95 protein-coding genes and 1 pseudogene (1 of these 96 running past the window's edge) are annotated in these 115343 nt (G+C 70.6%); 23 read left to right on the top strand and 73 right to left on the bottom strand.

What is annotated here, in order from left to right:
- The 12 genes from QRN49_RS02140 to hrcA form a co-directional block, all read right to left on the bottom strand.
- On the bottom strand, nucleotides 1–600 hold the 5' end (the start) of the coding sequence (locus tag QRN49_RS02140) for an ABC transporter permease (RefSeq protein WP_284753790.1). The gene continues 801 nt to the left of window position 1, outside the view; 600 of the gene's 1401 nt are visible here — the first part of the coding sequence; the start codon lies at nucleotides 598–600; its stop codon lies off the left edge, out of view.
- Nucleotides 597–1349, bottom strand: coding sequence for an ABC transporter ATP-binding protein (locus QRN49_RS02135; RefSeq protein ID WP_284753788.1), 753 nt, complete (start codon nucleotides 1347–1349; stop codon nucleotides 597–599). Before QRN49_RS02135 ends, QRN49_RS02140 begins: the two co-directional genes overlap by 4 nt.
- A gap of 112 nt (nucleotides 1350–1461) precedes the next feature.
- Nucleotides 1462–2151, bottom strand: a complete 690-nt coding sequence (locus QRN49_RS02130) for a response regulator (protein WP_111023147.1) — start codon at nucleotides 2149–2151, stop codon at nucleotides 1462–1464.
- Entirely contained in the window at nucleotides 2148–3386 is a 1239-nt protein-coding gene (locus QRN49_RS02125; RefSeq protein ID WP_284753785.1) for a sensor histidine kinase, read from the bottom strand. Before QRN49_RS02125 ends, QRN49_RS02130 begins: the two co-directional genes overlap by 4 nt.
- A 73-nt stretch (nucleotides 3387–3459) precedes the next feature.
- Nucleotides 3460–4398: a GTPase Era gene (era, locus tag QRN49_RS02120; RefSeq protein WP_111023145.1), complete on the bottom strand. Its 939-nt coding sequence runs from the start codon at nucleotides 4396–4398 to the stop codon at nucleotides 3460–3462.
- Entirely contained in the window at nucleotides 4395–5717 is a 1323-nt protein-coding gene (locus QRN49_RS02115) for a hemolysin family protein (protein WP_111023144.1), read from the bottom strand. Before QRN49_RS02115 ends, era begins: the two co-directional genes overlap by 4 nt.
- A 3-nt stretch (nucleotides 5718–5720) precedes the next feature.
- A complete protein-coding gene (gene ybeY, locus QRN49_RS02110) occupies nucleotides 5721–6182 on the bottom strand; it encodes an rRNA maturation RNase YbeY (protein ID WP_017886675.1) in 462 nt (153 codons plus the stop codon).
- Nucleotides 6179–7321, bottom strand: coding sequence for a PhoH family protein (locus tag QRN49_RS02105; protein WP_111047133.1), 1143 nt, complete (start codon nucleotides 7319–7321; stop codon nucleotides 6179–6181). The genes ybeY and QRN49_RS02105 overlap by 4 nt, the downstream gene beginning before the upstream one ends.
- Nucleotides 7311–7664 carry a histidine triad nucleotide-binding protein gene (locus tag QRN49_RS02100; protein WP_027465310.1) on the bottom strand — a complete coding sequence of 118 codons (354 nt, stop codon included), beginning with the start codon at nucleotides 7662–7664 and terminating at the stop codon, nucleotides 7311–7313. The genes QRN49_RS02105 and QRN49_RS02100 overlap by 11 nt, the downstream gene beginning before the upstream one ends.
- Nucleotides 7665–7702: 38 nt before the next feature.
- The gene (locus tag QRN49_RS02095) at nucleotides 7703–8440 is read right to left on the bottom strand and encodes a 16S rRNA (uracil(1498)-N(3))-methyltransferase (protein ID WP_284753782.1); all 738 of its coding nucleotides are present in this window, start codon (nucleotides 8438–8440) and stop codon (nucleotides 7703–7705) included.
- Entirely contained in the window at nucleotides 8440–9552 is a 1113-nt protein-coding gene (gene dnaJ, locus QRN49_RS02090; protein ID WP_017886671.1) for a molecular chaperone DnaJ, read from the bottom strand. Before dnaJ ends, QRN49_RS02095 begins: the two co-directional genes overlap by 1 nt.
- A 33-nt stretch (nucleotides 9553–9585) precedes the next feature.
- Nucleotides 9586–10605 carry a heat-inducible transcriptional repressor HrcA gene (gene hrcA / locus QRN49_RS02085; protein WP_027465308.1) on the bottom strand — a complete coding sequence of 340 codons (1020 nt, stop codon included), beginning with the start codon at nucleotides 10603–10605 and terminating at the stop codon, nucleotides 9586–9588.
- Between the two features lie 110 nt (nucleotides 10606–10715).
- Between hrcA and QRN49_RS02080 the strand changes: the two genes are divergently transcribed.
- Nucleotides 10716–11189: a DUF4870 domain-containing protein gene (locus tag QRN49_RS02080; RefSeq protein ID WP_307804735.1), complete on the top strand. Its 474-nt coding sequence runs from the start codon at nucleotides 10716–10718 to the stop codon at nucleotides 11187–11189.
- Nucleotides 11190–11231: 42 nt separating this feature from the next.
- On the opposite strand, the gene hemW is transcribed toward QRN49_RS02080, so the two are convergent.
- A complete protein-coding gene (hemW, locus tag QRN49_RS02075; RefSeq protein ID WP_111023165.1) occupies nucleotides 11232–12485 on the bottom strand; it encodes a radical SAM family heme chaperone HemW in 1254 nt (417 codons plus the stop codon).
- Nucleotides 12486–12514: 29 nt separating this feature from the next.
- Here hemW and QRN49_RS02070 point away from each other — a divergent pair, with 29 nt between their 5' ends.
- Nucleotides 12515–13207: an HAD family hydrolase gene (locus tag QRN49_RS02070; protein WP_181436827.1), complete on the top strand. Its 693-nt coding sequence runs from the start codon at nucleotides 12515–12517 to the stop codon at nucleotides 13205–13207.
- Nucleotides 13208–13284: 77 nt separating this feature from the next.
- Here QRN49_RS02070 and QRN49_RS02065 read toward each other — a convergent pair whose 3' ends face one another.
- Nucleotides 13285–13932, bottom strand: coding sequence for a DUF1990 domain-containing protein (locus QRN49_RS02065; RefSeq protein ID WP_284753775.1), 648 nt, complete (start codon nucleotides 13930–13932; stop codon nucleotides 13285–13287).
- 131 nt (nucleotides 13933–14063) lie between these two features.
- Here QRN49_RS02065 and QRN49_RS02060 point away from each other — a divergent pair, with 131 nt between their 5' ends.
- Nucleotides 14064–14561 carry a hypothetical protein gene (locus QRN49_RS02060; protein WP_284753773.1) on the top strand — a complete coding sequence of 166 codons (498 nt, stop codon included), beginning with the start codon at nucleotides 14064–14066 and terminating at the stop codon, nucleotides 14559–14561.
- A 90-nt stretch (nucleotides 14562–14651) separates the two neighbouring features.
- Here the strand turns inward: QRN49_RS02060 and lepA are convergent, their stop codons facing one another.
- Both lepA and QRN49_RS02050 read right to left on the bottom strand, forming a co-directional pair.
- Nucleotides 14652–16499, bottom strand: coding sequence for a translation elongation factor 4 (gene lepA, locus QRN49_RS02055; RefSeq protein ID WP_017886664.1), 1848 nt, complete (start codon nucleotides 16497–16499; stop codon nucleotides 14652–14654).
- A 147-nt stretch (nucleotides 16500–16646) separates the two neighbouring features.
- Complete coding sequence (locus QRN49_RS02050; RefSeq protein WP_027465302.1) at nucleotides 16647–17813, bottom strand: pyridoxal phosphate-dependent aminotransferase; 1167 nt, start codon at nucleotides 17811–17813, stop codon at nucleotides 16647–16649.
- 222 nt (nucleotides 17814–18035) lie between these two features.
- On the opposite strand from QRN49_RS02050, the gene rpsT reads away from it, so the two are divergent.
- Complete coding sequence (rpsT, locus tag QRN49_RS02045) at nucleotides 18036–18296, top strand: 30S ribosomal protein S20 (RefSeq protein WP_017886662.1); 261 nt, start codon at nucleotides 18036–18038, stop codon at nucleotides 18294–18296.
- A gap of 213 nt (nucleotides 18297–18509) precedes the next feature.
- Here rpsT and holA read toward each other — a convergent pair whose 3' ends face one another.
- The 13 genes and pseudogenes from holA to QRN49_RS01980 all read right to left on the bottom strand — a co-directional run bounded on the left by holA (nucleotide 18510) and on the right by QRN49_RS01980 (nucleotide 35709).
- The gene (gene holA / locus QRN49_RS02040; RefSeq protein WP_214542523.1) at nucleotides 18510–19529 is read right to left on the bottom strand and encodes a DNA polymerase III subunit delta; all 1020 of its coding nucleotides are present in this window, start codon (nucleotides 19527–19529) and stop codon (nucleotides 18510–18512) included.
- A 625-nt stretch (nucleotides 19530–20154) separates the two neighbouring features.
- A pseudogene (locus QRN49_RS02035) lies at nucleotides 20155–21375 on the bottom strand (ComEC/Rec2 family competence protein); the annotation flags it as partial.
- A gap of 570 nt (nucleotides 21376–21945) precedes the next feature.
- A complete protein-coding gene (locus QRN49_RS02030) occupies nucleotides 21946–22737 on the bottom strand; it encodes a ComEA family DNA-binding protein (RefSeq protein WP_284753763.1) in 792 nt (263 codons plus the stop codon).
- A gap of 107 nt (nucleotides 22738–22844) precedes the next feature.
- Nucleotides 22845–25406: a leucine--tRNA ligase gene (gene leuS, locus QRN49_RS02025; RefSeq protein WP_259570303.1), complete on the bottom strand. Its 2562-nt coding sequence runs from the start codon at nucleotides 25404–25406 to the stop codon at nucleotides 22845–22847.
- Between the two features lie 50 nt (nucleotides 25407–25456).
- Nucleotides 25457–27145 carry a thiol reductant ABC exporter subunit CydC gene (gene cydC / locus QRN49_RS02020; RefSeq protein ID WP_284753760.1) on the bottom strand — a complete coding sequence of 563 codons (1689 nt, stop codon included), beginning with the start codon at nucleotides 27143–27145 and terminating at the stop codon, nucleotides 25457–25459.
- A complete protein-coding gene (gene cydD / locus QRN49_RS02015) occupies nucleotides 27142–28818 on the bottom strand; it encodes a thiol reductant ABC exporter subunit CydD (RefSeq protein WP_284753757.1) in 1677 nt (558 codons plus the stop codon). Before cydD ends, cydC begins: the two co-directional genes overlap by 4 nt.
- 10 nt (nucleotides 28819–28828) lie before the next feature.
- Nucleotides 28829–29833 (bottom strand): cytochrome d ubiquinol oxidase subunit II, encoded by a 1005-nt coding sequence (gene cydB, locus QRN49_RS02010; protein WP_284753756.1) that lies wholly within the window; start codon nucleotides 29831–29833, stop codon nucleotides 28829–28831.
- Between the two features lie 16 nt (nucleotides 29834–29849).
- Nucleotides 29850–31262, bottom strand: coding sequence for a cytochrome ubiquinol oxidase subunit I (locus tag QRN49_RS02005; RefSeq protein ID WP_284753755.1), 1413 nt, complete (start codon nucleotides 31260–31262; stop codon nucleotides 29850–29852).
- A 285-nt stretch (nucleotides 31263–31547) separates the two neighbouring features.
- Complete coding sequence (locus tag QRN49_RS02000; RefSeq protein ID WP_111023134.1) at nucleotides 31548–32471, bottom strand: ABC transporter substrate-binding protein; 924 nt, start codon at nucleotides 32469–32471, stop codon at nucleotides 31548–31550.
- Nucleotides 32468–33196, bottom strand: a complete 729-nt coding sequence (locus QRN49_RS01995) for an ABC transporter permease (RefSeq protein WP_284753752.1) — start codon at nucleotides 33194–33196, stop codon at nucleotides 32468–32470. The genes QRN49_RS02000 and QRN49_RS01995 overlap by 4 nt, the downstream gene beginning before the upstream one ends.
- Nucleotides 33193–33909, bottom strand: a complete 717-nt coding sequence (locus QRN49_RS01990) for an ABC transporter permease (RefSeq protein ID WP_110864634.1) — start codon at nucleotides 33907–33909, stop codon at nucleotides 33193–33195. The genes QRN49_RS01995 and QRN49_RS01990 overlap by 4 nt, the downstream gene beginning before the upstream one ends.
- Entirely contained in the window at nucleotides 33906–34832 is a 927-nt protein-coding gene (locus QRN49_RS01985; protein ID WP_027465271.1) for an ABC transporter ATP-binding protein, read from the bottom strand. Before QRN49_RS01985 ends, QRN49_RS01990 begins: the two co-directional genes overlap by 4 nt.
- A gap of 229 nt (nucleotides 34833–35061) precedes the next feature.
- Nucleotides 35062–35709: a TetR/AcrR family transcriptional regulator gene (locus tag QRN49_RS01980; RefSeq protein WP_111023133.1), complete on the bottom strand. Its 648-nt coding sequence runs from the start codon at nucleotides 35707–35709 to the stop codon at nucleotides 35062–35064.
- A gap of 153 nt (nucleotides 35710–35862) precedes the next feature.
- Between QRN49_RS01980 and QRN49_RS01975 the strand changes: the two genes are divergently transcribed.
- Both QRN49_RS01975 and QRN49_RS01970 read left to right on the top strand, forming a co-directional pair.
- On the top strand, nucleotides 35863–36927 hold the full coding sequence (locus tag QRN49_RS01975) for an App1 family protein phosphatidate phosphatase (protein ID WP_110864632.1): 1065 nt from the start codon (nucleotides 35863–35865) through the stop codon (nucleotides 36925–36927).
- Between the two features lie 78 nt (nucleotides 36928–37005).
- Nucleotides 37006–38967 carry a glycoside hydrolase family 15 protein gene (locus QRN49_RS01970; protein WP_284753748.1) on the top strand — a complete coding sequence of 654 codons (1962 nt, stop codon included), beginning with the start codon at nucleotides 37006–37008 and terminating at the stop codon, nucleotides 38965–38967.
- A 114-nt stretch (nucleotides 38968–39081) separates the two neighbouring features.
- Here QRN49_RS01970 and QRN49_RS01965 read toward each other — a convergent pair whose 3' ends face one another.
- From QRN49_RS01965 to QRN49_RS01940, 6 genes are all read right to left on the bottom strand, one after another.
- Nucleotides 39082–40455, bottom strand: coding sequence for a glucose-6-phosphate dehydrogenase (locus tag QRN49_RS01965; protein WP_284753746.1), 1374 nt, complete (start codon nucleotides 40453–40455; stop codon nucleotides 39082–39084).
- 158 nt (nucleotides 40456–40613) lie between these two features.
- Nucleotides 40614–41030 (bottom strand): cytochrome c oxidase subunit 4, encoded by a 417-nt coding sequence (locus QRN49_RS01960; RefSeq protein ID WP_111030352.1) that lies wholly within the window; start codon nucleotides 41028–41030, stop codon nucleotides 40614–40616.
- A gap of 4 nt (nucleotides 41031–41034) precedes the next feature.
- Nucleotides 41035–42771 (bottom strand): aa3-type cytochrome oxidase subunit I, encoded by a 1737-nt coding sequence (gene ctaD / locus QRN49_RS01955; RefSeq protein WP_027465266.1) that lies wholly within the window; start codon nucleotides 42769–42771, stop codon nucleotides 41035–41037.
- Between the two features lie 11 nt (nucleotides 42772–42782).
- Nucleotides 42783–43685, bottom strand: coding sequence for an aa3-type cytochrome oxidase subunit II (gene ctaC / locus QRN49_RS01950; protein ID WP_027465265.1), 903 nt, complete (start codon nucleotides 43683–43685; stop codon nucleotides 42783–42785).
- A 292-nt stretch (nucleotides 43686–43977) separates the two neighbouring features.
- Nucleotides 43978–44346: a HesB/IscA family protein gene (locus tag QRN49_RS01945; RefSeq protein WP_035808216.1), complete on the bottom strand. Its 369-nt coding sequence runs from the start codon at nucleotides 44344–44346 to the stop codon at nucleotides 43978–43980.
- Between the two features lie 58 nt (nucleotides 44347–44404).
- The gene (locus tag QRN49_RS01940) at nucleotides 44405–45856 is read right to left on the bottom strand and encodes a dipeptidase (protein ID WP_284753743.1); all 1452 of its coding nucleotides are present in this window, start codon (nucleotides 45854–45856) and stop codon (nucleotides 44405–44407) included.
- Nucleotides 45857–45908: 52 nt separating this feature from the next.
- Here QRN49_RS01940 and QRN49_RS01935 point away from each other — a divergent pair, with 52 nt between their 5' ends.
- A complete protein-coding gene (locus QRN49_RS01935; RefSeq protein ID WP_111091092.1) occupies nucleotides 45909–46484 on the top strand; it encodes a DUF3043 domain-containing protein in 576 nt (191 codons plus the stop codon).
- 219 nt (nucleotides 46485–46703) lie between these two features.
- On the opposite strand, the gene QRN49_RS01930 is transcribed toward QRN49_RS01935, so the two are convergent.
- The 3 genes from QRN49_RS01930 to hisD are packed head-to-tail and all read right to left on the bottom strand — an operon-like array spanning nucleotide 46704 to nucleotide 49598.
- Nucleotides 46704–47780, bottom strand: a complete 1077-nt coding sequence (locus tag QRN49_RS01930) for a quinone-dependent dihydroorotate dehydrogenase (protein ID WP_084741082.1) — start codon at nucleotides 47778–47780, stop codon at nucleotides 46704–46706.
- Entirely contained in the window at nucleotides 47777–48277 is a 501-nt protein-coding gene (gene nrdR, locus QRN49_RS01925; protein ID WP_111023127.1) for a transcriptional regulator NrdR, read from the bottom strand. The genes QRN49_RS01930 and nrdR overlap by 4 nt, the downstream gene beginning before the upstream one ends.
- Before the next feature lie 13 nt (nucleotides 48278–48290).
- Nucleotides 48291–49598, bottom strand: a complete 1308-nt coding sequence (gene hisD, locus QRN49_RS01920; protein ID WP_284753738.1) for a histidinol dehydrogenase — start codon at nucleotides 49596–49598, stop codon at nucleotides 48291–48293.
- Between the two features lie 53 nt (nucleotides 49599–49651).
- On the opposite strand from hisD, the gene QRN49_RS01915 reads away from it, so the two are divergent.
- The 5 genes from QRN49_RS01915 (at nucleotide 49652) to QRN49_RS01895 (ending at nucleotide 56414) form a co-directional block, all read left to right on the top strand.
- On the top strand, nucleotides 49652–51010 hold the full coding sequence (locus tag QRN49_RS01915; protein WP_284753736.1) for a rhamnosyltransferase WsaF family glycosyltransferase: 1359 nt from the start codon (nucleotides 49652–49654) through the stop codon (nucleotides 51008–51010).
- Nucleotides 51007–52461, top strand: coding sequence for a glycosyltransferase family 2 protein (locus QRN49_RS01910; RefSeq protein ID WP_284753734.1), 1455 nt, complete (start codon nucleotides 51007–51009; stop codon nucleotides 52459–52461). Before QRN49_RS01915 ends, QRN49_RS01910 begins: the two co-directional genes overlap by 4 nt.
- The gene (locus tag QRN49_RS01905; protein ID WP_284753732.1) at nucleotides 52461–55049 is read left to right on the top strand and encodes a glycosyltransferase; all 2589 of its coding nucleotides are present in this window, start codon (nucleotides 52461–52463) and stop codon (nucleotides 55047–55049) included. Before QRN49_RS01910 ends, QRN49_RS01905 begins: the two co-directional genes overlap by 1 nt.
- A 101-nt stretch (nucleotides 55050–55150) precedes the next feature.
- Entirely contained in the window at nucleotides 55151–55306 is a 156-nt protein-coding gene (locus QRN49_RS01900) for a hypothetical protein (protein ID WP_181436829.1), read from the top strand.
- A gap of 40 nt (nucleotides 55307–55346) precedes the next feature.
- A complete protein-coding gene (locus QRN49_RS01895) occupies nucleotides 55347–56414 on the top strand; it encodes a glycosyltransferase (protein ID WP_284753728.1) in 1068 nt (355 codons plus the stop codon).
- 42 nt (nucleotides 56415–56456) lie between these two features.
- Here the strand turns inward: QRN49_RS01895 and QRN49_RS01890 are convergent, their stop codons facing one another.
- A complete protein-coding gene (locus QRN49_RS01890; RefSeq protein WP_284753726.1) occupies nucleotides 56457–57152 on the bottom strand; it encodes an SGNH/GDSL hydrolase family protein in 696 nt (231 codons plus the stop codon).
- 92 nt (nucleotides 57153–57244) lie between these two features.
- Nucleotides 57245–58918 carry a glycosyltransferase gene (locus QRN49_RS01885; protein ID WP_284753724.1) on the bottom strand — a complete coding sequence of 558 codons (1674 nt, stop codon included), beginning with the start codon at nucleotides 58916–58918 and terminating at the stop codon, nucleotides 57245–57247.
- A gap of 133 nt (nucleotides 58919–59051) precedes the next feature.
- Here QRN49_RS01885 and QRN49_RS01880 point away from each other — a divergent pair, with 133 nt between their 5' ends.
- Genes QRN49_RS01880 through QRN49_RS01865 form a run of 4 tightly spaced genes read left to right on the top strand, consistent with a single transcriptional unit; the run spans nucleotide 59052 to nucleotide 66296 of the window.
- Nucleotides 59052–61739 carry a CDP-glycerol glycerophosphotransferase family protein gene (locus tag QRN49_RS01880; protein WP_284753722.1) on the top strand — a complete coding sequence of 896 codons (2688 nt, stop codon included), beginning with the start codon at nucleotides 59052–59054 and terminating at the stop codon, nucleotides 61737–61739.
- A 27-nt stretch (nucleotides 61740–61766) separates the two neighbouring features.
- The gene (locus tag QRN49_RS01875) at nucleotides 61767–62876 is read left to right on the top strand and encodes an acyltransferase family protein (protein WP_284753720.1); all 1110 of its coding nucleotides are present in this window, start codon (nucleotides 61767–61769) and stop codon (nucleotides 62874–62876) included.
- On the top strand, nucleotides 62876–64573 hold the full coding sequence (locus QRN49_RS01870; protein ID WP_259476105.1) for a polysaccharide pyruvyl transferase family protein: 1698 nt from the start codon (nucleotides 62876–62878) through the stop codon (nucleotides 64571–64573). The genes QRN49_RS01875 and QRN49_RS01870 overlap by 1 nt, the downstream gene beginning before the upstream one ends.
- A 46-nt stretch (nucleotides 64574–64619) precedes the next feature.
- Nucleotides 64620–66296, top strand: coding sequence for a glycosyltransferase family 61 protein (locus tag QRN49_RS01865; protein ID WP_284753718.1), 1677 nt, complete (start codon nucleotides 64620–64622; stop codon nucleotides 66294–66296).
- 72 nt (nucleotides 66297–66368) lie between these two features.
- On the opposite strand, the gene QRN49_RS01860 is transcribed toward QRN49_RS01865, so the two are convergent.
- Both QRN49_RS01860 and QRN49_RS01855 read right to left on the bottom strand, forming a co-directional pair.
- On the bottom strand, nucleotides 66369–67067 hold the full coding sequence (locus QRN49_RS01860) for an ABC transporter ATP-binding protein (protein ID WP_284753715.1): 699 nt from the start codon (nucleotides 67065–67067) through the stop codon (nucleotides 66369–66371).
- A gap of 26 nt (nucleotides 67068–67093) precedes the next feature.
- Nucleotides 67094–67915, bottom strand: coding sequence for an ABC transporter permease (locus tag QRN49_RS01855; RefSeq protein ID WP_128779681.1), 822 nt, complete (start codon nucleotides 67913–67915; stop codon nucleotides 67094–67096).
- Nucleotides 67916–68083: 168 nt separating this feature from the next.
- Here QRN49_RS01855 and QRN49_RS01850 point away from each other — a divergent pair, with 168 nt between their 5' ends.
- Together QRN49_RS01850 and QRN49_RS01845 are read left to right on the top strand one after the other, a co-directional pair.
- Nucleotides 68084–69454 carry a glycosyltransferase family 4 protein gene (locus QRN49_RS01850; protein WP_284753712.1) on the top strand — a complete coding sequence of 457 codons (1371 nt, stop codon included), beginning with the start codon at nucleotides 68084–68086 and terminating at the stop codon, nucleotides 69452–69454.
- Entirely contained in the window at nucleotides 69451–70905 is a 1455-nt protein-coding gene (locus QRN49_RS01845) for a glycosyltransferase family 2 protein (RefSeq protein WP_111023114.1), read from the top strand. Before QRN49_RS01850 ends, QRN49_RS01845 begins: the two co-directional genes overlap by 4 nt.
- A gap of 59 nt (nucleotides 70906–70964) precedes the next feature.
- Here the strand turns inward: QRN49_RS01845 and QRN49_RS01840 are convergent, their stop codons facing one another.
- The 23 genes from QRN49_RS01840 to QRN49_RS01730 form a co-directional block, all read right to left on the bottom strand.
- Nucleotides 70965–71621: an aminoglycoside phosphotransferase/kinase family protein gene (locus tag QRN49_RS01840; protein ID WP_284753708.1), complete on the bottom strand. Its 657-nt coding sequence runs from the start codon at nucleotides 71619–71621 to the stop codon at nucleotides 70965–70967.
- Nucleotides 71622–71764: 143 nt separating this feature from the next.
- A complete protein-coding gene (locus QRN49_RS01835; protein ID WP_284753706.1) occupies nucleotides 71765–72115 on the bottom strand; it encodes a DUF2200 domain-containing protein in 351 nt (116 codons plus the stop codon).
- Nucleotides 72116–72126: 11 nt separating this feature from the next.
- Entirely contained in the window at nucleotides 72127–75606 is a 3480-nt protein-coding gene (dnaE, locus tag QRN49_RS01830; RefSeq protein WP_071245757.1) for a DNA polymerase III subunit alpha, read from the bottom strand.
- 638 nt (nucleotides 75607–76244) lie between these two features.
- A complete protein-coding gene (locus tag QRN49_RS01825; protein ID WP_284753702.1) occupies nucleotides 76245–77174 on the bottom strand; it encodes an RluA family pseudouridine synthase in 930 nt (309 codons plus the stop codon).
- A complete protein-coding gene (gene lspA, locus QRN49_RS01820) occupies nucleotides 77171–77857 on the bottom strand; it encodes a signal peptidase II (RefSeq protein ID WP_228513405.1) in 687 nt (228 codons plus the stop codon). Before lspA ends, QRN49_RS01825 begins: the two co-directional genes overlap by 4 nt.
- A 2-nt stretch (nucleotides 77858–77859) precedes the next feature.
- Nucleotides 77860–78540 carry a DivIVA domain-containing protein gene (locus QRN49_RS01815; RefSeq protein ID WP_071405424.1) on the bottom strand — a complete coding sequence of 227 codons (681 nt, stop codon included), beginning with the start codon at nucleotides 78538–78540 and terminating at the stop codon, nucleotides 77860–77862.
- A gap of 185 nt (nucleotides 78541–78725) precedes the next feature.
- On the bottom strand, nucleotides 78726–79022 hold the full coding sequence (locus QRN49_RS01810; RefSeq protein ID WP_084741074.1) for a YggT family protein: 297 nt from the start codon (nucleotides 79020–79022) through the stop codon (nucleotides 78726–78728).
- 68 nt (nucleotides 79023–79090) lie between these two features.
- A complete protein-coding gene (locus tag QRN49_RS01805) occupies nucleotides 79091–79675 on the bottom strand; it encodes a cell division protein SepF (protein WP_071405422.1) in 585 nt (194 codons plus the stop codon).
- A gap of 41 nt (nucleotides 79676–79716) precedes the next feature.
- A complete protein-coding gene (locus tag QRN49_RS01800) occupies nucleotides 79717–80439 on the bottom strand; it encodes a YggS family pyridoxal phosphate-dependent enzyme (protein ID WP_284753695.1) in 723 nt (240 codons plus the stop codon).
- Between the two features lie 7 nt (nucleotides 80440–80446).
- Nucleotides 80447–81607 carry a cell division protein FtsZ gene (gene ftsZ / locus QRN49_RS01795; protein ID WP_027465251.1) on the bottom strand — a complete coding sequence of 387 codons (1161 nt, stop codon included), beginning with the start codon at nucleotides 81605–81607 and terminating at the stop codon, nucleotides 80447–80449.
- 146 nt (nucleotides 81608–81753) lie between these two features.
- Nucleotides 81754–83040 carry a cell division protein FtsQ/DivIB gene (locus QRN49_RS01790; protein WP_284753693.1) on the bottom strand — a complete coding sequence of 429 codons (1287 nt, stop codon included), beginning with the start codon at nucleotides 83038–83040 and terminating at the stop codon, nucleotides 81754–81756.
- Nucleotides 83037–84458, bottom strand: a complete 1422-nt coding sequence (murC, locus tag QRN49_RS01785) for a UDP-N-acetylmuramate--L-alanine ligase (protein WP_284753691.1) — start codon at nucleotides 84456–84458, stop codon at nucleotides 83037–83039. Before murC ends, QRN49_RS01790 begins: the two co-directional genes overlap by 4 nt.
- A complete protein-coding gene (gene murG, locus QRN49_RS01780) occupies nucleotides 84455–85552 on the bottom strand; it encodes an undecaprenyldiphospho-muramoylpentapeptide beta-N-acetylglucosaminyltransferase (RefSeq protein WP_111023106.1) in 1098 nt (365 codons plus the stop codon). The genes murC and murG overlap by 4 nt, the downstream gene beginning before the upstream one ends.
- Nucleotides 85549–86814 (bottom strand): putative lipid II flippase FtsW, encoded by a 1266-nt coding sequence (gene ftsW / locus QRN49_RS01775; RefSeq protein WP_111023105.1) that lies wholly within the window; start codon nucleotides 86812–86814, stop codon nucleotides 85549–85551. Before ftsW ends, murG begins: the two co-directional genes overlap by 4 nt.
- Nucleotides 86777–88312, bottom strand: a complete 1536-nt coding sequence (murD, locus tag QRN49_RS01770; protein WP_284753687.1) for a UDP-N-acetylmuramoyl-L-alanine--D-glutamate ligase — start codon at nucleotides 88310–88312, stop codon at nucleotides 86777–86779. The genes ftsW and murD overlap by 38 nt, the downstream gene beginning before the upstream one ends.
- Nucleotides 88313–88316: 4 nt before the next feature.
- Nucleotides 88317–89420, bottom strand: a complete 1104-nt coding sequence (gene mraY, locus QRN49_RS01765) for a phospho-N-acetylmuramoyl-pentapeptide-transferase (protein WP_071405416.1) — start codon at nucleotides 89418–89420, stop codon at nucleotides 88317–88319.
- Nucleotides 89417–90892, bottom strand: coding sequence for a UDP-N-acetylmuramoyl-tripeptide--D-alanyl-D-alanine ligase (locus QRN49_RS01760; protein WP_284753684.1), 1476 nt, complete (start codon nucleotides 90890–90892; stop codon nucleotides 89417–89419). Before QRN49_RS01760 ends, mraY begins: the two co-directional genes overlap by 4 nt.
- The gene (locus QRN49_RS01755; protein ID WP_111033314.1) at nucleotides 90889–92535 is read right to left on the bottom strand and encodes a Mur ligase family protein; all 1647 of its coding nucleotides are present in this window, start codon (nucleotides 92533–92535) and stop codon (nucleotides 90889–90891) included. Before QRN49_RS01755 ends, QRN49_RS01760 begins: the two co-directional genes overlap by 4 nt.
- Before the next feature lie 14 nt (nucleotides 92536–92549).
- On the bottom strand, nucleotides 92550–94319 hold the full coding sequence (locus QRN49_RS01750; protein ID WP_284753678.1) for a peptidoglycan D,D-transpeptidase FtsI family protein: 1770 nt from the start codon (nucleotides 94317–94319) through the stop codon (nucleotides 92550–92552).
- 49 nt (nucleotides 94320–94368) lie between these two features.
- Nucleotides 94369–95046 (bottom strand): cell division protein FtsL, encoded by a 678-nt coding sequence (gene ftsL / locus QRN49_RS01745; protein WP_209082091.1) that lies wholly within the window; start codon nucleotides 95044–95046, stop codon nucleotides 94369–94371.
- A gap of 1 nt (nucleotide 95047) precedes the next feature.
- The gene (gene rsmH / locus QRN49_RS01740) at nucleotides 95048–96013 is read right to left on the bottom strand and encodes a 16S rRNA (cytosine(1402)-N(4))-methyltransferase RsmH (RefSeq protein ID WP_284753674.1); all 966 of its coding nucleotides are present in this window, start codon (nucleotides 96011–96013) and stop codon (nucleotides 95048–95050) included.
- A gap of 106 nt (nucleotides 96014–96119) precedes the next feature.
- The gene (gene mraZ / locus QRN49_RS01735) at nucleotides 96120–96551 is read right to left on the bottom strand and encodes a division/cell wall cluster transcriptional repressor MraZ (protein ID WP_017886616.1); all 432 of its coding nucleotides are present in this window, start codon (nucleotides 96549–96551) and stop codon (nucleotides 96120–96122) included.
- 717 nt (nucleotides 96552–97268) lie between these two features.
- Nucleotides 97269–97664: an SCO2097 family morphological protein gene (locus QRN49_RS01730; protein WP_110864614.1), complete on the bottom strand. Its 396-nt coding sequence runs from the start codon at nucleotides 97662–97664 to the stop codon at nucleotides 97269–97271.
- 96 nt (nucleotides 97665–97760) lie between these two features.
- Here QRN49_RS01730 and QRN49_RS01725 point away from each other — a divergent pair, with 96 nt between their 5' ends.
- Nucleotides 97761–98879: a polyprenyl synthetase family protein gene (locus QRN49_RS01725; protein ID WP_071405410.1), complete on the top strand. Its 1119-nt coding sequence runs from the start codon at nucleotides 97761–97763 to the stop codon at nucleotides 98877–98879.
- A 70-nt stretch (nucleotides 98880–98949) separates the two neighbouring features.
- On the opposite strand, the gene QRN49_RS01720 is transcribed toward QRN49_RS01725, so the two are convergent.
- A complete protein-coding gene (locus QRN49_RS01720) occupies nucleotides 98950–99306 on the bottom strand; it encodes an Rv2175c family DNA-binding protein (RefSeq protein ID WP_171907813.1) in 357 nt (118 codons plus the stop codon).
- 172 nt (nucleotides 99307–99478) lie between these two features.
- Between QRN49_RS01720 and QRN49_RS01715 the strand changes: the two genes are divergently transcribed.
- Together QRN49_RS01715 and pknB are read left to right on the top strand one after the other, a co-directional pair.
- Complete coding sequence (locus QRN49_RS01715; protein WP_284753665.1) at nucleotides 99479–100765, top strand: LysM peptidoglycan-binding domain-containing protein; 1287 nt, start codon at nucleotides 99479–99481, stop codon at nucleotides 100763–100765.
- An 82-nt stretch (nucleotides 100766–100847) separates the two neighbouring features.
- Nucleotides 100848–102923, top strand: a complete 2076-nt coding sequence (gene pknB, locus QRN49_RS01710) for a Stk1 family PASTA domain-containing Ser/Thr kinase (protein ID WP_284753663.1) — start codon at nucleotides 100848–100850, stop codon at nucleotides 102921–102923.
- Nucleotides 102924–103078: 155 nt separating this feature from the next.
- Here pknB and QRN49_RS01705 read toward each other — a convergent pair whose 3' ends face one another.
- From QRN49_RS01705 to QRN49_RS01695, 3 genes are all read right to left on the bottom strand, one after another.
- Nucleotides 103079–104464, bottom strand: coding sequence for a class II 3-deoxy-7-phosphoheptulonate synthase (locus tag QRN49_RS01705; protein ID WP_110864693.1), 1386 nt, complete (start codon nucleotides 104462–104464; stop codon nucleotides 103079–103081).
- 104 nt (nucleotides 104465–104568) lie between these two features.
- Nucleotides 104569–105294, bottom strand: coding sequence for a lysophospholipid acyltransferase family protein (locus QRN49_RS01700; RefSeq protein ID WP_071405408.1), 726 nt, complete (start codon nucleotides 105292–105294; stop codon nucleotides 104569–104571).
- A gap of 88 nt (nucleotides 105295–105382) precedes the next feature.
- On the bottom strand, nucleotides 105383–106336 hold the full coding sequence (locus QRN49_RS01695; protein ID WP_017886608.1) for an ROK family glucokinase: 954 nt from the start codon (nucleotides 106334–106336) through the stop codon (nucleotides 105383–105385).
- Nucleotides 106337–106457: 121 nt separating this feature from the next.
- Between QRN49_RS01695 and QRN49_RS01690 the strand changes: the two genes are divergently transcribed.
- A complete protein-coding gene (locus QRN49_RS01690; RefSeq protein WP_284753658.1) occupies nucleotides 106458–108395 on the top strand; it encodes an AMP-dependent synthetase/ligase in 1938 nt (645 codons plus the stop codon).
- A 622-nt stretch (nucleotides 108396–109017) separates the two neighbouring features.
- Here QRN49_RS01690 and QRN49_RS01685 read toward each other — a convergent pair.
- The 3 genes from QRN49_RS01685 to QRN49_RS01675 form a co-directional block, all read right to left on the bottom strand.
- Nucleotides 109018–109149, bottom strand: a complete 132-nt coding sequence (locus QRN49_RS01685; RefSeq protein WP_258320840.1) for a hypothetical protein — start codon at nucleotides 109147–109149, stop codon at nucleotides 109018–109020.
- Between the two features lie 142 nt (nucleotides 109150–109291).
- Nucleotides 109292–109795, bottom strand: coding sequence for a peptide deformylase (locus tag QRN49_RS01680; protein WP_284753654.1), 504 nt, complete (start codon nucleotides 109793–109795; stop codon nucleotides 109292–109294).
- A 1-nt stretch (nucleotide 109796) separates the two neighbouring features.
- Nucleotides 109797–113207: a pyruvate carboxylase gene (locus QRN49_RS01675; protein ID WP_111023097.1), complete on the bottom strand. Its 3411-nt coding sequence runs from the start codon at nucleotides 113205–113207 to the stop codon at nucleotides 109797–109799.
- Nucleotides 113208–113267: 60 nt separating this feature from the next.
- Between QRN49_RS01675 and QRN49_RS01670 the strand changes: the two genes are divergently transcribed.
- Complete coding sequence (locus QRN49_RS01670) at nucleotides 113268–114080, top strand: ParA family protein (protein ID WP_027465232.1); 813 nt, start codon at nucleotides 113268–113270, stop codon at nucleotides 114078–114080.
- A 694-nt stretch (nucleotides 114081–114774) separates the two neighbouring features.
- On the opposite strand, the gene QRN49_RS01665 is transcribed toward QRN49_RS01670, so the two are convergent.
- Nucleotides 114775–115335 (bottom strand): MerR family transcriptional regulator, encoded by a 561-nt coding sequence (locus QRN49_RS01665; protein WP_027465231.1) that lies wholly within the window; start codon nucleotides 115333–115335, stop codon nucleotides 114775–114777.
- Nucleotides 115336–115343: the final 8 nt, after the last annotated feature.

The following is a 115343-nucleotide window of genomic DNA, read 5'->3' as shown; positions in this document are numbered from 1 at the left end:
CCAGACCTTGCGGGCCGTGCCGGACCGGACGTCGTCGTGGCTCGGCTCGACGGACGACGACAGCGCTTCGAGCGGGGTGACGGTGAGCACGCGGCGTGACCCGGCAGCGAAGGCACCCCAGGTGGCGAGGACGACGGCCACGACCGGCAGGACGAGCTCCCACGGCACGTACGTGTACTCGGCCTCGGGCAGGACCCCGTTGCCCCGCAGGACGATGACGAACAGGGCCGAGAGCGCAGTCCCCACGACGGCGCCGATGACCCCGCCGAGCACGCCGACCACCAGGCCGGTGCGGGTGATCCGCGCCCGCAGGGTCGCACCGGTCGCGCCGACGAGCCGCTGGAGGGCGATGATCCGGGTCTGTCCGGCGATCAGGGTGGCGCAGGTGTTCGCGGTGACGATCGCGCCGACGTAGAGCGCGATGCCGAGGAACAGCCACCCGACCACCGACAGGATCGCCTTGATCGGTCCGAGGTCGGCGACCCCGGCGGCTCGGAGCGCCTCGGTCACGATCCCGGGTGCGATGACGAGGGCGGAACCGAACGTGGTGCCGAGGGCGGCGACCAGGACGGTGGGAGCGAAGGAGCGGACGCCGTTCACGCTGCTGCCTCCATCCCGAGCATCGTCGTGGAGATCGCGCCGGCGTCCATCGCCGGGCGGTCGGCGACGATCCGGCCGTCGGCCAGGAACAGGATGCGGTCGGCGTTCGAGGCCGCCACCGGGTCGTGCGTGACCATGACGACGCTCTGCCCCCACTCCTGGACGGCACCGCGGAGGATCGCGAGCACGTCGCGCCCCGTGCGGGAGTCGAGCGCGCCGGTCGGCTCGTCGGCGACGACCACCGCCGGCCGCGAAGCGAGCGCCCGTGCGATGGCGACGCGCTGCTGCTGCCCGCCGGAGAGCTGGTGTGGACGGTGCGTCAGCCGGTTGCCGAGCCCGAGCATCTCGACCAGCCGGTCGATCCAGGCGGTCTCCTCGTGCGAGGGCTTGTGCCCACCGAGCAGGAACGGCAGCCGGATGTTCTCGCTGACGTCGAGCGTCGGGACGAGGTTGAACGACTGGAACACGAACCCCAGCCGACGACGACGCAACTCGGTGAGGTCCTTGTCGCCCAGGGCCGTGATGTCGACGCCGTCGATCTGGATCCGACCGGTGGACACGGCGTCGAGGCCGGCCGCGACGTGCATGAGCGTCGACTTGCCGGACCCGGACGGGCCCATCACCGCGGTGAACTCCCCCGCGCCGATGTCGACGCTGACGTCGTCGAGCGCGGTCACACGTCGGGCGTCGTCGCCGTAGTGCTTGGACACGTGGTCGAGGCGGATGATCGGGGCGTGGCTCGTGGTCATGCATCCACGATGGCGGTCAGGGGTCCCGCCCCGCGTCGCCCGCTCGGCTCCTGTGGATCGTCCGCTCGGCTCGGTTGCCTGTGGAGGGGTCATCCCCCCGGATGACCCGGCGTCAGTCGGCCTTCGTGACGAGTCCGTGCTCGTGGGCGAAGACGACGAGTCGCACCCGGTCGCGGAGCTCGAGCTTCGTCAGGACCCGCGAGATGTGCGTCTTGACGGTCGCCTCGCTGACGTACTCGTGCTGCGCGATCTCGCTGTTGCTGAACCCACGGGCGGCCAGGTCGAAGATCTCGCGCTCACGCGGGGTGAGGTCGGCGAAGGCCGCGGGGACGGCGGCGGCGCGGCCGACCGAGTCGTCGTAGCGTCGCAGGAGCTCCCGCGTGGCCGACGCGGCGAACACCGCGGTGCCGGCGTGCACGGTCCGGACCGCCGCGAGCAGGAACTCGGGGTCGGCGTCCTTGAGCACGAACCCGCTCGCACCGGCGCGGATGGCCTTGGCTGCGGCCTCGTCGAAGTCGAACGTGGTCAGCACGAGCACCTTCGCGCCGTCGGTGCCGGACTGCTCGACGATGTGGCCGGTCGCCGTGATGCCGTCCATCACGGGCATCCGGACGTCCATCAGCACGACGTCGGGACGGGTGCGTCGGACGAGTTCGACCCCCTCGGCACCGTCGCCAGCCTCGCCGACGAACCGCAGGTCGGGCTGCGAGTCGATGAGCATCCGGATGCCGGTGCGGAAGAGCGCCTGGTCGTCGACGAGGGCGACACGGATCCGGTGCTCGTCGGTCGGGATCGTGGTCATCGGGCGGTGCGCTCCTGCTCGGTCGGGGTGATCCGGCCCCGGGGCATCTGCCCGCTGGCCGGGACGGTCGGCATCCGGACGGCGACCGCGAAGTCGTCCCCTCGGGCCCCGGCGGTCATGGTGCCGCCGGTCATCACGGCGCGCTCGCGCATGCCGACCAGGCCGTGGCCCGTGCCGGGGCCGCGGACGCCGTCGTCGGCACGACGGTTCACGACGGCGATCTCGACCGTGTCCGGCCGGTAGGTCAGGGCGGCACGCACCGGGCTGCCGGGTTCTCCGTGCTTGTACGCGTTCGTCAGGCTCTCCTGCACGATCCGGTAGACGGCGAGCTGCGTGGTGGTGGGCAGCCCGGTGGGGTCGCCCTCGCGTTCCACCCGTACGTCGAGCCCGAGCTGTCGCATCTCGTCGACGAGCCGGTCGATGTCGTCGATCTCGGGCGTCGGCGCGGTCCCCTGCTCGTGCCGGAGCGCGCCGAGGAGTTCGCGCACGTCGCCGAGGGCTCGCCGGGCCGTGGCGGAGATGGTGCTGAGTGCCTGGTCGGCGACGGCGGGGTCGGCCTTCAGGGCGTACCGGGCGCCGTCGGACTGCGCGATGACCACCGCGAGCGAGTGCGCGACGATGTCGTGCATGTCGCGGGCGATCCGCACGCGCTCCTGCTCGACCGCGACGGCCCGGTCGGCCCGCGCGGCGTCACGTTCGGCGAGCAGCTGGGCCTCGCGACTCATGCTCGCCGAGCGACGGGTCCGGACCACGAGTCCGGCGAGCCACGGCAGGAGCAGGAGGAGCAGGACGACGGCGAAGAACGAGAGCGTGACCTGCAGGGACTCCTGCAGTGGCGTGGAGGCGGTCTCGTAGGTGAGCCGGTTCTGGTAGTCGTCGAAGCCCATGTACGCCGCCGCGGCCACGGACCCGACGATCGCCGACACGAGCCCGGCCAGCCGTACACGGCGGCTGCCGTACGCGCTCGTCGTGTACATGACGCCGGCGATGAACGCGTTCGACACGTCCGGCACCTGCAGGGTGACCATCTCGAAGAACGCGAACACCCACGCCACGGCCAGGGCGAGCCCGGGTGACAGGCGCCGGAGTGCCAGGGCGGCGGTCATCCCGACGACGGTGACCACGGACAACGGCCCGTCGATCCCGCGCCCGCTGGCGACCAGCACGAGGCCGCCGAGCAGCACGGCGATCAGCAGGTCGGTGATGACCTGCGCGCGCAGCATGGGACGGAACACCCGTCCACGGTACGGCGGGCCGCTCGTCCCCGCGTCCCTCGCCCGGATGACCCGGGGTGCGAGCGGCGGACGGTCAGAAGCCGAGGCGTCCGAGCTGCTTCGGATCACGCTGCCACTCCTTGGCCACCTTCACGCGGATGTTCAGGTAGACGTGCCGGCCGCCGAGCAACGACTCGATCTCGACCCGGGCCCGCGAACCGACGTCCTTCAGGCGCTCGCCCTTGTGTCCGATGACGATCGCCTTCTGGCTGTCCCGCTCGACGAACAGGTTCGCGAAGATGCGCAGGGGGCCGTCGGCGTCCTCGTCGGCGTCGGGCTCGACGATGTCCTCGATGACGACGGCGAGCGAGTGCGGCAGCTCGTCACGGACGCCCTCGAGCGCGGCCTCGCGGATGAGCTCGCCGATGCGCTCCTCGTCGGTCTCCTCGGTCACCGCGCTCGAGTCGTACAGCTGCGGCGACTCGGGCAGCAGGCTCGTGACGACGCCCAGCAGGTCTTCGAGCTGCATGCCCCGGGTGCCCGAGGTCGGCACCACGGCGTCCCAGTCGCGGAGCTTCGAGACGGCCAGCAGCTGCTCACCGACACGGTCCTTCGAGGCGCTGTCGATCTTCGTGACGATCGCGATCTTCTTGGCGCGCGGGTACTGGTCGAGCGTGTCGTTGATGAACCGGTCACCGGGACCGACGGGCTCGTTCGCCGGCACGCAGAACCCGATCACGTCGACGTCGCCGAGGGTGGACTGCACGAGGTCGTTGAGCCGTTCGCCGAGCAGGGTGCGCGGACGGTGCACGCCCGGGGTGTCGACGATGATCACCTGGCCGTCGGGCCGGTGCACGATCCCGCGGATGGCGCGCCGGGTGGTCTGCGGCTTCGACGAGGTGATGGCGACCTTCTCGCCCACCAGGGCGTTGGTCAGCGTCGACTTGCCGACGTTCGGACGGCCGACGAACGAGACGAAGCCCGCGCGGTAGGGCTTGTCCGAGCCGGCCTGGGTGGTGTCGGTGTCGGTCATGCGTGCGTGGTTCCCGTCGTGGTGGGTTCGGCGTCGTCGAAGGCGTCCTCGACGTCGGCCAGGGCGTGGGTGCGCTCGGCGAGCACGGTGATGAGGTGGCGGCGCTTGCCCTCGACCCGGTCGGCGGTCAGGACGACCCCGGACACGGTGACGGTGTCGCCGGAGACGGCCAGGTGTCCGAGCTCCTTGGTGAGCAGGCCACCGGCGGTGTCGACGTCGTCGTCGTCGAGCTCGATGCCGAACAGGTCGCCGAGCTCGTCGATCGGCAGTCGGGCGGAGATCCGCCAGATGCCCGGTTCGACCTCGGTCCGGTCGACGACGGCGCGGTCGTACTCGTCGGAGATGTCCCCGACGAGCTCTTCGATGAGGTCCTCCATGGTCACGAGCCCGGCGACACCGCCGTACTCGTCGACCACCAGCACCAGGTGGTTCTTGGCGACCTGCATGTGCCGCAGGGTGTCGTCGGCGTGCTTCGACTCCGGCACGAACTCGGCGGGCCGCAGCAGCCGGCTGACCCGCTCACTGCGGGACGTCGGCCGTTCGTACAGCGACCGCGCGACGTCGCGAAGGTAGAGCACGCCCCGCACGTCGTCGCTGTCCTTGCCCGTCACCGGCATCCGGGACACCCCGGCGGCCAGGAACTGCTCCATGGCCGCGGCGAGCGTCTCGGCACCGTCGACGGTGAGCATGTCCGTGCGGGGCACCATGACCTCACGCACCAGGGTGTCGCTGAACTCGAACACCGAGTGGATGAGTTCGCGGTCCTCGTCCTCGAGCACGTTGCTCTCGGTGGCCTCGTCGACCAGCGAGAGCAGCTGCTCCTCGCTCGACACGGTGGAGGCGCTCCGGCCGCGGCCGGGGGTGACCCGGTCGCCGATCCGGACGAGCAGCCCGGCCAGCGGGCCGAGCACGATGCGGACCCCACGGACGATGCCGCCGGTCGCACCGATCAGCCGCTCGGCGTGGGCGCGTCCGACGCTGCGGGGGCTCGACCCGACCAGCACGAACGACACCGCGGTCATGATCGCGGCGGAGAGCACGAGCGCGAGCCACCAGCTGTCGAAGGCACGCACGAGGGCGATCGTCACGAGCACCGCGGCCGCGGTCTCGGCGAGGACGCGGAAGAAGTTCAGCGCGTTGACGTGCGCCCCGACGTCGTCCGCGATCGCCTCGATGGCGCGGCGGCGTTTGTTGCCCCTGGCGATCTCCTCGAGGTCGGCACGGGAGACCACCGAGAGCGCGGCGTCGCTCGCGGCGAGGAGCCCGCCGAGCACGACGAGCCCCAGCGCCACCGCGAGGAGTCCGGCGACGACGACCACCGGCTACCGCCCTCGGTGCTGGGCGGCGAAGGCGGTCAGGATCTCGCCCTGGATGCCGAACATCTCGGCCTTCTCGTCGGGCTCGGCGTGGTCGAAGCCGAGCAGGTGCAGGATGCCGTGGCACGTGAGCAGCAGCATCTCGTCGGTGCTCGAGTGCCCGGCGGTCTTCGCCTGCTCCTCGGCCACCTGCGGGCAGAGCACGATGTCGCCCAGCAGCCCGGCCGGCGTGGGGTCGTCCTCGGTGCCGGGACGCAGCTCGTCCATCGGGAAGCTCAGGACGTCCGTCGGGCCGGGTTCGTCCATCCACCGCACGTGCAGCTGCTCCATCGCGCCCTCGTCGACCAGCACGATCGCGAGCTCGGCATCGGCGTGGACGTGCATCGCGTCCAGGGCGAAGGCGGCGAGCCGCTGGATCGCGGCCTCGTCCACCTCGACGCCGGACTCGTTGTTGAGCTCGATGCTCACCGGGTGCCTCCTCGGGCGTCGTTCTGGGGGTACGGGGGTCGTGCGCGGTCCTGCGGCGGGCGCCCACGGCGTTCGGCGCGGTTGGCGCCGTCGGGGTTGCCGACCGGGGCGGTGCCACGGCCACCGGGGCGCTGCCCGGCCTGCTCGGCGAGGCGCTCCTCGTCGTAGACCGTGTAGGCGTCGACGATCCGGCCGACGAGGGTGTGGCGGACCACGTCCTCGCTGCCGAGACGGGCGAAGTGGATGTCCTCGACCTCGTCGAGGATGCGGGTCACGAGCCGGAGACCGGAGACGTTGCCCGGCAGGTCGACCTGGGTGATGTCGCCCGTGATGACCATCTTCGAACCGAACCCGAGGCGGGTCAGGAACATCTTCATCTGCTCGGGCGTGGTGTTCTGCGCCTCGTCGAGCACCACGAAGGAGTCGTTGAGCGTCCGGCCGCGCATGTACGCCAGCGGGGCCACCTCGACGGTGCCGGCCGCCAGGAGCTTCGGGACCAGCTCCGGGTCCATCATCTCGTTCAGGGCGTCGTACAGCGGGCGCAGGTACGGGTCGATCTTGTCGGTCAGCGTGCCCGGCAGGAAGCCGAGCCGCTCGCCGGCCTCGACCGCGGGACGGGTGAGGATGATCCGGTTGACCTCGCGCCGCTGCAGCGCCTGCACGGCCTTGGCCATCGCCAGGTAGGTCTTGCCGGTACCGGCCGGACCGATGCCGAACGTGATGGTGTGCTCGTCGATGGCGTCGACGTAGGCACGCTGCCCGTCGGTCTTCGGGCGCACGGACTTGCCGCGGCTCGACACGATCGGGGTGCCGAAGGTGTCGGAGGGCTTGCGGTCGTCGTCGAGGATCCGTGCGGACATCGGGATGTCGGCCGGGCCGATCTCCTGCCCACGCCTGACCATGCCGACGAGCTCGTCGACGAGCGCCTTCGCGCGTGCGACGTCGCGCTCGGGCCCGGTCAGCGTGACCTCGTTGCCACGGACGACGACCCGGACGCCCGGGTACTGGCGCTCGACCGTCTTGAGCAGACGGTCCTGGGGACCGAGCAGCTGCACCATGGCGATGCCGTCGACCTGGAGCGAGACCGAGACGGGCTCGTCGTCGGCGGCGGTGGGCTGTACTGGTTCGTTAACCGGCAAGGGTGCCTTCCTGCAGTTCACCTGCGAGTACGTGCGCGTGCACGTGGAACACGGTCTGACCGGCGGCTTCGCCGGTGTTGAAGACGAGTCGGAACTGGCCGTCGGCGCGCTCGTCGGCGATGCGCTGCGCGGTGGCGACGACGTGGGCCAGCAGGTCGGGGTCGCCCGCTGCGAGTTCGCCGACGTTCGCGTACTGCTCGGTCTTGGGGACGACGAGCACGTGGACGGGAGCCTTCGGGGCGATGTCCTCGATCGCGATCACGCGGTCGTCCTCGGCGACGATGGTCGCCGGGATCTCGCGCGCGATGATCTTGGAGAAGACGCTGGGCGTGCTGCTGCTCATGGCTCCATCGTAGGACGCGCCCGACGGCGTGGTCCGGCTCACCAGCGACCCAGTCGCGCCTGCAGGACAGCGAGTGCCGCCGGTCCGGCCGTGGACGTGCGGAGCACGCTGTCACCGAGTCGCACCCGCACGGCACCAGCGGCCACGAGCCGGTCGAGCTCCGCGCCGTCGATGCCGCCTTCGGGACCGACGACGAGTGCGATGTCCTCGGCGTCCGTCGGGGGTTCCCAGGTGGCGAGTCGCACGGTCGCGGTCGGGTCGAGCAGGACGACGGCGGTCCCCTCCCCGAGCGCGGACACGAGCTGTCCGGTCGTCACCAGCGGCGCGACGACGGGCACGCGCGGACGGATCGCCTGCTTCGCGGCCTCGTGCGCGATCGCTGCCCACCGGGCACGGCCCTTCTCGACCTTCGCGCCGTCCCACCGGGAGACGCTGCGCGCGGCCGACCACGGCACGACCCGGTCGACGCCGATCTCGGTCGCCGCCTGCACCGCCATCTCGTCACGGCCGCCCTTCGCCAGGGCCTGCACGAGGGTCAGCGACGGGCGCGGTGCGTCCTGGTGCTCGACGGTCTCGACCGCGAGCTCCAGCGTGTCCTTGCCGAGCGTGGTGACCGGCCCGGACACCACGGTGCCCCGACCGTCGGCGATCCGCAGGACCTCGCCGACCCGGACGCGCGCGACGGAGACCGCGTGCCGGCCCTCGGCGCCGTCGAGCGACACCGGGTCACCGACGGCGACGCCGTCCAACGAGTCGACGAGGTACAGCGACGCCATCAGTGGTTGAAGAACCGGTCGCGGAGCTTGCCGAACATGCCCTGCTGGAACCGGGCGAGCTGCGGGGCGGTGGTCTTGTGCGACTTCGCGAGCTGCTCGACCAGCTGCCGTTCCTTGTGGGAGAGCTTGGTCGGGGTGACGACCTGCACGCCGACCCGCAGGTCACCGCGGCCGTTCCCGCGCAGCTTCGTGATGCCGCGGTCCTTGATGACGAGGACGTCGGCACTCTGCACGCCTGGCCGGATCTCCAGCTCGACCGGACCGTCGAGGCCGTCGATCGTGGTGGTCGTGCCGAGGACGGCGTCGGTCATGCCGACCTCGAGCGTCGCCAGCAGATCGTCGCCGTCACGGCTGAAGACGTCGTCGTGGCGCACACGGATCTCGAGGTACAGGTCGCCGGACGGGCCGCCGGCCGGGCCGACCTCACCCTGGCCGGGCATCTGCAGGCGCAGGCCGGAGTCGACGCCGGCGGGGACGTCCACCGGCACGGTGCGACGTGCGCGGACGCGGCCCTGACCCTGGCAGGTCGGGCAGGGGCTCGGGATGACGGTGCCGTACCCGCGGCACGTGCCGCACGGGGCGCTCGTCACCACGTTGCCCAGGAGCGAACGGACCTGGCGCTGGATGTGCCCGGAGCCGCCGCAGATGTCGCACGTGCGCGGGCTGGTGCCCGGTGCGCAGCAGGAGCCGTGACAGGTCTCGCACAGCACCGCCGTGTCGACCTCGACGTCCTTGTGGGTACCGAAGACGACCTCGTCGAGGTCGACCTCGATGCGGAGCAGGGCGTCCTGGCCACGCTCGGCACGGCTGCGCGGGCCCGACCCACGGCCGCCGCCACCGCCGCCGCCGAAGAAGGCGTCGAAGATGTCGCTGAAGCCACCGGCGCCACCGCCGAAGGGGCTGTCGGCCTGCGGGCCGGCGTCGTACCGGCGTCGCTGCTCGGGGTCGCTCAGCACGTCGTACGCGTGCGTCACGTCCTTGAAGCGCTCGGCAGCGTCGGGTGCCGGGTTCACGTCCGGGTGGAGCTCACGCGCCAGGCGGCGGTAGGCCTTCTTGATGTCGGCATCGGAGGCGTCTCGCTGGACGCCGAGGACGTCGTAGTGGTCTGCCACGTATCCCTCAGTCGGTTGGGTTCGGTCGGTTGGTCAGTGTTCGCCCAGGAGCTTGGACAGGTAGCGGGCGACGGCGCGGACGGCCGCCATGTTCGTGCCGTAGTCCATGCGGGTCGGTCCGAGGACGCCCAGTCGGGCCACCTCGCCACCGGCCAGGTAGCCGCCGGCGACGATGCTCGTGGCGTCGAGTCCGTACTCGGCGTTCTCGACGCCGATGCTGGCCGCCACCGCGATGTCGTCCACCTGCATCTCCCCGAACAGCCGGAGCAGGGTGACTTGTTCCTCGATCGCTTCGAGCACCGGGAAGAGGCCGCCGGAGAAGTCCTGCTCGCTCTTCGCCAGGTTCGCCGCACCGGCCATCAGCAGGCGGTCCTGCCGGTTCGCCGCGACCTGCTCGATGAGCGTGGCGACGACGACCCCGCCGAGCGTCTGGGCGTCGGGGCGGAGCTGCTGCGGCACGGCTCGGAGCGCGGTCGGGACGTCCTGCAGCAGGAGCCCCACGGTCGCGCCGTTCACCACGGTGCGGAGTTCGCCCAGCGAGTCCTCGTCGAGCGGGACGTCGGTCTCGACCACGCGCTGTTCGACTCGGGCGGTGTCGGTGATGAGCACCACCATCAGCCGGGCGTCACCGAGCCGGACGAGCTCGACGTGCTGCACCCGGGCGCGCACCATCGAGGGGTACTGCACCAGGGCGACCTGGTTGGTGAGCTGGCTGAGCAGCCGGACGGTGCGCCCGAGGACCTCGTCGAGGTCGTTCGGGGCGCCGAGGAAGGTCTCGATGGCGTGCCGCTGCGCGCTGGAGAGCGGACGGGCACCCGCCAGGTGGTCCACGAAGACGCGGTACCCCTTGTCGGTCGGCACCCGGCCGGACGAGGTGTGCGGTGCGGCGATCAACTGCTCGTCCTCGAGCAGGGCCATGTCGTTGCGGATCGTCGCGGCGCTGACCCCGAAGGCGTGCCGTTCGACGATGGTCTTCGACCCGACGGGTTCACGCGACGCCACGTAGTCGCGCACGATGGCCTTGAGGACCTCGAGGCTGCGTTCACTGACCACGAGCGCCTCCTTTCCCGATCGACCTGGCACTCGGACGTGTCGACTGCTGATCCTACGCCCGACCGCTGACGGCCCGGGACTTCCGGGCGGTCGGCCGGTACGCTTCCGCCATGACCTACGGACAGCAGCCCGACGGCCCCGGACCCGACCAGCCCGGCGGCCCGTACGGCCACGGCCCCGGTGGGCCCCAGCAGCCCGGCGGACCGCAGTACCCGGGCGGACCGCAGTACCCGGCCGGCTACGTTCCGCCGCAGCCGATGAGCCCGGAGGACCAGCGCCTGTGGGCCACGCTGACGCACATCGGCGGCATCTTCTTCAACTTCATCGCACCGTTGGTCGCCTACCTGGTCCTCCGCGACCGCGGCGGCTTCGTCCGGGAGCACACCCGCGTCGCGCTGAACTTCCACATCACGATGGGCATCGCCTACGTGGTCGGTTCGCTCACGTCGGTGTTCGGCATCGGGGTCCTGATCGTGCTCGCCGCTGCGATCGTTTCGCTGATCTTCAGCATCATGGCGGCGGTCGCCGCGAACCAGGGCCAGTTCTACCGCTACCCGCTCTCGATCGAGTTCATCAAGCAGTAGCGGCACCGGGAAGCAGCGCGCAGCAAGCAGTGCGCACGCCCCTCAGTCGAGCAGTTCCCGCACCACCGCGTCGGCGAGCAGGCGACCCTGCAGGGTCAGGTCGATCCGTCCCCGCACCGCGGCCGACCCGTCCACGAGTCCGCGCGCGATGAGCCCGGCGACCCGGCCACGGGCCTCCTGGCGGATCTCGCTCGTCGCGAGCTCCCCGCGGACCCGCGCCGCCAGCAGCAGGCGCTCGACGTACCGCGTCTCGTCGTCGATGGTCTCGCGGCCGGCGGCCGGCGACTCCCCCGACAGCACCCGGTTCGCGTAGGCGGCCGGGTGCTTGACGTTCCACCAGCGCGTGCCGGCGACGGCGGAGTGCGCGCCGGGTCCGACGCCCCACCAGTCGTGGCCCTTCCAGTAGGAGAGGTTGTGGCGGCTCGCGTGCGCGTCACCGCGAGCCCAGTTCGACACCTCGTACCAGGAGTAGCCCGCGTCGCCGAGCACCTGGTCGGCGAGCTCGTACATGTCGGCGGCCAGGTCGTCGTCGGGGGCGGGGAGCTCGCCGCGGGCGACCATGCGGCCCATCGCGGTGCCGTCCTCGACGATGAGCGAGTACGCCGACACGTGGTCGGGCTCGCAGGCGATCGCGGCGTCGAGCGAGGTCCGCCAGTCGGCGAGGGACTCCCCCGGCGTCGAGTAGATGAGGTCGAGCGAGACGTCGAGTCCCTGCTGCTTCGCGAGGTCGACGACGACGGGGACCCGCAGCGGGTCGTGCGTCCGGTCGAGCGTGGCGAGCACGTGCGGCACGGCGGACTGCATGCCGTAGCTGATCCGGTTGAAGCCACCGGCCCGCAGGGTCTCGAGCGACGCCGCGTCGACGGAGTCGGGGTTCGCCTCGGTGGTGACCTCGGCCCCGGGCAGGATGCCCCAGGTGTCGTCGATCGCACGGAGGATCATCGCCAGGTCGGACGCCGGCAGCATGGTCGGGGTACCGCCGCCGAAGAAGACGGTCGACACCGGCCGCCGCGGCACACCGGAACGGTCGAGCACGGTCGCGGCCCACTCGATCTCGCGCACGGCGTGGCCGGCGTAGTCGTCACGGCGGACGCCGCGGAGCTCCGACGCCGTGTAGGTGTTGAAGTCGCAGTAGCCGCAGCGCACGCGGCAGAACGGCACGTGCACGTACACGCCGAAGGGGACGTCACCGGCGGCGGGAGCGTCCCCCGGCCCGGCAGCGGAGCCCGCTGCCGCCCACGGGGTGATCAGGCCGTCCGCGGGTGCTGGATCGGCGATCGGGAGAGCACTCGGCATGGAGTCCATTGTCCGTCATGATGGGAGCCATGGAGCACCATCCCGTCCCCACCACGGTCCTGTGGGACATCGACGGCACCCTCGTGATGAACGCGTCGTCCCCGGGCAACCTCTACCACCTCGCCCTCGAGCGGGCGGTGGGCCGCGACCTCACCCTGCGGGTCGGCCACCAGCACGGCCGGACCGACGCCGGGCTCATCGCCGAGCACGTGCGCGCCCACGCGTTCGAGGACACCCTGATCCCCTCCGTCAGCCGGCACCTGCACGACCTGACCGCCGAACGGCACGCCTCCGGCGACCACCGCAGCCCCGTCCCCGGGGCGAAGGCACTCCTGACCCGGTTCGCCGAGCTCGGCTGGCGCAACGGCCTGCTCACCGGCAACTCCGAGTACCGCGCCCGGGTGAAGCTCACCGGCGCTGGGTTCGACGCCGACGTCTTCGACTGGGAGCACTCGTACTTCGGGGACACCGAGGTCGAGCGGGCCGGGGTCACCCTGCGCGCCGCCGCGGAACTGGTCGGCACCCGGGCGGTCATCGTCGGCGACACCCCGCGCGACGGGGAGGCCGCGGACGCCGCGGGCATCCCGTTCCTGGCCGTGGCGACGGGTGTCTACGACGTCGATGCGCTGCGGCACACGAACGCCGTGACCGTCGCACGCGACTGCCAGCAGGACGCCGCCCTCATCGAGGACGCGATCGCCGCACTCCCGCCGCTCCGCTGAGGAGCGGGAGCGGGCGGGGTCGCGAGACCGCGAGCGACCGCGACCGCGACCGCGACCGCGACCGAGCGACCAGACGCCTAGTCGCCCCGCAGCGCCGCCAGGTACTTCTCCGCCATGACCTTCTGCTGCCGCCGCACGAACGGCGCCACGAAGCGCCACTTCCGGCTCGCCGGCTGCGAGAACTGCCGGACCTGCAGCCACACCGAGCCGTCCGGGGTGCGCTCGACGACGAACGACTCCTCGCCGGAGAGCGGGTGCCCCTCGAGCGTGCCGTAGGCGAACCCCTTGCGGTCGTGCTCGTCGATGATCGACACGACGCGCACCGGTGCCAGCACGGTCCGCCCGAACGCGTGGATCGTCAGCGTCGCGCTCGTGCCCGCCGTCAGCAGCGGGGTGCCGTCGGGGGCGAACTTCTCGACCCGGGGCGTCCCGATGGACGCCGGCGCGATCGGCACACCGTCGTCGTCGAAGGTCACCGGGTTGTACCGGACCTCGTCGTCGTCGGGCTGCTCCTCGACGCGCACGCGGACACCGCTGCGCTCCTGGATCTGCCACGTGAGCGCCTGCACCACGGCGGTCTCGAACCGCTGGTCACCGTGTCCGATCCGCGCGCGCGACTCGGCCGGCGTGAAGCCGTCCGGTGGGTAGGTCATGAGGTCCGACGCTTGAGTCGCCCCCACCGCGCCGTACGTCAGGGCGGTCCGGTAGCTCCCGCGGATGCTCATGCTGCCATGGTACTTGGGCGGGCCACCCCGGATCGAACCGATCCGCGCTCACCTCCGGCGGATCGGGCCACCCTCGGTGCACCCCGAACTGGAGGCCCGACAACCGTCCGCCACGCGGCTATCGTCAGCAGGTGCCCCGCCCCACCCCCGCCCACCCGCGGTCCGTCGACCGCCGGACCGCCGTCCTCGCCGCGCTCACGCTCGTCGCGTTCGGCGTGGCGGCGTCCGCCCGGGTGCTGGTGGACGTGACGACCTCGGCTGCGGCGTCGCCCGCCCGGTACGCCACCGCTGCGATCGCCCCCGAGTCGTGGAACGGCTTCGACACCGCGAACGTCATCGCCGCCGTCGGGGCGAGCTGCGCCGGCGCCGGGGTGCTGCTGTTCGGCGCCGCACTGGTGTCGGCGGTGCGGCGTGATCGCGGCCGCCGCCTGGCGCTGGTCATCGCGGTCGTGACGCTCGCGATGGTGGTCGGCGCCGTGGTCGCCGGGGTGGCCTCCGGCGAACAGACCGACTTCGACGCGGCTGCCCACTGGGCCATCCTGCGGACCGCACTGGCGGGACTGGCCGCAGCGAGCCTCCCGGCCCTCTGCCTGGCCGCCCTGCGGGCTCGCGCCCGCCGGGCCGGCTGACCCGGGCCGAGCTTTCGCGCTCACCGACAGATCACGGCGGTCGCAGTGGGTGAGCTGTCGCTCAGCGCGAAACGCGCCGCGCGCCCGGCGCTACTTCTTCTTCTCTTCGACGTCACCGGAGAGCGCCGCGATGAAGGCCTCCTGCGGGACCTCGACCCGACCGATGGTCTTCATGCGCTTCTTGCCCTCCTTCTGCTTCTCGAGGAGCTTGCGCTTGCGGGTGATGTCACCGCCGTAGCACTTGGCGAGGACGTCCTTGCGCATCGCGCGGATGCTCTCGCGGGCGATGATGCGCGCCCCGATGGCGGCCTGGATCGGCACTTCGAACTGCTGGCGTGGGATGAGCTTGCGCAGCCGCTCCGTCATGAGCGTGCCGTAGGCGTACGCCTTGTCGCGGTGCACGATCGCGCTGAAGGCGTCGACCTGGTCTCCCTGCAGCAGGATGTCGACCTTGACGAGGTCGGCGGCCTGGTCGCCGGTGGGCTCGTAGTCGAGCGACGCGTAGCCCTGGGTCTTGCTCTTCAGCTGGTCGAAGAAGTCGAAGACGATCTCGCCGAGGGGCATCTCGTAGCGGATCTCGACGCGGTCCTCGCCGAGGTACTCCATGCCGAGCAGGGAGCCGCGGCGCTGCTGGCAGAGCTCCATGATCGCGCCGACGTAGTCCTTCGGTGCCAGGATCGCGGCGCGGACCATCGGCTCGCGGACCTCGACGATGCGCCCGGTCGGGAACTCCGAGGGGTTCGTGACCTCGGTCACCGCGTTGTCCTCGGTCGTGACCTCGTAGATCACGCTCGGGGCCGTGGTGATGAGGTCGAGGCCGAACTCGCGGGACAGCCGCTCGGTGATGATCTCGAGGTGCAGCAGTCCGAGGAACCCGCAGCGGAACCCGAAGCCGAGCGCGACCGAGGTCTCCGGCTCGTAGACCAGTGCGGCATCGGAGAGCTTGAGCTTGTCGAGCGCTTCGCGGAGCACGGGGTAGTCGCTGCCGTCGATCGGGTACAGGCCCGAGAACACCATCGGCTTCGGGTCCGTGTAGCCGGGCAGCGCCTGGGTCGCGGGCTTCTGCGCGCTCGTGACGGTGTCGCCGACCTTGGACTGACGGACGTCCTTCACACCGGTGATCAGGTAGCCGACCTCGCCGACGGACAGCCCCTTCGTGGGCTTCGGCTCCGGGCTCGAGACCCCGATCTCCAGGATCTCGTGCGTCGACTTGGTCGACATCATCTGGACCTTCTCGCGGGGCGAGATGGTGCCGTCGATCATGCGGACGTAGGTGACGACGCCGCGGTAGCTGTCGTAGACCGAGTCGAAGATCATCGCGCGAGGTGCTGCCTCGGCGTCGCCGACGGGGGCCGGCACGCGACGGACGACCAGGTCGAGGAGCTCGGGCACCCCGACGCCGGTCTTGCCGGACACCCGGAGGACGTCCTCGGGCTTGCCGCCGATGAGCTGCGCGAGCTCGGCGGCGTACTTGTCCGGTTCGGCCGCCGGCAGGTCGATCTTGTTGAGGACCGGGATGATCTCGAGGTCGTTCTCGAGCGCCAGGTACAGGTTCGCGAGCGTCTGCGCCTCGATGCCCTGGGCGGCGTCGACGAGCAGGATCGCGCCCTCGCAGGCGGCCAGGGAGCGGGAGACCTCGTACGAGAAGTCGACGTGCCCGGGGGTGTCGATCATGTTCAGCGCGAAGGTCTCACCGTCGAGTTCCCACGGCATGCGCACGGCCTGCGACTTGATCGTGATACCGCGCTCGCGCTCGATGTCCATGCGGTCGAGGTACTGCGCACGCATCGCGCGGTCCTCGACGATGCCGGTGATCGACAGCATGCGGTCGGCCAGCGTCGACTTGCCGTGGTCGATGTGCGCGATGATGCAGAAGTTGCGGATCGCGTCGGCCGGGGTCGCTGCGGGCTCCAGCGGAGCGGATGCTTGTGGGCTCACGGTTCCTCAGGTGGGTCGGACGGTCGCAACAGTCTCCCACGCTTCACCCGCCCTGGAGGCACGGCGCGCGTCCGCCACGTGCGCGGCGGACGTGGGCCGTGCCTCCAGGGCCGTGGTCCGGTCGACGAGGCGGGCGTCGGCCGCCGGTCAGACGGTCGCGTGCGCCGGAGCCGGCAGCGCGCCGAGGCCACGCCGGAGGTCGTCCGCGGTCGCTGCGAGGCAGACGCGGATCCACCCTTCGCCGGTGCGTCCGAAGGCGCTGCCAGGCGCGACGGCGACCCGCTCGCGCTGCAGGAACCCGAGCGCCCACTCCGCGATGTCCCCGTCGGACGCGTGCGACATGTCGATCCACAGGTAGAACGCCCCGCGCGGGTCGAGGTAGCGGATGCCGGCGGCGTCGAGCGTCTCCTTCGCGACCTCGAGGTTCGCGCGGTAGTGCTCCCGGGCGTCGCGCACCGCGGAGTGGTCCCCCACGATCGCCGCGAGGGCCGCGTACTGGTCGGGTTCGGCGACGCAGCTGATCATGGCTTCCTGCGTGGTCCGCATCGTCGCGCCGAGTCCCTTCGGCGTGACGAGGTAGCCGACGCGGACGCCGGTCATCGCGTACGTCTTGCTGAGCGAGAACGCCGAGAACACGCGGTCGTCCTCGTCGAGCGCGGCCAGGCTGACGTGCCGGGTGCCGTAGGTGAAGTACTCGTAGACCTCGTCGCTGATGACCCACAGGTCGTGCCGCTTCGCGAAGGCCAGCAGCGCGCGCAGGGTCTCCTCGCCGAAGACCGAGCCGAGGGGGTTCGACGGCGAGTTGACGATCAGCACCCGGGTCCGTTCGGTGACGCTCGCCTCGAGGGCCTGCAGGTCTGGCTCGAACCCGTGCTGCGGCTCCAGCCGGTACGGCACCGGGGTCGCCCCGATGATGTGGGCGTTCATCGTGAAGGTCGTGTAGCCGGGGTCCGGCACGAGCACCTCGTCGCCCGGGCTCAGCGTCAGCGTCATCGCCTGGAACAGTGCCTGCGTCGCACCGATCGTCATCCAGATCTGCTCGAGGTCGGCCTCGATCCGGTTCTCACGGCGGAGCTTGTCGCGGACGGCCTCGCGGAGGGGCGCGATCCCGCCGTTCGGGGTGTAGCCGGTGCGGTCCTCGGTCCAGGCACGACGGGCCGCCTCGCCGATGTGCGGCGCCACCGGGACGTCCGGCTCGCCGATCACGAGCATCGTGACGTCCGTGCCGCTCGACTGCAGCAGGGCTGCCTGCTCGAAGACCCTCCGGATGCCGGAGGCGGGCACGGTGTCGATGCGCGGTGCAAGGGAGGGCATGTCCGTCACGGTATCCGGTGCGTGTTGCCGTGGGGTTTCGGCGCGGTCGGCCGCGGGCTTCCGCCGATCCGGCGGTGTTTCGTGCTTTGGTGGCAGCCCGCTTGCCTGGTAGTGTTGGTGGCTGGCTTCCGCGTTCCCCGCCCACGGGTGGAACGCGATGCGACCAAGGGCCCCTCTACCCTGCGGTCGCGCCCACCCGTACGAGACGAGCAGGAGCAATTCATGGCGAACATCAAGTCGCAGATCAAGCGCATCAAGACCAACCTCAAGGCCACCGAGCGCAACAAGGCGTACAAGTCGGAGCTCAAGACGCACATCCGTCGTGCCAACGACGCCGTCGCCGCCGGTGACAAGGACAAGGCCGTTGCCGCCCTGGCCCTCGCGTCGAAGAAGCTCGACAAGGCCGTGAGCAAGGGTGTCATCCACAAGAACCAGGCCGCGAACCGCAAGTCGGCCATCGCGAAGAAGGTCTCGTCGCTCTGACGTCCTGACCCTTCTGGTCCGAAGGCCCCGCACCGTTGGTGCGGGGCCTTCGTCGTGCGTGGGGCTTTGTGCGTGGGGTGCGTGGGGTGCGTTGGGTTCGCTGGGTGCGTTTCGTGAGCAGGAACGGTCGGGTCGCGATGGCAGACCCGACCGTTTCTGCTCACGAAGCGCCGGCCGACCGGCGCGAGGGACGGCCGGGAGGCCCGACTCGCCTCAGCGGGGCTCGCCGCGTCGGGCGATGGTGCGGACCATGACCTCGAGCGCGTAGTGCGCGTCGCGCGAGCCACCTTTCACCGCGGTGTCCGCCTCGGCGATGCTGATGATCGCGTTGGCCAGCCCGGACTCGCTCCAGCCGGCGACGTCGCGCTGCGCGCGCTGCACCTGCCACGGCGCCATGCCGAGCGCCGAGGCTGCCTGCCCGCTCGGGCCCCGGAAGGCGCTGACCTTCGCCATCGTGCGGATCTTGCTCGCGAACGCGGCGACGATCGGCACGGGTGCCTCGCCGGTGGCCAGGGCGTGCCGCAGCTCGACGATCGCCGGTGCCGACCGGCCCGCGAGGGCGATGTCGGCGACCTTGAACGCGTTCGTCTCGACGCGACCGCCGTAGTACTTGTCGACGACCTTGTCGGTGATCTCCTCAGCCTCGTCCGCCAGGAGCTGTCGGCACGCGGCGGCGAGTTCGGCGAGGTCGTCGGCGAACGCGGTCACCAGGGTGCGGACGGCGGAGGGCGCGATCCGGCGTCGTGCGGCGCGGAACTCGGCGTTCACGAAGTCGATGCGGTCGGTCTCGCGCTTCAGTTCGTCGCACAGCACCTCGACCCCGCCGCCGACACCGCTGCGGATCGTGTCGAGGAGCTTCTTGCCGCGGACACCACCCCCGTGCCGGAGCACCAGGGTGACGTCGTCGGCGGGGGCCTGCAGGTACGAGATCGTCTCGGTGATGAAGGCGTCGGTGCACTTCTCGACGTTCGTGACCTGCACGAGTCGTGGCTCGCCGAACAGCGACGGGCTGGCGAGGGTGGCGAGGAGCCCGGGGGCGTACTGGTCGGCTTCGAGGTCGTGCACCTCGAGCGCGGGGTCCTCGCCCTGCAGCAGGTCCTTCAGCACACTGCGGGCGCGGTCGGCGAGGAACGCTTCGGGCCCGGTGATGAGCACGACGGGCGCCGGACGGATCCCCGACCAGGGGACCTGGTCGATCTTCGCTGCGGCGCGCGCGGGCTTCTTGGCGGCCATGTGGTCCTTCCGGTGGTGCCGGCCCGGACGGTGCCGGGTCGAGTGGTGCACCGTCGATCCTACGGGCGGCCGCCGACGACGAGCGCTCCGTCCACACCCGCACCTCGTCGCTGCCGGACCGGGCGAGCACCACGGCGCCGAGCTCGTCGGTGCGGAGCGGCAGCGTCCCCGCGGCCTCGAGCATGCCGAGGGCCGATGCCGTCGGGTGTCCGTAGCTGTTGTCCGCGCCGACCCCGACGAGCCCGACCCGCGCGGTGAGCTCCCGGTAGAGCTGCGGGTCCTGGTCCGCCGAGCCGTGGTGCGCCACCTTCACGACGTCGATCGGCCCGACCGGCAGCTCCCCGGCGTTCCGGAGCCGACGCTGCGACGACTCCCCCAGGTCGCCGAGGAAGACCCCGGTCAGGCACGCCGGACAGGAGTCTCCGTCGGCCGGCCCCGTGGCCAGCACGATGCTCGCGTCGTTGCCGGCGGCACGGTCGCCGACCAGCGGCCACACCACACGCCAGGCGAGCGGCCCGAGGGTGCCGGAGACCCGGTCGTCGGCCGTCCGAACGTCGACACCGGCACGTCGAAGGTCGTCGACCACCCGTTCGTCCGACGCACGGCCGACGGGTCCGACCAGGGCGGTCTCGACGGTGCCGGCCACCGCGCCCACCGCACCGACGTGGTCGCGGTCGAAGTGCGTCAGGACGAGCAGGTCGATCCGGGAGACCCCGAGCAGGTCCAGGCACGCCCGGAGCCGTTCCTCGTCGTCGCCGGTGTCCACGAGCGCGACGGCGTCGTCGCCGCGGAGCAGCACGGCGTCCCCCTGCCCGACGTCGCACGCGGCGATCGACCAGTCCCCCGGCACCGATCCACGGACGACGAGCACCGGGACGGTGACCGCGGCGACACCGACCACGACCACGACCCCCGCGGCGAGCAGCAGCCGGGAGCCGAGCTGCCCCCGGACCAGCACGGCGACCGCGATGCAGCCGCACACCAGCACGGCGGCGGCCACACCGAGCACCCCGGCAGGCCAGGGTGCTGAGGCGTACGGCAGGGCGGCTGCCCCGTGTGCGATGCCCCCGACGGCGGCGGCCGGGACCCACGCGACGGCCGCGAGCCCCTGCGCACCCACCGGCCACACCGGAGCGAGGCCACACGCGGCGAGTCCGACGACCGTGACGACCGGCGCGAACGGCTCCGCCAGCAGGTTCGCCGGCACCGCGTAGGTCGGGAGCGCCGCCGACAGCGGGATCGTCACCGGCCAGCACGCCACCTGCGCCGCGACGGGGATCGCGAGTGCAGCGGCGACCGGCGGCCACGCACGACGAGCCAGGAGCTCGGTGAGCGGCGGGCCGAGCACCACGATCCCGCTCGTGGCGAGCACGGACAGGGCGAACGCGAACGACCGGGCGAACCAGGGGTCGACGACGAGCATGCCGACCGCGGCGAGGGCGATGAGCGGGACGCCCCGCACCGGTCGCCCGGCCAGGTGCACGACGAGCACCACGATCGCCATCACCGTCGCCCGGACGATCGAGGGGTCGGGCCGCACGAGCACGACGAACACCAGGAGCACGCCGACGGCCGCTGCGGCCCGGGGGCCTCTCGGCAGACCACAGGCGCGGCCGAGGACCACGACGAGGCCGACCACCACCGCGCAGTTCGCCCCGGACACCGCCGTCAGGTGTGTCAGCGCCGAGGTCTCCATCGCTGCCTCGGTCGCCGGGTCGAGGCCGGAGCGGTCCCCGATCGCGAGTCCGCGCAGCAGTGCCGCTCCGGGCTGCGGCAGGTCGGCAGTGGCCCGGACGAAGGCCTGTCGCGCCGTGTCGGTGGCGCCGAGCAGTCCGTCGGGAGGCACCGACGACGGCGTGCCACGGAGGAACGCCACGAACGCGGTCGCCGATCCGGGTTCGTCCGGCTGCACGGCGGCGGTCACAGTGACCCGGGCACCGGCTGCCAGCACGGCACCCGGTGCACCGCTGTGCTGGTCGGGGACGAGTCGGATCGGCACGCGGAGCCCGTCGAGCTCGTCGGCGCGCACGAGCGTCGCGGTGACGGAGCGGTCGCCCGGCACGAGGTCGCGGGTCAGCACCGCCTCGACGTCCACGTGCCCCGACCCCGGACCGGCGACGAGCGTACGGAGCGGCTCCGGAGCCCGCCGGGACTCCCCCACGGTGACCGACACCGCGAGCAGCGTCGTCAGGGCCCCCGCGACGAGCAGCAGCCCGGCGACGGCCGGTACGACCCCGGTGCCCCGACGCCACCGGAGCACGATGCCGCTGACGCCGGTCAGGAGCGCCGCAGCGCCAGCAACCACGGGTGCCACGTCGGGCACGCCGATGAGCAGGGCGGTCGCGATCCAGGCGGCGGCGACGGGCACCGCGACCCGCAGGTCGATCGCACTGGGCGCGAGCTGCACCGTCGCCCCTCAGACCCGCACGCGATCGCGGAGCTCGGCGAAGCGCACGTCGCCGATGCCGCTGACGTCGAGCAGGTCCTCGACCGCAGTGAACCGGCCGTGCTCGTCCCGCCAGGCGATGATCCGCCCGGCCAGCCCCGGTCCTATGCCGGGCAGGGTCTCGAGCGCGGTCTGATCGGCGGTGTTCAGGTCGACGACGGCCGACCCCTCGACCCCGGTACCCGCAGTGCCACCGCCGCCCCCGGCCCCGGCAGTCGGCCCGGCGGCAGCACCGTCTGCCACCGGTCCGAGCGCCTCCGGTACCTCCCGTTGCCCGACCCGCGGCACGTACAACCGCTCGCCGTCCGTCAGCACCCGGGCCAGGTTCAGGCGGTCGAGGTCGGCGTCGTCCGTGGCCCCGCCGGCACGTTCGAGCGCGTCACCGACCCGGCTCGATGCCGGCAACTCGACCACACCGCTCCGCCGCACCGCCCCGAGCACGTGCACCACGACGCGCCCCGTACCCGCGCCGACACCCGGAGCAGACGAAGCCCCGACGCTGGCACCAGCACCAGCACCAGCACCAGCACCAGCACCAGCAGGGGCCGACGGCGACGGGCCGTCCGACGCGGCACCGGCCGTCGGCGCCCCACGCACGACGACCCCGCCCGCACCCCCGGGACCGCCACCACCCGACACCAGCGCCCCGACGAGCACCACGACGACGGCGACCACCACCACGACCGCCGCCAGCACCACGGCGGCCCGCGGTGACAGCGCGAGACGGGACCACCAGGGTCCGGGAGACGACGGGGACGACATGCCCCGAACGCTACGGAGCCCGGCCGATCGGCCGGGCTCCGGAGGTCACACCCGTGGACGGGTGCCGCGAACGCCCCTGCTGTGAGGGACGACGCCAGCGACGGTCGCTACCCCTTGATGGCGATGTTCACGAGCTTCGGCGCCCGGACGATCACCTTCACGATCTCGCGGTCACCGATGTACCGCTGCACGTTCGCCGACGACCGTGCGAGCTGCTCGAGCTCGTCCGCCTCGATCGACTTCGACACCTCGAACGAGTCACGCACCTTGCCGTTGACCTGCACGACGGCCGTCAGGGTCTCCTGCACGAGCAGCGTCGGGTCGGCCTTCCGCCAGCCGTACGTGGCGACGGTGGCCTCGTAGCCCAGCTTCTCCCACATCTCCTCGCCGGTGTACGGCGCGAAGACGCTCAGCCCGAGCGCGATGGTCTCGACGGCCTCGCGCACGGCGGGGTCACCGGCACCGGGGCCGCTGTCGATCGCCTTGCGGGTGACGTTGACCAGGTCCATCAGTCGCGCGATCACGACGTTGAACTTGAACGACTCCATCATCCCGGGGGCGTCGGCGAGGAACCGGTGCGTGACCTGGCGGAGAGCCCGGTCGCCGTCTGCCCACACGACGTCGCGTGCGGACGTGACGTCGAGCGCCAGGCGGTACGCCCGCGCCAGGAAGCGAGCCGAGGCGGACGGGGAGACGTCCTCCCAGTTGATGTCGTCCTCGGGCGGGCCGGCGAAGCCCATCACCAGGCGGATGGCGTCGACGCCGTTCGCATCGAGCTCGTCACCGAGCGAGACGCCGCCCTTCGACTTCGACATCTTCGAGCCACCGGAGAGCACCATGCCCTGGTTGAGCAGTGCCGAGAACGGCTCGGTGAAGTCGAGGTACCCGAGGTCGAACAGGACCTTCGTGACGAAGCGGGCGTAGAGCAGGTGCAGGATCGCGTGCTCGATGCCGCCGATGTACTGGTCGACCGGAGCCCAGCGGCGTGCGGCTGCCGGGTCGAACGCCTGGGTGTCGTCGTTCGCCGACAGGAACCGCAGGAAGTACCACGACGAGTCGACGAAGGTGTCCATCGTGTCGGTGTCGCGGAGCGCGGGCGTGCCGTCGACGGGGTTCGGGACGTTCACCCAGTCGGTCGCGCCACCGAGCGGGGACGTGCCCTTCGGCTTGAGGTCGAGCCCCTCGGTGTCGGGCAGCACGATCGGCAGCTGGTCCTCGGGCACCGGGTGCTCGGTGCCGTCGGCGCCGTGGATGATCGGGATCGGGGTGCCCCAGAAGCGCTGGCGCGAGATGAGCCAGTCGCGCAGGCGGTAGGTCTTGGCGGCACGGCCGGTGCCGCGCTCCTCGAGCAGCGCGATGGCGGCGGTGATGGCGTGCTGCTTCGACATGCCGTCGAGCGGCCCGGAGTTGATCATCCGGCCCTGACCGGTCAGTGCTTCGCCGGTGGCGACCGGGTCGAGGGTCGGCACGTCGAAGTCGTCGAGCGTCGCGCCCTCGGGGATGACCGGGATCGCCCCGGTGACGGCGGCGTTCGTGTCGACGACCACCTTGACGGGCAGGTCGAACGCCCGCGCGAAGTCGAGGTCGCGCTGATCGTGCGCGGGCACGGCCATCACGGCGCCGTGGCCGTAGTCGGCGAGCACGTAGTCGGCAGCCCAGATGGGCAGGCGCTCCCCCGTGAGCGGGTGGATCGCGGACCGGCCGAGCGGCACGCCGGTCTTCGGGCGGTCGGCGTTCTGCCGGTCGATCTCGGACGTCTTCTGCGTCGCCGTCAGGTAGGCGTCGAAGTCGTCACGGACGGAGGCCGGCACCGACGGGTCGGCGACCAGCTCAGCCGCCAGGTCGGAGTCCGGCGCGACGACCAGGAACGTCGCCCCGTGGATCGTGTCCGGACGCGTGGTGAACACCGTGACGGGCTCGTCGCGGCCCTCGATCACGAAGTCGACGTCGGCGCCGACCGAGCGGCCGATCCAGTTGCGCTGCTGCGCGATGACCTTCGCCGGCCACCGCCCCTCGAGCTGGTTCAGGTCGTCGAGCAGACGGTCGGCGTACTCGGTGATCTTGAAGTACCACTGCGTGAGCTTCTTCTTCACGACGACGGCGCCGGAGCGGTCCGAGGTGCCGTCGGGCAGGACCTGCTCGTTCGCGAGCACGGTCTGGTCCACCGGGTCCCAGTTGACCCAGCTGTCCTTGCGGTACGCCAGGCCCTTCTCGTACATCTTCAGGAACAGCCACTGGTTCCACTTGTAGTACTCGGGGTCCGAGGTGTGGATCTCGGTGGTCCAGTCGAACGACGGCGCGTAGCGTTTGAAGGACGCCTTCTGCTGCTCGATGTTCGCGTAGGTCCAGTCCTTCGGGTCCACCCCGCGCTTGATCGCCGCGTTCTCGGCGGGCAGCCCGAACGAGTCCCAGCCGATCGGGTGCAGCACGTTGAAGCCCTGCTGACGCCAGTAGCGCGCGACGAAGTCCCCGAGCGCCCAGTTCTCGGCGTGCCCCATGTGCAGGTCGCCGGACGGGTACGGGAACATCTCGAGGATGTACTTGCGCGGACGGGTGTCGTCGAGGTCGGTGGTGAAGAGCCCGAGCTCTTCCCAGCGGGGCTGCCACTTCTCCTGGATACGACGGAAGTCGTAGGCGTTCGGGTCCTCGGCGTGCTGCTCGGTGGTCACGGTCGTCAACGATACAAGCCGGGAGGCCCGTTCCGCGTCCGCCTGTCGGCTCACCCGGCGAGCAGGCGTCCGTCCCGCATCCGCAGGGTGCGGTCGACCAGGTCCGGCGCCACCGGGACGTGCGACACGATGACGACCGTCCGACCCGCTGCGCGGGCCGTGGTGACGAGGTCGCGCAGCACGGTGTCCCCGAGGTCCGGGTCGACGTCGGCGGTCGGTTCGTCGAGCACCAGCACCGGGAACGCGTGCAGCAGTGCGCGGGCGAGCGCGAGCCGGTGGGCCTGGCCGCCGGACACGAGGACGCCGCGTTCCCCGACCGAGGCGTCGAGTCCGCCCCGCCGGACGACCCAGTCCCCGAGGCCGACCCGGTCGAGCACGGCGAGCAGTTCGTCGTCGGTCGCGGTCTCGCGGGCGAAGAGCAGGTTCTGCCGCACCGACTGGTCGAACACGAACGGGTCCTGTTCGATCAGGCCGACCCGGGCCCGCACCGCGTCGGGGTGCATCGCCTTCGCCTCGACGCCGTCGAGCGTGTAGGAGCCCTCGTGCTCCACGAACCGGACGAGCGCGTCGACCAGGGTCGACTTGCCGGCACCGCTCGACCCCTGGAGCACGACGACCTCACCGGGTGCGAGCGTGAACGAGACCCCGTCAACCGCGGGCTCGGCAGCACCGGGCCAGCGGACGGTCAGGTCCTGCACCGCGAGCGTGACCGGCCCCTCGACCACGAGCGACACCGGGTCGGCGTCCTCGTCGGGCTCGGGGACGATGCCGATGGGCACCTCGGTGGGCACGACCTGCTCGACCCGTTCGGCCGCAGCACGCACCCGGCGGAGCGTCAGGACGGCGAGCGGGACGGTCCCGACGACCTCGAAGAGCGCCAGGGGCACGAAGACCGCCAGTGCCCAGAGCGGACCGTCGAGCGCACCGGACACCACGGCGGGGGCACCGACGGCGAGGATCCCGATCACCGCACTGCCTCCGACCAGGCCGACGAGCGCACCGACGAGCGACTCGACCGTGCCGCGGCGTCGAACGGCCCGGGTGACGCGCGCATCGAGCCGGGCGATGTGCGCGAGCCGCTCGTCGAGGGTGCCGTACGCGGCGAAGACGTCGAGCGTCCGGACGGTGTCGAGCACGAGGTCCGCGACGCGACCCCGGTCGGCGGCGGTCTCGCGGTCCGAGCGCTCGGCGATCGACCGGGTGACGATCGTGCCGACCAGGGCCGCGACCGCCAGCGCGAGGACGAGCACGAGCGCCGCCGGCACCGACACGAGCGCCACGGCGACGACCGACAGCACCGCGACGACCCCGGCGGAGACGAGCGGACCGACGACGCGGATCGGCAGGTCCTGCAGCCGGTCGGTGTCGGTCACCAGGCGCGTCATGAGGTCGCCTCGTCCGGTCCGGCCGAGTCCGGCAGGAGCGATCGACGCCAGCCGCCGGTACATCTCCGTCCGCACCACGGCCAGTTGCCGGAACGAGGCGTCGTGTCCGGCGAGCCGGTCGACGTACCGGAGCACGGCACGCCCCAGCGCGAACGCACGCACGCCGACCATCACGAGCGTCAGGTACAGGATCGGCGGGTGCTCGGCGGCACGGGTGATCAGGTAGCCGCTCGCGGCGAGGAGCGCGACGGCGCAGACCGCGCTGAGCGACCCGGCGGCGACCGCCTTCGCCCAACCCGACCCGTGCGGCATCGCGAGCCGCAGGACGGAGCCGCCACGGGCCTCCCGGCTCATGCGCGCACCCCCCTGCGGACCGTCACGGACCCGCCGGCGCGGACGTCCACGCGGACGTCCGCCGCTGCGACGACCGCCGGCCGGTGGCTGGCGACCACGACGACGGCGCCGTCGTCCGCCAGGGCACGGGCGGACGCGATGACCCGCGCCTCGGCCTCGACGTCCAGCGCGGACGTCGGCTCGTCGAGCAGCACGAGGGGCGTGCCGGCGCGGCGCGCGCGGTACAGCGCGCGGGCGACGGCGACGCGCTGTGCCTGGCCGCCGGACAGTCCGCTGCCACCGGCGCCGACCGGGAGGCCCGGGTCGAGTCCCAGCCCCGCGTCGCCCAGGGCGGTGCGCACGTCGGCGTCGGCGGGGGTCGCGCTGAGCGCGACGTTCTCGGCGATCGTCCCGCGGACGAGACGCGGCCGTTGGTCGGCCCAGGTGGTGCGCTCGGCGACGGAGGCACCGGCCGGGCCGGGCACGGTGACGACGCCGTCGTGCAGCAGGACGCCGCGGAGTGCGGCGATGATGCTCGACTTGCCGGAACCGCTCGGGCCGGCCAGCACGACGACGGTGCCGGGCTCGGCGTGCAGGTCGAACGGCCCGATCACGACGTCGGGTCGGCGGACGGTGAGCCCGCGGACGTCCAGGGCGGGTGCGGGTGCTGCGGGGTCCGTGTGGGTCCCGCTGCCGCCGCTGCTGCCGGTCGCGGACGGCGACGCGGTCTCGTCGTCGGCCAGCACGTCGAGCACCGCGGCCGAGGCCTCGACGCCGTCCTGGGCGGCGTGGAAGTCGGCGCCGACCTGGCGGATGGGGGCGAACGCCTCCGGTGCCAGCACGAGCACGAACATCGCGGCGCCGAGGCCGAGCGAGCCGTCCACCAGGCGGATGCCGATCGAGACGGCGACCAGTGCGACGGACAGGCTCGCCGCGAGCTCGAGCGCGAAGCCGCTCACGAACGACAGCCGGAGGACGCCGATCGTGCCCCGGCGGTACTCGTCGGTGACCGCCCCGATGCGACCGACCTGGCGGCGCGCACGACCGAAGACCTTGAGCGTGGCGAGCCCCTCGACGGCCTCGGTGAAGGCGCCACCCAGCTTCGCGAGGGCGTCCGACTGCTTCCGCTGCAGCGACTGCGTGGCCAGGCCGATCAGGATCATGAAGACCGGGATCACCGGCAGGGCGAACAGGATGATCAGCCCGCTCGTCAGGTCGCCCAGGCCGATCGCGACCAGGAGCATCGGCGTCGCGATCGCGGTGAGCGCGAGCTGCGGCAGGTACCGGCCGAAGTAGGCGTCGAGTGCGTCGAGCCCGGGGCCGAGCGTGGTGGCGAAGCCGGCGCTCGACCGGCCGGCGAGCCACGACGGACCGCGCTCGGCGGCGCGGGCGAGCACCGTCGTGCGCATCTCGCTCTTCACCTTCGCCGCTGCGCGTGCCGCCAGGTCGTCGGTCGCCCACGCGGCCACCGCACGCAGGACGAACGCCCCGCCGAGCAGCGCGAGCGCCTGCCCGAACGCCGTCGGCACCCTGCCGTCGCCGACGGCGTCGACCCCGAGGGTGACGGCCGCAGCGATCCCCCACGCGATCGCGATGGTCGCGAGCGTGCGGAGGACACCGGTGCCGGCGGCGGCGACGATGAAGCCGCGCGCCGTCCGGGACAACCGCAGGAGTCGGGGGTCGAGGGGCTTCATCGTCGTCCGCCTAGTGCGCGGCCGCGGTGACGTGGGCGCGGGAGACGCGCTTGCGGAACACCCAGTAGGTCCAGGCCTGGTACGCGAAGACCAGGGGCACGAAGATCAGCGCGACCCAGCTCATCACGGTCAGCGTGTACGACCCGGACGAGGCGTTGTACACGTTCAGGCTGTTCGCGACGTCGTTCGAGGCCGGCATCACGTCGGGGAAGATCGCCGTGAACATCGCGAGCACGATCGCGGCGATGGTGACCGCCATCAGGGTGAAGGCGCGCCCCTCCTTGCCCCAGGCGTTGCAGAGCACCGCGAGCACCAGGGTGAGGGCGGCGACCACGGAGAGCACCAGCGAGGCCGGGGTGGCCCGGACGAAGGCCATCGACACCAGGAACGCGGCGCCGACGACGATCGTGGCGATGCCGGCCCGGGTCGCCAGGCGCTTGGCGCGGACGCGGATGTCGCCCTCGGTCTTCAGCGCGACGAAGACGACCCCGTGGGTGAAGAACACCAGCAGCGTCGCGGCACCGGTCAGCAGCGCGAACGGGTTGAGCAGGTCGAAGATCGTGCCGGTGTAGTTGTGCCCGGCGTCCATCGGGATGCCACGGACGACGTTGCCGAACGCGACGCCCCACAGGAACGCCGGCACGGCACTGCCGACGATGATCATCAGGTCGAAGCGGCGCTTCCACTCGAGGTGCTTGTTCTGGTGCCGGTACTCGAACGACACCCCTCGCAGGATGAGTGCAGCGAGGATGAGCAGCAGCGCCAGGTAGAAGCCGGAGAACATCGTGGCGTACCACTCCGGGAACGCCGCGAACAGGCACGCCCCGGCGACGATGACCCAGGTCTCGTTGAGGTCCCAGACCGGGCCGATGGTGTTGATCAGGACCCGACGGTCGGTGTCGTCCTTGCCGAGGAACGGCAGGGACATACCGACACCGAAGTCGAATCCGTCGAGGACGAAGTAGCCGACGAAGAAGACGCCGACGATCGCGAACCAGAGAACGGGGAGATCCATCAGGCAGCGTCCATTTCTAGTAGACCGTCACTTCGTGCTTGACCTCGCCGGTCTCCTCGTCGACCTCGTCCGGGTCGGCGGGCCCCTCTTGCGCGACCTTCTTGATGAGCTTGAACTCGACGACGGCCAGCGAGCCGTAGATCACGGTGAAGACCAGCAGCGAGATGAGGACCTCGAGCCCGGTCACGTTCGGCGACACACCGTCCTTCGTCTGGAGCAGCCCGAACACGAGCCACGGCTGGCGGCCCATCTCGGTGAAGACCCAGCCGACGATCATCGCGGCCATCGGCAGCGGCACCGTCCAGGTGGCGATGCGCCACACCCAGCGCTGCGTCGGGAACCGGCCCTTGCGGGTCAGCCACAGCCCGACCAGCGAGACCATGACCGCGCCGACACCGAGGGCGATCATCCAGCGGAACGACCAGTAGGTGACCCAGATGATCGGCTTGTAGTCGCCGGGGCCGTACACCTGCGTGTACTGCGCCTGCAGGTCGTTGATGCCCTCGACCGTGCCGTTGAACGTGTGCGTCGACAGGAACGACAGCAGGTACGGCACCCGGATCGAGAACAGCTCGTGCACACCGTCGGGGGTGCCGAGCGTGAAGATCGAGAACGAGGCGTCCTTGCCGGTCGCGGTGTTGTACAGCGCCTCCGCCGCCGCCATCTTCATCGGCTGCGTGTCGACCATCGTCAGCCCGAGCTGGTCGCCGGTCAGGACGGTCAGCGCGCCGGCCGCGAGCATGGTCCACATGCCGAACTTCAGCGCCGGCAGCATCGTCTCGAGGTTCTGGTTGCGGGCCAGGTGGTAGGCCGCGACCGAGATGATGACCGCCGCGGCGACCATGAAGCAGGCGAAGAGCGTGTGCGGGAACGCGGCCAGGGCGACCTTGTTGCCGAGCACCGCCCAGATGTCGGTGAGCTCCGCACGGCCCTTGGCCTCGTTCATCGCGAATCCGACCGGGTGCTGCATGAACGCGTTCGCGGCGATGATGAAGTACGCCGACATGATCGTGCCGGCGCTCACGCACCAGATGCTCGCCAGGTGCAACCCCTTGGGCAGGCGGTCCCAGCCGAAGATCCAGATGCCGATGAAGGCCGCTTCGAAGAAGAACGCCAGGATCCCCTCGAGCGCGAGCGGTGCGCCGAAGACGTCACCGACGAAGCGCGAGTAGTTCGACCAGTTCATGCCGAACTGGAACTCCTGCACGATGCCCGTCACGACACCCATCGCGAAGTTGATCAGGAAGATCCGCCCGAAGAACCGCGTCAGCTGCAGGTAGTGCGCGCGGCCGGTCCGGTACCAGGCGGTCTGGAACACGGCCACCACGGCTGCCATGCCGATCGTCAGCGGGACGAAGAGGAAGTGGTAGATGGTCGTGAGACCGAACTGCCACCGCGACAGGAGGAGCGGATCGAGGAGGTCGTTCATGCGGCGATTCCGAGACGGGTGGCCGCGCGCTGTTCGTGCACGTCAGTTGCTTCCTGTGGAACGGATACATCAGGTGTCACAGCCCTTGGGACACCCCAACGCTATCGCGCCGCATCGCACTTCGACAAGTTGTAGAACGACTCCGTGCACAAACGTGCACAGCCCCTGCACGGCACAACCGTGCGGCACGGATGTTCGCGCTGCCTGCTCGACGAACGACGACAGGCGCCGGGTGGATACCCGACGCCTGTCGCTTAACTGCGAGGTGCAGTTATGGTGCAGTGGTTACAGCAGACCCTCGGCCTTGAGCCAGTCCTCGGCGATGGTGGACGCCTTCTCCTTGTCGGCCGTGCTCTTGGTGTTGAGCTCGATCAGGGCGTCGGTCGTGAGCTTCTCGTTGACCGAGTCGATCGCGTCCGCAGCCTTCTCGTTGACCTTCTTCGAGACGACCGGCACGACGTTCTGCGGCAGGATCAGGTTCTCCGGGTCCTTCAGCGTGACGAAGCCGTTCGCCTTGATGCTCGGGTCAGCGGTGTAGATGTCGGCCAGCTGGACGGTGTCGTCCTTGAGTGCCTTGACGGTCAGGGCACCGCCGCCGTCCTCGATCGCCTTGAAGTCGACGTCGACGCCGTAGACCGACTTGAGCCCCTTCGGGCCGTACGGCCGCGTCTGGTTCTCGGAGTTGGCCCCCACGGTGAGCTTCTCGTCGACGTTCTTCAGGTCGGCCAGGCTCGTGACGTCGTTGTCCTCGGAGAACTTCTTCGTGACGGTGTAGCTGTCCTGGTCGGTCGCGTCGGCCTCGTCGAGGACCCGGAGGCCCTTCGGCAGGGCCTTGTCGAGCCCGTCGTCGATCTGGTCGGCGGTCTTCGCGTCCGAGTCCTTGTCGAAGTACTGCAGCAGGTTGCCGCTGTACTCGGGCATGACGTCGATGGCGCCCTTCTCGAGCTGCGGGATGTAGACCTCACGCTGCCCGATGTTGAAGTTGCGCTTCACGTCGAAGCCGTCCTTCTCGAGGACCTGGGCGTACAGCTCGGCGATGATCTCGTTCGAGTAGTACTGCTGCGAGCCGACGACGATGGTCTTCGAGTCGGACGAGTCGCTGGAACCGCTGTCGAGCGGGTCGCTCGACGCGCAGCCGGCGAGGGCGGCGACGACGCCCACCGCCATCGCGGCGGCGACACCGGCGCGGATCTTGGGTGCTGTGATCACGAGGGATTTCCTTCCGGGAGTGGATTGCGGGCTCGCTCACGCGACCCCTGACGCTGCCGGGCCGACGGGTCCGCGGTGCCCTTCGGCACCGCCGCCCGCTGCAGCACGGCGAACACGATCTCGAACGCGATCGCGAGCGCGATCACGAGGATGGAGGCGCCGAGCATCTCGGCGTAGTCCTGGGTCTTCAGGCCGAGGAAGAAGTAGCCGCCGAGGCCGCCGGCCCCGACGTACGCGGCGAGCGTGGCCGTCGCGACGACCTGCAGCACCGCGGCGCGGATGCCACCGATCAGCAGCGGGAGCCCGAGCGGGATCTCGACCTTCCACAGGATCTGCCAGCCGGTCATGCCCTGGGCCTTCGCGGCGTCGACGACCCCCGGGTCGACGGACTCGATGCCGGAGTACGCACCGGCGAGCACCGACGGGATCGCCAGGATGACGAGGGCGAGCAAGGGAGCCTGCAGCCCGATGCCGAGCAGCAGCCCGAACAGCGAGAGCACGCCGAGCGTCGGGAGTGCCCGCACCCCGCCGGACACCGCGATCGAGAAGCCACGAGCGCGGCGGGTGTGACCGATCGCGTACCCGACCGGCACGGCGATGACCGCGGCGATGAGCACCGCGAGCAGGGTGATCCAGATGTGCTCCCAGAGGCGCGTGGGGATGCCGTTGTACCCGCCGTAGTTCGTGGGGTCGAACACCCACGCGAAGGCCTGACCGATGATCACGAGGAGACCTCCGCTGCTTGCAGGACCCGGCGAGCCTGTCGACGTGACACCGAGTTCGTCCGGGTCCACGGCATGACCAGGCGCCCGAGCAGCACGAGGAGGCCGTCGAGGGCGAAGGCGAGCACGAGCACCATCACGATGCCGGAGAGGATCTCCTCGTAGATCCCGCGCCCCAGGCCGTCGGTGAACAGCAGGCCGAGACTCGGGATGCCGAGGACCGCGCCGACCGTGGTCAGCGAGATCGTGGAGACCGAGACCACCCGGAGCCCGGCCAGCAGGACCGGACCGGCGAGCGGGAGCTCCACACGGAAGAACCGCTGCGCCGGCGAGTAGCCCATCGCGGTCGAGGCGGACTTGGTCTCGGAGTCGACCGAGGTCAGCCCGTCGACCGTGGAACGGACCATCAGGGCGAGGCCGTACAGGGTCAGCCCGATGACGACGTTGATCGGGCTCTGCAGGCCGGTGCCGATGATGCTCGGCAGCGCCACGAACAGGGCGAGCGACGGGATGGCGTAGAGCAGACCGGCGAGGGTCACGATGCTGCTGCCCACACCCGACGCGAAGCGCGACCCACCGGGGCGCTGCAGCCGGACCACCAGCCACCCGATCGGGATCGACAGCAGGAACGCGACGATGATCGGCGGGATCGCGATCGCGAGGTGGGAGACCGTGTTGTCCCAGATCGTGTCGAGGTTCGCCAGCACCCACTTCACCGGGTGCCCCCACCCTGCGCCGGGGCACCCGGTGCGTCGTGGGACGCTCCGGCCTCTGCTGCTCGGGAGTCGGACTGCGGAACGGCCTCGGCGGCGTCGACGACGCCGACGGGGCCCGTCAGCACGCCGGCTGCACGGCCTTCACCGTCGACGACGATCGGACCGGTCGGGGTCTGCTCGACGCGGAGCGCGCGGCGCCCGCGGCCGGCGCCGATGAACGTGGCGACGAAGTCGTCGGCGGGTGCGGCGAGGATCTCGGCCGGCGTCCCCTGCTGGGCGATCTCGCCGCCCTTCTTGAGGATGACGACCTGGTCGCCGAGCTTGAACGCCTCGTCGATGTCGTGCGTCACGAACACGACGGTCTTGCCGAGTTCGCGCTGCAGGCGGATGAGCTCGTCCTGCAGGTCGTTCCGCACCAGCGGGTCGACGGCACCGAACGGCTCGTCCATGAGCAGGATGTTCGGGTCGACGGCCAGCCCGCGGGCCACACCGACGCGCTGCTGCTGGCCGCCGGAGAGCTGCGACGGGTAGCGGTCGGCGAAGGCACGGTCGAGTCCGACGGTGTCCATGAGCTCAAGGGCGCGCTTGCGCGCGTCGGCCTTGGAGACGCCGGTCAGCAGCGGGACGGTCGCGATGTTGTCGACGACCTTGCGGTGCGGCAGCAGTCCGGAGTTCTGCATGACGTACCCGATGTGGCGACGGAGCTCGACGGGGTTGATCCCGGCGACGTCCGAGCCGTCGATCTCGACGGTCCCGGAGGTGGGATCGACCATGCGGTTGATCATGCGGAGCAGCGTGGTCTTGCCACAGCCACTGGATCCGACGAAGACGGTGGTTGTCCGGGACGGGATGACCAGATCGAAGTGCTCGACCGCAGTCGTGCCGTCCGGGTAGGTCTTGCGCACCGAGCGGAACTCGATCATGGGGTGCCCTTCTGTTCGGAGGTAGCCCGACTCCGGATGAGAGTACCCGGGGGTGCCGACATCGGTTCGGTCGCGACGCCGCGTGACGGGTTCCGGACCACGGTTCGTTCCGCGGACACCACCGGTACGGCGCGATCCGACGGGGGACGACGACGCCCGCGCCTCGGTGTTCGGAGGCGCGGGCGGGTCGGTTCGGTCTCCGGCGTGTCGCGCCGGTCCGACGGGATCGTCAGGACGCGGCGATCACCGATTCCAGGTGCGCGCGGTTCATCCGGCGGTACTCCTCGATCAGCTCCGTGTCGGGGTGCTCGCGATCGCGGTGCGCCCGCGCCAGCACCGCGTGGCCGGACTCGGCGAGGACGACCCACGCGCGGGTGATGCGCTCGTCGTCCGGCAGGCCGAAACGGTCGCGCATGATCTGGCCGACGGCCGCGCCGAGCGCACCCATGCGGTCCTCCGCGTCGCCCGTTCCGGTGTCCGCCGGGTCGCCGAAGCGGATGGCCCGGAAGCCGGGCTCGGTGCGGTACATCTCTGCGGTCATGTCGATGAGCGCGTCGTTGGCGTCCTGCCAGGTCTCGGCGCCGCTGGCGTCGAGCGCCTCGACGAAGCGGGAGGCGAGCCGCTGGGTGCAGCGGATCGCGAGTGCCTCGACCACGGCGATGCGGTCCGGGAAGTACCGGTAGACGGTGCCGATCGACGCCCCCGCGCGCTCGGCGACCATGGCGGTCGTGAGCCGTTCGAACCCGATCTCGTCGATCACCGCGGCTGCGGCGTCGAGGAGGCCGGCGAGGCGCGCCGAACTGCGGGCTTGGACCGGCTCGTTCCTGAGCAGTGATGATCCCCCCGGCAGAGCGTTCGTTACCTCGGTGACGAGCACGTGTTCTCCTCTTGCGCTCCAGCGCGGTTGGTTGGTGTGACGGGGACAACTTTCGCAGAACGCACCTGGAACGTGGCTGCGACTCACCACTTGCGACGCACCAGTTCTGTACAGCGCGCGGGTTTCGTCAGCCGCCCGTGGGAGGATGACGCCATGCCCGACCCGACGCCCCACGAGCCGTCGTTGGCCGAGCCGCTCCTGCACCGCGCGGCCCGCATCGAGGACGCCGTCCAGGAGTTCCGCGAGCACCGTGCGCGCCGTCGCGGACTCGTCCCGACGGTGGTCCCGTACACCGGCTACGGCGCGCCCGGTTGGGTGCGCATCCTCTGCCGTGTGCTGCTGACGCGCCGCGGTCTCGCCTCCGACGTCTCCTACGCGGGCGTCCGCGGCTGGAAGAGCTTCACGAGCGTCGCTGTCGACCACGCCGAGGTCACCGTCACCGCCGGCGGGGTCTCCCACGTGGTCCAGACCGACCGCGGCGGCGTCGTCGACACCATCGTCCCGATCGACCTCGAGCCCGGCTGGCGCACCGTGCGGCTGTCGGCGGGCGGCGGGCGCGACGTCGAGGCCGACGTGTTCGTCGTGCACCCGGACACCCGCTTCGGGCTGCTGTCCGACATCGACGACACCGTCATGGTGACCTCGCTCCCCCGCCCCATGCTCGCCGCCTGGAACTCGTTCGTGCTGACCGAGCACGCCCGCCGCCCCGTGCCCGGCATGTCCGTGCTGTACGAGCGGATCCTCGCGCAACACCCCGGTTCCCCGACGGTCTACCTGTCGACCGGAGCGTGGAACGTCGCCCCGACGCTGCAGCGCTTCCTGTCGCGCAACATGTACCCGTCCGGCACGCTCCTGCTCACCGACTGGGGTCCCACCCACGACCGGTTCTTCCGCAGCGGGCAGCTGCACAAGCAGGAGAACCTGCGGCGGCTCGCGAAGGACTTCCCGGACATCCGCTGGCTCCTGGTCGGCGACGACGGACAGCACGACGAGAGCCTCTACGGCGACTTCTCGCGGGAGCACCCGGACAACGTCGCGGGCGTCGCCATCCGGCAGCTGTCCACGAGCGAAGCGGTCCTGGCCGGTGGACGCTCGCGGGCGCAGGAACGCTCCCGTGACTCGTCGGCACCCTGGGTGTACGCACCGGACGGCGCCGGTCTGTGGAGCGAGCTCGCGCGGGTCGGCATCATCGAGTCCGACGCCTCCGACCCGGCCTGAGCGACCCTTCATCACGATCGCGGCCCGGAGCACCCGTGGTCGACCGCGGCGCTCGGGCACCGGGTGTTCGATCGGTCCATGAGCACCGAGCCGGCCGCACAGCCCGAAGCCGCACCACACCCAGCCGCACCGCACCCAGCCGCACCGCACCCAGCTGCACCGACCGCACCGCCGAACCGCATCGAGGACCACGCCCTGATCGGCGACACCGGCACCGCTGCCCTGGTCGGCCGCGACGGGACCATCGACTGGGCGTGCCTGCCACGCTTCGACAGCTCGTCCACCTTCGCCTCACTGCTCGGCACGGAGGACCACGGCCACTGGACCCTGCGACCCGTCGACGACGACGCCACCGCCGAGTGGCGGTACCACGGCGACACCCTGGTGCTCTCGACCGTGTGGACCACCCGTGACGGCGTGGTCGAGGTCACCGAGTTCATGCCCGTCGGCGCGCACCGCCCCTCGATCGTCCGCCGGGTGCGCGGGCTCCGCGGCACCGTCGAGCTCCGGCAGACGCTCCGGATCCGGTTCGACTACGCACGGGCCCTGCCGTGGATCCGGCAGATCGGGGACGACGACGAACCGGCGCTGCTCGCGACGGCCGGTCCGGGCTCGGTGATCGTGCGGGGACCGCAGTTCCGCGCCGACGACCACCGGCACACCGCCGTCACGACGATCCACGACGGCGACGTGCTCGACACCGTGCTCACCTGGTACCCGTCGCACCGCGAGCCGCCGGAGCCACTCGACGTCGACGCGGCCCTCGCCCACACGGTGCAGTGGTGGACGGCGTGGACCGCCCCGGCGCAGACCACCGGCCGGTACGCCGACGCCGCACGACGGTCGCTGGTGTTCCTCCGCGCGATGACCCACGGCGAGACCGGTGGCGTCGTCGCCGCCGCGACCACGGGCCTGCCGGAGGACCCCGGTGGCGAACGCAACTGGGACTACCGCTACGTGTGGCTCCGCGACGCCTCCCTCGGGCTCGCGTCGCTCATCGCGCACGGCTACCGCGACGAGGCCACGCACTGGCGCGGCTGGCTGCTGCGCGCGATCGCCGGTGACCCCGCCGACGTGCAGATCATGTACGGCATCGCCGGCGAACGCGAGCTGCCCGAACGGGAGCTGCCCGAGCTGCCCGGGTACCTCGGGTCGACACCCGTGCGCGTCGGCAACGGCGCCTCGACGCAGTACCAGGGCGACGTCTTCGGCGAGGTGCTCGCGGCACTGCACGACGCCCGCGAACTCGGGGTCGAGGAGAACGCCGACTCCTGGGCGCTGCAGCGGGCACTGCTCGGCTACGTCGAGGAGCACTGGCAGGAGCCGGACAACGGCATCTGGGAGATGCGGGGGCCGCGGCGGAGCTTCACGCACTCGCGGGTGATGATCTGGGCCGCGTTCGACCGCGGGGTCGCCGCGGTCGAGGAGTTCGGCCTCGAGGGCCCCGTCGACCGCTGGCGCACCCTGCGCGACACCGTCCGCGCCGAGATCGAGGAGCACGGCTGGAACGCCGCGCGCGGTTCGTTCCGCCAGCACTACGACACCGACGAGGTCGACGCGAGCCTGCTCGTCCTGCCGCAGGTCGGGTTCTGCCGCGCCGACGACCCCCGGATGACGGGCACCGTCCGCGCGATCGAGGAGGACCTGCGGGTCGGCGACGACGGCCTCGTGCTCCGCTACCGCACCACGGCCGGCTTCGACGGGCTGTCCGGCGCCGAGCACCCGTTCCTGGCGTGCTCGTTCTGGCTGGTCGAGCAGTACGCCGCCTCGGGTCGGGTCGAGGACGCCGAGCGCCTGATGGACGTGCTCGTCGGGTACACGAACGACGTCGGCATGCTCTCCGAGGAGATCGACGTCGCCACCGGACACCACATCGGCAACACCCCGCAGGTGCTGTCACACCTGACGCTCGTGTCGGCAGCGGACGCCATCGAGCGCGCCCGTGGCGCGACCGTCGGGCACCGCACGCGGTTGCCCGTCCACGACGGCGGCACCCGGTCGTGGACCGGCGAGGGTGAGCGCGCCGGCTCCCCCGCTTGATGCGTCTCGCCGTGCTCTGATGGCGACTCCACGACGGACGGGAGGCCCGGTGCCAGCTGGCACCGGGCCTCCCGTCCGTCAGGGCGTCCGTTCAGGACGTCGGCAGCGCGTCCGTCAGGACGACGACTCCCAGTCCGCCGGGCCGCGCGAACCGGCGCGGTACTCCTCGAGCGGGACCTCGTCGGCCTTCCAGGCGGCGACGACCGGCTCCACGATCTCCCAGCAGCGCTCGGCCACGTCACCGCGGATGGAGAGCAGCGGGTCGTCGTGGAAGATGCCGTTCAGGACCTCGCCGTACGGGGTCAGCTCGCCGTCGCTGAAGGACGACGACAGGGTGACCTGGCCCATCTCGAACGGGTTGCCACCGCCGTTGGCCGACACGGTCAGCTCGATCTCGTCCGGGTTCAGGACGATGCGGAGCGTGTCCGCCTTCGGGCGACCGCTCAGACCGGAGGGCAGGCGGGTGACCGGCTTGAAGGTGATCAGCACCTCTTTCCGGCTGTTGCCGAGTGCCTTGCCGGACCGCAGCGTGAACGGAACGCCCTTCCAGCGGGCCGTGTCGACCTCGACCGAGATCTCGGCGAGCGTCTCGGTGCTCCGCGACTTGTCGACGCCGTCCTCGTCCTGGTACGACGGCAGCTCCTTGCCGTCGATCGTGCCGGCCGTGTAGACGGCGCGACGCGACGCGATCTTCGGGTCGCCGCCCTTGAGCTGGGTCGAACGGAGCACCCGGGCCAGGGACGAGCGGAACTCGACCGCGTCGATGTCCGCCGGGGCGTCCATCGTCACGATGCCGAGGATCTGCAGCAGGTGCGACTGGATCATGTCCACCATCGCGCCGGCCTCGTCGTAGTACTGAGCGCGGTTCTCGAGCCCGAGGGTCTCGTCGTAGAAGACGTCGACCTTCTCGATGTTGTCGGCGTTCCAGATCGGCTCGAACAGGCGGTTCGCGAAGCGCAGACCGATGATGTTCAGGACCGTGGTGCGGCCGAGGAAGTGGTCGGTGCGGTGCACGCGCTCTTCCGGGACCAGCTTCAGCACCGTCTCGTTGAGGGCCTGGGCGCTGGCGACGTCCGTGCCGAAGGGCTTCTCGAAGGCCAGGGTCGTGCCCTCGGGGAGCTCGACGCGCTCGAGCGCCTCACAGATGTCGGAGGCGATCTGCGGCGGGAGGGCGAAGTACAGGATCGGCTCGGAGTCGGCCGCGGCCAGGAGCGCCTCGAGGTGCTTCGGGTCGGTGGGGTCGCCCTGGATGAACTGCGTCGACTCGATGGTCGCGTCGACCTCCGGCCCCTTGACGTCCTGCGACGCGAAGGACTGCGTGACGATGTCCTTCCACTTCTCGGGACTGCGCTCGCTGCGGCCCGTGCCGATCAGCTGCACGGGGACGGCACGGCCGCTCTGCAGGAACGTGCCGAGGCCCGGCAGGAGCAGGCGGGAGGCGAGGTCGCCCGTCGCGCCGAAGATGATGAGGGTGCGCTTGTCGGTCACCTGAGGTGACTCCTTTCGCTGTGGTGGGAGGTCCGCTCCAGTCAAGTCGCGGGCGGGCCCGTTTGTTCCGGATCGGGACCGGAGATCGTCTCCTGGACGCACTTCGGGCGGCACCGTTCTGGTGCCGCCCGAAGTGTCAGGTGCGCTGCAGCGCCGGGTCAGTGCCCGAAGTTGCCGCGGTAGTACTCGTAGACCCAGCCGACCAGGGTGATCGCCACGAGGACGAGTCCGATCGGGACGATCCACAGGCCGGCGGCCACGCCGAGGAAGCACACGGCGACCGCGGCGGCCAGCAGGATCGGCCACCACGACCAGGGGCTGAAGTGCCCGAGCTCGGCGTCGCCGTCCTCGATGTTGGCGTCCGGGCGGTCCTCGGGCAGGACGCCGCCCTGGGACGCCATCACCTTGCCGAGGTAGAACGCGATGAACGCCGACATCAGGCCGGTCAGGCCGATCGCGACGGTGCCCACCCACTCGGGCTCGCCGTAGTAGATCAGCGCCCAGATCGTGTAGGCGGCGTCCGCCAGGATGAAGAACCCGAAGAGGATCCAGAACAGGTTGGTGTTCGCGCGCATGGCGTTACTTCACCTCGCCCTTCGCGGCGTCGTAGGTCGGGGCATCGGGGGCGTCCTTCGCGGGACCCACACCGATCGGCACACCGGCCTCGGGGTGGTTCAGGTCGAAGGCCGGGGACTCCGAACGGATGCGCGGGATCGACGTGAAGTTGTGGCGCGGCGGCGGGCAGGAGGTCGCCCACTCGAGCGAGCGGCCGTAGCCCCACGGGTCGTTCACGGCGACCTTCGGTGCGTTCCGGGCGGTCACGTAGACGTTGAAGATGAACGGCAGGAACGAGATCGCGAGGATCATCGAGCCGATCGTCGACAGCTGGTTCATCCAGGTGAAGCCGTCGTTCGGCAGGTAGGTCGCGTAGCGACGCGGCATGCCGATGACGCCCAGCCAGTGCTGGATGAGGAACGTGGTGTGGAACCCGATGAACAGGAGCCAGAAGTGGATCTTGCCGAGACGCTCGTTGAGCATCTTGCCGGTCCACTTCGGCCACCAGAAGTAGAAGCCGGAGAACATCGCGAAGACGACGGTTCCGAAGACCACGTAATGGAAGTGCGCGACGACGAAGTACGAGTCGGACACGTGGAAGTCGAGCGGCGGCGACGCCAGGATGACACCGGTCAGACCACCGAAGGTGAAGGTGATCAGGAAGCCGAGGGCCCAGAGCAGCGGCGTCTCGAACGTGACCGAACCGCGCCACATCGTGCCGACCCAGTTGAAGATCTTCACGCCGGTCGGGACCGCGATGAGCATCGTCATGAGCGAGAACCACGGGAGCAGGACGCCACCGGTGACGTACATGTGGTGCGCCCACACCGTGACCGAGAGGGCCGCGATGGAGATGGTCGCGTAGACCAGGGTCTTGTACCCGAAGATCGGCTTGCGGCTGAACACCGGGAAGACCTCGGAGACGATGCCGAAGAACGGCAGCGCGATGATGTAGACCTCGGGGTGCCCGAAGAACCAGAACAGGTGCTGCCAGAGCAGGGCCCCGCCGTTGGCCGGGTTGAAGATCTGCGCGTCGAACACGCGGTCCAGCCCGAGGCCGAAGAGCGCCGTCGCGAGGACCGGGAAGGCCATCAGGACGAGGAGCGCCGTCACGAGGGTGTTCCACGTGAAGATCGACATGCGGAACATGGTCAGACCCGGGGCGCGCATCGTGATGATGGTGGTGATGAAGTTCACCGCGCCGAGGATCGTCGAGAAGCCGGTCATGCCGAGCCCGAAGACCCAGAGTGTGCCGCCGAGCCCTGGTGTGAACGTCGTGTCACTCAGTGGCGCGTAGGCGAACCACCCGAACGAGGCAGCGCCCTGCGGGGTGAGGAAGCCGCCGACCGCGATGAGCGAGCCGAACAGGTAGAGCCAGAAGGCGAAGCCGTTGAGTCGCGGGAAGGCGACGTCGGGCGCACCGATCTGGAGCGGCATGATCGCGTTCGCGAAGCCCGAGAACAGCGGCGTCGCGAACATCAGCAGCATGATCGTGCCGTGCATCGTGAACAGCTGGTTGTACTGCTCCTTCGTCGCGACCACGTGCAGGCCGGGTTCGAAGAGCTGGGCACGGATCACGAGGGCCATCACACCTGCGAGCAGGAAGAAGATGAACGACGCGATCAGGTACATGTACCCGATGGTCTTGTGGTCGGTGGAGGTGATCCACCGGACGACGATGTTGCCCTTCCGACCCACCTTCGACGCCTGGAAGTCCGGCGACGAGGTCTGGGTCGGTTGGCCGACGAGTGACGTTGTCATCTGACGAGCCCCTACTTGTTCTCGCTGGACGCCTCGACCGGCGCCTTGTTGTTCGGTTCGTTGGTGTTGGTGTTGTACTCGTCACCGAGCAGACCGACCTTGCCCTGGTCCTTCAGGGTGTCGAGGTAGTCCTGGTACTGCGCCGGCGTGACGACCTTCACCTGGAAGAGCATCAGCGAGTGGTACTCACCGCAGAGCTCCGCGCACTTGCCCTGGTACGTGCCGAGCTTCTCCGGGATGAAGTACTCCCAGTTGGTCTTGCCCGGGAGCATGTCCTTCTTGTACAGGAAGTCGATCACCCAGAAGGAGTGGTCGACGTCGCGCGAGGAGAGCTCGATCGCGACCTTCTTGCCCTTCGGCAGGTAGAGGGTCGGCAGCTGCGACTCGTCGATCGCCCCGTTGGCGTTCTCTTCTTCCTGGGCCTGGATGCCCTGGTAGTAGACGCTCTCTTCGGGGTTGTCCTTGTTGATGTAGTTGAAGTCCCACGCCCAGCGCTTCCCGTACACGTGCACGGTGGCGTCCGGGTCGGCGAAGGGCTTCTCGATCGCGGCCTGGTCCTTCGCGGTGAAGGCGAAGAAGCCGAGCACGAGGATCAGCGGCACGATCGTGTAGAAGATCTCGAGCGGCATGTTGTACCGCATCTGCACGGGCAGGCCGGTCTGGCCCTTCCGGCGGCGGTAGACGATCGCGGCCCAGATGATCAGGCCCCACACGATGAGACCGACGGCGAGGAGAACGACCCAGCTGGTGGTCCACAGGCCGACGATGCGGCTCGTGTGGTTGGTGACGTTCTTCGTCTCCTCCGTGCCGGGGAGCCATCCGTTCATCTGCTGCTGCGTGCAGCCAGCCAGTGCGATGACCAGACCGACGGCCACCGGGACGGCCGCCCAACGTATACGGCGATTCGAACGCACTGTTACCTCTCGCAAAAGACGTGAGCTTCGGAGGTCAGCCCGTCGAGTCCGACGGCGTGCCGCACGAAGGCGGCGCATGGCTGGCTCCCAGCTTGATTGGAACACTCCTAGCTTACTCGCAGCTCGGTACCGCTCGCGCACACACGACACGGTTCTGGCCTCGATCCGCACGTCTGCGGGCACGATTTCGCCCGGTCACACCGCGCCCCGGCGGGCCACGTCCGGTCACACGAACGCGAGCGGGGAGCGACCCTTCCGGTCGCTCCCCGCTCGCGTGTCGGATCGCTGGCGATCAGTGGAAGCTGTCACCGCAGGCGCAGCTGCCCTGCGCGTTCGGGTTGTCGATCGTGAAGCCCTGCTTCTGGATCGTGTCCTCGAAGTCGATCGTCGCGCCGTCGAGGTACGGGACGCTCATCTTGTCGACGACGACCTCGACCCCGTCGAACTCGGCGGTGACGTCACCGTCGAGCAGGCGCTCGTCGAAGTAGAGCTGGTAGATCAGGCCGGAGCAGCCACCGGGCTGGACGGCGAGGCGCAGGCGCAGGTCGTCGCGGCCCTCCTGCTCGAGCAGGCTCGCCACCTTGCCGGCAGCGGCGTCGCTCAGGAGGACGCCGTGCGACTGCGTTTCGGTCGCCGGTGCTTCGGTGATGGTGTCGCTCATCGCGCGTCTCCCTCCGGGCGGTGTCGGTCACCGCGCCTGGCGTCGATTGTAAGCACCCTCAGCTGCGCGTCGCGAGCCTGGCGAGCAGGATCGTCTCCGACGCGATGGCACGGTGCAGGACGCCGAGGTGCTGCGACTCGTTCGGGCTGTGCGCGCGGGTGTCCGGGTCCTCGACGCCGGTGACCAGGATCTGCGCGTCCGGGAACTCCGCGGCGAGGTCGGAAACGAACGGGATCGACCCGCCGATGCCCTGCTCGACCGCCTCGGCGCCCCAGCCCTCCCGCATTGCCGTTCGGGCCTCCTGGACGGCCCAGCCGGCGGTGTCGACGAGGAACCCGTCGCCGCTGTCCGGCTCGGTGATCTCCATCCGTGCGCCGAACGGGACGTGCTCGCGCAGGTGCCGCTCGACGGCCGCGGACGCCTGCCGGGCGTCCTGGCCGGGGGCGACGCGGACCGAGACCCGTGCCGAGACCGTGGGCAGCAGGGTGTTCGAGGCGTTCGCGACGCTCGGCACGTCCATGCCGGTCACCGTGATCGACGGCTGGAACCACATGCGGGACAGCACGGCGCCGGTGCCGATCGGGCGGACACCGGGCACGAGAGCGGCGTCGACGGCGAGTTCGTCCTCGGTGCGCTCCGGCACGTCGGCCTCGTACGAGGACAGCCCCTCGACGGCGACCGAGCCGTCGGCGTCGTGCAGCGAGGCGAGCAGCCGCGCCATGGGGATCATCGCGTCCGGGGCCGCTCCCCCGAACATGCCACTGTGGCTGGCGTGCTCGAGCGTGGTCAGGGTGAGCTTGAAGGTGACGTTGCCGCGCAGCGAGACCGTGATCGACGGGACCTCGGTGGACCAGTTGTCGCTGTCCGCCACGACGATGACGTCGGCGGCGAGGTGCTCCTTCTGCTCGCGCAGGAACGTGCGGAACGAGCGGGAGCCGAACTCCTCCTCGCCCTCGACGAAGAGCACGATCCCGAGGTCGAGGTCGTCACCGAACTGGGCGTGCACCGCGCGGAGCGACGCGATGTGCGTCATCACACCGGCCTTGTCGTCCGAGGCGCCGCGGCCGTACAGGCGGTCGCCGCGCAGGGTCGGCTCGAACGGCGGCGTCTCCCACAGGGCCTCGTCGCCCTGCGGCTGCACGTCGTGGTGGGCGTAGAGCATCACCGTCGGCTTGCCGTTCCGCGCCGGGCGCACCGCGAGCACCGCGGGCTGGCCGAGCTCGGTCTCGGCGTCGGCCTCGGCGACGTCGGCCGTCGACCCGGACACCGCCGACCGCACGATCCGGACGTCGTCCGCGCCGAAGACCCCGGTCGACCGGGCGAGGTCCGCGACGGCCTCGGCACTCGCGCGCACGTTCGCCGGGTCGAAGGCCGACCAGGACACCGACGGCAGGCGCACCAGCGCGGACAGGTCGGCGATCGTCGTGGGCAGTGCACCCTGCACGTGTTCGCGCAGGGCGTCGAGGAGCGCGGGGTCGGTCGCGGGGGTGTGCTGTTCGCTGTCGGTCATGCCCGGTAATCTAGAGGAGATCCCGCACGCACACCGCCGTTAGGAACGCACCGTGGCGAAGGCAGCCCCCAAGACCAACACGACCGTCAACCCGACCGAGGCCGAGCTCCTCGAGCAGGGCAAGGGCCGCCCCACGCCGTCCCGCCGCGAGCGAGAGGCAGCGAACCGCCGTCCCCTCGTCGGCAACACGCCGGTCGACAAGAAGGCCGCCCGCGCCCGCCTCAACTCGGAGCGTGAGCGTGCCCGGGTCGGCATGGCCAACGGCGAGGAGCGCTACCTGCCGGCGAAGGACCGCGGTGAGCAGCGACGCTTCGTCCGCGACTGGATCGACGCCCGCTGGAACGTCGGCGAGGTCATGATGCCCGTGCTCGTGCTGTTCCTGATCGTCGGGTTCGCGGCCGCGCAGACGGTCATCGCGTCCTACTCGCTCCTGCTCGTGTGGGCGTTCGTGGCGCTGTTCATCATCGACTGCGTCGTGCTGTGGCTGTCGCTCCGCCGCAAGCTCACCGCCAAGTTCGGCGAGTTCCAGCGCGGCACGTTCCTCTACATCCTCACGCGGGCGTGGCAGCTGCGCTTCCTGCGGCTGCCGAAGCCCCAGGTCCGGCGCGGGCAGTACCCCACGCTCTAGCCACACGCACACGACGAAGCGCCGCCCGGCCTGCCGGGCGGCGCTTCGTCGTTCCCGCTCCCCCACTCCCCCGTTCGTGCTTCGTGAGCAGGAATGGTCGGGTGGGCGCGGCGCACCCGACCATTGCTGCTCACGAAGCGGCCGTGGGCGCACCCACACGACGGACTGGAGGCCCGTGGCGGTGTCGCCACGGGCCTCCAGTCCGTCAGGTGGTCGCGTCTACCGCGCGGCGCGACGCAGCCGCCGACGGCGCAGCCGGTTGATGCGCGCGGCCCAGGTCGGTCCCTCGTAGAGGAACGCCGTGTAGCCCTGCACGAGCGTTGCCCCGGCGTCGATGCGGTCCTGCACGTCCTGCTCGGTGGTCACACCACCGACGGCGATGACGCAGAAGTCGGCGGGCACCGCGGCGCGGACGCGACGCAGCACCTCGAGCGAGCGAGCGGCAACCGGCGCACCGGAGAGGCCCCCGGCACCCATCGCCTCGACGTCGGACGGATCGGCGGTCAGCCCGTCGCGGGAGATCGTCGTGTTGTTCGCGATCACCCCGGACAGCCCGAGCTCGACCGCGAGGCCCGCGATCGCGTCGATCTGCTCGTCGGTCAGGTCCGGCGCGATCTTGACGAGCACCGGCGTCCGGCCGGCGGCGTCACGCACCGCGGACAGCAGCGGTCGGAGCTGGTCGAGTTCCTGCAGCCCGCGCAGGCCGGGCGTGTTCGGCGAGCTGACGTTGACCGCCAGGTAGTCCGCGAACGTCGCGAGCCGACGGGTGGACTCGAGGTAGTCGTCGATGGCGTCCTCGACGGAGACCACCCGGCTCTTGCCGATGTTCACGCCGATGACGGGGCGACCGGGGTTGCGGCGGGCGCGCTCGAGGCGCCGGGCGGCCGCTGCGGCGCCGTGGTTGTTGAAGCCCATGCGGTTGATCAGGGCACGGTCGCCGATCAGCCGGAACAGGCGCGGGCGCTCGTTGCCGGGCTGCGGCTTGGCGGTGATGGTGCCGACCTCGACGTGGCCGAAGCCGAGCAGGCCGAGCCCGGCGATGCCGCGGGCGTCCTTGTCGAACCCGGCCGCCAGACCGAAGCGCGACGGGAAGTGGATGCCCATCGTGGTGATGCCGTCGGCCGCCGCGGGACGGCAGTACCGCTCGACGACGCCGCTCAGGAACGGCACGCGGGGCAGCCCGGCGATGACGGCGAAGGCCAGGTGGTGGGCACGTTCCGGGTCCATGTTCGCGAACACGGAGCGGAACACGACGCGGTAGCCGCCGCGCACGATGCGTTCGGCGATGCCGCTCACGCGCGCGTGCCGGACGGTGTGGACGACCCGGCGGCCGTGTCGGATGCCGCGTGGTGGTCGCGGCGGAGCTGGCCGATGGCGTCCTCGAAGTCCTCGAGCGAGTCGAACGCCTGGTAGACGCTCGCGAACCGCAGGTATGCGACCTCGTCGAGCTCCCGCAGGGGCGCGAGGATCGCGAGGCCGATGTCGTTCGCATCGATCTGGCTGGATCCGGAGGACCGGACCGTCTCCTCGACGCGCTGCGCGAGCACGGCCAGGTCGCCGTCGGTGACCGGGCGCCCCTGGCACGCCTTGCGGACGCCGGAGACGATCTTGTCGCGGCTGAACGGCTCGGTGACACCGTTGCGCTTCACGACGTTGAGCGATGCGGTCTCGGTGGTCGAGAACCGTCGACCGCAGTTGGGGCACTGTCGACGGCGGCGGATGGAGGTTCCGTCGTCGCTCGTCCGTGAGTCGACGACGCGGGAGTCCGGGTGGCGGCAGAAGGGGCAGAACATGTCGTTCCCCAGGCTATCGGTTCGTGCGCTCCGTCACGGCGGCCCCGTGCGCGGGGAGCTGCTCCTCGGTGGACAGGGCGACGATGTGCGGCGCGACCTCGGCCAGGGCCTCGGGCGTGTACCGGACGATCTGCTGGGGTCGCAGGAACGTCGACGCGGACAGCCCGGACCCGAAGCGGGCCTGGCCACCGGTCGGCAGCACGTGGTTCGACCCGGCCAGGTAGTCCCCCAGGCTCACCGGCGTGCTCGGCCCGACGAACACCGCACCGGCGGCGTCGATGTCGGCCAGCACGGCGTCGTCGTCGACCGTCTGGATCTCGAGGTGCTCCGGCCCGTAGGCGTTGCTCACGGTCGCGGCGTCGGTCAGCGAGTCCACCAGGACGATCGCGGACTGCGGTCCGTCCAGGGCGGTCTGGAGGCGCGCAGCCGTCCCGAGCACCGCCGTGCGTTCCGGGATGGCGGCTTCCACCGCGTCGGCGAACGCCGCGGACGTCGTCACCAGCACACTGCCGGCCTGCTCGTCGTGCTCGGCCTGGCTGATGAGGTCGGCGGCCACGAACCCGGCGTCCGCGGTCTCGTCCGCGATCACGAGGATCTCGGTCGCCCCGGCCTCGGAGTCGATGCCCACCACACCGCGCACCAGGCGCTTGGCGGCGGCGACGTAGTTGTTCCCAGGCCCCGTGACCAGGTCGACCGGCTCGAGGTCGATCTCGGCGACGCCGTACGCCAGCGCGCCGACGGCTCCGGCGCCGCCCATGGCGTAGACCTCGTCGATGCCGAGCAGCCCCGCCGCGGCGAGGATCGTCGGGTGCACCGCGCCGCCGTGGTCGCGCTGCGGCGGCGACACGAGGGCGATCGAGGGCACGCCCGCGACCTGGGCCGCGACGACGTTCATCACGACGCTGGACGGGTAGACCGCCTTGCCTCCGGGCACGTAGAGCCCCACGCGGCGCATCGGCTGCCAGCGCTGGTGGACCTCGGCGCCGTCGGCCAGGGTGGTCACGGACGGGGCGGGGATCTGCGCGGCACTCGCGGCCCGGACGCGGCGGATGGCCTCGTCGAGGGCTGCCCGGACCTCGGGCGTGAGCCCGGCCACGGCGGCGGCGATCTCGGCAGCGGGCACCCGGACGTGCGCGGGAGCCCCGCCGTCGAAGCGCTCGGCCTGGTCGTGCAGGGCCGCGGCCCCGCGGTGTCGGACGTCCTCGATCAACTCGCGCGCGGCGTCGACCGCGTGGGTCACGTCACCGGCGGCGCGGGGCATGAGTCGGAGGAGTTCGGCACGGGCGGGGAGGCCGCCGCGGAGGTCGATTCGCTGCATCATGAGGGGTCCGATCCTACCGAGCCGAACGCCGACGCCCAGTAACGTGAGGGCTGATGAACTTCGAGAAGGCACGGCGCCTCGTGAGCGACCTCGTCCGGGTGAACGAGCGGTACGCACGCGACGGCCACTACCGCAACGACGTCCGTGAGCGACTCGGCCGGACGGTGTCCCGGGTCGACGTCGGTGTGGCTCGGCGGGAACGCGATCGCGCGCCGCTGGCCGCGCGCCCGTTCGACGGCCTGGTGGAGACGAGCCTGTCGCTCGCCGGCATCCGCACCGTGGACCGCGATCCCGAGGTGGTGCTCGTGGTCGACGAACTCCGCGAAGGTGCCGCCTTCGCCGGGGTGCAGACCGCCCTGGCCGTCGCCCTGGCGCTCGGCGACCGCCTCGGCCGACGGGTCCGGGTCGTCATGGTCCGGTGGACGACACCCGGCAACAGTGCCGCCGCAGCCGAGGCGCTCGTCGCCGACCGGTTCCCGGAGTCGCGCGTCGACGGACGTCCCGGGGTCCGCGTGGTCCGGCGCGAGGACATCTTGGACACCGAGTTCGGCCGCGACGACGTCTGGGTCGCCACGCACTGGAAGACCGCGCACCCGATCGACGTCGCCGTCACCGCCGGGGTGGTCCCCCGACACCGCGTCGTGTACCTGGTGCAGGACTACGAACCCGGCTTCAGCCCGTGGTCGACCGAGTACGCGGTCGCCGCCTCGACCTACCGCGCCGGCTTCCGGATGCTCGTGAACTCCGAGCCGCTGCGCCGGTACCTGGCCGACGTCGAGGGCCTCGACGTCCCCTCCGAGCACACCTTCACACCGCACCTCGACCTCGAGCTGCTCGAACGCGTGGCCGCTGCCCGGGGGCACGAGGACGTTGTCCGGGTCCTCTTCTACGGCCGTCCGAGCAAGCACCGGAACCTGTTCCGCCTCGGCGTCGCCGCGCTGCGGGTCGCGGTGCAGGAGCTGGCCGCCGACGGCATCCGGGTCGAGTTCCACTCGGCCGGTGAACAGCACGGCGACGTCGAGCTCGACGGGGGCCGAGGCGACGTGAAGCTCGTCTCGCACGGCACCATGCCCTGGGACGACTACTTCCGGTTCATCGCATCGACGAACGTGGTGCTGTCGCTCCAGCACAGCCCGCACCCGAGCCACCCACCGTTCGACGGCGCGGTGTCCGGCGCACGTGTCGTGACGAACGAGTTCCGCGGCACCCGCGGGCACCTGCACCCGAACCTCGAGGCGGTCCCCGCCGATGCCCGTTCCCTCGGCCTGGCCGTCGCCGACGCCGTCCGGCAGGCAGCTGCGGACGGCCCGACCGGGCACGTGCCGCTGGCCGCGGGGGTGCTCGGTGGCCCGCTGGAGACCGCCGTGGACGCCCTCGCACGGGCACTCGAAGCAGAGGAGTCCGACCGATGACCCGCTCCACCCTCGTCGTCGTGCCCGTGTACGGCGACCTCGACTCCCTGCTGCGGTGCGTCGACGGGCTCCTCGAGCACCTCGACACCGAACGGCACCGCGCGCTGTTCGTCAACGACTGCGGGCCCGAGGCGGACACCATCGAGCGGGCGCTGCTCGACCGGATCGGCGACCGCCCCGGGTTCCGGTACGAGCGGAACGACCACAACCTCGGGTTCGTCGGCACGTGCAACCGAGCCGTGGACGAACTCGACCGCGGCGCCGACGACGCGGGCACCGAGGCCGTCCTGCTCCTCAACAGCGACGCCGTGCCGACGGCGGGGTTCCTCGACGCGATGCTCGCGGTCCTCGACGAGGACCGCACCGGTGTCGTGACCGCGCGCAGTGACAACGCGACGATCGCGAGCATCCCCTACCGCCTGACCAACCGGGGAGCCGCCCGCACCGAGGACCGCACGCGACGGGTCTGGGGCCAGCTCGCACCACTCCTCCCGGTGTCCCAGGTCCTGCCCGTCGCGATGGGCTTCTGCTTCCTCACCCGCCGGGAGCTGATCGCCGAGCACGGTCTGTTCGACGAGGCCTTCGCGCCCGGATACGGCGAGGAGAACGACTACTGCCTCCGGATCGCCGCCCACGGCTGGCTCGCCAAGATCGCCAACCGCGCGCTGGTCCTGCACGCCGGCGGCAAGAGCTTCTCCGGCAACCGCAGCGCCCTGCGCGCCGCGCACCAGCGCGTGCTCGAGGCTCGCTACCCGTTCCTGCCGGACGCAGTGGCCGCGTACCAGCGGCACGGCATGACGGCGACCGAGCGGTTCGCCGACGTCCTCGTCCCCTCGGGGCAGCGCCCGCGGCTCGCCGTGGACCTGCGGCACGTCGAGGACGCCGACACGCTCGTCCGCCAGGTCGACGCGGCCTTCGGGGACGGCTTCGACCTGGAGGCCCGGCTCCCCGCCGGTACGTCGGCACCGGCCGCGTGGACCGTCACCACCGGAGACCCCAGCCCGGACGACCTCGTCACGGTCGCCGTGCTCGTGGACCCGGCGCCCGCGGACGTCGTCGCGGCCAACCGGCGGGCGCTCCACCTGGTGGTCGTGCGGGCCGCGCAGAACGCGGTGCCGTGGTCGTCGCGAGCGCACCGGACGGGCGCCGACGCCCTCGCGGCCGTCGTGGACCACTTCGCCGTGGTCGTCGCACCGGGCGCGGTCACCGACGCCCGTGCACGCATCGAGGATGCGCTGACGGCCCCGCTCGCGGGCACGGCCGACGCGCTCGAACGTCGGTGGGCGGCGCTGCTCCCCCTCGACCTCACGGCCGCCGACGTCGCCGCGGCCAGCGCAGCGGACGAGGTCGTGCGCCTGCGCCGGGAGCTCACCGACCTGCGCGCGAGCAGGTCCTTCCGCACCGGCCAGGCGATCGCGAAGGTCGCCGCACGACTGCCGGGGCGCCGCTGATGGCCGAGGCGAAGGGCATCGGCCGCGTCGCACGGCGCCTCGCCCGACCCTTCCGGGGCCCGGACCGACCACTGACCGTGACCGACCGGCTCGACCGCTGGGCCCGGCGGATCGCCGAGTTCGAGGTACTGGACCGCGCGTACTTCGAGGCACAGACCGGACGGACGTTCGACACCGACGCCGACGCCGTCGCGTTCTACGTGCACAACGACGGGCAGCGTGGGCTCTCGCTGCACCCGCTCATCGAGCACGAGTGGATGCGCGAGCACCAGCCCGTCCCCGCGATGTCCTGGTACGACGCCCTGCACCAGGAGGGCCCCGAGCTCTTCCAGACCGGGCCGCTCTTCGACGCAGGCGTGTACGCCGCCTCGGTGCCGGGAGCCGACCGCCCGGCGACCACGCTCGATGCGCTCCGGCACTTCCTGCGGAACGCGACCGACGCGACCACGCTCCCCGTGCCTCCAGGCCGCCGTGGCGACGCTCCCACCTGGGGCGCCGCACGCGACGCAGCCGTCGCCGATGCGCGCGCCTTCGCCGGTGCGCAGCACCGCACCCGGCGACGCTACCGGTCCACGTGGGACGGGCCCGAGGTCGCCGAGGCCCTCGGCCGGTACCCGCGCGGTGTCGCGCGGCGCGACGCGGAGCAACCGCTCGTGTCGATCGTGATGCCGGTGTACCGGCGCGCCGACGTGGTCGGTGCGGCGATCGCTTCGGTGCGAGCGCAGCAGCACACGAACTGGGAACTCGTCGTGGTCGACGACGGGTCCGGCGACCACACCGTCGACGTCGTGCGCCGGCTCGCTGCCGAAGACGGGCGCATCCGGCTCCTCGAGCGGGAGAACGGCGGTGCCGGCGCCGCCCGGAACACCGGACTCGCGGCCGTGCGTGGCGACTTCGTCGCGTTCCTCGACGCCGACAACACCTGGCGTCCCGAACACCTGACCGCAGCCCTCGCGGCACTGCTCGAGACCGACGGGCCCGCCGTGCACACGGGGCTGCGGATGGTCGGCGCGAACAACGCGGACGACCGGACCGCGCCCGTCGAGACGTACCGCGGCGAGGACGGCACGCTCGACGACCTGCTCGCCGGCAACTTCATCGACCTCAACGCGCTCGTGGTCCGCCGTGACGTCGCCGCAGGGGTCGGCCCGTTCGACGAGACGCTCCGACGCTGGATCGACTGGGAGTGGCTGCTCCGCATCGGGCAGCGGTTCGGGGTGCCTGCGTACGTGCCCGTCATCGGCGTCGACTACGACAACGTGCGGGACCAGCGACGGGTCTCCTCCGCCCAGCCTGCGTCGTGGCAGGAGGTCGCGCTCGCCCGGCACCGCATCGACTGGGAGGCCCTGGCCGCCGCCGCACCATCGCGCGACGGCGGGCTCGTCTCGGTCGTCATGCCGGTGTACCGCGACTGGACCATGACCCGGCGCGCCGTCGACGCCGTGCTCGGTGCGGCGGACCACGACGGCGACCGCGTCGAGGTCGTCCTGGTCGACAACGGCTCTCAGCGATCGGTCTCCGCGATCCTCGGCGCCTGGTTCCGTGACGAACCCCGGGTGGTCCTGCAGCGCGAGGACCGGAACCGGAACTTCGCCCTGGGCAGCGACCTCGGACTCGCCCGGTCCTCGGGCGGCACCGTCGTCATGCTCAACAACGACACCGAGGTCACCACCGGCTGGCTGCGGCCGCTCGTCGGCGCGCTGGACGACCCGTCGGTCCTCGGCGCGCAGCCCCTGCTCGTGTACCCGGACGGCGTCGTGCAGGCCGCCGGCACGGTCTTCGGCGGGGACAAGGTGCTCCCCTGGCACTTCCTCGGCGACCACCCGCGACACGACGCCGACCGCGTGTTCGGGTCGGGCTCCGCCGGCGCAGTGCGGTTCTCGGCGATCACCGCAGCCGCCGCGGCGTTCCGTGCCGCCGACCTGATCCGCTGGCACGGGTTCGACCCCGTGTACGCCAACGGGCTGGAGGACGTGGACCTGTGTCTCCGCGCGCTGTCGACGTCACCGGCGGGCTCCGCCTTCGTCGTCGTCCCGTCGTCGGTCGTCGTCCACCACGAGAGCCGCACGCCGGGCCGGGACGACGCCCGCGTCGACAACCGCCGCGTCTTCGACGAGCGGTGGCGCGGGCGGTACCCCGACGCCGACGCCGACGACCGGTACGACGCAGCCGGACTGCGCTACCTCGGAGTGGCCCCCGGGCTCCCCAAGGGCCACGGCGTGATGGTGCGGTCCTCGCGACCGGTCATCGTCCGGGAGGAGGGGGCTGCAGGCTTCCGTGTCGCCGTCAAGCACGACGGCACGCGCGTCGCGGACGTGTCCGCACTGGCCGCCGCACTCGAGGCCGCGGGACACGTGGTGCAGGTCGACATGCCGACGTCCTGGTACCGGGGATCCAGCGGGTTGGACGAGGTGACCGTGCTGGTCGTGGGGACACCGTCTTCGGGGCCGGGTGGTTCGTCGTTCGTGCCGCAGCCGGGGGCGCGGAACGTCGTGTGGCTGACTGAGGGGCAGTCGGTCGCGGACGGGGACTTCGCCGTCGTGGTCGGGGCTGCGGCGGAGGCGGGGCAGGTCGTCCGGTCGCTGTGAGCCGAGGCTTCGTCGCGTACCAGGCGGACTCTCTGGCGTCGTTCATCCGGTTCCGAGGCGATCGCACCCCGTTGTTCACCTTCAGCGCGCAGCATGAACGCATGTCGCTGATCTCAGACGTCGTGCGGTCGACCTTCACGACCAAGTGCTCGGTGTGCGGTGCGGTCATCCGGAAACGCGATGCGCTCGACCACGAGGGACTGGCGTTCTGCTCGGTCCTGCACGAGGCCGAGTACATCGTCGCCACGCTCGACTGACACCACCCCGCCTCCGGTCGAGTCCCCGTAGGATCGGTCAGTGCCCGATCACCTCCTCGCGGTGTTCCCTGCCTACCGCGACAACCCGTTCCTGAACCTCATGCTGCTGGCCCCACGGGCACGCGGCTGGAACGTCCTCGAGAGCCTGCGTCTGGAGCAGCTCGAGCAGCACCTCGGTCGCCTCGGTACCGGTGACGTCTTCCACATGCACTGGACATCCCCGATCGTGCAACGAAACGACGACGACCTCGAAGACGCCCAGGCTCGTCTCGATCGTTTCCGCACCGCCGTCGACGCGGCGCGCGCACGCGGAGCTCGGCTCGTCTGGACGATCCACAACGTCCTCCCCCACGATGCGCGGCACCTCGAGCTCGAACTCGAACTGAACCGCTACCTGGCCGACGCCGCAGACGTCGTCCACGTGATGAACAGGGACACACCCACGGCCGTGTCCTCGTACTACGAGCTCGACCCGGCAAAGGTCGTGCACCTCCCGCACCCGAGCTACCAGGGCGTGTACCCGGACTCGGTGTCGCGCGAGGAAGCGCGTGCGTCGCTCGGACTCACGGACCGCGACCACGCCGTCCTCGCCTTCGGCCAGATGCGCCCGTACAAGGGCATCGACGTCCTGGTCGAAGCCGTCCGTGCGCTCGCCCCCGCTGAGCGTCCGGTTCTGCTCCTCGCCGGCAGGACCTCCGACGAGGACCGCGCCGTCATCGATTCGCTGCTCGGCGACGACGTCCGTGCTGTGCGCGAGCACGACCACGTCGAGGACGTGGACGTGCAGCGGTGGTTTCGGGCGGCCGACCTCGCGGTGTTCCCCTACCGCCGCGTCCTCAACTCCGGCGCACTGCACCTCGCCGCGTCGTTCGAGGTGCCGGCCGTGCTACCGGACGAGCCGTACCTGCGTGCGGAGTTCGGGGGCGAGGAATGGGTCCGGTGGTTCGATCCGTCGGACGCGGCATCGTCGGTCACTCCGGGATCGTCTCTCGCCTCGCTGTTGATGGGTCCGGCGGCGGCGGTGGGAGCGGACGTGTTCAGCCGACGGCTCGCGCCGTTCAGGCGGTCGCGGGCGTACGCGGAGCTGCTGGAGCGGGTCCGGGGCTGAGCGTCGGGCGGGGGGCATGCTCCTCGGCGAGCGCGCCACACGTCAGGAGTCCGCCAGCGCTGTTGACGGTCGGTGCTCGAGGATGAGCTGGCGGAACGCGTGACCGAGCACCGCGTACTGCTGTGGCCCGGCCGGGTGGATACCGTCGGCGCTGAAACCCGGCGCCCAGGCGTCCCCATCGCGCGCCGCGGTCCACGGATCCACCCACGTCCAGCCCCGCTCCCGTGTGAGAACGCGGAGGTCGCGGTTGTAGGCGAGGGCCTCGGCCGCATGTGCCCGATACGGCGGGATCGCCGCGACGAGTACGCGATCGGGGTGGATGACCTCGGCGATGCGGTCGTAGGAGTCGGCCGTGTCGGCGACCGTCTCCCCGTGCAGCACGGCGTTGGTGCCCGCCAGGACGACGAGCACGTCGACGCGCTCGACGGGGCGGACGGCGTCGGCCATCTGCTCCGGCGTCGCGCCGGCCCGTGCCCACCCGCCTGCGAACTGGATCCCGTCGCGAACGGCGTACGTCATCCAGGAGTCCTCATCGAATCCGTTGCCGAGGAACCGCGAGTGCCCGGCGCTGAGCGAATCCCCGACGACCGCCACCCGGAGCGGCGCCGACGGTGAAGCTTCGGCCGCGATCAGGGTCGACTCAGTGTCGCGGAGCGACTCGGCGCTCACCCAGGCGAGCGCCGCCACGACGAAGGCCACCACCAGCACGGCCACGACGACGGGTACGGAACGGCGCATGTCCACCATTCTCGACGATGCGCGCCATGGGCCGCACATTGCTCGGCGCAACTGCGGCGATCGACCTGCGGGTCAGCGGCCATTCCTTCCGGTCAGCGGAGGCGGCGCGCGATCCTGGCAAGGAGGCTCCCGCGCCCCGGGTGTTCCGGGGTGCGGCGGTCGACCAGGAAGCGCCAGCCGTCCTTGCGGTCCGCGAGGGGTTGCATCGGGACGGTGTCGGCGACGGGCGGGAGAGGCATCCGTGCGGTGACCACCGGGAAACGGCCGTCGACACCGGCGAAGGACACCGACACCCTGTGGCGACCTGACGTGACCCGCTCAGCGAGCACCTCCGCTCGCCAGCGAGCACCGTCGGCGAAGACCGCGACGGCGTGCTCGTTGGCGTCGGCATCCGCCAGCAGCAGGGTGGCCCGGAGCCCGCGTGCCACGAGGTCGGCCGGGCCGCCGATCACCAGGCCCGTCGCCGTGACCTCGACTCGGTCGACCATGAGGGGCACGACGTGCCGGAGCGCCGACACCGCCCGGACGCCGTCGGGGTCGCGCATCCCGACCGCAGCTGTCATCGCGTCGGCGAGGACCGCGCCCGATGGAGGCACGACGACCGCGACCGCCGGCAGGCGGTGAGCCAGCCAGACCGGGTCGACCTCCTCGGCGGTGTTCACCAGCGTCGGCACGAGCCCATCCCGGGCGAGGGTCTCAGCGATGTCCGGTTCCGCCCGGGACGCCCGCGCCACGGCGTCGATCCACGCCCCGATCCGTTCGGTCGCGATCGTGCTCGCCTCGCCGAGCACGAACGACCGCGCAGCGAGCCAGTCGCCCTGCAGGACCAGTGCCCAGAGCGCACGACGGGCGGGAGCGACGTCGCGCAGGAGATCGACCGGGAGGGCCGCTGCGAGCGCTGCCGTAGCTCGCGCGACCGTCGCCATCGCAACGGCGTCGGGATCGGTGAGCAGGAACCGGTGCAGGTGCGCCCAGCCGTCCGCGTCGAGGACGACCATGGCGTGCTGAACACGGAGCACGGGGCTACCGCTCACCGCAACGGCGCAGGCAAGCTCCTGTTCGAGGTACCGCACGGTGCCCGCCGCATCGGCGCGGAGCGACAACGACGTCGTGTCCCCGCGGTCACGGTACAGGTAGACACACTGAGGGACGATGTCGATGCTGCGCGCCTCGACGAACGCCCGCGTCATCGGCTGTATGTCCTCGACGCTCTGGACCTCGGGGAACCACAGTCCCATACGGTCCCAAGCGGACCGACGGAACACCCGGTTCCAGCAGGCGCGTCCGGACAGGAGCTCCGGAACAGCCTCCGGAGCGGCGGCTCGGACGACCTCGTCGAACCGGTACCAGCGGCGGGTGGGACTCCACGTCCTCGTCGCGGAGAACTTGAGGTGGTCGCCGATCACCACGTCGGAACCGCTCGCCTCCAGCGACGCGAGCATGGCCGCGTAGGCGCCGTCAGGGACGATGTCGTCGGCGTCGGCGAAGGCGAGGTACTCGCCCGTCGCAGCGGCGACACCCTCGTTCCGTGCGGCGGCGGCGGTCGGTGCGGTCGAGACGAGGAGACGAACGCGAGGGTCGGACCGCGCCGCGGCTGCCACCCGTTCCGCGGTGTCGTCCGTCGACCCGTTGTCGACGACGAGCACCTCGGCCACCGATGGCCCCTGGGCGAGCAGGGAGTCCAGCGCTTCGTCGATCCAGCGCCCAGCGTTCCGCGCCGCTATGACGACCGAGAGGAGGGCGTCGTCGTCACTGTGCTCGATCACCCGCCGACGCTACCAAGAGTCGAGCGTTCCTCCTGCACCGGGCGCGGCTGCTGATAACCTCTCCGGGCGTCGCTCCGCTCGGCGCGTTCGCCCATGGCCGAGCTCGACGTCCACACCCCGAAAGGCACGCGCGTTGCGCAGCGAAACTTCCCCCCTCATCTCTGCCGTCATCCCGTGCTACAACGTCGGTCGGTACCTGCCCGAGTTCCTCGCCTCGCTCGACGCTCAGACGAGCGGCCTCGACGACGTCGAACTCGTCTTCGTCAACGACGGTTCCCCGGACGACTCGCTCGCAGTCATCGAGCGCTGGGCCGTCGGGCGTGACGGCGTCGTCGTGGTGGACCAGGAGAACGCTGGGCTGTCGAACGCGCGGAACGCCGGCATGGCCGAGGCCTCGGGCGTGTGGGTGAGCTTCCCAGACCCGGATGACCGGCTCGACGCGAACTACTTCGCCGAGGCGCTGAAGTTCATGCGCCTCTACGACCTTCCCGACCTGACCCTGCTGGGCACGCACCAGGTGGTGTGGGATGAGACGACCGGCCTTCTCACAGACACCCACCCGCTCCGTCACAAGTTCGCGACGGGGAGCCGGATCGCGGACTTGCACGTGGAGCCTCTCGTCCACATGAGCGCGAACTCCTCGTTCATGCGCCTCGGACTCATCCGGGAGCTCGGGCTGCTCTTCGACCCCGAGGTGCGCCCCAACTTCGAGGACGGGCACTTCATCGCGCGGTACTTGCTCCTCAACGGGACACACAAGCTCGGACTGCTCGCATCGGCGAAGTACCACTACCGGACCCGCACCGACGGCAGCTCCCTCGTCCAGGTGAGCTACCTCAAGGAGGACAAGTACACGCAGCTCCTCCAGGCCGGGTACCTCGACCTCGTCGAGACAGCGCACCGAGCAGCCGGCGACCTGCCGCGGTGGCTCGAGAACGTCCTGCTCTACGAACTCTTCTGGTACTACAAGAACGAACGCAAGATCCGCTCCATCACGGCGGCGGCACCCACGACGGTGCTCCCCCGCTTCCACGAGCTCGTCGGGCTCGTCCTGCAGTCGATCAGCGACGACGCGATCCGCGAGTTCAACGTGATGGGCGTCGAGTTCCCGATCAAGGCGACGTTCCTGCACGGCTACGCCGGCGCACGGTGGGCTCCCGAGTACGTCCGACTGAACGAGGTCGACGAAATCCGTCAGGAGGTTCATCTCACCTATTGGTTCACCGGGGTGAACCCGCAGGAGCGCTTCGTCGTCGACGGTCAGCAGGTCGAGCCCTTGCACGCCAAGACCGAGGACTTCGCTTTCTACGGTCGGGTGACGATGCGACGACGCCACGTCTGGCTCGCCCGTGGCACGAGGACCGTCGTCGAGGTCGACGGCCGCGCCCTCCCGAGCGTGCGGCACGAGCAGTGGGGGCACACCGAGGCGATCACCATCCGTGACCTCGCACCGGTGATCCACGACGAGCGCCGCCGAGCCACCCCACGGCTTGGCGCACCCGAGGAGACAACTCGTCAGCGCACCGGTGCGCTGCTCCGGCGCATCCGCGGCGACGTCCGCAAGTACGTCTCGAAGCGCGCCCGCGAGAACGCCGCGACCTCCCGCCACCTGCACAAGCAGTCGACCCGCGACAAGTTCGCGCACGCTTGGGCGTTCATGGACAAGGACACCGACGCCGGTGACAACGCTGAGCACCTGTACCGGTGGGTGGCGGCGAACCGGCCGGACATCAACGCCTGGTTCATCCTCGACCGGCGGTCGAGCGACTGGGACCGGCTGGAGCGCGAGGGCTTCCGGCTCGTCGAGTACAAGTCGAAGGACTGGGCGTCGCTCCTGCTCTCGGCCGACCACCTCGCCTCGTCACACATCGACCACTACGTGATCCACCCGCTGGACGCGCGTCGGTACGGCAAGTCGCACTTCAAGTTCACCTTCCTACAGCACGGCATCACCAAGGACGACCTCTCACGCTGGCTGAACATCAAGCCGATCGACGTGTTCGTCACAGCGACGCCGCCGGAGTGGCACTCGATCGCGGGAGATGGACCCTTTGTGTTCACCTCACGCGAGACGCAGCTCACTGGCTTCCCGCGGCACGACGCACTCCTCGCCAAGCGGGCGGCGTTGTCCGAGACCGAACGCGACTCGATCGTGCTGATGCCGACTTGGCGGCAGGTGCTCCTTGGGGCCTCGATTCCGGGCTCCAACGCTCGGGCGAAGGGCGAGAACTTCGCCTCGAGCGAGTACGCCCAGCAGTACGGAGCGTTGCTCCGATCCGAGCGGCTGCGCGCGATCGCGGAGGCGTCGGGCAAGCGCATCGTCTTCATGCCGCACCCGAACATGAAGCCTCACCTCGACGACTTCGACGTCCCGGACCACGTCACCCTGCTCGGCTACGACGGCAACGACGTCCAGTCGGTCCTCGCGCGTGCCTGCCTCGTCCTCACGGACTACTCCTCGCTCGGTTTCGAGGCCTCGTTCCTGCACATCCCGGTGGTCAACTTCCAGTTCGACGCCGAGGACTTCTTCAACGGCATGCACATCGGGCGACGCGGGTACTTCGACTACGAGCGGGACGGGTTCGGCGAGCGCGTGCTGACCGTCGATGCGGCGGTGGACGCCATCGGGGCGGTCGCCGCCAACGGCTGGCAGCTGGCTGAGCCGTTCGCATCGCGGGTGGCGCGGACGTTCACGATGCGGGACGGCCGCAGTTCCGAGCGTGTCATCGCTGCCATGCAGGCCACGCGTGAGCGCGGCCCTCGTCCCGCGGCCCCCGCCGCGCTCGCCACCGACTCCGACGCTGACCTGATCCGCGGCTGAGCCGCGGCCCGACCGAGAGGTTCGAGCATGGTCGAGATGACCCCTGCCCCCCTGCGCCGTGAGCGGGCGCTCCCGCAGACCCAGCGGTACGCAGCGCTGGACGGTCTTCGCTTCGTTGCCGCACTGGCGGTGTTGGCCTTCCACTACACTGCGCGCGAGACCGACGCCTGGACGACACCCGCCTCGGAGTTCGCCCCAGGAGTGTTCGACGTCTCGAAGTACGGAGTCTTCGGAGTCGACCTCTTCTTCGTCATCAGCGGCTTCGTCATCCTGATGAGCGCGTGGGGCAGACCGCTGGACGGTTTCGTCGCTTCGCGCATCGCACGGCTGTACCCCGCGTATTGGGTCTCGGTGCTTCTGACGGCCGCGGTGCTGATCGCGACCGGGGCGTACTGGCTCTCACCGAGCGAGATCGCCATCAACCTCACGATGTTGCACGAACCGTTCGGCGTCGACCACGTCGATGGAGTCTATTGGACGCTCTGGGTCGAGATGCGGTTCTACTTGCTCATCGCGATCTTGCTCTGCTTCAGGCTGACCGAGCGGAAGGTGCTCGTCTTGTCGGTCGTGTGGCCCGTTGTCGCCGTTCTTGCAGAACGCCACGGCTTCGACTTTCTGGCGTACATGCTGGTCTGGCAGCACGCTCCGCTGTTCGCGGGCGGCATGTTGATCTACCTGATCGTGCGTGAGCGTCGCGACGTCATGGCTTGGATGCTGCTCGCCGTCAACATCGCCTTTGCGATCACCACTGCTGGCCCGGAAGCCGCGCAGAGGATCGAGAGCACCACGGGGAGCCCGATCCCTGAGTGGACCCAGTTCGTGCTCATCGTGATGTGCTTCGGCGCAGTACTCCTCGTCACGCTGACTCCCGTCCGGCGCCTGTCGTGGAGCTGGCTCACAACCGTCGGAGCGTTGACCTATCCGCTCTATCTCCTGCACGAACACATCGGCTGGAAGGTCATCGCCCACACGCAGCAGTACGGCTGGCTCGTCGCGGTCCTACTTGCAACGATCGTGAGTATCGCACTTGCCACCGGTGTTCATTACGGGATCGAACGCCCGTTCGCCCCGAAGCTCCGTCGTGCCGTGCAGGCTGCCATCGGCGATGCCCGGTCTCATGGCCGGAGGGCTGAATGATGAACGACCGTCCCGCTCCCGCGCGTCGGGTCGTCGTCATGGGCGACGTCGGCTGGCCGCACCTGTACCACGTGGGTGACGAAGCGATGACCCAGGTCGCGATCGACCGGCTCACCGCTGACGGTGTCGTCGACGTCACCGTGGTTGCGGCCGATCCTGAGGTTGCGGCACGGCTCCATGGAGTGGCAGCAGTCCCCCGCTTCCACTTCAAGCTCGGGTGGCCCCGTGAATGGCACGACAGCCACCTCGAGAAGGTCCTCGCCCCGTTGGCCGGCTTCCAGCGCAGGACGGGACCGGCGCAGACCGTCCTGGACGCCGTGCACGACGCGGACGCGGTCGTCATCGCCGGCGGCGGAAACATGACGAGTCAGTACGTGCACCAGCTGTACGAGCGACTCGCCCTGGTCCGTGTGGCTCGCCATTTCGGCCGGCCGGTCTTCGTCACGAGCCAGACGCTCGGCGCCACCTTCAGGGAAGTCGACCTGCCGGTGATGACCGAGATCATCGACTCAGCGGCTGTGTTCGGGGCTCGCGAGGGGACCAGTGCCACGCTAGCTCGCTCGATGGCCGCCGATGCCGGACGCGTCTTCACCACCGGCGACGACGCGTTGCTCCTCCCCCGGGCACCGCTCGACGACGAGGTAGACGGCCTGCCGGAACGCTACTTGGTCGCGAGCTTCGAGCGGCCGCCGGGCCTCGACGACGAGAGGGCACGAGCACATGCCGACCGCGTCGGCCGGGCACTCGAGGCGGTCAGCCAGGCGCTCGACTGCGCCGTCGTGTTCGTCCCACACGCGGGCTCGCTCGACGTCGAGACTCCGAAGGACGACGTCGTCTCCCACGCTGCGATCGCCGTTGCTGTCTCCCGGCCGGTGCTGCTCCCGGTGCTGCCTGCCGGCCAGACCCTCGCGGTGACGTCGCGCGCGCTCGTGTCCCTGTCCACCCGGTACCACCCCGTCGTGTTCGCCGCGGCCGCAGGTGTTCCAGCGCTCGGCTTCGCCGACACGGCCTACACCTGGCAACGCATGGTCGGAGCCACATCGCAGTACGGACTGGCACGGACCGTGCTCCCCGGTACAGTCCTCGACGACCCGACGGTCCTCGCGGGCCTCGTCTCGTCGCTCGTAGACGAGTGGCCGCACGTGACCGAAGGCGTCAACTCGGCGGTCCGGGCCGTCCAGCAGGGCCAATCGGATTGGTGGCGCGCGCTCGGCTGCGCATTGCGGGGTGAGCCCTTCGTGTTCAAACCGATGGACCCGCCTGCCCAAGTGCCGCTCGGAGCCACCGAAGCAGTGTTGGCCGACGCCGCCCCCGTCCTCGGTGTGGACTCCGGACGCGAGCGCGAAGCGCACCGCTGGACCACCGAGCGCTTGGAGGCCGTCGCTGCGGAACACTCGGACCTCGAACTCCGGCTCGGACGCGAGTCGCGGGAGCGTCGCACAGTCGAGCAGCAGCTCGGCGAGGCGCGGGAGCTCGTCGAGCACACACGCTCCGAAGCGGCGGCCCTCAGGAGAGAGCTCGCCGAGGAGCAGCGTGCCACCGCCGACCTGGCCGCCGAGGGCGAGCGTCTCTCTGCGGAGAAGGCGCGGTGGCGTGCAGCAGCGCTCGGGTACCGGCGCGAGGTCCAGCGGTACCGGGACCGGCGTATCACCCGTATCAGCGACGCACTCGCCCGCGCCTTCCGCCGTCCGTCCTGACCGGCCTCGTGACCGGACACCCCGGCGCTTCGGCTAGCCTGAAGGGATGAGAATCCTGCGTGGACGTGGCGACCGCACCGACGGTGGAACGCAGCTGAACGCAGCAGGACCCGACCTGGAGGAACACCTCGACGACCTCCGCCGGATGAAGCGCCCAGTCGTGCTCATCGCCGGCCCGACGTCGAAACGGGACCTCCCTCGGTGGCGCGCCGCGTTCGAGTACCGGCTCCACGTCTTGGCGGACCTCCGCGCCCGCCCAGAACTCGAGGAGTCGGGTGCCGTGCAGGCCGCGACCAACGACGAGATCGCGGCGTACCTCCGCTCTGTCGGTCCCGTCGCCGCCGTGGTCGACGAGCAGGCAACGACGCTCGTCGAGCAGCTGCAGCGCTGGCAGCGGAGCTTTTTCCACATCGCGGCCGAGGGCTCGTTCATCTCGCTGCGCACCGAAGAACGCTCGCCGTGGGCTGCGGCGCTCGAGTCGCTTGGGTCGCGCCGCATCGGTGCCGGTGAAGTCGAAGAGCTCCAGGACAGCATCACTCGCACGTGGGACAGCGATGGCAGGACGATCTCCGCGAAGCAGCGGGACCACCTCGTCAAGGTACGACACGAAGACGCTCTCGAACTGCTTCCCGGCCGTCTCGGAGCCCAGAACGTCCGAGTCCTCGGCTCACGCAGGGCAGCGACGGTCAAGGACCAGCCAATCGTCCGCTCGACCGGTTCCGACGTCGCCCACAAGCTGCCCGCCTTCCCGATGCAGGCTCCGGAACTGTCCCTGCTCGAGGTGCGGGGCGGAACCACCCTCGGCCCGGCCATGCTGGCCGTGACCGGGTCGACGGTGCTCCCCAGCTCGTTCAAGCACCCGTGGCGCGCATGGAACGACGAGCTCCGCAACGTGAGTGAGCAGATCGCCCTGCCCATGACGGAGTCTCGGCCTGAAACGCCGCGGCTCGACGGCGTCTTCTTCGATCTCACGGCCCCGGAACCCGGCGACCGTGCCCAGTTCCTCTCGGTGTCGCTGTCGAAGCTGTGGGGGTGGGCCGAGGCAAAGCGCCGCGAACCGGCACTGCGCGCCCTGTACCGGACCAGCCCCGAGGACCCCGAGGCGGTGTTCCAGCGCGACGTCCTGCATGCGTTCGGCATCGTGCCGGAGGACGTCCACATGGTGGACTGCGACGTCGTGGTGGAGCGCCTGGTGATCGCGTCACAGTCCTGGCAGGACGGCGGCCACCACTACGCGCACCCGGTGAACGCAGAGACCTGGGCTGCGATCAGACGAGGTCTCGGGGTCGATGGAGATGGTCCGGACCGAGTCTTCCTCACCCGTCATGACAGCAACGGCACGCCGCTCCCCCGCAACGCGGCAGAGGTCATGGCACGCTTCGGTGCGCTCGGCTTCACCATCGTCAACCTCGACTCCGCGACCGCATCCGAGGTTGCTCGGACCCTGCGCGGAGCGCGGACGGTGGCGGGGTTCTCCGGCGGCGCGCTCCACGCCTCGCTCTTCGCGGCGGACCCGGAGCACATCGTGGTCGTGACGCACGACTCGAACACGAGTCGGAGCGAGCACTTGTTCGCGACACTGCTCGCAACCGAGATTGATTACCTGTGGTCTCGCCCGGACGTAGCCCAGCCGAAGGACAAGTTCTCCTCAGCTGCCTTCCGGTCGGCCTGGGACGTCGACCTCCGTGCCAACGCGACCGCTCTGGACGCGCTCCGGCGCTGACCTGGGTGTCTCACTCCAGGCGAGCGTCAGAGCGACGCCTGTCCGGGTTGAAGGAACCGAGGTACGAGGCCGTCAGACGGTGGCGTTGTACGCCTTGGCGATCTCGTCGGTCTTGCCGATCATCTTCAGCTCACCCTGATTGAGCCAGGCCACCTCGTCGCACATGTCCTTCACCGTGCTCATCGAGTGGGAGACGAGGATGACCGTGCGGCCGTCCTGCTTCATCTCCTTGAACTTCTCACGGCACCGCTTCTGGAACGTGGCGTCACCGACGGCCAGCACCTCGTCCACGACGAGGATGTCCGGTGTGACGGCTACGGCCACCGAGAAGCCGAGGCGGACGTACATGCCGGACGAGTAGTTCTTGACCGGCTGGTCGATGAAGTGACCCACGCCGGAGAACGAAACGATGTCGTCGAACTTCCGCGTGACCTCCTTGCGGCTCATCCCGAGGATCGAGCCGTTGAGGAAGACGTTCTCGCGCCCGGAGAGCTCGGGGTGGAAGCCCGAACCGACCTCGAGCAACGAGGCCTGCTTGCCACGGGCGGTGATCGACCCCTCCTCCGGCCAGAGGATCTTGGCCAGGCACTTCAGCAGCGTCGACTTGCCCGAGCCGTTCTTGCCGATCAGCCCGAACGTCGTTCCGTGCGGCACCTCGAAGGAGACGTCCTTCAACGCCCAGAAGTCCTCGTGCACGGACTTCTTGCCACGCATGACCATGCTCTTCAGCGAGTCGTTGCGCTCGCTGTACATGCGGAATCGTTTCGACACGTGGTCGACGGTCACGGCAGCATCGGTCACAGGAGTTCAGCCAGCTTCTTCTCGTTGCGGGAGAACACGAAGTAGCCGAGTGCGAGCGAGGCGCATCCAGCGATGGCGCACGCGACCAGGTCGGTCCAGTTCGGGAGACGGTTGTCGTACATGAGGTTCCGGAAGACCTCGGAGAACCGCTCGATCGGGTTGAGCTTGTAGACGTGGATGATCCACGGGTGTCCGGCCTTGTTCGCGGCGTCCTCGACAAGCGAGAGCGGGTAGATGATCGGCGACAGGTACATCCACATCTGCAGGCCGATGCCGACGAGGTGCTGCATGTCGCGGAAGTGCACGTTGATGATCGACAGGATCAGCCCGAGGCCGGCGGCGAACATGGCGAGGAACACCATCGTCAGCGCGATCAACGGAAGGTAGATCCAGAAGTTCGACCCCGCGATCGCGAGGGCGATCAACAGCACCCCCATCTCCACCAGCCACGTGAACCCGAAGGACCCGACGGCCGCGAGCGGCAGCGTCATCCGCGGGAAGTACACCTTCTTGATCAGCGAGCCGTTGGCGACGATCGACGTCATGCCCGAGTTGATGACGTTGCGCGCGAAGATCCACGGCAGCAGGCCGCACATCAACCACAGCGGGTAGATGTTCAGTCCGCTGGGGTCACCGACCTCGAGTCGTGCCCGGAAGATGAACGAGTACACGATCGTGTAGATCAACATCGTCGCGAGCGGGTTGATCAGGGACCACAGTTGCCCGAAGACCGTGCGGCGGTACTTGCCCTTGACCTCGCGGGCGGTGAGGTTCGCCAGGAGTTCCCGCGACGACATGAGCTCGTTCAGGTACGTCATGCTTCGGGTGCAGGCTCCTCCGGGGCGCAACGCAGCGCTCCTCACAGGGATTCGGGGACGAGGCATTCTCGCACACTCGTTGCACGACGCACGTTCGACGCGGTGACTCGGGTGCGCGGCGAGTGGCCAGAGAGCAAACGCTTGGAAAATCATTAGTAGGGTTGGTGGGTGATCGTCAGCTTCGCCAACCACTCCACCGCGCCGGTGAACCTCGGCGGGGCGGAACGGTCACTCATCCGCTTCGTGGAGGACTGGCAGGCGCAGGACCCGGCCATGACGCCGACCTTCATCACCAAGGCCCCGCGCGGCAAGTTCATCGATGCCCTCGACGAGCGTGGCTGGTCGTACGACGCGCTGCGGTTCCGCGGCTGGGCCCTGCCGAGTCCACAGCCCGCACCGGCTGCCGAACGCGCCGCCTTCGCGACCGTCGACTACGCCGCCGTGAACGCGATCATCCGGAAGTACGAGCGGGAGCGCCCGGATCTCGTCGTCACCAACACACTCGTCGCCCCGTGGGCGTCGTTCGCCGCCGCGGTCCTCGGGATCCCGCAGGCGTGGTTCGTCCGTGAGTACGGCGACCTCGACCACGGTCTGCAGTTCCAGACGGGCCGTGCGGGCGTCCTCGGCGACATCGGCCTGCTGTCCGGGGCCGTCGTCACCAACTCCGAGGCGATGCGCGACCACCTCGCCAAGTACATCCCCGCCGACAAGCTCTCCGTCGCCTACCCGACGGTCGACACGAGCCGACTCCTGGCGACGAAGGACGACACGCCTGCCGTCGCCCCTTTCCCGCAGGCAGAACCCGGCCTCCGGATCACGGTCCTCGGCCGCGTCGAGGAGTCCAAGGGGCAACACCGCGTCGTCGACGCGCTCGGCGCGCTGCGCCGACGAGGCGTGACTGCGAGCGTTTGCTTCGTCGGGAGCTGGAAGCACCCGGGTGAGGACCAGCGGCTCACCGACCGCGCCCGCGCGCTCGGTGTCGCCTCGCACGTCGTCTTCGCCGGCGAGCAGCACACGCCCGCGCCCTTCATCCACGCGGCCGACGTCTGCGTCACACCGTCCACCATCGAGGCCTTCGGTCGCACCACCGCCGAGTACATGGCGCTCGGCAGGGCCGTCGTCGCCACGCGCCAGGGCGGCAGCGCGGAACTCGTGGAGCCCGGTGTGACCGGCGCGTTGGTCGATGCCGACGACACGAACGCCCTCGCTGACGCCCTCGCGGCGTACGCGGCCGACCCGGACACGGCCAGGAGGCACGGTGCGGCTGCACCGGAACGCCTCGCCACCGTCACGGGTGCGGGCCACGACAACGCGGCGGCCATCGCACGGTTGGTCGCGCTGGTCGGCACCGAGGGCTACCGGCTCCCCCAGGCGGCGCGCTACTGGTTCGAGCTGCCCGGCGCGTACGCCTCGCTCGGTGCGACGAGCGCCAGAGCCGCCGTCGGACTCCTCGCGAGCCGCGTGCGATCCCGCTCCGGGGCCGTCGGCCGACTCCTCGCCCAGCCCGGCGTCGTCGTCCGGAAGCTGGCTCGGCGATGACGCGCGACCGTCGTCCGGTCACGATCGTCGTCCCGATCTACGACGACCTCCCCGGTCTCGAGCGCTGCATCGAGGCACTGCTCGAGACGGTGGACTTCTCCGTCGACCGCGTGCTCCTGGCGAACGACGTGGGCCCCCGCGTCGACGCGATCGAGGCCCGTGTGCTCGAGCTCGTCGGTGACCACGAGGGGTTCGAGTACACCCGCAACAGCCGCAACCTCGGCTTCGTCGGCAACTGCAACCGGGCGGTCCTCGACCTCGACCGCACGGGCAACGACGTGCTGCTCCTCAACAGCGACACCGTCCCGATGCCGGGGTTCCTGGACGAGATGACCGCGGTCCTGGCCTCGGACGACTCGATCGGCGTCGTGTGCGCGAGGAGCGACAACGCCACGATCGCGTCCTTCCCCTACGCGCGGCGGAACCCGCGGGCGAGCCTCGCACCGCGCCGCACCCGCGAGCTGCACGGCCGGACGAAGTACCTGCTCCCGCGGCACACGGTCTCCCCCGTGGCGATGGGCTTCTGCTTCCTCATCCGGCGCGAGATGGTCGACCGCTTCGGGCTGTTCGACGACGTCTTCTCCCCCGGCTACGGCGAGGAGAACGACTTCTGCCTGCGGATCAACGAGCACGGCTTCACCTCGGTGTTGGCGAACCGCGCGTTGGTCCTGCACACGGGCTCGACGAGCTTCAGCGGGGATCGCGGTCCCTCGCTCCGACTCGAGCACGAGCGGATCCTGCTCGAGCGCTACCCGTTCTACGGCGGCGCGATCGCGCTCTTCCTCGCCCGGTACCGTGACGCCGTCGACGTGTTCGCCGATGCGTTCTTGCCCGACGACGACGTCGTCCGCGTGGCGCTGCACCTCCCGGCCGACCTGACGGACGAGGTCATCGCCCGGACCCGCAGCACCCTCGCTGCAGCGCCGGATGACGTCGTCGTCACGATCATCGTCGCGAAGTCGCAGATCCGGGACGCCCGTGAGGCGTTCCCGGGCGCTGCGATCGCAGTCGGGGGTCGGCCACGGCAGATCTTCGACGTCGCGGTCGCGCTCGGTGCCCTGACCACGTTCGCGCAGCTCTCCGCGCTCAACGCCAACGCTCCCCGCTGGATCCTCGTCGACCCCGTGTCGCAGGACGTCCGGTGGTCACACGCGGTCGCGAACCACCGTGCCTCGGCGATCGACCGCATCCTGCGCCGTTTCGAGAACCAGAGCACGAGCTGGCGTGACGGGGACGACCTCGTCCGGCTCGTCCGCACAGCCGCCGCGAACGAGATCGACCCCGCGTCCCTGCGTGCTCGCTGGCACGCGGTTTCGGACATCGCCGAAGCGACCGGCCTCCTGGTGCACCGCGCGACGGTGTCGGTCCGACGCCTCGCCGCGCTCACGTTCGGTGCGCGCAACCCGCGCATCGTCGCCCGCCTCCGCGCGATCGCCGGCCGCGGCGCCTGAGCGACGACCGACGAGCGGACGGGAGGCCCGTGGCGGCGCCGCCACGGGCCTCCCGTCCGTCACGCGAGTGCGTCGACGACCGCGCGGTGTCGCGCGATGCTGGCCACGTCGAACGCACCGAGCAGGTGCAGCGTGGCGACCCGGAACACGAGGGCGCGCAGGAGCAACTGCCGCCACTCGTGTTCGCCCTCGCCGAGATCGTCGAGGCGGTCGACGGACACGCCGTGCCAGCAGACCGCGTCGACCGCAGCGATCGCGGCTCCCGTGCCGGCCGGACGCCGGTAGGGAGGCCAATCGATGATCCCGGGCGCGAGTCCCTCCGCGAACAGGACGTTGCCGAGCAGGTCCCCGTGGACCAACTGCGCCGGCGCGTGGACGGGACGGAACGCCGCGGCCAGGCGATCGAGGGTCGGGTCGGTCGGCAGTGGTGCCTCGCCCCAGGCCATGCGGTCGGCGCGACGCCACGGGTCGTCGGTCTCGGGGTCGGCCGTCCGGAGGAACGCGGGGCACCCGACGCCGGCGACTGCGCGGTGGAAGGCCCGACCCGCTCGGATGACGTCGTCGACACGGGTCTCGTCAGCTGCCCCGGCGACGAACTCCCACGCCTCCCACTCCCCGCACCGCCAGGCACCGGCGCGAGTGGGCACCGGTCTCGGAGTCCGGAACGCCGACGTGTGGCCCAGGTCCGCGAGCACCGCAGCGCGCCAGTCCGTCACGAGCGCACCGTCGTGGGGCCGGAGGACGATGTCGCCCGCCCGCCAGGAGCGGCCGCGGCCGCCCACGAGTGGCACCGGTGTGGTTGTTCCCGCACCGAACGCGGCGAGCACTCCGGGATCCGGTGGTGCCGGCTGGCCGTCGGTCACGCGTTCCGGAGGATCTTCGCCATCGGCCGGCCCTTGGCGACCTCGTCGACGAGCTTGTCGAGGTACCGGATCTGCCGCATGAGCGGGTCGTCGAGCTCCTCGATCCGCACCCCGCAGATGACCCCGGTTATCAGCGGGGCGTTCGGGTTGAGGTGCGCGCTGGCGAAGAAGTCCTCGAACGTGGTCCGGTCGGCCAGGTGCTGCGCGAGCGCCCGGTCGTCGAAGCCGGTCAACCACTCGATGACGGTGTCGAGCTCCGCCTTCGTGTGGCCCTTCCGCTCCACCTTCGCCAGGTAGTGCCCGTAGACGTCCGCGACGGGCGTCCCGAAGATCCGGTGACCGGCCATGGTCGGCGCACCTACACCAGGCAGCGGGGTCCGAGCAGGCTCTTCAGCTCGCCGAACAGGTCCGGGGTCAGGTTCACCGGGAACGGCAGCTCGAAGGTGCGCGCGACGTCGTCCTTGAGCAGCTTCAACCGGACCTCGGTGTCACCCTGGTGGCGGCCGAGCACGGCGGCGAGCTCCGTCACCGTGGTCGTCGTGGCCTGGCGTTCCGGCAGCGACAGGGTGAGCGGGCCGGAGCCCATCGCGTCGCCGACGTTCGGCTGGAACATGCTCACCGCGTGCAGGGCCTTGCCGTCGTCGCGGACGTTGACGCGGCCGCGCAGGACGACGATCGAGTCGGGCACCAGGGACGGGCCGAACTCCTGGTACGTCTTGCCGAGGAACATCACGCCGATCTGGCCGCCGAAGTCCTCGATGTCGACGATGCCGTACGGGTTGCCGCTCGTCTTCGCCACCCGGTGCTGCACGCTCGTCAGCAGGCCGGCGACGGTGACCGTCTCGCCCTCGATCGAGTCGTCGGCGGTGAGCAGGTCGGCGATGGTGATCGACTGGTGCTTCGCGAGTTCGATCTCGAGCCCGGCGAGCGGGTGGTCGGACACGTAGAGCCCGAGCATGTCCCGCTCGAACGCGAGCTTGTCGCGCTTGGACCACTCCGGACGGTCCGGCACCTGCGACACCGCGGCGCTCGGGGCGTCCTCGGCTGCCTCGGCGAAGAGCGAATCGAAGTCGAACCCGACGTTGCCGTGGGCCTCGTCGCGCTTGACCTTGACCGCACCCTCGACCGCGCCCTCGTGGATCTCCACCAGGGCTCGTCGGGTGTCGCCGAACTCGTCGAAGGCACCGGCCTTGATGAGCGACTCGACCGTGCGCTTGTTCGCCGACGAGATCGGGATCTTGCGAAGGAAGTCGTGGAACGACTCGAAGGCGCCCTTCTCGGTCCGCGCCTTGACGATGTCGTCGACGACGTTGAACCCGACGTTGCGGATGGCACCCATGCCGAAGCGGATGTCGTCGCCGACTGCGGCGAAGAAGCCGATCGACTCGTTGACGTCCGGCGGCATCACCTTGATGCCCATGCGGCGGCACTCGTTCAGGTAGAGCGCGAGCTTGTCGCGGGCGTCGCCGACGCTCGTCAGCAGCGCCGCCATGTACTCGGCCGGGTAGTGCGCCTTGAGGTACGCGGTCCAGAAGGACACCACACCGTAGGCCGCCGAGTGCGCCTTGTTGAACGCGTAGTCGGAGAAGGGCAGCAGGATGTCCCACAGCGTCTTGATCGCCGCGTCGGAGTACCCGTTGTCCTTCATGCCCTGCTGGAAGCCCGCGTACTGCTTGTCGAGCTCGGACTTCTTCTTCTTGCCCATCGCGCGGCGGAGGATGTCCGCCTGGCCGAGGGAGAACCCGGCGACCTTCTGCGCGATGGCCATGACCTGCTCCTGGTAGATGATCAGGCCGTAGGTCGTGCCGATGATGTCCTTGAGGGGCTCCTCGAGCTCCGGGTGGATCGGCGTGATCGGCTGTTCGCCGTTCTTGCGGAGCGCGTAGTTCGTGTGCGAGTTCGCACCCATGGGCCCCGGGCGGTACAGGGCGATGAGCGCGGAGATGTCCTCGAAGTTGTCGGGCTTCATCAGCCGCAGCAGGCCACGCATCGGCCCACCGTCGAGCTGGAACACGCCGAGCGTGTCGCCGCGCTGCAGGAGCGCGTACGCCTCGGGGTCCTCGAGCCCCATGTTCTCGAGGTCGAGCTCGGTCCCACGGTTCGTCTTGATGTTGTCGAGGGCGTCACTGATGATCGTGAGGTTGCGGAGCCCCAGGAAGTCCATCTTGATCAGGCCGAGCGACTCCGCTGCCGGGTAGTCGAACTGCGTGACGATCTGGCCGTCCTGCTCCCGCTTCATGATCGGGATGATGTCGATGAGCGGGTCGCTCGACATGATGACGCCGGCCGCGTGCACGCCCCACTGGCGCTTCAGCCCCTCGAGCCCGAGCGCGGTGTCGAAGACGGTCTTCGCCTCGGGGTCGGTCTCGACCACGGTGCGGACGTCGACGGCTTCCTTGTAGCGCGGGTGGTCCTTGTCGAAGATCCCGGTGAGCGGGATGTCCTTGCCCATCACGGGCGGCGGCATGGCCTTGGTGAGCTTCTCGCCCATGCCGAACGGGAACCCGAGGACGCGCGAGGAGTCCTTCAGCGCCTGCTTCGCCTTGATCGTGCCGTACGTGACGATCTGCGCGACGCGCTCCGACCCGTACTTCTCGGTGACGTACTTGATCGCCTCACCGCGGCGCCGGTCGTCGAAGTCGACGTCGAAGTCGGGCATCGAGACGCGGTCCGGGTTGAGGAACCGCTCGAAGATCAGGCCGTGCCGGATCGGGTCGAGGTCGGTGATGCGCATCGCGTACGCCACCATCGAGCCGGCACCGGAGCCACGCCCCGGACCGACGCGGATGCCGTTGTTCTTGGACCAGTTGATGAAGTCCGCGACCACCAGGAAGTAGCCCGGGAACCCCATCTGGTTGATGATGCCGACCTCGTAGTCGGCGCGGTCCTGCACCTCTTTCGAGATGCCGTCCGGGTACCGGTAGTCCAGCCCCTTCGCGACCTCTTTCTCGAACCAGGAGTGCTCGGTCTCGCCCTCGGGCACCGGGAACTTCGGCATGTAGTTGGCCGAGGTGTCGAACTCCACGTTGCAGCGTTCCGCGATGAGCAGCGTGTTGTCGCAGGCCTCGAGGTTGTCGCGGAAGACGTGCCGCATCTGCGCCGGGGTCTTCAGGTAGAACTCGTCCGCGTCGAACTTGAAGCGGTTCGGGTCGTTCAGGGTCGAGCCGGACTGCACGCAGAGCAGTGCCGCGTGGGACTTGGCATCGTGGGCGTGCGTGTAGTGCAGGTCGTTCGTGCCGACCAGCGGGATGTCGAGGTCCTTCGCCAGACGGATCAGGTCGCTCATGATCCGGCGTTCGATCTCGAGGCCGTGGTCCATGACCTCGGCGAAGTAGTTCTCCTTGCCGAAGATGTCGCGGTAGTCGGCGGCGGCCTGCACCGCTTCGTCGTACTGGCCGAGGCGCAGGCGCGTCTGGATCTCCCCCGAGGGGCAGCCCGTGGTGGCGATGATGCCCTCGTGGTACTCCTGCAGGAGCTCGATGTCCATGCGGGGCTTGAAGTAGTAGCCCTCGAGCGACGCCTTGGACGACAGCCGGAACAGGTTGTGCATGCCCGTCGTGTTCTCGGCGAACATCGTCATGTGCGTGTACGAGCCGGCGCCGGACACGTCGTCGCCCCCGCCGTCACCCCAGCGCACACGGGTCTTGTCCGAGCGGTGCGTGCGGGGCGTGATGTACGCCTCGGTCCCGATGATCGGTTTGACGCCACCGGCCTTGGCGGCCTTCCAGAACTCGAAGGCGCCGAACATGTTGCCGTGGTCGGTCACCGCCACGGCGGGCATCCCCTGCGCGGCGGTCTCCGCCACGAGGTCGGAGAGCCTGGCGGCACCGTCGAGCATCGAGTACTCGCTGTGCACGTGCAGGTGGACGAAGGAGTCGGAATCCGACACGGAACCTCCGGTTCGTACGGTGTGCTGCGGGGTGGAAACAGCCTAACCGCGGCCGCCCACATTCCCGCGCGCGTCGCGACGGACAGGAGGCGCGGGGCGGCGCCGCACCGCGCCTCCAGACCGGCATCGGGTCGCGACATGGGCGAGGCGCCCCGCCGAGGGGGCAGGACACGCCGCGCGCGGGCCGCCGCGGGCGCAGAAAGCGTCGCCTGATGGTGCCCCAACCGACAGTTCCTGACCCCTCGGCACAAGCGCCCGGGCGCGACGGACGGGAGGCGCGGGGCGGGCCCCCACCGTGCCTCCTGACCGGCACCGCGTCACGACACGCGCGAGGTGGCCCGCCGAGAGGGCAGGACACGCCGCACGCAGGCCGCCGCGGGCGCAGAAAGCGTCGCCTGGAGACGCCGCAGCCGACAGTTCGCGACCACTCGGCGCAAGCGCCCGGGCACGGCGGTCTGGACACGCGCGGGGCGCCCCGCCGAGAGGGCAGGACACGCCGCACGCCGGCCGCCGCGGGTGCAGAAAGCGTCGCCTGGCGGCGCCCCAGCCGACAGTTCGTGACCACTCGGCGCAAGCGCCCGGGCACGTCAGAGCGACGCACTCCGGATCTGCTCCAGCGCTGCCTGCAGGTCATCCGGGTACTGCGCCTCGAACGACACCCACTCGCCCGTGCGGGGATGGTCGAAGCCCAGCCGGACGGCGTCGAGCCACTGGCGCGTCAGCCCGAGCTCCGCCGCGAGCACCGGGTCGGCGCCGTACATCGTGTCCCCGACGAGCGGGTGGCGTGTCGCAGCCATGTGCACCCGGATCTGGTGGGTGCGCCCGGTCTCCAGGTGCACCTCGAGCAGGGTGGCGGCGCGGAAGGCCTCGAGCGTCTCGTAGTGGGTGACGCTCGGCTTGCCCTCCGACGTGACCGCGAACTTCCAGTCGCTCGACGGGTGCCGCCCGATGGGGGCGTCGATCGTGCCCGAGGTCGGGTCGGGGTGGCCCTGCGCAAGTGCGTGGTAGACCTTCTCGACCGTGCGCTCCTTGAATGCCCGCTTCAGGTGCGTGTACGCCAGCTCGGTCTTCGCGACGACCATCAGGCCCGAGGTCCCGACGTCGAGGCGGTGCACGATCCCGGCGCGTTCGGCGGCGCCCGACGTCGCGATCGTGAAGCCGGCGGCGGCGAGGCCCCCGGGCACGGTCGGCCCGTCCCACCCCGGCGAGGGGTGCGCGGCGACGCCGACGGGCTTGTCCACGACGACGATGTCCTCGTCGTCGTGCACGATCGTCATGCCCGGCACGGCCGCCGGCACGATGTGCGGCGGCTCCTTCGGGGTCCACTCGACCTCGAGCCACGAGTCGGCGTGCAGCCGGTCCGACTTGTCGACGGGGACGCCGTCGACGCGGACGCCACCGGCGGCCACGACGTCGGCCGCGAACGACCGGCTGAAGCCGAGGAGCTTCGCGATGGCGGCGTCGACCCGCTCACCGGCGAGCCCGTCGGGCACGGGAAGAGAACGCGATTCGCTCACGTGGCGTCGTGGCCCAGCGTGTCGCGACGGTCGCGGTCGTCCGGCCTGGAGGCACGGGTCGGCTCGTCGAGAGCGGCATCAGTCGACGAGAACGCGGCCCCACCGTCGAGCGGCTCCGCCGCGTCGACCGGCTGCGCCGCGTCGAGCTGCGCCTGGCGCTTGGCCGAGAGCGTGCGGGTGCCGTCGAGGTTCACCCCGAGGATCACCAGCAGCACGAAGACCACCATGCTGATGCAGATGAAGGAGTCGGCGACGTTGTAGATCGCCGGCATCATCCACGGCGTCGAGATGAAGTCGACGACGTGGCCACGACCGAACCCGGGCTCACGGAAGAGCCGGTCGAGCAGGTTGCCCAGCGCGCCGCCGAGCAGCATGCCGAGCACGATGGCCCACCACATCGACCGGATGCGACGCGAGTACACGATGATCGCGACGACGACCGCGGCCGAGATGACCGAGAACACCCAGGTCATGTTCACCGCGAACGAGAACGCGGCCCCCGGGTTCCGGACGTACAGGAACTGCAACGCCCCGCCGAGGACCGGGACGGGGGTGCCGTACGGCAGGTTCGCGACGACCAGCGTCTTGGCGACCTGGTCGAACGCCACCACCACGACAGCGGCGAAGGCCAGTGCCGCGATCGCGCGGACACTGACCTTCGCTCGTGATGCTGGTCGCGACAACGTCAGTTGCCGAAGCCCTGCGCCGAAGCCGGCGCCGGGGTGAGACCGGACTGCTCGCCCGAGGTGTCGAGCTCGGAGAGCTGACCCTGGATGTAGCTCTTGAGCTGCGCACGGTAGTCGCGCTCGAAGGTCCGGAGCTCGTCGATCTTGCCCTCGAGCTGGCGCTGCTCCTGCTCGAGCACCGCGACACGCTGACGGTTCGTGTTCTCGGTGTCGGCGATGATCTGGCGCTGCTTCGCCTCGGCCTCGGAGACCAGGCGAGCCGCCTGGGCCGTGCCCTCGGCGATGAGCGCGTCGCGCTTCTCGATGCCCTCGCGGACGTGCTCCTCGTGGAGACGACGCGCCAGGGTCAGGAGGTTCGTGGTGCCCTCGGTGTCCTCGTCGGCGGGGACCGTCGTGGCCGGAGCCGCCGCGGCGACCGGAGCGGGCTCCGGTGCTGCCTCGACCGGGGCCGGGGTGGGCTCCGGCTCAGCTGCGGGAGCGGGCTGCTCGGCCTGCGCCGGCTGCGGGGCCGACTCGGCCGCCTGCAGGCGCTGGCGGAGCTCGTCGTTCTCCGCGGTCAGGCGACGGAGCTCGACCACGACCTCGTCGAGGAAGTCGTCGACCTCGTCCTGGTCGTAGCCCTCGCGGAACTTCGTCGGCTGGAACCGCTTGTTGACTACGTCTTCCGGCGTCAAAGCCATTGCCGTCACCTCAATAGAACTGCTGAACGTGTGGAACCGCATGCGGTGCGACCGAATCTACCAGTCGTACCGTGCGGTGCGGATGCGCCACCGGAGCGGGCATCGATCCCGACCACCGTACACCGACGATGGGGCGGAACCGTGACCTGCGCCGGGCGTGGCGCGTGTCGCGGACGGGAGTCCGCTCAGATACCGCGTGCCAGAGCGGCGACCACGAACCGGGCGATGATGACGACGAGCATCACGATCGTCCAGCCGAAGTCGAGCGCCACCGGCCCGAGGCGGAGCGGCGGGAGGACCCGTCGCACCGCTCGGATGGGCGGATCCGTGACCGTGTAGACGAACTCGGACACCACGAGCATGCCCCCGCGCGGCCGCCAGGAACGGTTGAAGCTCTGCACGAGGTCGAGCGCGAAGCGCCCCCACATCACGAAGAAGTACAGGAGCAACGCGAGGGAGATGATCCCTAGGATCACGGACACGATGGGGCTCGCTCGTCTCGGGCGAGCGTCGTCAGACGACGCTCAGGGGCGGGTGTGCCGGGTACGGCTCAGGACTGGGCGAAGAAGTTCGCCTCGATGTCGGACTCTACCTCAGCGGGCTCACCGCTCACTGCGACGTGGGCCGGCGACAGGAGGAAGACCTTGTTCGTGACGCGCTCGATCTTGCCGAACAGGCCGAGCGACAGCCCCGAGGCGAAGTCGATCATGCGTCGGGCGTCACCCTCGGTCATCTGCGAGAGGTTGATGATGACGGGGATGCCGTCGCGGAAGCTCTCGGCGATGGACTGGGCGTCCTTGTACTCGCGCGGGTGGACGGTGAGGATCTCGTTCATTTCCTGGACCGGGGTCGCCTTCTGTGCGGTCGTGTGCGAGCGGCGGAGCGGAGTGACCTGGGCGCCGCGCTGGTGGGTGTGCGTCTTGGTGGGAGCCGGCGCCGCTGCGGGAGCGGCCGCCGGGGCTGCTGCCGCGGCGGGGGCTTCCTGCGGTTCGGCGGGCGCCGGAGCAGCCGCTGCGGCCTGGCGAGCAGGGGCTGCCTGCTGGCGCGCGGGCTCGGCCTGCTGCTCGTCCTCGTAGTCGAGTTCCTCATCGGCGAGGCCGAGGTAGACCATCGTCTTCTTCAGCGGGTTGGCCATGGTTCCTCCGGGGTTCGTGCTCGTGGTGCCCTGCAACGAGGCTAGGGTGCGGGCGGTCGGTTTCCCGTGATTGCGGTGCCGATCCGCAGGTGTGTCGCGCCCTCGAGGATCGCCTCGGCGTAGTCCCCGCTCATGCCGGCCGAGATGTCGGTGGCACCGGGCTCGAGCGACACCACCCGTTCGGAGATCGAGCGGAGCCGGGCGAAGGCGGCTCGGGGCTCCTCGTCCAGGGGCGCGACCGCCATCACACCCCGCAGTCGGATGGTCCCGGTGGCCAGCACACGGGCCACCATCGCCTCGACGTCGTCCGGCTGCACCCCGCCACGGCCGGGGTCGTCGGTGAGGTTGACCTGCACGAAGCCGTCGATGACCGGGGGCTCCGGCTCGGCCTCGGTCGGGGCGAACGCGTCGACGACGGAGCCACGGTCGAGTGACTGCACGACGTGGGCGTACCGCCGGGCCTGCCGGGCCTTCTTCGACTGCAGCTGCCCGACGAAGTGCCAGGTCAGGCCGAGGTCCGCCAGTTCGGCGGCCTTCGCCTGCGCTTCCTGGTGGCGGTTCTCCCCCACGTCCGTCACGCCGAGTGCGGCGAGCTCGCGCACGAGCGACGCCGGGTGGTACTTCGTGACGACGACGAGCGTCAGCTCGTCGGGCGAGCGCCCTGCGGCTCGCGCCGCGTCCGCGACGCCGCTCCGGACGGACGCAACGCGCGCCTCCAGTCCGTCGTCGTGAGACGAGGCCTGGAGGCGCGTGTCGGCTACCAAGGGTGGGTTACTTGAGGAAGTCGGGGACGTCGAGCTCGTCGTCGTCGTCGAACGCCGGGTCGGCGGCGCGCTGCACCGGCGGCTGGTGTTCCTGCGAGGCCCAGGACGGGCTCGACGTGGTGGAGTCCTCGATCGCACCGGTCGAGGCGGCGACGGGCGCCGCTGCGCTCGACTCCGGGTCGACGTAGCTCGAACGACGTTCCTTCTGCTGCTGCGCCGGCTCGCCGCCGTCGAAGCCCGCGGCGATGACGGTCACGCGGACCTCGTCGCCCAGGGTGTCGTCGATGACCGCACCGAAGATGATGTTCGCCTCGGGGTGCACGGCTTCCTGCACCAGACGCGCGGCGTCGTTGATCTCGAAGATGCCGAGGTTCGAGCCACCCTGGATCGACAGCAGCACGCCGTGCGCACCGTCGATCGAGGCCTCGAGCAGCGGCGACGCGACGGCGAGCTCGGCCGCCTTGATCGCACGGTCGGCGCCGCGCGACGAACCGATGCCCATGAGCGCGGAACCCGCACCCTGCATGACGCTCTTGACGTCGGCGAAGTCGAGGTTGATCAGGCCCGGGGTCGTGATGAGGTCGGTGATGCCCTGCACACCGGCCAGGAGCACCTGGTCGGCCGTGGCAAAGGCCTCGACCATGGAGATGCCGCGGTCGCTGATCTCGAGCAGGCGGTCGTTCGGGACGACGATGAGCGTGTCCACCTCGTCCTTGAGGCCCGCGACGCCGTTCTCGGCCTGCGACTGGCGACGCTTGCCCTCGAAGCTGAAGGGCTTCGTGACGACACCGATGGTCAGTGCGCCGATGGACTTCGCGATGCGCGCGACGACCGGTGCGCCACCGGTGCCGGTGCCGCCGCCCTCGCCCGCGGTGACGAAGACCATGTCGGCGCCGGCCAGGGCCTCTTCGATCTCCTCGGCGTGGTCCTCGGCGGCACGACGGCCGACCTCGGGGTCCGCGCCGGCACCGAGGCCGCGGGTGATCTCGCGGCCGACGTCGAGCTTGACGTCGGCGTCGCTGAGCAGCAGTGCCTGGGCGTCGGTGTTGATCGCGATGAACTCGACCCCACGGAGACCGAGCTCGATCATGCGGTTGACGGCGTTGACGCCGCCGCCGCCGACACCGACGACCTTGATGACGGCGAGGTAGTTGTGGTTCGTGGTCACGTCAGTCAGGCCTCCGGTAGAACCCTCAACCTCTACTTGAAGTTCAGGGGCAATGCTGGTAGATGTGGTGCTGGCTCCGACGCTACGGGTGCGTTCGGCGCAGTGTCGCCCCGCCACGCCGCGTGTCGCCGATCAGGTCCGGCAATTCAGTCCTTGGCGCGGATCACGCCGTTGTCCGGTGCCGAGACGTCGTACTCGACGACGACGCCGGGGTTCCGCGCCGCGTGGTCCTTGACCAGCGCGGCGAGCAGTTCGGCCTTCGCGTCCGACTCGTCCGGGCTCCCCCACACGACGGTCGAGCCGTCCTTGAGCGTCAGGGTGACGTCGTCGGCCGTCGACCCGGCGACGCGCGTCACCTGCGACCGGACCGTCGAGGGCAGCGCCAGCACGACCTCGGTCATGGTGCGGAAGCTCGAGGACCCCAGACGCGCACGGGCGATGTCGGCGAGCGGCATGGTCGCCGGGCGCTTCGGCGACGACTGGACGACGATGCCCGCGGGGTCGACGAGGTCGAAGGTGCTCCCGGAGCGCACCGCGACCACCGGCGTGCGCTCGGTCACCGTGACGACGAGCGTGTGCGGCGGGGCCTCTTCGGTCACGTAGCTCTCGATGAGCGGGAACCCGGCGACGTCCCGTTTGATCGCGTCGAAGTCGAGTCGGGCCAGGGGCGTGCCGATCTGGTCGGACAGGGCCTGACGCAGCGCGGACTCGTCGACGCGGTTCGTGCCCTTGACCTCGATCGTGCGGAGCGCCATCAACGGGGAGAACACCGCGACGAGGATCGAGACCCCGAGCACCAGGACGACGCTCGCCGCTGTGATCCACGCGGCGCGACGGTGCCGACTGCGCCGGGTGAACCGGCGGACCTCGGCACGCTCGAGCAGCCGGCGGCGCCGCTTCGCGATGCGCGCTTCGCGGGCGGTCTCGGCAGCGCGCACCCGCGCTCCGATGGGCGCCTCGGTGTGCTGGTCGGTCCGGGAGGCACCGGTCGCGTCGAGCACGTCGGTCACGGTCGCGTCGTGGTCGCCTCCACCGCTCGTGGCGGCTCGGCGTCCCGCGTCGCGGCGGTCGGCCTCCGGGTCCCGGTGGTCCTCGTTCGGCGTGTACTCGCGCAGGCGGTCGGCCACGGTGGAGAGCCCGGCGCCGAACCGGCGTCCGGCCGCACCGGCGAACGCGCCGACGCGGTCCCGGTGCGGACCCGGCGTGTCGGCGGCGGGCCGGTCCGCGGGGGTGGGCTCGGCGGTGTCGTCGACCGTCTCGTCGACGGGGGCGTCCGGGGCGGACGTGGGACGGGCCTCCCGGTCGTCGGCGACGCGTCCGCGGAACGGCAGCCGCGGCTTCGAGGGACCACGACGCTGCCGGGGCGCTTCCGCGGCCTCGGCCGGGGCGTCCCTGCGGGCGTCCCCCTCGTCGAACCCCTCGGGGCGCTTCACCGGGACGACGCTCCGTCGGTGCCCAGGGCGCCGAGCACCTGCGGGATGATCCGGTACACGTCGCCGCAGCTGAGCGTCATGATGATGTCGCCGTCTTGGGCGACCGCGGCCGCGCGGGCCGCCGCCTCGTCCCAGTCGGGCAGGAACTCGACGCGCGACTGGTCGGCGAAGCGCTCCTGCACCAGGGCGCCGGTCACGCCGGGCTCCGGGTCCTCGCGGGCGCCGTAGACGTCGAGCACGACCGTGTGGTCGGCGAGCTCCTCGTACACCTTGGCGAAGTCGCCGGCCATCAGGCGGGTGCGCGAGTACAGGTGCGGCTGGTGGATCGCGATGATGCGACCGTCGCCGACGACGTTGCGGGCGGCCTTGAGCGCCGCGGCGACCTCGGTCGGGTGGTGCGCGTAGTCGTCGTAGACCGAGACCCCGCGCTCGACTCCGTGCAGCTCGAAGCGGCGCTGGGTGCCACCGAACGCCTCGAGCCCGCGGACCGCGTCGGCCGGGGCGACGCCGAGGCCGGTCAGGACCGCGAAGGCGCCGACGGCGTTGATCGCGTTGTGCCGGCCGGGCACGCGGAGGGTCAGGTGGTACGCCTCGCCACCGGCGCGGAAGTCGACCTCGACGCCGGCCGACTCGGTGATGCCCTCGATGCGGACGTCCGCGTCGACGGCCTCGCCGAAGGTGACGATCTCCGGGGCGTCCGGGCGCTGGCGGATGCCGGCCGTGACCGTCTTCGCGCCGGCGTCGTCGCTCGAGATGACGACGCGCTCGCTCGCCTTCGCGGCGAACTCGACGAAGGCCTCGGTGAAGGCCTCCTCGCTGCCGTAGTGGTCCAGGTGGTCGGCGTCGACGTTGGTGATCAGGGCCACGGCGACGTCGTAGAGCAGGAACGAGCCGTCGGACTCGTCGGCCTCGACCACGAACAGGTCGCTCGACCCCGGGGCCGAACTCGTGCCGAGGGACTGGATGACGCCGCCGTTGACGAAGCTCGGGTCGAGGCCGAGCTCGACCATCGCGGTGACGATCATGCCGGTCGAGGTGGTCTTGCCGTGCGCACCGGCGACCGCGACCAGGCGGTGCTCGGCGATCAGGGCGGCGAGGGCCTGCGAACGGTGGAGCACCGGCAGACCGCGGCGCTGCGCCTCGAGGAGCTCGGGGTTGTCGGGCCAGAGGGCGCTCGTGACGACGATGGTGTCGGCCTGGCCGACGTTCGCGGCGTCGTGACCGATGTGCACCGTCGCGCCGAGATCGCGCATCGTGCCGGTCGTCTCCGTCTCGCGGGAGTCGCTGCCCGTCACGCGGTGCCCGGCGGCGAGGAACATCCGGGCGATCCCGCTCATGCCCGCTCCGCCGATGCCGACGAAGTGCACCGTGCCCAGGTCGTCCGGGATCGGCTGGGTCAGGTCCGGCTTGATGGTCATCGTTCCTCCGTGGTGCTGGGGGCCTGCTTCGCGGCGTCGAGGACCAGGTCGGTCATCCGGTCGGCGCCGTCGCGGTGGCCGACGCTGCCCGCCCGCACGGTCATGTCGGCGATGCGGGAGCGGTCCTGCAGGATGCTCAGCAGCTGGAACGTCACCCAGTCCTGGTCGAATTCCCCGTCCGCCACCAGGACGGCTCCCCCGGCGTCGACGACGTCCTTCGCGTTGTGGCGCTGCTCACCGTTGCCCACCGGGTACGGCACGAGCACGCTCGGCAGCCCGACGGCGGTCAGCTCGCACACCATGCCAGCACCGGAGCGCGACACGACGAAGTCGCTCGCCGCGTACGCCAGGTCCATCCGGTCGCAGTAGGGCAGCACGTGGTAGCCGTCGAGGTCACTCGGGCCGATGTCCGACGCGGCACCCACGACGTGCAGGACCTGCCAGCCGGCACCCACGATGGCGGCGGCGGACTTGTTGATCGTGCGGTTGATGCTCCGTGCGCCCGAGGAGCCACCGGTCACGAGCAGCACCGGTCGGTCCGGGTCGAGCCCGAACTCGGTGAGCCCCTCGGCCCGGACGGCACGGCGGTCGAGCGACTCGATCTCGCGACGGAGCGGCATGCCGACGACGCGGCCGTGGCGCAGGCGCGTGTTCGAGAAGGTCAGGCCGACGTGCTCGGTGAGGAATGCGGCGAGGCGGTTCGCCAGCCCGGGCTTGGCGTTCTGCTCGTGCACGACGATCGGGGTGCCGGTGCGGCGGGCGGCGATGTACGCCGGAGCTGCCGCGTAGCCACCGACCCCGAGGACCACCTCGATCTCGTGGTCGCGGATGATCTGCTCGGTCCGCTTTACCGCCGCCGCGAACCGCTGCGGGAAGCGCAGGGCGGCACCGTTCAGCTTCCGCGGGAACGGCAGGCGCGGGATCGTCAGCAGCTCGTAGCCGCGCATGGGCACGAGACGGGACTCCAGGCCCTCGGCGGTGCCGAGCACGAGCACCTCGGCGCCCGGCTCCCGCTCGGTCAGCCGGTCGGCGACCGCGAGCAGGGGGTTGACGTGGCCGGCGGTGCCGCCGCCGGCGAAGAGGTACTTGCTCACCGCAGTGATCCGTTCGTGGAGGTCCGGCCGAGTGGGGCGTTCGTCAGGCCGGGGTCGTTCTTGCCGGGCAGGTCACGGGCGAAGGAGAGCACGACGCCGATCGCCACCAGGGTCATGATGAGGGCCGATCCACCGGCTGAGATGAGTGGCAGGGGCACACCGAGCACGGGCAGCAGGCCGAGCACGACGGCGATGTTGATGAGCGCCTGGCCGATGATCCACGCGAGGATGCCACCGGTGACCGTCTTCACGAAGGGGTCGCGGGACTGCCGGATGATCTTGATCATGCCGACGGCGAGCACCACGAACAGGCTGAGCACCACGACGGCGCCGATCAGGCCGAGCTCCTCGCCGATGATCGCGAAGATGTAGTCGTTGTCCGCCTCGGGCAGCCACGACCACTTCGCCTTCGAGTTGCCGAGGCCGACGCCGAACACACCGCCGGACGCGAGCGCCCACATGCCGTGCACGGGCTGCCAGCAGATGTCCTGGTACTGGCTGGTGTCGGTGCATCCCGACAGCCAGGCGCTGATGCGGGTCGAGCGCGAGGCCGAGGCCATCGTCACGAAGGGCAGCATCACGGCGAACGCCACGAGGCCGACGAGCAGGTGCCGGGCGCGGACGCCGCCGATGTACAGCGCACCGAACACCAGGATGAGCATGACCATCGCGGTGCCCTGGTCACCACCGAGGACGACGAGCCCGAGCGAGAGCATCGAGGCGATCCCGATCGGGATGAACACCTCTTTCCAGTCGTCGAGCTTGTCCCGCTTGACGTAGATGATGGCGCCGATGCCGAGCACCAGCCCGAGCTTCACGACCTCGGACGGCTGCGCGGTGAACGACCCGAGCTCGATCCAGTTCCGGTTGCCCTGGATGTCGATGCCGAGCGGGGTGAACACGAGCAGCTGCAGGACGAGCGCCGCACCGAGCAGCCGCATCGCCCACTTCCGCCAGATCCGGGTCGGGACCCGGCTGGCGATGAGCATGAGCGGCACGCCGAGCACGGCGTACAGGCCCTGGCGGGACGCCGCCCCGAAGAAGTCGTGGGTCGCCGCGTACTCCTCGACGCTCGACGAGGACAGCACCATCACGACGCCGAAGACGACGAGGAACAGCGTGACGCCGAGGATCGTGTAGAAGGTGCTGGACTCCGCGACGAAGACGTTCTTGACGGCGACGATCGCGCCGTTCGTCCGTCGTGGGGTCGTCGCGGTCCGGCCGTTACGGCTGTTCGGAAGATCCGTCGGTGTCGTCGCCATCGACTTCTCCTCCCAGGTGCTCGTTGACCGCGGCCGCGAAACGCTGCCCCCGGTCGGCGTAGGAGCCGAACTGGTCGAACGACGCCGCCGCCGGGGCGAGGAGGACGGTGTCGCCCGGCCTCGCGACCGATGCGGCATGCCGAACCGCCTCGCGCATGACCTGATCAGTGTCCGTCGTCTCCACCTGGAGCACCGGGACCGTGGACGCGTGTCGCGCGAATGCCTCGAGGACCGGGGTCCGGTCGGTGCCGATCACCACGACGGCGCGGACGCCGGGGCCGAAGCGCTCGACCAGCCCGTCGACGTCGACGCCCTTGAACAGACCGCCGACGATCCACACGACCGTGTCGAACGACGCGAGCGACGCGGTGGCGGCGTGCGGGTTCGTGGCTTTGGAGTCGTCGACCCAGGTGATGCCGTCCGCCTGGGCGACGAGCTCGGTGCGGTGGTGGTCGGCGCGGAACGCCCGGACGGCCGACTGGATGGCGCTCGGCTGGACGGTGCCGGCACGGGCCAGGGCAGCGGCGGCCAGGACGTTCATGGTCATGTGCGGGCTGGCGAGCCCGGCGGCCTCGAGGTCGGCGATGGTCGACAGCTCGAGCGCGCTGTTGCGGCGGTCCTCGTTGAAGGCCCGGTCGCACAGGACGTCCTCGACGATGCCGACGTCACCGGGAGCGGGGACGCCGGGGGTGAAGCCGACCGCACGGCAGCCCTCCACCACGTCGGCCTCCTGCACCATCTGCCGGGTGGCCTCGTCCGAGGTGTTGTAGACGCACGCCATCACGGTGCGTTCGTAGACCTTGGCCTTCGCCGCGCGGTACGCCTCGGCCGAGCCGTGCCACTCCAGGTGGTCGTCGGCGATGTTGAGGCAGGCGCTCGCGAGCGGCACCACGGCCCCGTCACCGGACGTCGCCGCGTAGTGCAGCTGGTGGCTCGAGAGCTCGACGACGAGCACGTCGTAGCCGACCGGGTCGCGGACGACGTCGAGCACCGGCACGCCGATGTTCCCGCACGCGACGGCACGCAGGCCGCCGGCTTCGTACATCGCGGTCGTGAGCTGTGTCGTCGTGGTCTTGCCGTTCGTGCCCGTGATCGTGATCCAGGGGGCCGCGACCGGGCCGCGGACGACCTTGTCGCGCACGCGCCAGGCGAGCTCGATGTCGCCCCAGACGGTGCTGTTCGTCACCGACCACTGCACGGTGGCGTTGTGCGGGGGCAGCCCCGGCGACACGATGACGACGTCGGGCGTCTGCTGCACGAGGGCGTCCGGCACGGTGTCGAGCGGCGTCTGCAGGAACCGGGCACCGATCACGTCGAGCAGCTCGACGCTGTCGGCGGGGGCGTCGGACGAGTAGACCGTCACCTCGCTGCCGAGCTCCACGAGCGTGTCGGCGACCGAGAACCCGGTGGCACCGAGGCCGAGGACGGCGACGTTCAGCCCCTTCCACCCCTCGGAGTACCAGCTGTCGAGGGACTGGAGGCGGGACGGCGAGGACACCGGGTCAACCAACGCGTGCGATCCATTCGAGGTAGAAGAGTCCGACCCCCGCCGCGACGAAGAGCCCGGCGATGATCCAGAAGCGGACGACGACGGTCACCTCGGCCCACCCCTTCAGTTCGAAGTGGTGGTGCAGCGGACTCATCAGGAAGATGCGTTTGCCGTGGGTGATCTTGAAGTAGGCCCGCTGCAGGATGACGGAGCCGGTGACGATGAAGAACAGGCCACCGATGAGGATGAGCAGCAGCTCGGTGCGGCTGAGGATCGCGAGGCCGGCCAGGGCACCGCCGAGGCCGAGCGACCCGGTGTCACCGAGGAAGATCTGCGCCGGCGAGGTGTTGTACCAGAGGAACCCGATGAGCCCACCGCAGACCGCGGCCGCGACCACGGCGAGGTCGAGCGGGTTCGAGACGGTGTAGCAGGCGTGGGCGGTGTTCGAGTCGAGCCGTGCCCCGCCGCAGATCTGGTTCGACTGCCAGAAGCCGATGATGACGTACGAGCCGATCGCCAGGATGCTCGACCCGGTGGCCAGGCCGTCGAGGCCGTCGGCCACGTTCACGCCGTTCGACGTGGACACCGTCAGCAGGACGATCCAGGCGAGGAACAGCACGGTGCCGATGACGGTGCCGAGCGCCATGAAGTCGAGCCACGGCACGTCGCGGATCGCCGAGATCATCGTGGACGCCGGCGGCTTGCCGTTCGACGTGGGCACGACCAGGGCGATCGTGGCGAAGATGACGCCCACGATGACCTGGCCGAGGATCTTGGCCCAGCCGCCCAGCCCGAGGCTCCGCTGACGACGCACCTTGAGGAAGTCGTCGATGAAGCCGACGAACCCGAGCCCGACCATCAGGAACAGCACGAGCAGGCCGGACAGCGTGATCGAGTCGCCTCCGATCAGGTGGCCGACGAAGTACCCGATCACCGCACCGATGATCAGGACGATGCCGCCCATGGTGGCGGTCCCGCGCTTGGTGTGGTGGGACTGCGGACCGTCGTCACGGATGAACTGCCCCCACCCGAGACGGTGGAAGAGCTTGATGAAGGACGGGGTGAGCAGCAACGTGAACACCAGCGACGTGGCGCCGGCGATGAGGAGCGCGATCATTCGGTGACACCTCCGAGGCGGTCGCCGAGGAATCGCAGTTCGGCAGACTTCGAGGACTTGACGAGGACGACGTCGCCGGGGCGGAGCATCTCCTGCATGGCACGGACGGCGTCGTCGACGTCCTCGATGTACACGGACTCGCCGTCCCACGATCCCTCGAGGGTGGCGGCCTGGTGGATGGGCATCGCGCCGCGGCCGACGACCACGAGCTGTCCGATGCCGAGGCGGACGACGAGCCGACCGATGCGGTCGTGCTCCTCGACGGAGTACTCACCGAGCTCGGCCATCTCACCGAGCACGGCGACGGTCCGCTCCCCCGGGCGCACGATCTGCGCCAGGGTCCGCAGCGCCGCCGCGGTGGAGTCGGGCGACGCGTTGTACGCGTCGTTGATCACGGTGACGCCCTCGGGGCCGCCCTGGAGCAGCTCCATGCGCCAGCGCTCGGCGCGCGTCATCGACGCGAGCGCCGCGGCGCCGTCGGCGAGCGGGACGCCCCACAGGTGGGCCACGGTGAGCGCGGCGGACGCGTTCATCGCGTGGTGCTCACCCAGGATCGCGAGGCGCACGTCGACCTGATCCGGGCCTCCAGGCTGTCCTGGAGGCGCGGTGAGGGTGAAGCGGGTGCCGCTGCGGTCCGTCTCGATGCCGGTGATGCGGTAGTCGGCCTCGGCCGACGTGCCGAAGCCCACCACGCGCGCGGCTGTCAGGTCGCGCATCGACGCGACGCGGTCGTCGTCGACGTTGAGCAGGGCCGTGGCGGTCTCGGGCAGGTCGGTGACCATCTCGGACTTCGCGCGCTGCGTCGCCTCGATGCCGCCGAACTCGCCGGCGTGCGCGAGGCCCACCTTGAGGACGACGCCGAGGTCGGGCTCGGCGATCGAGACGAGCTTGGCGATGTGGCCGACGCCGCTCGCGCCCATCTCGACCACCAGGTACCGGGTGTCGTACGTGACGCGGAGCATCGAGATCGGTGCGCCGACGTGGTTGTTGAACGAGCCCTCGGGCGCGACGGTCGCGCCGTGCTGCTCGAGGATCGTGCGGAGCATGTTCTTCGTGCTCGTCTTGCCGTTCGAGCCGGTGATGCCGACGACCCGCAGGGGTGCCGGGCGACCGTCGGCGTCCACGCGGTCCGCGGTGCTCATCCGGACGCGCGTGACGACCTCGTGCGCGAGCGCGGCGAGGGCCTCGTACCCGTCGACGACGACGATCTGCGGCGCGGTGGTGTCCACGCGCTCGGGCGTGATCACCAGGGCGGCACCGGCGGCGACCGCTGCGGGCACGAAGCGTCGACCGTCGGTGACCTCACCGGGCAGGGCGAAGAAGACGCTGCCGGGGCGGACCAGGCGGGAGTCGGTCTCGACCGAGCCCTCGACGACCAGGTCGCCGGGCTCGGCGACGTCGGTCGCCTGCGCGCCGCCGATCAGCTCGCCGCCGACCGCGGTGGCGATCTCGGCGAGGGTCATGGCGATCATCGGACGTCCTCCGCCGGACCGGAGTTCGGCTCCCAGCCGGCCTCGCGCAGGGCCACACGGGCCTCGTCGCGGGCGGAGTACGGCGTGCGGACGCCCTGGATGTCGCGGTAGTCCTGGTGACCCGGGCCGGCCCAGAGGATCGAGTCCCCCTCGCCGACCAGGCTCACGGCCGTGCGGATCGCGGCCTCGGGCGGGCTGACCTCGTGGATCTCGTGGTCGGGGTACGCCGCACGTGCGGCGTCGACCAGGGTCTTCCGGATCGACGCGGCGTCCTCGAAGCGGGGGTGGTGGTCGGTGACGACGAGGATGTCGCTGCCGGCCGCGGCCACGCGGGCCATGTCGCCGCGCTTCGTGGTGTCGCGGTCGCCGTCCGCACCGAACAGCATGAGGACCTTGCCGGAGGTGAACTGCCGGACCGCGGCGAGGGTGTTCTCGAACGCGTCGGCGCTGTGGCCGAAGTCGACGTAGACGCTCGGGCCGTGCTCACCGGAGACGCGCTCGGTGCGGCCGGGCAGGTAGCACTCGATGGCGGAGACGCGGTGGGTCTCGCCGTCACGCTCGCTCGCGGCGTCCTCGTCCGGGTAGCGGCGGTGGTTGCTCTCCAGCGCGTGTGCGATGGCACCCAGCTCGAACCCGCCCTCGACGAGCATGACGATCGCGAGTGCCGCATTCGCCGCCATGTGCCAGCCGATCAGCGGCACACGGGTGGTCAGTTCGCGGCCCTCGGGGCCGGTCAGACGGAACTCGGTGTAGGCGGCGTGGGCCTCGACGATGTCGACGTGCCACTCGGCCTCGACGTCGGGGTGCACGGTGATCGTGGTGACCGGGATGCGGGAGTCCTGCACCACGCGGTGGCCCCAGTCGGTGTCCAGCGAGACGACGCCGCGACGGGCGTGCTCGGGCTGGAACAGCGGGAGCTTCGCCTGGTAGTACTCCTCCATGTCGGCGTAGTCGTCGAGGTGGTCGTGCGACAGGTTCGTGAATGCCGCGACGTCGAAGACGATGCCGTCGACGCGGTGCCGGCTGAGGGCCTGGGCGCTGACCTCGACGGCGACCGCGCGGACCTCGCTCTCGCGCATGCGGGCGAGGAGCGCGTGCATCTCGCTGGCCTCGGGCGTGGTCAGGCGGCTCGTCACGCTGAGCGAACCGATGTGGCGCTCGGCGGTCGAGCTCAGGCCGGTGACCAGGCCGAGCTGCTTGAGGATGCCCTCGAGGATGTAGGACGTGCTCGTCTTGCCGTTCGTGCCGGTGACGGCGAACAGCTGCGGCAGGTCGGTGGCCTCGTCGGGGTGCGTGCGGTAGACCCACGCCGCGACGTCGCCGAGGGCGGCGCGGGGGTCGTCGACGACGAGCACCGGCAGCCCGGACGGCTCGACCAGTGCGACGCCGTCCTGGTCGGTCAGGACGGCGACGGCGCCGCGCTCGGCGGCCTCCGTCGCGAACTGTGCGCCGTGCCGGTTCGCACCGTGCACGCCGACGAACAGGTCACCCGGCTGCACCTCGGTGGCGCTCAGGGTGACACCGGTGGTCTCGATGCTGTCGACCGAGCCGACGACTCGCAGACCGAACGCGTTGGCGAGTTCGGAGACGGCCCTCGGGGTCGGGTGTTCGGGTCGGAGGACCGGGGGGATCCGTGCGGACAAGTGTTCCTTCTTCCTCACCACGTGGACGGGTAGAGCTTCGCCTCGGACGCGGAGGGGGCTACTCGGTACTTCTCGAGCACCTGGGACATGAGTGTGCGGAACGCCGGAGCCGCTCCGCTGGACCACTTGTTGGTCTGCGGCTTCGTGAACGTCACCGTGACAACATACTGGGGGTCTTCGGCGGGTGCCATTCCGGCCACCGACGTGATGCGCTGACCGCCGTAGCCCTGCGACCCCTCGGCCACCTCGGCGGTCCCCGTCTTCGCGGCGATGTTGTAGCCGGAGATCGGCTTCATGCCCACCAGCGTGCCGCCCGTGACGACGCTCTGCAGCATGCCGGTGACCTGCGTGGCGGCGGCTGCGGAGACGACCCGCTGCTTCTGCACGTCGGGCGCGTCGATCGTCTTGCCGTCCGCCGTGGTGCAGCCCTTGACGAAGTGCAGCGGGATCCGGACACCGTCGTTCGCGATCGTCTGGAACACGCTCGCGACCTGCACGGCCGTCGTCGAGATGCCCTGACCGAACATCGAGTTGATGTTCGTCTGCTGGTCCCAGTTCGGGCTGGTGCCGTAGTCCATCGAGGGCTGGCCCGGGTAGTCGATGGCCGTCTCCGGCTCGAACAGCCCGAACTTCTTCATGTAGTCGAAGCGCTGCTGGGCGGTCAGCCGTGCACCGAGCTCGGTGATGCCGACGTTCGACGAGTTCTGCAGGATGCCGGTCAGCGTGAGGTTCTCGGTGGGGTGGAACTCCGAGTCGTGGATCGTGCCGCCCCAGGGGAACGTGCGCGAGTACGGCACGACCGCCTGGTCGGTGGGGTTCGACTTGCCCTGGTCGAGCAGTGCGGCGGCGATGGCGGCCTTGATCGTGGAGCCCGGCTCGTACGACGCTGTCAGGGCTCGGGAACCGAAGGCGCCCTTGTCGGTCGTGGCGTCGACGTCGTTCGGGTCCACCGTCGGGTAGTCGGCGACCGCGAGCAACTCGCCCGTCTTGACGCTCGTGACCGTCGCCGTCGCGGACTCCGCCTGCAGGGTCTTGGCGGCGGACGCGATGGTCTGCTGCGCCATGTACTGCAGGTCGCTGTCGATCGTGGTCTCGAGCGTGCCGCCGTCCTTGGCCTTCTTCGTGGTCACCGTGCTGCCCGGGAGCTGCACGCCGTCCTCGCCGCGCTCGTAGGTCTCGGAGCCGTTGGTGCCCGCCAGGCACTGGTTGTAGGAGTACTCCAGGCCGGCCTGAGCACCGTCGGTGCCCATGAAGCCGGTCAGGTTGCCCGTGGTCGCACCGGTCGGGTACACCCGCGCCGCCTGCGGCTCCGGGTACAGCCAGGGGATGCCGAGTGCCCGCACGGCCTCGTAGTGCTGCACGTCGAGGCCCTTGACCAGGTACGCGAAGTCGGACTTCGGGTTCGCGGCGATGTTCTTCCGCATGGTCGCGACGTCGCCCCCGGAGGCCTTCGCCAACGCGCTGAGGGCGGTGCCGACGCTGACGTTCTTGATGCGGGTGCCGCCGAGCTTGCCCTTGAACTGCTTGACCAGGCGCGGCGAGGTCGTGATGTTGTACCGGGTCACGCTGTCGGCGAGTTCGGTGCCGTTGCGGTCCACGATCGACCCGCGGGTGCCGTAGATCGTCACGGGGATGCTGCGCTTCTGGGCCGACGCCTTGTTCAGCTCGGACGCCTGGACGACCTGGATGTCGACGAGCCGCACCACGAACACCCCGACGAGGGCGATCACGGCGAGCATCACGATGCTGTAGCGCAGGCGTCGGTTGCGGATCGTCTTCGTCACGCGGTGCGGTCCTTCCCGGGCGGTGCTGAGGGTGCGGCGGACCCGCCGGTCACCGGGTGGAGGGCGCCTGGAGCGGGTTCGCGTCGGACTCTACGGACGACTTCGCCGTCCCCTGGTCCGACGCGCTGGCGCCGCTCGTCTTCTCAGACGTGGCGGTGCTGTCGGCGGATCCCGTGGTGCCCGTGGTGCCCGACTTGCTCGTCGTGCCCGTCTCCTTGCTGGTGGAGGTGTCCCCCGGCTTCGTGGCCAGCGGGACGTCGTTCAGCAGCGAGTTCGGCACCTGGTTCTCGGTGGACGCCGTGGCCTCGTCGGGCTTCGCCGGCGTCGGCGTGCCGTACACCCGACCGGTCTTCGGGTCGAGGTACACGGGCGTCGAGTTGGCGATCATGCCGAGCGACTGCGCGTTGCGGGCCAGGTTCTGCGGCGAGTCGAGGACCCGGAGCTGCTCGGACAGCGACTGCTGCGTGCGGGACAGGTTCGTCTGCTCGGCCGACAGCGAGTTGAGCGTGTAGGCGCCCTGGCTGAGCACCATGCTGATGCCGAGCTGGGCCAGCAGCAGGATCCCGAGCGCGGCGACGGCCACCACGGCGTACCCGATGCGGGGGCGTGCCCGGCGCTGGGCCGCGGTCGGGGTGACCTCGACCAGCTCGGGGCGGTGCTGACGGTCGGGGCGCGGGGCCCGCGACGGGACGACCGCAGGGTCGACGAGTGCGAGGTTCGTGCTCATGTCAGTTCCGGATCCGCTCGGCCGCGCGCAGGCGCACGGGGGTTGCTCGGGGGTTGGCGGCGCGTTCGGCTTCGTCGGCCAGCTCGGCGCCCTTGACGATCAGGGAGAAGGTCGGAGCGTGCTCGGGCAGCTCCACCGGCAGGCCGGCGGGGGCGCTCGACTTCGTGCGCTCCACCAGGGCCCGCTTGACGATGCGGTCCTCGAGGGACTGGTACGACTCGACGACGATCCGGCCGCCGACCGCGATGGCGTCGAGCGCCGCCGGGATCGCCCGCTCGAGCACGCTCAGTTCGGCGTTGACCTCGATGCGGAGCGCCTGGAAGACGCGCTTGGCCGGGTGCCCCTGGCGCTGGATGGCGACCGGGGTCGCGTCGTGCAGCACCTGGACCAGGTCGCCGGACATCTCGAACGGCTTCGTCGCCCGCCGCTCGACGATCGCTCGGGCGTACCGGCCGGCGAGCTTCTCCTCGCCGTAGCGCTGGAAGATGCGGCGGAGTTCGCCCTCGTCGTAGGTGGCCAGGACGTCGGCGGCGGTCTGCCCCTCGGTCCGGTCCATCCGCATGTCGAGCGGGGCGTCCTGGCTGTACGCGAACCCGCGCTCGGCCCGGTCGAGCTGCAGCGAGCTCACGCCGAGGTCGAACAGCACGCCGTCGACCTTCGTGAAGCCCTCGCCCTCGACCGCGTCGACGATGCCGTCGTACACGGTGTGCACGAGGCGGACGCGGTCGCCGAAACGGGCCAGGCGCTCCCCCGCGATGCCGAGTGCGTCGGTGTCGCGGTCGAGTCCGATGAGCGTGAGCTCCGGGAACCGCTCGAGCAGGCCCTCGGAGTGGCCGCCCATGCCGAGCGTGGCGTCGACGACGACCTTGCCCGGGCCCTCGAGCGTCGGCGTGAAGAGGTCGACGATGCGCTGGAGCATCACCGGCGTGTGCGGGAAGCGTGGCGTCTGGTTGTCGTTGTCGGCCATGTGCAGCCCCTCGTCTCCTGGGCCGTGGGTCCGGATCCCCATCCATGCGACCTGACACCGGGGAAGTGGCGTCAGGGCTTCACGGCTGGGAGTCCCGATCCGCGGATCAGAAGATCCCCGGGATCACCTCCTCGTCGTTGTCGGCGAATGCCTCTTCGGCTTCGGCGTAGTAGGCCTCCCACGCGGGGGTCGACCAGATCTCGGCACGGTCACCGCTGCCGATGACCGTGAGGTCCCGCTCGAGCCCCGCGTACTCGCGGAGGTTCTGCGGGATCGTCACGCGGTTCTGCTTGTCGGGCTGTTCGGCGCTGGCCCCCGAGAGGAACAGACGCATGTAGTCCCTGGTGCGCTTCGACGTCATCGGGGCGGTCCGGATGCGCTCGTGGAGTTCCTCGAACGTCCGGGCGCTGAAGACCACGACGCAGCGTTCCTGGCCGCGGGTCATCACGAGCCCGCCGGACAGTTCGTCCCGGAACTTGGCGGGGAGGATCACGCGACCCTTCTCATCGAGCTTCGGGGCATGAGTACCGAGCAGCACGTCGGGCCTCCCCTCCGCTCCACCGGACCGTTGCGAGCCCCACTTTACTCCACTCCCCTCCCCTCGACCAGGAATCCGCTCCCTTTTCCGCCCGCGACACCCCTACTGGGGGCATCGAAGCCGGAATGCACCCCGCCGGGATGACCGCGGATGCCCGGATCCATGCGGTTCGCGAGTGCCGGAGCAGTCGTGGAGGAAAGTGGAGGACTTTCGCAGCCGGTGGAGCGCCTCGGGGCGCGCCGCGGGCGCACGACGCCCAGGGGGCACGAACTGTCGCTCGCGCGGCTCCCAGCCGACAGTTCCTGCACCCTCGGCATCCACCGCGCGGCACGTCGTGACCACTCGCGCACGCACCGGCGGCGGTCCGCCCCGACGCCCCGGTCACCCCGCCCTGGAGGCCCGTCCCACCTCCGCCGCGGAGCGCACGCGGGCGCACGGTCGGCTCCACCACGCCCGGCCGCCGGTCAGCGCATGGTCACGACGTGCCGCCGCCGCGACGCCGAGTGGGCACGAACTGTCGCTCGCGCCGGCCCAGCCGACAGTTCCTGCACCCTCGGCATCCACCGCGCGGCATGTCGTGACCACTCGCGCTGGCACGACCCCGGCACGACCCCGGCCGGACACCGCAACAACAGGCCCCCGGGAACACGAAACGGGGCCGACCCGAAGGCCGACCCCGTGGAGGAGTGTGGAGGGAGTCCTGCTGACCCCCGTCAGCTACTGACTCTGGTCGTTGCGCTTGTCCCAGCGCTCGTTCATCCGGTCCATGAAGGACCCGCCACCGCCGGCGGACGGACGCGCCGACCCACCGGACGCGGGCTTGCCCGGCCGAGCGGGCTTCGCCTTCGGGGCACGCATGCCCGGGCGCAGTGCGAACAGGACACCGGCGAGCATCACGACGAAGCCGAGGATGCCCAGCAGCGGCGCCTTGATCACCAGGCCGACGATGACGATGGCGACCCCGGCGAGTGCGCCGAGGACACCGAGCGTGATGGCTGTGTACGTCGGACGACCCTGTCGACGTGTGACACGAGCCACGAAATCGGAATCGTTCTGGTAGAGGCTGCGCTCCATCTCTTCGAGAAGGCGCTGCTCCTGTTCCGAGAGCGGCATCTTGGTTCCCTCTGTTCCTGGGATCGACGCGGGGTTGAAAAACGCGGGTTGAGTGGACCGATTCTATGCCTCGACCACTCCACTAGGGTAGGGATCGTGGCTGAGAGTACGCGATTAGTGGACCTCGTATCGGCGCGTATCGACCGGGCACTCGACGAGCAGCGTGAACGGCTCCTCGCGATCAGCCCCGACCTCGCGCCGTTCGACCGGTACGCCCGAGACCTGTTGTCCGGCGGCAAGCGCTTCCGGGCGCTGTTCTGCTACTGGGGATGGCAGTCGGTGGCGGGCCGTTCGGGCTCGTTCGACCCGCTGGCCGAGGGGTCCCGGCAGACCACCGCCGAGGCCGTCGTCACGGTCGCCGCAGCACTCGAGGTCTTCCACGCCGCGGCCCTGGTGCACGACGACATCATGGACCGCTCGGACACCCGTCGCGGGCGTCCGGCCGCGCACCGCCGCTTCGAGTCCCTGCACGAGGAGTCCGGCTTCGTCGGCGACCGCGGGCAGTACGGCACGAACTCCGCGCTGCTCCTCGGCGACCTGCTGCTCTCGCTGAGTGACTCGGTCTTCGACGAGGGCCTCGCGCTCCTCGACCCGGTGCGGGCCCGCATCGTCCGCCAGGAGTTCCACGCCATGCGCCTCGACGTCACGGCGGGGCAGTACCTCGACGTGCACGAAGAGACCGCCTGGCCCGTCATCGACGAGTCCGAGCACCTGCTGCGCGCCCAGCGCGTCATCGTCTTCAAGTCGGCGAAGTACTCGATCGAGGCCCCGCTGGTCATCGGCGCCCTGGTCGCCGGCGCGAGCGACTCCCAGCTCGAGGGCCTCCGCGCCTTCGGACTCCCCCTCGGCGTGGCGTACCAGCTCCGCGACGACATGCTCGGGGTCTTCGGTGACCCCGAGGTCACCGGCAAGCCGGCCGGCGACGACCTGCGCGAGGGCAAGCGCACCGTCCTCATCGCTTCGGCGCGCAAGACGCTGGCGAGCGGTCCGCGGCAGCTCCTCGACGAGCTCCTCGGCGACCCCGACCTCGACGAGGAACAGGTGCAGATGCTCCGCGCGACCCTCACCGAGTCGGGTGCCGTCGCCGCCGTGGAGCGGTCGATCGAGCGGCACGTCCAGCGCGCCAAGGCGGCGCTGGACGCCTCGCCGCTGACGCCGTCGGCACGCGAGCAGCTCGCGTCGCTGGCCGACACGGTCAGCCGCCGGTCGTCCTAGACGCGACCCCAGTACAGACGGGAGGCCCGTGGCGACACCGCCACGGGCCTCCCGTCTGTCCGGAACGCGTCTAGAGCAACGACTGGGCGATGCGACGCACCTCGGCCTTGCGACCGGCGCGCAGCGCCGCGATCGGCGTGGTGCCCATCGCGTCGTCGACGGTGAGCATCCAGCGCACGGCCTCGTCGTCGGTGAAGCCGTTGTCGCCGAGCACGATCAGCGTGCCGCGGAGTTCGGGCATGGGCTCGCCGTCCTCGAGGAACTCGACGGGCACGCGCAGCACACCGCCGACGCGGGCTGCGAGCAGGGTCTTCTGCTCGAAGAGTCGGTGGATCCGTCCGGGGCTGGTGCTGAACATGTCCACCAGCTCGGGGACGGTCAGCCAGCGTTCGGAGAGGGACAGGTCGTCGACGGGTGCGGCACTCACACGCCCATGGTGCCAGAGTGACCGCCGGAGTGAATCCGCCTCGTTCGTCACATTCGTCACATCCACCCCATCTGACTCTCTGGTTGACTTGGGAATCAGGCCATGCCAGCGTTGTGGCACCTGTGAGTGCGCGCATGCGTGCGCACGGCTCAGTCGAGATCAGGAGAAACCCGTGGACCACGCTGCAGACGAAGTCGCCCGGCGCGCACGATCCGCCCGGTTCGCCACCATGCCCATCGTCCTCGCGGGCACCATCGCCGTGACCGCCGGACTGACCGGCCCGGTCGCGCACGCCGAGCCGCGGCACGACGACGCCGACGCGAACCACAAGCGCCACGTCGACCAGGACCGCGCCGTGACCGACCGCCCGGTGTTCGGCACCGCCGTCGCTCGGCCGTCGCAGACCGTCGTGCGGACCGTCGCCGCGACCACGAAGGCCCCCACCGCCGCTGTGCCCACGAACTACACCGTCCACCACGGCGACACGGTCTCGGGCATCGCCGCCCGCTTCGGCCTGTCGGCGCAGGAGATCCTCGTGCGCAACGGCCTCGGCTGGAACACGATCATCCACCCCGGGCAGACCCTCCACCTGGCATCGACCCCCGCCGTCACCACCGCGGCGGTGCGGACCTCCGGGTCGACCGGCGGCTCCGGCTCGGACACCTCGAGCTACCACGTGAAGCAGGGCGACACCGTCTCCGCCATCGCGTCCCGCGTCGGCGTGTCGACCACGGCGCTCCTCAGCGCGAACCAGCTGTCGCAGCGCAGCGTCATCTACCCCGGACAGACGCTGCGGGTGCCGCACGGCTCGTCGTCGACGCCGTCGGTGTCGACCGCCTCGGCCCCGTCGACCAAGTCGAGCGTGCAGATCAGCGCCGGTGACACCGTGGCCTCGATCGCCGCCGCGCACCACGTCTCGGTCAAGTTGCTCCTGTCGGCGAACGGCCTGTCGTACACGAGCACGATCTACGCCGGCAAGACGCTCGTCATCCCGTCGTCGAACGCCACCGCCGCGCCCGCGGTCGCTGCCAGCGCCGCGGTGAGCGGTGCCGTCGGCCTGAGCGCCGAGCAGCGCCAGAACGCGGCCACCATCGTCGCCGTCGGTCGATCGCTCGGCGTCCCGGACCGCGGCATCGTCGTGGCCCTCGCCGCCGCGATGCAGGAGTCGAGCCTCCGGAACCTGCCGCACGGCGACCGCGACTCGGTCGGCCTGTTCCAGCAGCGGCCGAGCCAGGGCTGGGGCAGCGCGGCGAAGCTGCAGGACCCGGCGCACGCCACCGCGCTGTTCTTCGGCGGGCGGAACAACCCGAACGCCGGCAAGACCCGCGGGCTGCTCGACGTGCCCGGCTGGTCCTCGATGAGCATCACCGACGCGGCCCAGGCCGTGCAGCTCTCCGCCTACCCGAAGGCCTACGCCACCTGGGCGAGCGCCGCCGAGGGCTGGCTGGCGACCCTCTGAGCCTCATCCGGAAGATCGAGATTGGGTCACGGCCGGTGCGCCGGTGCGTCCGAGTGCGGTCTCGATTCGTAGAATGCCGCCGATGACCACCAACGCCGCCACGGACCCGATGATCGGTCGCATGATCGATCAGCGGTACCGCGTCCGCTCCCGCATCGCGCGCGGGGGCATGGCGACCGTCTACCTCGCGACCGACGTGCGCCTCGAGCGACGCGTCGCGATCAAGATCATGCACGGGCACCTGGCCGACGACCAGGCGTTCCGTGAGCGCTTCATCCAGGAGGCCCGTTCGGCCGCCCGGCTGTCGCACCCGAACCTGGTGGGCGTCTACGACCAGGGCGCCGAGGGCGAGATCGCCTACATCGTCATGGAGTACATCCCCGGCATCACGCTGCGGGACCTGCTGCAGGAACACCACGCCCTGACGCCCGAGCAGGCGACCGACATCCTGCGCGCCGTGCTGGCCGGCCTCGCCTCGGCCCACCGCGCCGGCATCGTGCACCGTGACCTGAAGCCCGAGAACGTCCTGCTCGCCGACGACGGCCGCATCAAGCTCGGCGACTTCGGCCTGGCCCGCGCCACGACCGCGAACACGGCGACCGGCGCGGCCCTGCTCGGCACGATCGCCTACCTGTCCCCCGAGCTCGTGACCCGCGGCGCCGCCGACTCACGCAGCGACATCTACGCGCTCGGCATCATGCTCTACGAAATGCTCACCGGCGAGCAGCCCTACAAGGGCGAGCAGCCGATGCAGATCGCCTACCAGCACGCCAACGACTCCGTGCCGGCACCGAGTGCCGCCGTGTCCGGGGTGCCGCCGGAGCTCGACGAGCTGGTCGCCTGGTCGACCGCGCGCGACCCCGAGGACCGCCCCCGCGACGCCCGCGAGATGCTCGACCACATGTCGGGCAACCAGCAGCGCGCGACCGGCCAGTACCGCACAGCCGTGCTCCGCCCCGAGAACGGGACCGCGATCCTGCCCTCCGGTGGCGCCGGCACACTCGGCGCCGCAGCGGCCGCCGCCTCAGTCGGGGCTGCAGGAGCCGCAGGTGAGGACGAGACCGCGATCATCGACCGGTCCGGCGACCGGGACACGGGCGACCGCGGTCGAGCGCCCGCCCGTGCCCGCGGCAACGCTCCGGGTCCCCGTCGCACCGGGGCACAGCCGGGCGTGCTCTCCCCCGCCGGACAGCGGCTCGCCGACCAGTCGGCGAAGCGTCGGAAGCGCGGCTGGATCCTGCTGTCCGTGGTCGTCGTGCTCGCGCTGATCGGAGCCGGCTTCGGCTGGTACTTCGGCCCGGGGCCGGGTGGCAACGTGCGGATCCCGGAAGTCACGGGCAAGTCGGTCTCGCAGGCCCGGCAGCTGCTCGAAGCACAGGGCCTGCAGGCGGCGTCGAAGACCGGGACACGGTTCGACGCCGTCGTCGCGAAGGGGCAGGTCTCCACGACGAAACCGGCCGCGGAGCGCGAGGTGCAGAAGGGCACGGCGGTGCAGATCGTCGTGTCGAACGGGCCCCGGATGATCCCGCTGCCGGCGATCGTCGGGCAGCCGCTCTCCACCGTGACGGCCGCGCTCGACGACGACTTCGAGCTGCAGGACGACCGGTACGAGTTCTCCGCCGACGCCCCGAAGGACACCGTGGTCGCGGCGACCGGCCGGGCGTCCGGCGGCAAGGCCCTCGACCTCACGACCGTGAAGGCCTACGGCGAGACCGGGCCGGTCACCCTGACCGTCTCGCTCGGGCCGGTTCCCGACGTGGTCGGCAAGACGGTCGACGAGGCCTCCGCCGCACTCGACGACGTCGGACTGATCCTCGGCGCCCGCACCGAGGAGTACAGCGACACCGTGCCAGCGGGCCAGATCGTCTCGGCCGCCGTGCAGGACTCCCCCGCCGTGCGCGGGTCGGCGGTGGACGTCGTCGTGTCGAAGGGACCGACGCCGATCACGGTGCCGGACCTCGGAGCGGAGCGGCCCACGATCAACGAGGCGACGAAGACCCTCGAGGACCTCGGCCTCAAGGTGTCCGTGCCCGACTGCACGAACATCCTCTGCGGCTTCTACGACTGGAAGTCGAAGCTGCCCGTCACCGGCACCGACCCGGGCGCCGGCGCCACCGTCTACCGCGGCGACACGATCACCCTGTCCTACGACCAGTAGGTGCGGACACCGCACCCTCGGCCCTGGACGCGACCCCGCGACGGACGGGAGGCCCGTGGCGGCGCCGTCACGGGCCTCCCGTCCGACACGCGAAAGCGACAGAACCCCGCGGACATGCCGCGGGGTTCTGTCGCTTTGACGAAACAGTTCCTGCGTTACGAGCGGTCGGGCTGGTGCGCGCCGAGTTCCTCGGCCACCAGGAAGGCGAGCTCGAGGGACTGCATGTGGTTGAGGCGCGGGTCGCACAGCGACTCGTAGCGGGTGGCGAGGGTGGCCTCGTCGATGTGCTCCGAGCCGCCGAGGCACTCGGTGACGTCGTCACCGGTGAGCTCGACGTGCATGCCACCCGGGTACGTCCCGACCTGGCGGTGGGCCTCGAAGAAGCCGAGGACCTCGTCCACGACGTCGTCGAACCGGCGGGTCTTGTAGCCCGTCGGCGTGGTCAGGCCGTTGCCGTGCATCGGGTCGGTGACCCACAGCGGGTTGGCGTCCATGCCCTTGATCGCCTCGAGCAGCTTGGGCAGCTCGTCGCGGATCTTGCCCGCACCCATCCGCGTGATGAAGGTCAGGCGACCCGGCTCACGGTTCGGGTCGAGCTTGTCGACGAGCGCCTTCATGTCGTCGACGCTCGTCGTCGGGCCGAGCTTCACACCGATCGGGTTCCGCACCCGCGACAGGAAGTCCACGTGGGCGCCGTCGATGTCGCGCGTGCGCTCACCGATCCAGATGAAGTGCCCGGACGTGTCGTACGCCAGGCCGGAGCGCGAGTCGATGCGGGTCATCGGGCGCTCGTAGTCCATCAGCAGCCCCTCGTGCGAGGCGTAGAACTCGACGTGCTTGAGCGCCTCGAAGTCGGCACCGCAGGCGTCCATGAAGCGGATCGCGCGGTCGATCTCCTTGGCGAGGTGCTCGTAGCGGGCGTTCGCGGGGTTCGAGGCGAAGCCCTTGTTCCACGAGTGCACCTGGCGCAGGTCGGCGAAGCCCCCCTGCGTGAAGGCCCGGACGAGGTTCAGCGTCGAGGCGGCGGTGTGGTACCCCTGCACCAGGCGGCGCGGGTCGGCCGTCCGGCTCTCCGGCGTGAAGTCGTAGCCGTTCACGATGTCGCCGCGGTAGGCGGGCAGCGTGACGTCACCGCGGGTCTCGAAGTCGCTCGAGCGGGGCTTGGCGAACTGCCCGGCCATGCGCCCCATCTTGATGACGGGCATCGAGGCGCCGTAGGTCAGCACGACGGCCATCTGCAGGATCGTCTTGACCCGGTCGCGGATGGAGTCGGCGGTGGCACCGGCGAAGGTCTCGGCGCAGTCACCGCCCTGCAGCAGGAAGGCCTTGCCCTGGGCGGCCGCGGCGAGCCGCTCGCGCAGCTTGTCGACCTCGCCCGCGAACACGAGCGGCGGGAGCGTGGCGATCTCGGCCGAGGCGGCCTCGGCCGCGGCGGCGTCCGGCCAGGTCGGCTGCTGCTTGATCGGGAGCGTCCGCCAATAGTCGAGCCCCTCGATGACGTCCGGATCCTGCAGGGCGACGAAGTCGGTCGACTCGGGCAAGGGCGTTACCTCGGTGTTCTGTGCGGGCGGCCCGACGACGCTGACCGGCACCGGGCCGCGCGTCGTCGATGGGCGTCCTGGCGGGGTGCCGGGACCATCAGAGCCTAACGTGCAGGCGTCGACTTCCGTTCCCGCATGACGGCCTCGCGCGCGGAGCTCGCCCGCTCCTTCACGCTGGTGGCGTAGACGTCCACGTACTCCTGCCGGCTCAGGCCGGCGAGCTCGTGCATGACCTCGTCCGTGACGCTGCGCAGGATGAAGCGGTCCGTCTCGAACCCCTGGAACCGCGAGAAGTCGAGCGGCTTGCCGAACACGACCCCGACGCGCTTGATCTTCGGGAAGCGCTGCCCGATCTGCTGCACCTCGCGCGTGCCGACCATGGCCACGGGGACGACGAGCACGCGCCCCTCGAGGATCATCCGGGCGATGCCGGTGCGGCCACGGTAGAGCTTGCCGTCGGGGCTGCGGGTTCCCTCGGGGTAGATGCCGAGCTGCTCACCGCGCGCCAGGACCTGCAGGCCGGTCCGGAGCGATGCCTCGGACGCCTTGCCGCCGGAGCGGTCGATCGGCAGCTGGCCGATGGCGTTGAAGAACGTCTTCGTCGCCCAGCCCTTCAGGCCGCGGCCGGTGAAGTAGTCGCTCTTCGCCAGGAACGACAGTCGACGGTCGAGCACCGCGGGCAGGATCACCGAGTCGATGAACGAGATGTGGTTCGACGCGAAGATGACCGGTCCCGAGGTCGGGACGTGCTCACGCCCGACGACCCACGGCCGGAACAGGGTGAGGATGAGCGGGCCGAGCACGAAGTTCTTCAGCAGCCAGTAGGTCATCGACGACTCCAGGTGGTGAGAAGGTCCGGGTGGTGCACGGCCCGGGGGTGGGCGGTCGTTCGTGTGTGTGCGTGTGTGCGCGCCGACCCTACGCCGTGCGGGCGTGGATGCGGGCGAGGTCGGCGGCACCGACGACGCCGGCGTCGTTGACGAGTTCGGCGATCACGAAGTCCGGCTCGGGGTGGTACCCGCGGGCCGGCAGGTTGTTGAGGTACGCCTGCTTGATCGGGTCGAGCAGCCGGTCCCCCGCGCTGGCGACGCCGCCGCCGAACACGAAGAGCTGCGGGTCGAGCACCGCGGACAGCGACGCGCACGCCTCGCCGAGGTGCCGACCGAGCCGACGGAGCGCCGCGAGGGCACCCGGGTCGTCGGCCAGGATCAGGTCGCCGACGATCTTGCCGTCGAGCTGGCCGCCGTTGTCGGCGCGGGCGTCGGCCAGTGCCGAACCGATGCCGCCGGCGTCGGCGACGTCGTTCGCCATGCGCTGCAGGGCGCGACCCGAGCCGTACTGCTCGATGCAGCCGCGGGCGCCGCAGCCGCAGGGCAGCCCGTTCGGGACGATGCGCAGGTGGCCGATCTCGCCGCCGGTGCCGAAGCCCCCGCGGAACAGGCGGTCCTCGGTCACGATGGCACCGCCGACGCCCGTGCCGATGGTGAGCATGGTCATGTCGGACACGAGCCGACCGGCGCCGAACCGGAACTCGGCCCAGCCGGCGGCGTTCGCGTCGTTGTCCACCGTGATGTGCAGGTCGCCGAGGCGCTGCTGCAGCTTCTGCCGGAGCGGTTCGTTCCGCCACCGGATGTTCGGCGTGTAGTAGACGATCGACTGCGAGGCGTCGATGAACCCGGGGGCAGCGACCCCCACGGCGCCGACCTGGTGGAGCGAGCTGAGTCGCTCGACCATCGAGACGACGTCGTCGAGCATGGCGTTCGGGTCCGCAGCGTTGGTGGCCACGCGGTCCTCGGCGACGATCTCGCCCAGTTCCGTCACGACCGCACCCGCGATCTTGGTGCCCCCGATGTCGATTCCGATGGCGTGCACGAGCAACGAGCCTACCGGTTCGCCGCGAAGTCACGGAACGCCCGGTGACGCGTCCTATGCTGGCGGTGTCGCCTCGGTGTTGAGGCGCACTCGAGTCGAACCGGCAGACAAGGGAGTCACCGTGAACGATCAGCGTCCTGCACGCAGCAGCGCCTCCACCGACACGTCCACCGCTGGCAGCGCCGCCACCGGGACCACGTCGTCGGCCGGGAGGCACGCCACTCCGCCCAACGCAGGTCCCGTCGCCCCGGACCACGGCTCGGCAGCGCGGCTCCTCGGCGACCGCGTCCGTCTGACGCCCGACCGTCCGATCCTCGCCCAGCGCCACGGCGACACCTGGACCACCTTCACCGCGGCGGAGACGCTCGCCCGGGTGCGCGGCATCGCGAAGGGCTTCGTCGCCGCCGGGCTCGAACCGGGCGCGCACGTCGCGATCCTGTCCCGCACCCGTCTGGAGTGGACCCTGGTCGACTTCGCCGCGTGGACAGCCGGCCTGGTGTCCGTGCCCGTGTACGAGACGAGCTCCCCCGACCAGGTGCGCTGGATCCTGTCCGACTCCGAGTCGGTCGCGATCATCGTGGAGCAGGAGGAGCACGCGCGCCGCGTCGCCTCCATCGCACCCGACCTGCCGTCCCTGGGCCAGCACTGGACGATCGACGGCGGCGGCCTCGACGACCTGACCCGGCTCGGCGAGGACGTCACCGACGACGAGCTCGACGCCCGGACCGCGAACGTGCACGGCCACGACGACGCCACGATCATCTACACCTCGGGCAGCACCGGTCGACCGAAGGGCTGCGTCCTGCGGCACGACAACTTCACCGCCACGGTGGAGGGCGCGAGCGAAGCCATGCCCGAGGTCGTCGCCGACGGCGCCTCGACCCTGCTCTTCATCCCGCTCGCCCACGTCTTCGCCCGGTTCATCGCCGCGATGTCGGTGTCCGCAGGCGTCCTCGTCGGCCACGAGCCGGACACGAAGGACCTGATGCGGGCGGTGTCGACCTTCAAGCCGACGTTCCTGCTCGCGGTCCCCCGTGTGTTCGAGAAGATCTACAACTCCGCCGAGCAGAAGGCCGACCTCGGTGGCAAGGGCAGGATCTTCCGCGCTGCGGCCGACACCGCGGTCGCCCACTCCGAGGCCATCGCAGCCGGCAGGGTGCCGTTCCTGCTCGGGCTGAAGTTCAAGCTGTTCGACCGGCTCGTGTACGCCAAGCTCCGCGACGCCCTCGGCGGCCGGGTCGAGTACGCCGTCAGCGGTTCGGCGCCCCTCTCCCCGCGGCTCTCGCACTTCTTCCGCTCGATCGGGGTGCTCATCCTCGAGGGCTACGGCCTGACCGAGACCACCGCCCCCGCCACCGTCAACCGTGCCCGGGAACTCCGCATCGGGACGGTCGGGCGGGCGCTGCCCGGCATCGAGGTCCGGATCGCCGACGACGGCGAGATCCTGATCCGCGGCGTCGACGTCTTCGACCGGTACTGGCGGAACGACGAGGCGACCGAGCACGCCTTCGCCGACGGCTGGTTCCGCACCGGCGACCTCGGCCGGATCGACGCCGACGGGGTCCTCACGGTCACCGGCCGCGCCAAGGAGCTCATCGTCACCGCGAGCGGCAAGAACGTCGCACCGGCACCGCTCGAGGACGGCATCCGCGAGCACCCGCTCATCGGCCAGGTCGTGGTCGTCGGCGAGGGCAAGCCGTTCGTCGCAGCCCTCGTGACGCTCGACCGCGAGATGCTCCCCGGCTGGTGCGAGTCCCGCGGGATCACCCCGGCGCTGAGCGGGCACGAGGCCGCCTACGACGAGCGTGTGCTCTCCGCCGTCCAGGAGGCCATCGACGCCGCCAACGGCCGGGTCTCCCGCGCCGAGTCGGTCCGGTCGTTCACGATCCTCGACACGGACCTGACCGAGGCCTCCGGGCACCTCACGCCGAAGCTGACGATCAAGCGGTCGGTGATCCTCAAGGACTTCGCCGCCGACATCGACCACATCTACTCCGGATCGAAGGTGCAGACGACGGCGACCCCGGTGATCGAGGGTCGGCGCCGCAACCGTGCGTAGCGCCCGCCGGGCGTACCTGGTCGTTCCGGGCGTACCGGGTCGGTTCTTCTCACCAGGTACGCCCGATTGCGTCAGGTGCGCGCAGTCGTGGACGCGACGGCCTGGAGGCCCGGCACCGGTCCGCCGGACTGCCGCCGGGCCTCCAGGCCGTTGCCGCGCGTGCGGGCTGGCCGCTTTCAGGCGTACTTGGTCGTTTCGGGCGTACCGGGTCGGTTCTTTCGACCAAGTACGCCCGATTCCGCCAGCTACGAACGCGGCCGCCCCGCTGAGCGACCAGCTTCGGGCGTACCTGGTCGTTTCGGGCGTACCGGGTCACATCTTTCGACCAGTTACGCCCGATTGCACAAGGTGCGCGCGGTCGTGGACGCAACCGCCTGGAGGCCCGGCGCCGGTCCCCCGGACTGGCGCCGGGCCTCCAGGCGATCGCTGCGCGTGCGGGCTGGCAGCTTCGGGCGTACCTGGTCGTTTCGGGCGTACCGGGACGGTTCTTTCGACCAAGTACGCCCGATTCCGCCAGGTACGCGCGGGTGTGCACGCAACGGCCTGGAGGCCCGGATCACGTCCGACGGACGTGATCCGGGCCTCCAGGCTGTTCAGCGGGCGCCGGGGGCGCCTGCAGGGCTCAGGCCTCCTGCGACTGCTCCGTCGCGGGGGCGTCGAGGACGGCGGTCGAACCGGTCGTGACGGTGGCCTCGGCCGGTCGACGGTTGGTGCGGGTGCGGTGCGAGCTGAGCTCGTCGTTCTGACTGGTCATGCGGGAGTCCTGGGGGGATGGGATGGTCGTCGGTGGGAGGCCGACAGCAGCACGGTACCCCCTCGTCAGGACAAAGCGACAATCCCCCGTGGGGGTGTCACACCACAGTTCACAGCCGGCGAACGCGGGACTGTGCAAGCGCTCAGTGGAACCAGTCCTGTGCACGGATGTCGCGCAGTGCCTGACGGCGGACCTCGGGGTCGAGCGTCATCACGTAGACGGTGCCGTCGAGGTGGTCGCACTCGTGCTGGAGCGCCTCGGCCATCAGGCCGGTGCCCTCGAGGACGACCTCGTCGCCGTTGACGTCGACACCCCGCACCTTCGCGTACGGGGAGCGACGCGTCGGGTAACCGAGCCCCGGGACGGAGAGGCAGCCCTCTTCCATGAGCTCGGGCTCCCCGGAGACCTCGACGATCTCGGGATTGAGGACGTAGCCGACCTCACCGTCCACGTTGTACGAGAACGCACGGAGCCCGACGCCGATCTGGGGCGCGGCCACTCCGGCACGTCCGGGTTCCTTGACGGTGTCGATGAGGTCCTGCACGAGGTCACGGACCCCGGCGCTGCCGAGCAGTTCGGGGCGGATCAGGTCGGCCGGCGAGCGGAGGACGGGGTCGCCGAACAGGCGGATGGGACGAACGGTCAATTTACTGCAGCACCACCAGGAGGTCGCCGGCGTCCACCTGCTGGGTCACCGGGATCGCGAGTCGGCCGACGGTGCCCGACACGGGCGCCGTGATGGCCGCTTCCATCTTCATCGCCTCGATGCTCGCCACCGGCGTACCGGCCTCGACGACGTCACCGACGGCGACCTTGAGCGTCACCACGCCGGAGAACGGCGCGGCCACGTGCTTGGGGTCGGACGCGTCGGCCTTCTCGGCCGCCTTCGTCTCGACCTCGACCGAACGGTCGCGGACGGCGACCGGGCGGAGCTGCCCGTTCATCGTCGCCATGACCGTACGGATGCCCTTGGCGTCCACCTCGCCGATCGCCTCGAGCCCGACGAACAGGTCGACGCCCTTGCCGAGCGGGACGCTGTGCTCCTGCCCGGGGCGCAGCCCGTACAGGTAGTCGACGGTCGGGACGACGGACAGGTCGCCGTACTGCTCCCGCACGCGCTGGAACTGCTGCGTCGGCTGCGGGAAGAGCAGGCGGTTGAGGGCTTGCTGCCGCTCGGGTCCGGGGGTCTCGAGGTGCGCACGCTCGTCCGCGGGCACCGGGGTGATCTCGAGTCGGACGTCACGCCCGGCCAGGACCTTCGAGCGGAACGGCTCCGGCCAGCCTCCGGGCAGGTCGCCCAGTTCGCCGGCCATGAACCCGACCACGGAATCCGGGATGTCGTACTTGTCGGGGTTCTGCTCGAAGTCGACCGGGTCGGCACCGACCGCGGCGAGCTGCAGTGCGAGGTCACCGACGACCTTCGACGACGGCGTGACCTTGGTCGGGCGCCCGAGGATCCGGTTCGCCTCGGCGTACCAGTCCTCGACCTGCTCGAACCGGTCGCCGAGTCCGAGGGCGATCGCCTGCTGCCGGAGGTTCGACAGCTGACCGCCGGGGATCTCGTGCTTGTAGACACGCCCGGTCGGACCGGCGAGCCCGGACTCGAACGGGGCGTACACGCGACGGACCGACTCCCAGTACGGCTCGAGGTCACCGACGGCGTCGAGGGACAGGCCGGTGTCGCGCTCGGTGTGGGCCAGGGCGGCGACCAGGGCGGACATGCTCGGCTGGCTGGTCGTGCCGGCCATGGGTGCTGCGGCCACGTCGACGGCGTCGGCCCCGGCGCGCGAGGCTGCGAGCAGGGTCGCGAGCTGGCCGCCGGCGGTGTCGTGGGTGTGCACGTGCACGGGCTGGTCGAAGCGCTCGCGCAGGGCGGTGACGAGCTTCTCGGCCGCACCGGCACGGAGGAGCCCGGCCATGTCCTTGATGCCGATGACGTGCGCGCCGGCCTCGACCATCTGCTCCGCCAGGCGGAGGTAGTAGTCGAGCGTGTAGAGGTCCTCGGCGGGGTCGAGGAGGTCGGCGGTGTAGCAGAGCGCCGCCTCGGCGACGGCCGTGCCGGTCGCGAGCACGGCCTCCAGGGCGGGACGCAGCTGGCTGACGTCGTTCAGCGCGTCGAACACGCGGAAGACGTCGACGCCGGACCGGGCGGCCTCGTCGACGAAGGCATCGGTGACCTCGGTCGGGTACGGCGTGTAGCCGACCGTGTTGCGCCCGCGCAGCAGCATCTGGATCGGGATGTTCGGCATCGCTTCCCGCAGCGAGGACAGGCGCTCCCAGGGGTCTTCACCGAGGAACCGGAGGGCGACGTCGTACGTGGCACCTCCCCAGGCCTCGACGCTGAGCAGCTGCGGGGTGAGCCGCGCGACGTGCGGTGCGACGGCGACGAGGTCCTTCGTGCGGACCCGGGTGGCGAGGAGCGACTGATGGGCGTCGCGCATCGTCGTCTCGGTCACCGCGAGGGCCGTCTGGGCGCGCAGGGCCTTCGACCACTCGGCCGGCCCCATGGCCAGCAGGCGGTCACGCTGACCCTCGGGCACCGGCGCTGTCAGGTCGGTGGCCGGGAGCTTGTCGGCCGGGTCGGTGACCAGCGGCGACCGCTCACCGTTCGGCTTGTTCACCGTGACGTCGGCGAGCCAGGTGAGCACCTTCGTGCCGCGGTCCTTCGAGACGTGGCCGCCGAAGAGCTGCGGACGTTCCTCGATGAACTTCGTCGAGACGTCACCGCGGGCGAAGTCCGGGTCCTCGAGCACGGCCTGCAGGAACGGGATGTTCGTGCTGACGCCGCGGATGCGGAACTCGGCGAGGGCGCGCTTGGCCCGGGACACCGCCGCCGGGAAGTCCCGGCCGCGGCACGTCATCTTCGCGAGCATCGAGTCGAAGTGCGGGCTGATCTGCGCGCCGGTGGCGACCGTGCCGCCGTCGAGCCGGACGCCCGCGCCGCCGGGGCTGCGGTAGGTGCTGATCCGGCCGGTGTCCGGACGGAAGCCCTGCGTCGGGTCCTCGGTCGTGATGCGGGTCTGCAGCGCGGCGCCGTGCACGGCGACGGTGTCCTGCGACAGTCCGAGGTCGGCGAGGGTCTCCCCCGCCGCGATGCGCATCTGCGACTGCACCAGGTCGACGTCGGTGACCTCTTCGGTGACCGTGTGCTCGACCTGGATGCGCGGGTTCATCTCGATGAAGACGTGCTGCCCCTCGCGCTCGCCCTCGGTGTCGAGCAGGAACTCCACGGTGCCGGCGTTCACGTACCCGATCGACCGGGCGAAGGCCACGGCGTCACGGTGCAGTGCCTGCGCGATCGCGGGGTCGAGGTTCGGCGCCGGCGCGATCTCGACCACCTTCTGGTTGCGCCGCTGCACCGAGCAGTCCCGCTCGAACAGGTGGATCGTGCCGGCGTCGGTGCCGGTCGCGTCGGCGAGGATCTGCACCTCGATGTGGCGCGGACGGATGACGGCCTGCTCGAGGAACATCGTCGGGTCGCCGAACGCACTGTCGGCCTCGCGCATCGCGGCTTCGAGGGCGTCGCGCAGCTCGGGCTTCGTCTCCACCCGGCGCATGCCACGGCCACCACCACCGGCGACGGCCTTGGCGAAGACCGGGAACCCGATCGCGTCGGCGCCGGCGATCAGTTCGTCGATGTCGCGGCTCGCCGGGGTGCTCGCGAGGACCGGGACGCCGGCTGCGATTGCGTGCTCCTTCGCGGTGACCTTGTTGCCGGCCATCTCGAGCACGTGCTCGCCCGGGCCGATGAAGGTGATGCCGTTCGCGGCTGCTGCCGCGGCGAGCTCGGGGTTCTCGGACAGGAACCCGTACCCCGGGTAGATCGCGTCGGCCCCCGACTCGCGGGCGACGCGGATGATCTCGGAGACGTCCAGGTACGCCCGGACCGGGTGGCCCCGCTCCCCGATCAGGTAGGCCTCGTCGGCCTTGAGCCGGTGCAGGGAGTTCCGGTCTTCGTACGGGTAGACGGCCACCGTACGGGCCCCCAACTCGTAGGCGGCACGGAACGCGCGGATGGCGATCTCGCCACGGTTCGCAACGAGGATCTTCGTGAACACGACGTCCCTTTCAGCCCGGGTTGAGGTGAGACAACCCTAGTGGCGGTAACGTTGCTCAACGTGCATGTACTCAGCGTGAGCTCCCTCAAGGGTGGTGTCGGCAAGACGACGGTGACGCTCGGCCTGACCTCGGCCGCGTTCGCCAAGGGACTGCGCACGCTGGTGGTGGATCTGGACCCGCAGTCCGACGTCTCGACGGGCCTCGACATCAACCTCGCCGGCCACCTCAACGTCGCCGACGTCCTCGAGAACCCGAAGGAGAAGATCGTCCGTCAGGCGATCGCCCCCTCGGGCTGGACGAAGGGGTCGCAGGGCAAGATCGACGTCATGGTCGGGTCGCCCTCCGCCATCAACTTCGACGGTCCGCACCCGTCGATCCGCGACATCTGGAAGCTCGAAGAGGCCCTGGCGAACGTCGAGCAGGACTACGAGCTCGTCCTCATCGACTGCGCGCCGTCGCTGAACGCCCTGACCCGCACCGCGTGGGCCGCGTCCGACCGCGTCACCGTCGTCACCGAGCCCGGCCTGTTCTCCGTCGCCGCCGCCGACCGTGCACTGCGCGCCATCGAGGAGATCCGCCGCGGGCTCTCCCCGCGCCTGCAGCCCCTCGGCATCATCGTGAACCGTGCCCGGGTGCAGTCGCTCGAGCACCAGTTCCGCATCAAGGAACTCCGGGACATGTTCGGCCCGCTCGTGCTCTCCCCGCAGCTGCCGGAGCGCACGTCGCTGCAGCAGGCGCAGGGTGCCGCGAAGCCGCTGCACGTCTGGCCCGGCGAGTCCGCGCAGGAGATGGCGAAGAACTTCGACCAGCTGCTCGAGCGCATCATGCGCACCGGCAAGATCGGTCCGTACGCCGAGGGTGGCGCCGCGTAGGTCGGTGCTCGTGCGGTCGCGGCGCGGTCGCGGTCGCGGTCGCGTGACATGCCGCTCACGTCCGGCGAGGTGTCACCAACTGTCGGTCGGCAGCGTCGCAGGCGACAGTTCGTGACCCCTCGGCGACGCGCACACGACGATTCGTGACACCTCGGCGGCTGCCGGGAGGCCGGCCCCGGCCCCGGCAGGCACCACCCGGCCCCGGCTCGCCAGCGGTCACGACATGCCACTCACGTCCACCGAGCGGTCACCAACTGTCGGCAGGCAGCGTCGCTGGCGACAGTTCGTGACCCCTCGGCGACGCGCACACGGCGGTTCGTGACCACGCGCAGACCGCCGGGAGGCCCGCCCCGACCCCGGCAGGCACGCCCGGCCCCGGCTCGCCGCGCGGTCACAACACACCGCTCACGTCCGCCGAGCGGTCACCAACCGTCGGCAGGCGGCTCCGCAGGCGACAGTTCGTGACACCTCGGCGACGCGCACACGGCGGTTCGTGACACATCGCCGACCGCCGGGAAGCCCACCCCGACCCGGCAGACACGCCCGACCCCGGCTCGCCCAGCGGACACGACACACCGCTCACGTCCGCCGAGCGGTCACCAACCGTCGGCCGGCACCGTCGCAGGCGACGGTTCGTGACACCTCGGCGACGCGCACACGACGGTTCGCGACCACTCGGCCGGAACCCGAACGGTCAGGAAGCGCGGGAAGCGCGACGAGCGGCGAGCTCGTCGGAGGGGTCGGCCGCAGCGGTGGCGTCGAGCTCGACCAGGGAGCTCTCGACCTCGCGCAGGACCTTGCCGACCGCGATGCCGAAGACACCCTGGCCGCGGGACACGAGGTCGATGACCTCGTCGTCGGAGGTGCACAGGTACACCGAGGCGCCGTCGGACATCAGCGTGGTCTGCGCCAGGTCGGAGACGCCGGACTCACGGAGCTGGTTGACCGCGGTGCGGATCTGCTGCAGCGAGATGCCGGTGTCGAGCAGGCGCTTCACGAGCTTGAGCACGAGGATGTCGCGGAACCCGTACAAACGCTGCGATCCGGAGCCGGCGGCCCCGCGGATCGTCGGCTGCACGAGTTCGGTGCGGGCCCAGTAGTCGAGCTGTCGGTACGAGATGCCGGCTGCCCGTGCGGCAACGGTGCCGCGGTAGCCGTTCTGCTCGTCGTGCTCGGGCAGACCATCGGTGAAGAGCAGCCCGAGGTCGTACCGGGTCACATCAGACTCGGTGCCAGGGGTGTCGTTCCCACTCATGAGCTTGC

This window comes from Curtobacterium sp. ME-Dv--P-122a (assembly GCF_030209645.1).
In the GTDB taxonomy this organism is placed as follows: domain Bacteria; phylum Actinomycetota; class Actinomycetes; order Actinomycetales; family Microbacteriaceae; genus Curtobacterium; species Curtobacterium flaccumfaciens.
This window is presented reverse-complemented; position numbering and strand designations above follow the sequence as displayed.

Coding starts and splice junctions, on each gene's coding strand:
- cydB (WP_284753756.1), bottom strand. CDS start 29,833: ATGGATCTCCCCGTTCTCTGGTTCGCGATCGTCGGCGTCTTCTTCGTC.
- QRN49_RS02080 (WP_307804735.1), top strand. CDS start 10,716: ATGACCTACGGACAGCAGCCCGACGGCCCCGGACCCGACCAGCCCGGC.
- QRN49_RS01945 (WP_035808216.1), bottom strand. CDS start 44,346: ATGAGCGACACCATCACCGAAGCACCGGCGACCGAAACGCAGTCGCAC.
- dnaE (WP_071245757.1), bottom strand. CDS start 75,606: ATGCTCGACGGTGCCGCCAGGCTCTCCGACCTCGTGGCGGAGACCGCC.
- QRN49_RS02100 (WP_027465310.1), bottom strand. CDS start 7,664: ATGAGCAGCAGCACGCCCAGCGTCTTCTCCAAGATCATCGCGCGCGAG.
- hisD (WP_284753738.1), bottom strand. CDS start 49,598: ATGATGCAGCGAATCGACCTCCGCGGCGGCCTCCCCGCCCGTGCCGAA.
- era (WP_111023145.1), bottom strand. CDS start 4,398: ATGACCGACACCGACACCACCCAGGCCGGCTCGGACAAGCCCTACCGC.
- QRN49_RS01870 (WP_259476105.1), top strand. CDS start 62,876: ATGAACGACCGTCCCGCTCCCGCGCGTCGGGTCGTCGTCATGGGCGAC.
- QRN49_RS01865 (WP_284753718.1), top strand. CDS start 64,620: ATGAGAATCCTGCGTGGACGTGGCGACCGCACCGACGGTGGAACGCAG.
- QRN49_RS02095 (WP_284753782.1), bottom strand. CDS start 8,440: ATGGCGTCGCTGTACCTCGTCGACTCGTTGGACGGCGTCGCCGTCGGT.
- QRN49_RS02135 (WP_284753788.1), bottom strand. CDS start 1,349: ATGACCACGAGCCACGCCCCGATCATCCGCCTCGACCACGTGTCCAAG.
- QRN49_RS01915 (WP_284753736.1), top strand. CDS start 49,652: ATGAACTTCGAGAAGGCACGGCGCCTCGTGAGCGACCTCGTCCGGGTG.
- QRN49_RS01815 (WP_071405424.1), bottom strand. CDS start 78,540: ATGGCTTTGACGCCGGAAGACGTAGTCAACAAGCGGTTCCAGCCGACG.
- QRN49_RS01970 (WP_284753748.1), top strand. CDS start 37,006: ATGAGCACCGAGCCGGCCGCACAGCCCGAAGCCGCACCACACCCAGCC.
- QRN49_RS01960 (WP_111030352.1), bottom strand. CDS start 41,030: ATGCGCGCGAACACCAACCTGTTCTGGATCCTCTTCGGGTTCTTCATC.
- mraY (WP_071405416.1), bottom strand. CDS start 89,420: ATGATCGCGCTCCTCATCGCCGGCGCCACGTCGCTGGTGTTCACGTTG.
- pknB (WP_284753663.1), top strand. CDS start 100,848: ATGACCACCAACGCCGCCACGGACCCGATGATCGGTCGCATGATCGAT.
- QRN49_RS01835 (WP_284753706.1), bottom strand. CDS start 72,115: ATGGCCGGTCACCGGATCTTCGGGACGCCCGTCGCGGACGTCTACGGG.
- QRN49_RS01875 (WP_284753720.1), top strand. CDS start 61,767: ATGGTCGAGATGACCCCTGCCCCCCTGCGCCGTGAGCGGGCGCTCCCG.
- QRN49_RS01700 (WP_071405408.1), bottom strand. CDS start 105,294: ATGACCTACTGGCTGCTGAAGAACTTCGTGCTCGGCCCGCTCATCCTC.
- QRN49_RS01900 (WP_181436829.1), top strand. CDS start 55,151: ATGTCGCTGATCTCAGACGTCGTGCGGTCGACCTTCACGACCAAGTGC.
- rsmH (WP_284753674.1), bottom strand. CDS start 96,013: ATGGCCGACAACGACAACCAGACGCCACGCTTCCCGCACACGCCGGTG.
- QRN49_RS02050 (WP_027465302.1), bottom strand. CDS start 17,813: ATGCCCTCCCTTGCACCGCGCATCGACACCGTGCCCGCCTCCGGCATC.
- ftsW (WP_111023105.1), bottom strand. CDS start 86,814: ATGGCGACGACACCGACGGATCTTCCGAACAGCCGTAACGGCCGGACC.
- murC (WP_284753691.1), bottom strand. CDS start 84,458: ATGACCATCAAGCCGGACCTGACCCAGCCGATCCCGGACGACCTGGGC.
- QRN49_RS01805 (WP_071405422.1), bottom strand. CDS start 79,675: ATGGCCAACCCGCTGAAGAAGACGATGGTCTACCTCGGCCTCGCCGAT.
- QRN49_RS02065 (WP_284753775.1), bottom strand. CDS start 13,932: ATGAGCATCCGCGGGAGCTACCGGACCGCCCTGACGTACGGCGCGGTG.
- ftsL (WP_209082091.1), bottom strand. CDS start 95,046: ATGAGCACGAACCTCGCACTCGTCGACCCTGCGGTCGTCCCGTCGCGG.
- QRN49_RS02005 (WP_284753755.1), bottom strand. CDS start 31,262: ATGAACGACCTCCTCGATCCGCTCCTCCTGTCGCGGTGGCAGTTCGGT.
- QRN49_RS01845 (WP_111023114.1), top strand. CDS start 69,451: ATGACGCGCGACCGTCGTCCGGTCACGATCGTCGTCCCGATCTACGAC.
- cydD (WP_284753757.1), bottom strand. CDS start 28,818: ATGAAGCCCCTCGACCCCCGACTCCTGCGGTTGTCCCGGACGGCGCGC.
- QRN49_RS01855 (WP_128779681.1), bottom strand. CDS start 67,915: ATGACGTACCTGAACGAGCTCATGTCGTCGCGGGAACTCCTGGCGAAC.
- nrdR (WP_111023127.1), bottom strand. CDS start 48,277: ATGTTCTGCCCCTTCTGCCGCCACCCGGACTCCCGCGTCGTCGACTCA.
- QRN49_RS01890 (WP_284753726.1), bottom strand. CDS start 57,152: ATGCGCCGTTCCGTACCCGTCGTCGTGGCCGTGCTGGTGGTGGCCTTC.
- QRN49_RS01910 (WP_284753734.1), top strand. CDS start 51,007: ATGACCCGCTCCACCCTCGTCGTCGTGCCCGTGTACGGCGACCTCGAC.
- QRN49_RS02130 (WP_111023147.1), bottom strand. CDS start 2,151: ATGACCACGATCCCGACCGACGAGCACCGGATCCGTGTCGCCCTCGTC.
- hemW (WP_111023165.1), bottom strand. CDS start 12,485: ATGCCGAGTGCTCTCCCGATCGCCGATCCAGCACCCGCGGACGGCCTG.
- QRN49_RS01905 (WP_284753732.1), top strand. CDS start 52,461: ATGGCCGAGGCGAAGGGCATCGGCCGCGTCGCACGGCGCCTCGCCCGA.
- QRN49_RS01730 (WP_110864614.1), bottom strand. CDS start 97,664: ATGCCGCTCTCGGAACAGGAGCAGCGCCTTCTCGAAGAGATGGAGCGC.
- QRN49_RS02070 (WP_181436827.1), top strand. CDS start 12,515: ATGGAGCACCATCCCGTCCCCACCACGGTCCTGTGGGACATCGACGGC.
- QRN49_RS01975 (WP_110864632.1), top strand. CDS start 35,863: ATGCCCGACCCGACGCCCCACGAGCCGTCGTTGGCCGAGCCGCTCCTG.
- QRN49_RS01685 (WP_258320840.1), bottom strand. CDS start 109,149: ATGACCAGTCAGAACGACGAGCTCAGCTCGCACCGCACCCGCACCAAC.
- QRN49_RS01760 (WP_284753684.1), bottom strand. CDS start 90,892: ATGATCGCCATGACCCTCGCCGAGATCGCCACCGCGGTCGGCGGCGAG.
- QRN49_RS01985 (WP_027465271.1), bottom strand. CDS start 34,832: ATGATCGAGTTCCGCTCGGTGCGCAAGACCTACCCGGACGGCACGACT.
- QRN49_RS01665 (WP_027465231.1), bottom strand. CDS start 115,335: ATGAGTGGGAACGACACCCCTGGCACCGAGTCTGATGTGACCCGGTAC.
- cydC (WP_284753760.1), bottom strand. CDS start 27,145: ATGAGCCGGGAGGCCCGTGGCGGCTCCGTCCTGCGGCTCGCGATGCCG.
- ctaD (WP_027465266.1), bottom strand. CDS start 42,771: ATGACAACGTCACTCGTCGGCCAACCGACCCAGACCTCGTCGCCGGAC.
- rpsT (WP_017886662.1), top strand. CDS start 18,036: ATGGCGAACATCAAGTCGCAGATCAAGCGCATCAAGACCAACCTCAAG.
- holA (WP_214542523.1), bottom strand. CDS start 19,529: ATGGCCGCCAAGAAGCCCGCGCGCGCCGCAGCGAAGATCGACCAGGTC.
- QRN49_RS01940 (WP_284753743.1), bottom strand. CDS start 45,856: ATGACCGACAGCGAACAGCACACCCCCGCGACCGACCCCGCGCTCCTC.
- QRN49_RS02030 (WP_284753763.1), bottom strand. CDS start 22,737: ATGTCGTCCCCGTCGTCTCCCGGACCCTGGTGGTCCCGTCTCGCGCTG.